The organism is Psychromonas algicola, assembly GCF_004378355.1.
Taxonomy (GTDB): domain Bacteria; phylum Pseudomonadota; class Gammaproteobacteria; order Enterobacterales; family Psychromonadaceae; genus Psychromonas.
In genome coordinates this window covers 57,672-173,014 of the sequence record NZ_SNUB01000001.1, presented here as the reverse complement: position 1 = coordinate 173,014, position 115,343 = coordinate 57,672, and the positions used below count along the sequence as shown (strand labels likewise).

Below are 115,343 nucleotides of genomic sequence, written 5' to 3'. Positions count from 1 at the left end.
ACAACAGGTTTATAAGGGATTTCTATTTTCCCATATTCAACATTAAGCTCCATAGGTGAAACATAGACTTTACCTGGTGCTAGTTTTATTCCTTCTTTAAAATAGGTAGAGTGACTTTTATTCTGAAGTTCTGCTTCGCTGACAATGTAAGTTGCATTATTTTTATAGTTAACGCGAATTCTTTCTCGCCCTGTTAAATCAATAAACCGTATCTGATCATAGCGATAAAATGTAAGGGCTAAATTAGAGAAATGCGTTTGCAGTGCTTGTCTTGTCGTTTGGTTATCATCCTCCATAAAATCAGCTAAAAATTTAAACTTTGTATTCATCTGCATTACCATGAGTTGGATTTGCATTTCTTTTTGAATTGCTTGAGTCGTTGATGACACAAAGGTTTCTTCTTGATTTAAAAGTGAAGTTTCGAGGTTTTGATTGTATTCCTGATAAATGTAAAAAAGAAAGGCAATGAATAAAGTCGCGACAACCGAATAAATTAAAATAAAGCGTTTAAGTACATTATTAAAAAAATTGCTCATTTCAGATGGGGAGTTTGTGTCATTTGGATTAGTTTGTATTGTCATTTAAAACTCTTATATATAATGGCAATGAGACTCGGTGTTAGATAAGAGTGACACCGATCAAATTTGACTATGATTCATGAATTATTAGTTATTTAATTGATTTTTATCATTTTTTATACAATGCAAGTTATCGTTTTTTTAAACAATAGTAAAGAAAGCGATGTGAATAGTTTGAATGGAAAGAGGGAGTGTTCGTCGATAAAACAGAGTAAATGAAGTCGCTTTGTATCTTATTTCAATACAAAGCAATTTTCTCGCTCGGTGCTAATGATTAAAGCGTAACTAACTCAGGTAAAAATTCACCATCATTATTTGCGTAAATGATGTATTCACCGTGGTATTTAACTTTTGATTTATAGTCAGTCACTTTATAAAGTAATAATGACTGTGCATAAGCGGCTTGTAATGCTTCAGCTACATCTCCGCGTATATATAAACTGATAGGTTTCGCTAATAAGCCATGTTCGAAGTTGCTTGCAAATGCTTGGCTACAAATAATTAATGATGCTTGCCCACCGCTGTGACGGTTCAATTTTTCGCCCACTTCAAGATCTGTATTTACCATCCATTGTTGACTCGTTAATGCTTCACATAATGCAACGATTTGATCTTTATTGACGGGTTTTGTTTTTAAGTTTTCATCAAATACATGCTCATAATTTTCTTTTATGGCTGTAAAGGTTTCAACTAACGCTGCATTTTTACCCAAACTACGTGCTTTACGTTGCCAAATAGTGAGAGTTGGAACAACATCGCTATCAAAGCGTTTTTTCTTGATCGCATTTGTTGTCCAAGCAGCTAAAAAGTGTGTTTCACTCAGTGGATTTTTAGGGATTTTACCCTTCGCCTGTGCTTCTTTTAAGTCTAATAAAGCCTGTGTTACCACTTGATGAATTGATGTTGAAAAGCTGCTCATGTTGATCCTGAATTTTGAAATTGTAAAAGTATGACAGGCTAGAGGATTAGGAACAAGCAAAGAAGAGATAATTAGCTATATTATGCCTAGTAAACCAAATGATTTATGGAAAAAATGAATACTTTTCATTTAACTAAGATAAAAACTTCATAATCTTATCAAACTTCATTAGTATTGATTTATTTACGATTATCGAGACGTTTTATGTCTGTTAATAACAGCACAGCAACTTCAGTTGCAACGAAGAATATTTCATTGGTATTAGGCAGTGGCGGTGCACGAGGGCTTGCACATATTGGCATTATAAAATGGCTAACTGAAAATGGATATGAAATAAAATCTATTTCTGGTTGTTCAATTGGTGCGTTAGTCGGTGGTATTTATGCTGCTGGTAAACTAGACGTATTTGAACAATGGGTTTGTGGTTTAAGTAAAGTTGATATCATTTCACTACTAGATATTTCATGGACCTCAAGTGGATTGTTGCGCGGTGATAAAATTATCAATACGCTGATTGGTTTATTGGGTGATCAAATTATTGAAGACTTACCTTTAAAATATACTGCGGTTGCATCTGATATTAAAAATGAAAAAGAAGTCTGGATAAACACTGGTTCATTATTTGAAGCTATCAGAGCTTCTATTTCATTACCGCTATTTTTTACCCCAGTTGAAAGAAAGGGCGTGCAGTTAATTGATGGCGGTGTTTTAAATCCAGTTCCAATTGCACCTACTTTTAGTGATGAAAATGATTTCATTGTTGCCGTTAATTTAGGCGGAGAAGTTGACGCAGAAAAACCTCGTTCAACTAATGAAGTCGAATTAGAAAAAGAACAAATCGCAGCAACGCTTGAAGATTTATCATTTCATCAAAAATTAGGACATTACATTAAACGCGTTGGTGACAATTTAAGTATCAAAAATTATCGCCCTGAAACATGGGATGCATATAATATAGCGGATCAAGCTTTTGATGCGATGCAAAGCTCTATCGCTCGCTTGAAACTGGCCGCTTATCCAGCTGATTATAATATTGTGATCGCACGTAATGCTTGCGGTACATTAGAGTTCGATCGTGCTCGTGAAATGATTGAGCTAGGCTATCAAAGTGCGCAACAAGCCTTACAACCATTAAAAGAAAAATAACATGATCAAAAGTAAAGAAGAAAATTGCGTGGATGCTGTTACGAGTACTCAATTGTGGGTGAAAAACGTTATTGTTAAATACAACATCTGTCCTTTTGCTAAAAAAGAATTAGACAGAGGCAGTATTCGTTATAGTGAAGAAAAAAGTACAGATATTGAAGGGGTGTTAGAGAGTTTAACTGAAGAATGTAAATTCTTAGATAAACATGAAACCACTGAAACAACCTTGTTAATATTAAGCGAAGCGTGTACCGACTTTGAGGCGTTTTTAGATTTGGTTTATCTTTCTAACCATCTACTTAAAATAAGCGGTTACGAAGGTGTTTATCAATTAGCTCATTTTCATCCTGATTATTGTTTCGAAGGTGATGCCGAAGAGGCTGCATCGAACTACAGTAACCGTTCTCCTTTCCCAACCTTGCATATAATTCGTGAAACTAGCATGGAAAAAGCCATTGCTGCTCATCCAGATGTCGATGCTATCCCAGATCGAAATATCGCTTTTTTAAATAAAAAAGGGAGTCCCTTTTTCGCTGATTTATTAGCAAGTTGCCTTTTTTCTAAAAGCTAATATTGCTAGATAGGACATTTAACTTTTTATTTGCTTGTTTAAACATCACTTCTTCGTTTAAAACTTGCTTAAAAGCTAAAAGAGATCGACAAAGTCTACTAAGATCGATAGATTTAAGTGTTCTGAATTATTTTAAAATCGATCTCTCATTTATATTTCACATAATTAAAATGATATTGCTTTTAAAACTTATTTTATATTTAACAAGGAATTTCCATGGCGCAGCAAGCTTATCAACTCTTACGTATCATTATTATCGATAGCTTTTGGAAAGGGCAAGTTAATGAGTTAAACCTTTCAGGGCATACTCAATTAGAAGGAACTAATGGCGCAGGAAAAACCTCATTAATGCGCCTATTGCCTTTATTTTATGGCATGCGCCCTAGCGATATAGTAAGTAAAGTGGATCAAGCTAAAAACTTTGCTGATTTTTATCTTCCTAGAAATTCAAGCATGCTTGTTTATGAATATCAAAGACCTAATGAGCAAATCTGTATGGCGGTTGCGAGCTCCGATGGAAGGAGTGTGCACTTTAAATTCATCGATAGTGCTTTTGACAGTAAACTATTTATTGGTGAAAACAATGTGCCTTTAGTAGTTTCGGAAGTAGAGCGCAGCTATCGTAGTTTAGGTATTGAATGTTCAAATTATTTAGGTGTAGATAAATACCGCCAAGTGATTCAAAATTTGCATGCGGGCCGTAAAATTAAAGAAGTTCGTCAATTACAACAGCGCTTTTCCTTTAGTGATGCAGCGACACCGCATCTTGATAAAGTCGTTAACGGAACCATTGAGAAAAATTTAGATTTTGACGCCGTTAAGCAAATGTTAGTGGCGATTGCTGGCGATCATTTAGCAAGAAGCGTAAATCAAGAAAAAGAACAAATAACACTGAACAAAGAAGATATCAGCTTATGGTTAGCGGATATTCAAGCAAGTCGTTCAATCCAACGTGTTAGTGATAAAATCGCTTTATGGCAAACAGATTTCACTCAGTTAGATAATTTATTAATTAAGCTACAACATTTACATGCTGAAATGCTAAATCATCAAGCAAGTATTGATTTATTACAGCAGCAACGCAGTCAAAAAAAATCACAATTTAAAGATGAAATCACCTCACTTGAAAAACAATTAAAAGAACAAAGCGCGTCGTTACAAAATGACATAAATCAGTTGTTAGTTGCTATTGAAGCCGACCAAAGCCGTATTGATTTATTAGATGATGATAAATTGAAATACGATGATGATGATGCGGCGAGTTTTCAGTTACAAGCGGATAATGCAAGTCGTTACCAGCAAGCGTTAAATGATGTAAATGAAATCATTGAAGCATTTGAAGGTAATTTAAATAAGGTGCAAGCTAAATTTGAATCTTTATTACAATCATTAACCTTACAAAAAGTAAAAGATGAAGCGCGCAATAATGAACAAGTTGCAACGGTAAAAGAGCAAGCGAACGTTCAACTTTCTGTGATTGCAGAAACGTATCAAAGCCAATTAAGTAAATTAAATGAGCAATTAAATAATAATTTTTTAAAGTTGAGTATGGATTCTCAAACCTTACAGAATCAATTGAAAATGGTTGAGATTGAACAAGGTAATATTCAACTTGAAACTGAATTACAAACTGAAATTAATTTAAATCAAGCCAACATGTCTGAAGCAAAAGACAATTTAAGCCAATTATTACAAGCGTTAAGTACTGATAATGAGTTAGTTAATGATTTAGAAAAAAAACGCAACACTTTATTAGATAGACACAAGCAAGAAAATCGTCAGCTAGAAAACAACAAACACCTACAACAACAACTGCAATTACAATTATTACCTGAAACGGGTTCACTACAATACTTTTTGGATAATGAAGAGAAGGCAAAGGGCTGGAAAAATAATATTGGTAAAGTACTTTCTTGTGAAGATTTAGCTCGTAAGGATCTTAATCCTCGTTGGGTTAATCAGCAGGAGGAAAGCAGTAATTTATTTGGTTTGCAATTCGATTTAGAGCAACTTAAAAATCATGATTTACAGCTTAACGAAAATGATTTGAGAGAAAAGTTAGCGGATGTTGAACATAAAATAACAGCATTATCTAAGCACATTGAAACCTTTGAAGCAGAACTCAATGAACTCAATAAACAAATAAAAAATCAACAAGAATTGATTAGTGATCGCAAGCAAAAGTTACAAAAAGCGCAATTACAACGCGAACAGTTAACAACGCAAAGTGAAAATTTAGAGGCTAAAAAACAGCGCTTTTTAAAACAAGCTAGTATGACCTTTGAAGAAAAAATCAGATCTCTCAATAACCAGATCAAACAGCATGAAGCAAAGTTAGCTGAATTTAACGAATCACAGCAACAACAACGTTTAGAACTGAATAACCAAATGTTAGAGCAGCGAATGGTTGTTGAGTCCGACCGTGATTCTCAATTAGAGCAATTATCAGAACAACTTGAGTCAATTAAAGAAAGCGCGAAAACGCGTCAAAAAGAGTATAAACAACAACGAGATCGTGCATTAGATGAACTTGATCCTGATGGCGAAGTAGATAAGCATGTTAAGCAACGTGCTGAATTAAGTGAAAAGCTTGAAGCTTGTGCGGTTTGGGCGCAAAAAGCACGTGAATACAAACAGTTCATGAATGAACGTTATGTTCATCGTGATCAATTAGTTGAAATTAATCAAAACCGTGACGTTCAAAAACGTAGTATAGAAGCCAGCCTGGCGGATTTGAAAGTACAAAAAACTGAATTAATTAGTGACAAACAAAAACAATTAAAAGTGTTAACACAAGAGTTAAGTGATGATGGCGATTTATTACTACAACTTGGTTTAGCCCAAAGAGAATGTGAGCAACTTGGTATTGAAGCCATTTTGTCTGAATCTGAACCAAGTAATAGTGCCGATCTTACGGTGACTTTCTGTGGTGATTGGCTAAAACAATTCAAAACGATAGATAAACGATTACAGGAACAACTTAGCCGTTTTAATGCCTCTTTCAGCAAATATAATGCAAACAGTGAGTTATATGAAAACTGGATAAAACTGGTGGCTGATAATGATATTTATGAAGGCGCACGTCGAATTTTTAAATATCAAAATCCAATTGAAGATCTACTGAGTAGTGCAGCGCAAAAACAAAAAAATACTTATCAATTGGTAACAGTAAACGCCACTATGATCAATGAGTTCTATCAGCATATTGAACACTTTGCGCGTCGTATTAGAAGTATTGGCCAAGAGTTATCTTTTAATGTGACAAAACTTGCTCACTTTGAAGCCTTAGCTGATATCAGTGTTAATACCGTTATGAAGCAGGAAGAACTTGATTATTGGGGACCTTTACAACAATTTGCTAAGTTGTTTGAAAAATACCGAGATGACTTACGTGAAGGTGTAGGTGAGATCCCTGATGACTTGATTGTCGCAATGCAGAAACTATCGGCTTACTTACCGAGTGAAGGTTTTGCTTTAGCGCATCATCAGCTGTTTGATATCGAGTTTACCATTTCTGAAAAAGGGCAATTAAAACATGCTCGTAATGCAAGGCAGTTGAAGAAAATAAGCTCGACGGGGCTTTCTTATCTGGCTATGCTTTCTCTTTATGCAGGTATTTTAGGCATGCTTAGAGGTGAAAGTAAAAATGCGACTCAAATCATTTTACCTGTCGATGAATTAGGAGAGTTAGCCGCAGAAAATATCGACCTGTTATTAACCATGTTTAATGAAAACGCAATTACTATGTTATCTGCTTCACCCTCGACGGATCGCCATATTTTATCTTTATATGAACGTCATTATAAAATTAAAGATAAAAAGATCTTCCATGCGGATATCCCAACTTCTCGTTTGGATGAATTGTTATTAAAGCGTCAGCAAGTTGAACAAGCTAATATTAACCATCAAACTCCTTCAAAAGCAGTAGAGCAGGAGAATCAATATGTTTAAACAAACCGTACAAAACCTACTGACTGGCGCGGTAATTTGTGAAACAGCTTTTGCAGATGAGTATTTATTTCTACAGGCGCAATCTAATCAAGATCGTGTGACAGAATTTTTAAGTAATCTAGACCGTAAACTGACTTATTTAGAGAGTGCAGATGCTTATTATTGCACTTTTAACGAAGTGGATAGCAATAACAGTGCAGAGTTAACTGCTTTATTTTCTGACATTCGTGGCATGTTTCGTCCGCTTGTTGAGTTTTTAGAATTAATATTAACTGCAAGCCAAACAGATTTACCTGTGCATTCAAAATCTATTGTGAATATTAATGAGCTATTTGATCACTTTGAACATGATCAAACGCTGCGAGATCAGCTTCGTCATCTAACAGGTATTAAACCATTTAAAACCAATAAACTGGAAAGTCGTGATCAGCTCGTTTTTGTTTTTCAAAAGCTAGAAGATTTAGGATATTTTGTGCGTAAAAACGCTGGTAGCAGCCGTTATTTTGCAACGGCTAGGTTTGACTTAGTCTATTTGTTAATAGAGTTCTTAAACGACTCAGAGCGCATTGAACTACCTGAAGCGATTGAACAACAGCAAGATGAGTTATTGTTCTAATGGCGGGCTATGATACTCACGATGTTGCCGAATTATTACGTCAACTGGGCGCGCATGACCAATTATTAGCGGAAGCTTATGTATTTGGTTCCGTGCAAGGTGATGGCGCTGATGCACGTAAAATAGCGTCGTTACATAAAAAAGCATTATTAAGACCCGACGATGAACCAGGTGATTATCGAGTTAGTGCGGATCTAAAACGAATGTTAAATCGTTTAATGCGCAAACAGAGTAGTTATCGCCAATTAACGGATATGAGAAAAGTCATTGAAGTATTGGCTGAAACGGTGAATGACTATCGCTTATCTGTTATTGGTGATCAAGAAGAAGATGCTGAATATTATTTAGATCAATTAGATGATTTATTGTATGAAGCAAAAGATAATCTCAATGTCAGCCTAGATAATATGCATTATGCGATTTCTAGTCAGTTCGGCTTTGTTTCAACACTTAGCGCTAAAGTGCGAGAAAATGAACGTGCTTTAAGCTATGCACAAAAATTATTAACTGAATTACAACAGATAGATCCAGAAACCTGTTACGAGTGGATGAATTGGGCTTGCCCCGTTGAATTAGCACGTAAAATTAGTGGTTTCATTTATTGGTTTAACCAAACTTTACCAAGATTACGTTACATTATTGATAATATGCGCCTTAGTTTATTCAAGTTAAGACGTGATGAAAAGCAAGCTGGCTTATTACGTAATATGGCGCGTTATCTTAATAAACACCCTGAGTTTGTGATTAACGAACAACTTTTTGAAGACAAAGCTTTACCTGAAACATTGCGTTTTGCTGCACCTTTATATATTAAATCTTATATTAATGTGAAAGAAACGGCACATGAAACGGCATTGGTTGAGATTGTACAATCACTTCGTAAAATGAATACTTATAGTACACCTGTCAAGCGTGATGTTTCTGCTGTTGAAGTGCTAGATAACGCTGCAATGGGGTTTAGTTATGATTTTTTTGAAGAGCAAACTGAACACCTTTTTGAGTTAGCGATTACAAGTGGTGACGTTATTTCAGCTGTGGATTTTTGGCAAACATCTTTACCCACTTGGCATGCTGAAGAACAACATATTGAACCAACTTCTTGGGTTGAATTAGTGTTTAGTAGTTATTGCAAATTAACCAGCGCACAACAAGCACTAATCGATATAGAGCCCAAAGGAGAGCCATTAACAGGTATTTCTCATAACTGGTCTTATAGTGACATTATTATTAAAATTAACTAATGATGTTCGGGCATCAAAATGAGCAAATGTTTGAATTTAAAGCGCTTTAAATTCAATAATCAAATATAATTATTTTTAAACGTAGTATTCATGCTAATAACAGGATAAACAATGCAAATAGCTAAAGACAGTGTCGTAGAGTTTCATTATAAAGTGAGTGAAGGAAGTGAGTTATTAGAAGATAGCACGGGCAACACTCCGTTACTTTATTTACATGGGCACGGTGGTTTATTTGAAACCATGGAGTTAGCTTTTGTAGGTAAACAAGTTGGCGATAAATTTGAAGTAACGCTAACACCTGATCAATCTTATGGAGAACGCCGAGAAGGGGCTCTGCAACGTATTCCAATAAAGCATTTGCAAGGTTTAGCAAAAGGTAAAAAGTGGGCAGCTGGGATGACGGCAGTGGTAGAGTCAAACCAAGGACGTAATGAAGTGACCTTGATTAAAGTGGGACGTTTTAATGCCGATTGTGATTTAAACCATCCTTTTGCGGGTAAAACATTAACTTTTGCTGTTGAAGTGATTAGCGTTCGAGCAGCAACTGAAGATGAGTTATCACACGGCCATGCACATGCTAAAGGCGGTTGTGGTCATTAATCTGATTTCACATCTTATACAAAAACAGGACTTTTTATGAAACGTATTTCATTATTCACAATGTCGAATTGTCCGCATTGTAAAACAGCGAAACAATACTTAGAGCAGCAAAAAATATCATTTCGCTTGGTTGATGTAAAAAGTCCAGCAGGACAAAAAGAGTTTGCCAAAACAGGCTACCGTGGTGTGCCAGTGCTTAAAGTTGGCGATCAATTTTTAAATGGATTTAGTGTTAAAGGCTTTCTGAGCTTGTATAAAGACTGAGTCCGTACAAATTCTTACATTTTGATTTTCCGATTTAATTGCTGAGTAACACGCTTACTCAGCACCTCGCTTTTATCTCCCACTTATTTTTGATTTACTGTTCAGAATTAAATCGTATTTAATGTTCAAGCTTCATTAGCTAAAGTATTAATTATATGCAATATTGTAGATATTATACTAATCGCTATTCTGCTTTAAGGAGTGTTAAATATGTCATCTTTTATTGCCGCCGATACATTGCAACCTAGTTTTATCGACTCTGATTTAACAACACTTTGGTCAAATATTTCCCCACTTTATATGATTGATGAAGCGTATTGGCTAAAACAGCTAATGCCGATGGCCGCACCAAGCATCAAAGAATCTTTTTCAATTGATAGCGATGCCACTGAGCTAATAACTCGTGTTCGTAAAGATAAAGATGCAATTCATATGATTGATGCATTGTTATTGGAATATAGCTTAGATACCAAAGAGGGGATTTTATTAATGTGTTTAGCGGAAGCATTAATGAGAATTCCCGATGCAGAAACGGCAGATGCGTTAATTAAAGACAAACTCAGCGTTGCAGATTGGTCTTCACACCTTAAGAAGTCTGATTCATTATTTGTTAATGCATCGACTTGGGGTTTATTGCTTACGGGAAAAGTGGTTAACCTTGGGCAAACTGTAAAAGGTAATTCTAAAAGTATTGTTAATCGTCTTGTCACTAAAATGACTGAGCCTGTGATCCGTGAGGCGATGCACCAAGCGATGAAAATTATGGGGCATCAGTTTGTATTAGGCCGCAATATTGAAGAAGCGCAAAAGAACGCGAAACGGTTTAACGATAAAGGTTTCAGTTATTCTTTTGACATGCTTGGTGAATCGGCTTTAACAGCGACAGATGCTAAGAAATATTTTAATGCTTACCTCTCTGCGATTGAATCTATTGGCAAAAAGTTACTGAATAAAAAAGATGTCGATGATGATAAAAAGGATCTAGCTGCAACCGTTTCAATTAAATTATCGGCTCTCCATCCTCGTTATGAAGTGATTAATAAACAACGTGTATTAACGGAAATGTTTGATTCTGTGGTGTTGTTGATAGAAAGGGCGAGAGAGCTTAACGTTGGTTTAACCATTGATGCAGAAGAAGCTGATCGTTTAGAACTATCCTTGATCCTATTTGAAAAATTGTATCGCCATCGTTCTGCACAAGGTTGGGGAAAGCTCGGGCTGGTTGTTCAAGCCTACAGTAAACGAGCATTACCCGTGTTAGTTTGGGTTGCTGCGTTGGCGAAACAGCAGGGGGATTGCATCCCTTTACGTTTAGTAAAAGGCGCTTACTGGGATAGCGAATTAAAATTATCACAACAAAACGGTTATGACAGATACCCGGTTTATACAAGAAAAGAAGCGACAGACGTTTCTTATTTAGCTTGTGCACGGTTTTTATTAAGTGAACATGTAAAAGGACTGATTTATCCTCAGTTTGCTAGCCATAATGCGCATACAGTGGTCGCAATTAATGCCATGGCGACACATCAAGATTTTGAATTTCAACGCTTACATGGAATGGGGGACGCGTTATACAACCATGTCATGCAAATGTTTAAAAGTAATGTGCGTATTTATGCACCTGTCGGTAGCCATAAAGACTTATTACCTTACTTAGTGAGACGGTTATTAGAAAATGGTGCTAACAGTTCTTTTGTACATAGATTAGTTGATGCTAATTGTCCTATTCAAGAGCTAACAGAACATCCAGTTGAGACATTACAAAAACGTAGCACCTTACATAATGGTTTGATTGTCTTACCGCCTGCTATTTTTACAGATAGAAAAAACTCGCATAGCGTGAATATTGAGATAGAGAGTGAAGCGAGAGAATTTGAGTTAAAACTGAGAGAATTTAAAGAAAAAGAATGGCACGTAGGTCCAATTGTTGATGGCATACATTATTATGATGCAAGCCAACTAGAGCATGCTCAAATTCATCGTTGTACTACACCTTATGATCGCACCATCGATATTGGCACGGTTTTATTTGCTAACGAAACTATGATTGATAATGCATTAACCAGCGCGGGCGAGTTTTACCCAGAATGGAATAACACACCTGTACAACAACGAGCACAATATTTATACAACCTTGCAGATTTATTAGAAACGAATACTCCTGAATTGATCGCGCTTTGCCACCATGAAGCAGGTAAAACCATTCATGACTGTATTGATGAGGTACGTGAAGCCGTTGATTTTTGTCGTTATTACGCACAACAAGCAACAGATAACTTTGCGAGTATTAATGAACAAGTGAGCTTTGATAATATTACGCAACAAATCATTCGCGAAGGTAAAGGCGTATTTGTTTGTATTAGTCCTTGGAACTTTCCTTTAGCTATTTTTCTCGGTCAAATTAGTGCCGCATTAGTCACAGGTAATACCGTAGTGGCTAAACCTGCAGAGCAAACTTCATTAATTGCAGCTAGAACCGTTTTATTAATGCTAGAGGCTGGATTCCCTAAGCAAAGCATTCAGTTATTAATTGGTAATGGCAGAGACATTGGACCTGCATTGACCGAAGATCTCCGAGTTGCAGGTGTTGTCTTTACCGGTTCAACAATCACAGCACAATCGATTAATCGCAGCCTTGCCAAAAGACCAACGCTACCTGCGACTTTTATTGCAGAAACTGGCGGACAAAATGCAATGATTGTTGATAGCACGGCTTTACCCGAACAAGTCGTAAGAGATGTTGTGCGTTCAGCTTTTGCTTCTGCAGGACAACGCTGCTCTGCGTTACGAGTTTTATTTATTCAACAAGATATCTCAGAACGAGTTATTGAATTAATTCAAGGTGCGATGCAAGAGTTATCGCTTGGTTTACCTTATTTGCATCAAACGGATGTCGGGCCTGTTATTGATAAACAAGCGAAAGATAAACTTAATGCTTATATTGATATGATGCTAGAAAAACATAAATTGCTGGCTCGCGTTGAATTAAATGAAAATTGTAAAAAAGGCGATTTTATTACACCTATTGCTATTGAGATAGATAACCTAGGACAGTTATCTGAAGAACAATTTGGACCTATCTTACATGTGATTCGTTTTAAAGCGTCGCAACTCGATGACGTTATACAGCAAATTAATGATACTGACTTTGGCTTAACGATGGGTATTCATAGTCGCAATGAAGCGGCTTATAAACGCATCGCTGCAGCGAGTCGTGTAGGGAATTGCTATATAAATCGAGATCAAGTTGGCGCTGTTGTTGGGGTTCAGCCATTTGGTGGCCAAGGTTTGTCTGGTACGGGTCCTAAAGCAGGCGGTCCTCGTTATTTATATCGTTTTACGAAACAGTCTTTTGATCCAATTGTTTTAGACAATAACACTTTATAGAGGAATTATTTTTATGTCCCTAAATTCAAATATTTTAAAAGTTGTTGAACAAGCGACACAATCTTGGTTATCTTGGAGTGCTATTGATATACAGGAACGTTCAGAGTTAATTGGTAAATGGAGTGAGCTTTTATCACAGCAACGAAATTTAGATTTAATGCCCTCACAAATGGTAGATTTTCATAATCAACAAGCTTTGACGTTAATGGGGGAAGCACAGTTAATGCCCGGACCAACAGGGGAAAGTAATGTTTTAACAAGTTTAGGTCGAGGTGTTTTTGTTATCATGGCTGATGATAACGTTCCTGAAACGGTATTTGTTGCCTTAGTTTGTTGTGCATTAGTGACGGGTAATAGCATTATCATTGCCTCACACGATAAATTTCAAGAAATTATTGAAAGTCTAACATGTGTTTTCTCATTATCAGCAATCGATGATCCTGTGATACAGATAGTTGATAAAGAAAGTATTGAGTGTCTCATTTCCACTCCATGTGTTGCTGGTATGGCTTACGCAGGTAATCAAGCTGAAGCGATACGTCTCAATAGTTTATTAGCTAAACGAGAAGGGCAAATTGCACAATTTATTATTGAGACAGATTTACAAGGACTAGAAACAGTCCGAGACCAATGTTTGGTATTACGTTTTATTACTGAAAAAACACAAACGATTAATGTTACTGCTGTAGGGGGGAATGCTTCTTTGCTCGCACTAGGGTCTGGCGATTTATAGTTGCTTTTTAGTTAGTATGATTCAAAACAAATACAAAAAAGCCATATTCGAGAATATGGCTTTTTTATGGTATTTCAAAATAATGAGTAACTTATTCTGGTAAAATCGCATTGTGATAAACGTTTTGTACATCATCACAGTCTTCTAGCATTTCGATGAATTTTTCAAACTTCTCAACATGCTCTTCAGTTACTTCTGTATCCGTTTGTGGAACGTAAGTGATTTCTTCAACCTCAAGTTCAACATCAGGGTAGCTTGCGTGTAATGCGACCTTAGCGTTGTTAAACTCAGTATGAGGGCAGAACACTGAAATCTTGCCATCTTCGCTTACAACGTCTACAACGTCTACATCAGCCATCATTAAATCTTCAAGTACAGCTTCATCATCTTCACCGGCAAATACAAAAACAGCTTGATGTTCGAACATATGAGCAACCGTTCCAGGAGAACCAATTTTTGCGCCTGTTTTATTAAAACAATTACGCACTTCAGTCCAAGTACGGTTCCCGTTATCAGTTAAACAATCTACGATAACTGAACAACCACCAGGGCCAAAACCTTCGTAACTTGCGCGTTCATAATCTTCACCGCCACCGCCTTTTGCTTTATCGATAGCACGTTCAATAACATGTGCAGGTACTTGGTCTTTTTTTGCTTTATCGATTAAACGACGTAATGTTAAGTTACCTTCAGGATCATAGCCGCCATTTTTAGCTGCTACATAAAGCTCTTTACCGTATTTTGAGTAAACTTTAGTTTTAGCGCCGGCAGTTTTCGCCATAGACTCTTTTTTATTTTGATATGCTCTTCCCATCTGAATGCTCTCTTATTATCTGAAAATGATTGTCTGGAAAAATAATGGCGGGGATTTTATCGTGTAATAGAGTTTGGTGCTAGCGGTAAAGAGTTATTTTGTTATTAAGACTTTATATTTTTTGATCTTATTAGGCATTAAATAATTATTTAATGCCTAATTACTGCTATTTTATTTTTTTGTGTAAGGAGTTAACTCAATATTATTGTCTTTCATTGTTACAACCGTTGGGCCTAATTGTTTTGTATTTGCCCAGTTTTGATTGGCAATACAAACATTTGCATCACTAAATAATGTTTTAGTTGCGGTCAAATGTGTTGTTGCAAAATAGTGAGAAATCTTAAGTTTTAGGTCAAAAAGACGATTTTGAATATCATCACTCTGATCTCGATAATGTTGCTTTTCTGCTGCTAATTTTGCTTTAAGCTGCTTCTTTTTTTCTTTATCTAACAAAGAATCTGCTCTTGATTCTGCTTGTTTAGTTTTATTCAATGCATCATGAGTTTGTTGCAATTCATGTGTATATTTCTTTTTTGCAGCGGCGAGGTTTTTGTAATCACCTAACAAGTTAATCATGGTTTTATTACCAGCACTAGTTCCAACCATAGTGGTTAATACGCTGCCATTTGCACTGGTAGTTCCTCCTACAATTGCGCCTTTAGAGAAGGTTTCATTGTGAACCATAACTGACCCTTTGCAATCTGTGACACAATGAATCAATTGGTTGGTCATTATTAAGTTTTTACCCACAGTTAAGCGAGAGTATTGTGCAATTGTGCCTTCTAAATTACCTTTGCAGTCAATAATACAACTAAATTCAGATTCATTTTCTTTTTGATGCCCGATAATGGGCATCTTAACAGTAAGGTCTCCGCCACAGGTTATATTGGCAGACTCAATTAAGCCCATAACAGTGACATCGCCAGTTACTTTTACAACCATACCTTCTTGAATATCGCCGGTAATAACAATACTGCCGTTATAATCAACATTACCAGTTTTTACATCAACTTGATTTAATACTAAGACATCATCAACTCTTATAAATTCTTCTTCATCAATAGGGATACCATGTGTGCTGGCAATTAAATGTAATGGATTATTGGGATCAACTTGGACATTTTTACCAATGGCAAATTCATGGTCGATACCAGCTTTTTGTTCCACAATTTCAGCAGTAATTGTTTTACCCGGTGTGCCTTGTGTTGCAGGTGTTTTAGTCATTAAGAGGGTGCCTGCATCGACAGTAATATTTTTACCTAGATCATGCATATCCACTTTGCCGTTTTCTAATAGTTTAGGCTTAGGTTTACGGTGATTATCGGTTGTTACACATTTTTTGAAGGTTGCGTCAATACCATCAACAGTAGGGATGCCCTTAGCTATATTTACACGAAATGATTTACCCGATGCAGATTTATGACAAGTGCTTAACAAAGCAAGCATTGCTTTAGGTAACAGGCCGAATTTTAGGTATAGCTCATCACATCTCGCTTTTATATCTGCAAGTGTTATATGTTTACCGCCATAAGGATTGGTGATTTCAGCATAGGCTGTCATTTTATCATCGGACACAACTACGTTTAGTGTTGCATCTTGTTTATCTGCGATCGCAATACTTTCAAATTCTTGTATATCTTCAAGGGGCGTATCTTGGATAATAGCGAATTTATTGACGGCTTCTTGCACACCTTCTAGGTTTAATTTGAAGCGAGGTAAACTACGATGCTGTAATAAATAAACGATAGATTCTTTTGTTACAGTCGAACTGAGAGGGAGCACCTTCAATAGAAGCTGTGTTCCATCTGTAGATAAATTTATCAGGTCAACTGAAAGAAACTCTAACTCGTCCATAAATACCTATTTAATTGTTTGATTTTATTATTAATATGTTTTAATTATAATACAAGTCCCAAAAAATAATGTCTCATTTTTTAACTCTTAATTTTCTCAATTTAACATCATACATTGCATTGCTATGTTAAGAGCTACATGAAAGTGCTGAACACCCAAATTTATTGGTCGCCCAATCTGGTCGTTTAGACTCAAACTCTTTATATTTAGCTTGTTGTTTATAAGGCGTTTTTAATAACTCAGACAGTATTAATACGCGCGAATAATCACCTTGTTCAGCCAATTCAATCGCTTCTTGTACCTGAAAGTTACGTAAAATGTAACAAGGATTTATGTTATCCATTTTAGCCTTTCGTTGTGAGTCTGCAAGGTTGTCAATAAGTAACCTTTGCTTATATCGTTCTAGCCATAAACTTAATTGCGTAAGATAGCTTTCAGTTATTGTTTCAGGCTGATAAAAACAGTCAGAAAAATGCTTTTTTATTAATATTAAGTCATCAGCATTCACATTTTTACTTATATTCGCAAGTTGGCGATAAAATAAAGTCATATCTGTGTTAACTAACGATAATATTTTTTCTAGATCTTTACTGAGTTGTAAGTCTGATTCTATTAAATTACTCGCATCTACCGCATCTTCATAGTTGGTATCAATGCCCATTTTATTTCTCATCATAGCCAACCATAATGTTTGATAAGTCTGGTTATAATTTGTCAAAATATTTTGCAGTGGCTCAGCTTCTTCAATCAATGGGTAAATAGCATTGGCTAGTTGGAATAAGTTCCATTGACCTATATATGCTTGTTGACCAAATCGGTAGCGTTTTTCTGCTGCATCAGATGTGTTGGGAGTCCAGTTGAGATCGAAATTATCAATCCAACCGTATGGACCAAAATCAATGGTCTCACCAATTAAAGACATATTGTCGGTATTAAGCACACCATGTACAAAACCAACTCGCATCCACTCAACAATAAGGTGAGCTGTACGTTCACAGATTTTTGTAAACCAATTTAAGTAAACTTCTTTTGTTATGTTTTTAGATTCAGTTAATAAATGCGGGTAATCACTGTTAATACTAAAATCAACAGTTTGCTTTAAAAGCGCAAGATCACCACGTGAAGAGGGTAATTGCACTGAGCCAAAACGTAAAAATGAAGGAGAGACTCGCGCAACAACTGCGCAAGGTTCAAAAGCGGCTCGTCCATCATATAGCTTGTCGCGAATGACTTCTTCACCGGTTAAGGTCAAGCTCAAGGCGCGCGTGGTTGGAATGCCTAAATGAAACATGGCTTCGGAGCATAAATACTCACGTATCGATGAACGTAATACAGCCATACCATCTGCACGACGAGAGTAAGGAGTTTGCCCAGCACCTTTTAACTGTAAAGTAACAAAGGATTGTTCAACTGTTTCATTTTGCTGATTTGAATGTAGTTGATATTGACCTAGGTTAATTGCGCGGCCGTCACCTAGTTGTCCAGCCCATTGTCCAAATTGGTGTCCACCATAATTCATTGCATAAGATTGGATTGATGATGCAGGGGCATTACCACTAACTAGGTCAGCAAATTCATTGGATGTTAAACTTAATTCTGTAAAGCCTAATGCTTTAGCTAATGCATTATTTACACAAATTACTTGTGCGGATTTAGTGGATGTTGGAGAAACCCATGAATAAGCTGCGCCTTCAACACTTCTACTCGTGTTTGATGTATCAGGATCAGCAGGCAAGCTTGACGTAAATATTGAATGGATGGGGGGTAATAAAGGCTTCATATTTGTCCTTACCTGCTTTCTTAATTAAAGCGTGAATATAGTTGATGTTATTTTCAATAAAATAATCACTAGTTGGTGATGGCTAGTGAATTATTTAACTGCTGCAATCACAGATATTTCAACTAATAACGCTTCTCTTGCCATACTCGCTTCAACACAAGCGCGTGCTGGTGCATAACCTTCTGGTATCCAAGCATCCCAAACTTCGTTCATTGCTGCAAAATGCAAAGCCATATCTTTAACGTAAATCGTTGCAGATAATATGTGCTCGCGGGAACTACCTGCTGCTAATAACAACTCATCAACTTTATCGAGCATGGTTTGAGTTTGTTCGCTAATGCCTTGTGTTGCATCTGCGCATACTTGCCCACATAAATAAATGGTATCATTATGTTTTACTACTCGGCTCATTCGTTGTTTAGTTTGTTGACGTTCAATCATAGCAATCTCTAAAGTTAAATTATTAAATCAATAATTGTAACCTGTCGACATTAAAAGGCGAGTGATTTAGTCAAGTATTTCATTTGTCGTTACTTAAGAACGTTTAGGCTAAAGAATGATGCTTGATTTTTACATTAATAAATTTAGGTAAATACTCAAAAGATGGAACAGTTACGCTATATAAATCACTATTCTGACGCTGTAATCGAGCAAGTTAAAAAGCTTATTAGTGAGAAAAAACTAGGTGAATATTTGCTTAAAAAATATCCTAAAACACATGGTCTTAATACTGAGAAACAGCTTTATAAATACACATTACAATTAAAAAATAACTTTATTAAGCAATCTAACTCTTTGAGTAAGGTTATTTATGACCCTAAAATACATGTTTATAATAACGCATTAGGAACACATAGTTTTGTTAGTCGAGTTCAGGGGAGCAAATTAAAATCTAAGCAAGAAATTCGAATTGCTAGTTTGTTTAAGAATGCCCCGTTACCTATGTTAAATATGATCGTGGTGCATGAGTTAGCTCACTTAAAAGAAAAGCAACATAATAAAGCGTTTTATAACCTATGCGAATATATGCAACCCGATTATCATCAGATTGAATTAGATACGCGGCTGTTTCTCATTTACAGCGAACTAGAAGGGGATTTATATTAATTTACTTTACGTTTTGCAAAGCACGTTGCAGCTTTTCCATCCCTTGATCAATCGAGACTAAAGCTCGATAATTAAAGTCTTTTTTTGAAGCTTCAATATTAAAGTAATGGCTTGTTGATAATTGCCTTGCAACAAAACGTGTCATGATAGGCTCTTCTTGTTTACCTGTTCTTAAGTACCACCATTCTAATAAGGTACCGACAAAATAAGCCAAACCAGCAGGCACTCTTGCGTTAACCATAGGCAAACTAGCCGCGGTTAAAATTTTGTTGAGCATAGTTGCCATGAATATTGGCTGATCGTTACTTAGAAAGTAAGCTTTACCTGCACAACTCGAGTTCATTTCATTTAATTCAACCGCCGCTAATAAATGTGCATAAACTGCGTTATCAATATAAATGGTATCAACCAATTTATCTTCTTTACCAACGAGTTTTAATTTTTTAGCTTTAGCACGCTCTATCACTCTAGGAACAAGGTGAGGATCACCTGGGCCCCATATTAAGTGAGGGCGCAAAGCCACTGTCTTTAAAGACTCGGAGTTTGCTTTTAATACGTTTTCTTCTGCAATAGCTTTAGATAAACCGTAAAAATTAAGAAATTGTGCGGCATAAGGTTGAGACTCATCAATACCTGACTCATCTTCTCCACTGAAGGTGACACTAGGAGTACTCGTATAAATTAAACGATCAATATTATTGAAGCGACAAGCTTCAAGTATATTTTCAGTACCTTCTACATTTGGTCTGAAATAACTTCCTTTATCCCCCCATACGCCAGTTTTTGAAGCTACATGAAAAACAAGGTCGCAACCTTGCATCGCTTCGCATACTTGTTTTTTGTTTTGCAAATCACCTTTAATTAGAGTCACGCCTAAGGCTGTTAAATGTGGATAATCCTTACGTGCAAAACCAATCACTTGAATATCCGCTGCTCGAAGGAATTTACATATCGCCGTACCCAAAAAACCACCGGCTCCAGTAACAAAAACACAATTAACTTGGTCACTTAATTTTTTTAATACAGATTGTTGTTCGGTTAATAATGATGATAGAGCTGGAATTAGTGATGACATAAGGTTTCTCTATAACAAATAAAAATTGGTTTAGTGTTTTTCAATTGAAACAAAAAGATTAGGTATGGTTAACTTGTTCCTGTGCCCAAATAGCTAATTTTTCTCGGAAAATTTTTGCATTATGACGGATATCCATAGGGAATTTTTTATGCACGTAGAAGAGTGTGATCCCTTTTGTCTGTGGATAAAGTTTACCTATGTCTAACAATTCATCGACTAAGGTGTCGTAATCATAACGAGTGTTTTTTTCTAATTCGAGGCAAATCGCTGGAATTCTTAATCCCTTTATAACAATAGGAACAAGGGCACTTCGTTTTACCATAGGGTGAACATTAAAAATCCTTTCACAGGGGATCGAGTAATAAGATTTATTGACTTCTAGGTGGTTTGAAAAAACACGATGTGCTTTTCGTCCACACATCCATAACTTGCCTCTATCATCTAAATAACCTAAGTCACCCATGCGATGGCGAACGTTATTGCCATCTTTTATTTTTGCTAAATCTGTTGCTTGTCTACGATTATAATAAAAGCGGCTTACTTGAGGACCTTTAACGACTATTTCACCAATCACAAAAGGCTCAACAGCGAGTTCATCTTTCCATTCATTGATTTTTTGTTCGGTGATCTTAATGATTTTTATATCAATGTTACGAACCGGGTAACCAACACAAATACCACCACCTTGTTCTGTAATGTCGCTACAGATAATTAATTGTTGGCTGCCAATACGACTTATTGGTAATGACTCAGTAGCTCCATAAGAGTTAATGATTTCAATACCGGGATTTAACATTTCACTAAACAACTCGATTGAAGATAGTGTTGCAGGTGCACCGGCGGAGATCACTCTCTTAAGTGAAGGTAATTTGACGTTCTTTCGTTGCCCTGCGTTGCCTAATACATCTAATAACGCAGGATTAGCGAAAAGATTGGTGCATTTATATTTTTTAATCGCAGCAAAAATATGATTAGGATTTGCTTTGATAGGCTGGCTCGCATCCATATCAGGAACAATTGATGCCATGCCTAAAGCAGGTCCAAATAATGAAAATAAAGGAAATGTGGCAAGATCTGCTTCACCCGGTTTGATCAAGTAATCATTTTTTAACACATTAATTTGTGCTTCAAACATACGATGACTATAAACTACACCTTTGGGTGTGCCTGTGCTGCCACTAGTAAATAAAATAGCCGCTAGTTGATTAATTTTTAGCTGTTGAATTGGATAATTTTTGGTTCTTGGATAGCGTTTTAATAAACTTGATAATTGTACACCCCCAAAAATAGCAGCTCCATCTACATTAATAACATGCTTAATTGTTTTTTTGCCCCATGCAAAAATGAGGCGAGCTAAATGGGCTTTAGGAATACCAATAAATGCATCAGGCTGAGCTTCTTCAAAACACTGTTTAAGATTTTTAACCCCCATCCCTGGGTCAACCAGTACGGGTACAATACCAGCTTTAAATAGAGCAAATGTTAGATTAAAAAAAGCAATACTTGGTGCAACCATTAATACAGCTTTATCGCCTGCTTTTAGCCCTAGCTGATTTAAAGCATAAGCAATATCATCACTCTGTTGATGTAATTGTTCAAATGTTAGTTCTTGATAGGTAAAAGTATTAAGTGATTTTTTTTGGACGCTAACGGCAAGCCTATTAGGGAGTTTCTTTGCCGCATTGACTAAATGACGACAAAGATTACTAGTTGGTGGTTTTTTTTGAGCACTATTTTTCGACCCTGCAGGTAGTTTTTTAGCTGCATCAGCTAAATGACGAGAAAGGTTATTATTAGCGCTCTTATTTAACATTTAAGGATTTTTAACCATAAAATCTTGAATAATATTAATCACTTCATTACTTGCATCTTCAAGAATGTAATGACCACAATCATGAAACTCATTCACCACAGCATGAGGCATTTTCTTTTTCCAAACATTCAGAAAATACTTATCAAAAACAAAATCTTGTAATCCCCAGCAAATTACTGTCGGGATGTTTTGAAATTTTTCTAAGCTGTTATCGATACTTTCAACCAGTTGATAGTTTCTATCACTTGGTTTTAATGGAATATCTTGTACAAAACGTAATGTAGAAATTCTATTCTTCCATGAATTGAAGGGCGCTACATAGGCTTTACGTACTGCTTTAGACATTGGTTTTCGCTTGACCCCGACATAAGAAGCAATCGATGAAAATGCGTTAAAACCTCTAACTAACACTGTACCGAGGTAAGTATTACGACATATCCATAATGGAATTGGAAAAGGTTTAGTTTTAGGTAAATTAAAAGCTGCTGTGTTTAAAATAACGAGGCGTTTAATTTTCTCTGGGTGGCGAGCTGCGTAACCCATTCCAATCATGCCGCCCCAATCATGAACCACTAAGGTGATATTTTGATTGATTTCTAAATGATTTAATAGGGTCTCAAGATCGTCAATGCGTTGTTCTAAAGTGTAGTCATAATCTTTATCTGAAGGTTTATCCGATAAACCACAACCAATATGGTCAGGGACGATACATTGAAATTGACCACTTAAAGCGGTGACTAAATTACGGTAATAAAAAGACCAGCTAGGATTGCCATGAACCATAACGACAGGCTCACCTTGGCCTTCATTTAAGTAATGATATTTTTGACCGTTAAGATCTAAAAAATTTCGTTTGAATGGAAATAAATTATCTAAGCCCATATTACCACTCCAGTCCAAGCATCATACAATTCAGCCCACTACCTATTCCCAAAAAGCTCACATTATCACCTTTTTCTAAGAAACCTTGTTCGTTAGCAATTGCTGCTGTGATCGGTAATGATACCGTCCCCATATTGCCAAGATATTGATAAGTTGGGTATTCTTTTTCTGAAGGAATACCTAATGCAGTTAACACTTGTTTTTGATTAGAAGAACCAACTTGATGACATATTACTTTATTAACCGTTTCAACAGACCAATTATGTTGTGTTAAAAAATGCTTCCAAGTATCCGCAGCTAAGGCAACGCCTTCTTTTAACAAAGGTACAGCATTGGTGCGCATAAATTCTCTATGTAATTTAAGGCCAACTTCTTGTAGGCCCCATTTGCACAAATCATGATGCTCTGGTGCTGAAAGGTGACTTGCACCTAGTAATTTGTGTTGTTGCTGATTACTTAATGAAAATGAACCATCGGTTAATAGTACGGCGACTGCACCAGAGCCTCCTGTTAATGTAGCAAGAGACTGTGAAAAATTTTGAATAGTTGGATTAGAGAGCATATTGTCAATTGTGATATCTACAATATGGCGAGCAGATTCACAGGAAACCACCAGACCAGCTTTTATTTGCCCTAATTCAATTCGGTTGGCAATATCTAATATGCCAGACAAAACACCTAAACAAGCATTACTAATATCATAAATAGCAGTGCTTTTATTGACGCCTATTTCTGCAGCAATGCGGCAAGCCGTCGCTGGCTCATGTTGATCTCGACATACGCCTGTATAAACAACTGCGCCGATATCATCTATATTAATACCTGTTTCATCGATTGACTTTTTAGCGGCTTCAATCGCTCCATCAGATAATCTATGGTCACTTGGCCACCATCTTCTGTCTTCAATGCCTGTTAATGCAGCAAGTTGACCAGCTGGAATACGCAACTTTTGGTATAAAGGCGCAAGACGAGATTCGAGATCTTTACTTGAAACCACTTCAGGGGCTAATACATAAGCCATACTATTAATATAAACGCGGGAATATTTCATTAAGTTGTAGCTTTTCTCGTTAATGTTTCTAAAAGGATCAATATTTTAACCCTTGCACCGGATGCGTAGATTACCGTAAATTGCTATTTTAACAAAGTCCAATCCCGATCCCATTCAGAATTACTCAGTAATTCCACATCAATTGTTTGTTTTTTAATCTTTTAATGGCTTGTTTTTGTTTATATAGCTAAGCCATTGCCTTGGAATTTTCATTTTATTATAAATATTCTTATCAATTGGTAAACTTTCTTGATTTATCTCACTCGCGACTATTTCACCTAAAAGAGGAGCGGAGCATAAACCTCTGGAGCCTAGACCTGTTATTAAATAAATATTGGGTAATAGGTTATTTGTAATGTTTTCATGTCCAGCTTCATATTCATTTTTAAGGAGATCATAGTCAGTCAGTTTGCCTAGATAAGGAAAGTGATCGCGAGTGGTGCAGCGAATTGCGATATGCGCTTGATTATCCGTTTTAATTGAATTGACCCATTGTTTATTTGGAATACATTTCTGCAGTTTTTGGTGATTATCTAACTGTTCTGATTCTCTATAATTGATAGTTTTATCATGACGTTTAAAGGTTGCGCCCATACAATGTTCAGCATGTAATTCGGGTGTGATATAACCTTCATGGCAAAGTGTTCTTTTTAATTGCGCTAATTGCGGTGTACTTTTAATATGACTAACTTGTCCTCGTGCGGCAGATAGCGGCAGTGCACGACATTGCTGTAATTTCAAAGTATCGAAACCTGCTGCAATAATCACGGTTTGGTGTGTGAAACTTTCTGTTTCAGTTTTTAAGTGCCAAGCATTTTGTTGATAGGCAATACTATCGATTTGTTGATGGCAATAAATTTGTACATTATTGTATTCGGTTAAACAGTTTTGTAATGATTGAATTAATTCTCGAGGGCTTAGCCAACCGCCTGAAGGGTAATATAGAGCAGACTGATTTATGTCTACACCTGCTAATTCATTGGTTTTTTCTGAGTCTATCCAATCTACTAATTTCATAGGTAAATTGGCTTTGAATATTTTTTTAAGCTTCTTTTCTGAACTTTGATCGTAAGCTAATTGAATTAAACCATTAAATTGATGCGCAAAAGGATGTTGTTGATGGATGTTTTGATAATAGTGAAGAGCAAACAAATAAGCATTCGTAAATAATTGACCTAATGCATCGTGTTGTTGGTTTAATAGAGGGTATAAAGCGCCTTGTAAATTACCTGATGCACCTGCACCTAACTTTTCATCTTTACAATAAATGCTTATTTTTTTTCCTCGTTTTGCTAAAGACAGGGCTGTACATAAAGAGGCAATACCGCCACCAATGATGGCAATATCTTTAACTTCTTCTGAGCTTTTCTTTGCTGTATTTATTTGTTTCTTTTCGATTACTTGTTTGGATAATGAGCCAGTTAACATTTCTCTTTTTTTGCCATAGCCCTTGCGTTTACGAATCTCAAAACCTGCTTCAATTAAATTTCGTCTTACAAAACCTGCTGCGGTAAAGGTCGCTAATGTTGCTTCTGGTTTTGAATATTCAACTAGTTTATTGAATAGGCTTGATTGCCACATATCTGGATTCGAACTTGGGTTGAAACCATCCAGATACCAAGCATCAGCAATTTGATCAATGTTCATATCAGTTAGATTGTTAATTTGTTCATTAATATCACCAAACCACAAGTCTAATATAATATTACCATCATCAAACATTAGTCGATGGCATCCCACAACGGGGAGAGGGTATTGTATTAATAACTGTTTGGTTAAAGATGAAAACTGAGGAAATGACGCTAAGGTTTTTTGAAGATCAAAATGAGTTAAAGGGTATTTTTCAAAGCTAATAAAGTGTAGTTTTTGTAATCGTGCTTCTGGGGACGTTTGTTTGAATTGTAGGAAATTTTTACAAGTATTGAAAAAATTAAGGCCGGATCCAAATCCAGTTTCAATGATACAAAATCTTTGTTGAGAAAAATCGGCCCATCTTTTTTGTAAATCATTGCCATCAAAAAATACATACTGAGATTCTTTAACTCCTTGATTACTATTGAAATAAATGTCATTAAATTGCGTGGAAAAAGGTTCTGACTGATCTGACCAGTGCAGTTGCGCATGCATAATTATATTATTTTTGGCATCAGACAAGTTATATTCTCCATTATATGCGATCATGTTTGTAACAATCAGGTTGATTTAGCATGCTAAGCACTTGATGATCATACAATTAGTCCCTCAAGCAATAAAGGCTTAATAATGAAAAGAGCAGTAATTACAGGTATCGGTATTGTTTCTAGTATTGGTAACAATAAAGAAGAAGTTTTAGCATCACTTAAAAGTGGCAAGTCAGGCATCACATTCTCTGAGCAATTCAAAGAAGTGGGCATGCGTAGTCAAGTTTGGGGTGATTTGAAAATTAATCCTTCTGAGCATATTGACCGTAAAGTAATGCGTTTCATGGGTGATGCAGCAGCGTACACTTATTTATCAATGCAACAAGCGATTGAAGATGCAAACTTACCAGAAGAAATGGTTTCTAACGTTCGTACTGGCTTAGTAGCAGGGTCTGGCGGCGGTTCTTCAAAAAACCAAGTTGATGCATGCCAAATTATGAAAGACAAAGGTGTTCGTCGTGTTGGTCCATACATGGTTCCACGTACAATGGCGAGTACGACGTCTGCATGTGTAGCAACACCATTTAAGATTAAAGGTATTAACTACTCAATGAGCAGTGCTTGTGCAACAAGTTCTCATTGTATTGGACATGCTCTTGAGCAGATCCAACTAGGCAAGCAAGATATTGTTTTTGCTGGCGGTGGTGAAGAGTTAGATTGGACAATGGCTTGTGAGTTTGACGCAATGGGCGCACTTTCAAGCAAATATAATGAAACACCTGATCAAGCTTCTCGTACTTACGATGCAAACCGTGACGGTTTTGTTATCTCTGGTGGCGGCGGTATGGTTGTTGTTGAAGAACTAGAGCATGCACTTGCTCGTGGCGCAAAAATCTATGCTGAAATAGTAGGTTACGGTGCAACTTCAGACGGCTACGATATGGTTGCACCATCAGGTGAAGGTGCTGTTCGTTGTATGCAACAAGCATTATCAACAGTTGAAGGTGAAGTTGATTATTTAAACACACACGGTACATCAACACCTGTCGGTGATACTAAAGAGCTAGGTGCAATTAACGAAGTTTTTGCTGGTAAAAAAGCACCTAAAATAAGTGCAACTAAATCACAAACAGGTCACGCTCTAGGTGCTGCAGGTGTACATGAAGCTATTTATAGCCTTCTTATGATGGAAAATAATTTTGTGTCTCCTTCTGTTAATATTAATGATATTGATGAACTTGCAAAAGAACTTCCAATTGTTGCAAATACTGCTCAAGATGCAAAACTAGACATTGTGATGTCTAATAGTTTTGGTTTTGGTGGTACTAACGCGACTTTAGTATTTAAACGTTACTAATTCACGTTGATATTATTATTTTAAAAAAAGGAGCCTTGGCTCCTTTTTTTTGCTTGCTGAAAGATAGAGTAAACAATGAATATTTTCATCGACGAAAACATCCCTTATGGCCATGCATTCTTTAAACGCTTTGGTGATGTAACGACTTTTTCCGGAAGGGGTGTTACTCCAGAACAAGTAAAAAATGCTGATGTGTTATTAGTTCGTTCAATAACACAAGTAAATCAATCCTTACTAGCCCTTAATAAAAAAATTCGCTTTATTGGAACTGCAACAATAGGCACTGACCATATTGATTTAGAGCATCTTCAACAACGTAATATTACCTTCAGCAGTGCACCTGGATGTAATAAAGTTTCCGTTGCAGAATATGTATTAAGCAGTTTATTGGTCTTAGCCGAAAAACAACAATTTCATTTACAAGATAAAACTGTGGCTATTGTTGGAGCGGGTAATACGGGCAGTGCAGTTTATCAATGCCTATCTGGATTAGGTGTAAATTGTATTTTATATGATCCACCGTTAAAAGCTGCTGGTGATAAACGTGAATTTTGCGAATTTGAAGACGTATTAAAAGCAGATATCATTTCATTACATGTACCTAAGATTAAAGACGGACCCTTTAAAACAATTCACTTATTTGATAAAAGAGTATTAGAACAATTAAACAGCCAACAAATATTAGTCAATGCCTGCAGAGGCGAGGTTATTGATAATAAAGCATTGTTAAACTTGGCTTTAATCGAAAAAACGCCTACTTTAGTATTGGATGTATGGGAAAACGAGCCTAATATTGAAAAAAAATTGCTACCTTTTGCTGACATCGCAACACCTCATATTGCTGGTTATAGTTTAGATGGTAAAGTACGTGGTACTGAAATGCTATATCATGCATTTTGTAAACATTTGCAAGTAGAACCAATATCAAAAAGCACTGACTTTATGGTAAAGGCAAATATAAGTGAAATTAAAATAGAGCAAACTATCACTGCAGAATTATTAAAATCTTTAGTACATTTAATATATGATGTACGCAGAGATGATGCATTGTTTAGAAAAAAAGCAAATCAGTCACAAGGGTTTGACAATATGCGTAAAAACTATCCTGAGCGACGAGAGTTATCAACGCTGAATTTAACTTTTTCTGACACTGTTAAACAAAATTTAGTATTAAATAAAATCGGCTTTACCGTAAATAATAAATAAAAGGTCAACATGAACAAAGAATATAATATCGCATTGATTGGTGAAATTGATGGATGCATTGAAACAACACTTGAAGTTTTATTGAAACGTGATTTTCCAATTAATAATTTATTTCCGATAACCGTTGAAGAGTGTGAAACCACTTCAGTTATGTATTCTGGTAAACCTGTTGATGTGCATGAAATTGCCACTTTTGATTGGCAACAAGTCGATATTGCCATATTTTTAGCAGAAAGAGAGGTTGCACAAGAATGGATCCCAATCGCTAAAGAACATTGTGTAGTAATTGATAACAGTGGTTATTATTTAGAAGATGCCAATGTCCCTCTTATTCAAATGGGAATTAATGAAGATGATATTGCACGTTATAGTGACGCTAATATTATCGCTATCCCAAGTGCTGATACTGCTCAGCTTACCCTTGCTATTAAACAAATTCATCAAGAAGTAGGTATTAAACGCATTACAGTTGCAAGTTATCAGTCGGTTTCTTTTAACGGTAAAGCTGGCGTGACGGCATTAGCGGGCGAAACGGCACGATTATTGAATGCAAAAGCAATAGAGCATAAACAATTTAAACAGCAGATTGCATTTAACATAGTGCCTCAATTAGATGACTTTAATGAAGATGGTATTACTTTTTCTGAATTACGTTTGTCAGCTGAAACAAGACGCTTATTAAATGATCCTGAGATGGTAGTTTCAACAACACAAGTAGTTGTTCCTATGTTTTATGGTTGCTCACAAGCTGTTCATATTGTTACTCATTACCCTGTTGAACTTGAAGAAGTAGCTAATGCGCTTCATCATAGTGACAACATTGTATTATCAGCCTCAGTTGATGCTTATGCAAATATGATTGATGATGTGGTAGGTAATGTTGAAGTTCATGTTGGTCGTTTACGTAAAGATGCCTGTGATGCTGCGGGGATTAATATGTGGGTTTGTGCCGACAACGTGCATTATGGTATTGCAACTAATGCAGTGCTAGTAATGGAAAAATTAGCTTATACCTACCTGTAAGGTTGACGTATAATCGTTTAAGTGGGCTAGATCTCATTTCTAGCCTTATAATATGCTTTAAAAGTTTTGTAGTGACTGTCCTAGTTTATTATTAAAGGATATTATTTCTCGTTATTTCCGTACAAGGAACATTTATGAAGCGCATTTTGCTTAGTCTTGTTTGCTGTTTGCCACTATTATTTAATACCTCTATTATTCAGGGACTTGAAATAATTGGCCCTGATGAACCTGAAAGTCAAATATTGACAGAAGCTCAATATGGACCGATTAAAAATACTGAAACTTTATGGGGTGTTTCTACAGAGCTTCGCCCAGATAATAGTGTCTCTATTTATCAGACTTTAGTTGCTATTTTTAAATCTAATCCAGAGGCATTTTTTGAAGGTGATATTAATAAAATCATCTCGGGCTCTATCATTACTATCCCTAGTAAAGAGTTTATTGAACAACAGACTGACCAAGAAGCTTTAGCGCTATTAAATCCAGCTCAAAATTCAACAACGAGAACAACTTCAAATACAAACAAACCTGTTGTTGTTAAAAAACCAGTTGTTAAGCCTGTCACTAAAAAAGACGTAACGACTGCCGCTGTTAAAAAGCCGCCAGTCACTAAGCCTATTGTTAAACCAGTAGAACCTAAAGCGGTTGTCAAAACGGCAGAGCCTAAAGTTACGGAAATAACAAAAGCACCAGTCACTAAAACTGCAGAAAAAGTTGAAAAAACTCCTGTCGCAGAGCCTGCTGTTCCTCTGGAAGAAAAGATAGTAAAAGCGCCTGAAAACAAAGTCACTGATCAAGATAAATTACGTGGGACTGAGATTGCTTTAGAAAAAGCTAACAAACTTATTGCGGAACAAGAAGCAGAATTAACTTTGCTTAATGAGCAGTTATTAAACGTAACTGAAATGAATCAGCGCTTGAAACTCAAAATTCAACCTCTAGCTGACCAAATTACCTTACTTAGTGAACAAATTGAAGAAGAAGAAAACCTTCAATTAGAACTTCAAGCTTTAATTGATCAATATCGTGAACAAATTGATTCTTTTGCTAAGCCTCCATTTAGTGGTGATGGCTTTATAAATGAATTATTACAAATGATAACTTCATCTGTTACTGCGTTATTGCTTACCATTATTTCTCCGATGTTATTGTTAATCGCTCTGTTTGTGATGATGATGCGAATCAAATCAAAACGAGAGCTTGAATTACAAGAACAAGAAATGGCTGAATCTACAGCTACCTTGATGGAACAGTCGGGTAAATTCGACGATTTATTAACTGATAATTTAGATGATTCTGAAGATGATGATGACGATTATGACGATTATGACGATGATCTTGATTTCTCGTCTGATTCTGATGAAGAACAAGAGGAAGTTAATGAACCGACAGTGGTTCCTGAGGTTAACGAACCGACTGTTACACTTGAAACAGAAGAGTTAAGTGAAGAAATCGAACTAGATATTGTTGATGACTCTGAACAACCCGATCCTGTTGATATTCCTGAAGACGCACCATTTGAAGAAGTTGTTGGCACAGAAGATGACCCATTTGGTATTGGTGCATTATCTGAAGAAGAGGATTTCTTTACAGAAGATGACGGTTCAGATGATAACGATGTTGAAACGGACGAAGAAATTGACATTGAAGCATTGATTTCTGGTGATGAAGAGACAATTGAATTATCTGACATTGACCTTCCTACTGAAGAAGGATCAACACAAGAAGATCTAGATCTAGCCGCAGAGTGGGAATCTCAATTAGCTTCTGAATCTGATGAATCTGATGATGCTGCTGATTTAATCGGTAGTGATTTAGAACAAGTCCCTGAAGCAGAAAATGCTGATGATCTTATAGAAGAAAATGAAACAACTCAGGAAATTTCACCTGAAAATATAGCTGAAGATGAAATAGCGACAGAGGCGACTAATGATGTAAAGCCTGATTCATCAACTGATCAAGAAATTAATGTTGAAACGCCATTAGAAGCGGTTGATGAAACTGAAGCTCCTGCTGTTGAAGTCGTTGAACAAGAAGTTGAAGAGTCTGTTACTGAGCCAGCTATCGAAGCTGGGCAAGTGGTTGAAGACACTGCGGTTGAAGCTGAACCAGAGGTTGAGCCTGAGCTTGAAGAAGTTGCTATAGAAGAGCCTGTTTTAGAAGAAGCCATTGAGATTCCAACTGAAGTTGAACAAGTGGTAGAGCCAGAAGAAACGGCTATTGAACCAGAGCTTGAAGAAGCTACGACAGAAGAGCCTGTTTTAGAAGAAGCCATTGAGACTCCAACTGAAGTTGAGCAAGCGGCAGAAGAAACGGCTATTGAACCAGAGCTTGAAGAAGCTACGACAGAAGAGCCTGTTTTAGAAGAAGCCATTGAGACTCCAACTGAAGTTGAGCAAGCGGCAGAAGAAACGGCTATTGAACCAGAGCTTGAAGAAGCTATGACAGAAGAGCCTGTTTTAGAAGAAGCCATTGAGACTCCAACTGAAGTTGAGCAGGTTGTAGAAGAGAATACTGAAGCTTTAAATGAAGTTATTGAAGAGTCATTTGATATCGATAGTCATGATTCTGCTAATACGGATGACCTTTCCGATATTGAGTTAACAAATGATTTTGAAGAAGATATTGATGCTTTATCTGAAACTGAACTGACAAATGATCTTGAAGATGATATCGATGCTTTATCTGAAACTGAGTTAATCAACAATGCAGAAGAAGATATTGATACACTCTCTGAAATTGAATTAACAAATGATGTTGAAGAAATCGATGCTGAATTACCTGAGACAGAATCAACAAGTGATGTTGAAGAAGAAGTCGATGCTGAATTACCTGAGACAGAATCAACAAGTGATGTTGAAGAAGAAGTCGATGCTGAATTACCTGAGACAGAATCAACAAGTGATGTTGAAGAAGAAGTCGATGCTGAATTATCTGAAACAGAATTAACAAATGATGTTGAAGAAATCGATGCTGAATTACCTGAAACAGAATTAACAAGTGATGTTGAAGAAGAAGTCGATGCTGAATTATCTGAAACAGAATTAACAAATGATGTTGAAGAAGAAGTCGAAGCTGAATTATCTGAAACAGAATTAACAAATGATGTTGAAGAAGAAGCTGATACTGAATTATCTGAAACAGAATTAACAAATGATGTTGAAGAAGAAATCGATGCTGATTTATTTGACACTGAGTTAACTAATGATATTGGAGAGGAAAGTGATGCTGACTTATCTGAAACAGAGTTAGCAAACGATATTGAAGAAGATATCGATACTTTATCTGACATTGAATTAACAAATGAAACAGACGAAGATCTTGATACCTTATCAGACCTTGAGCTAAGCAATGATATTGAGGATGATTTTGAAGCTCTGTTAGAAGCTGAATTACCTAATGAAATCAAAGATGAATTACAAGAATTAGCTAACACAGATATTAGTAATGAACTTGATACTTTACCTGAAGAAAAAATTACTAGCGTAGATGAAGCTAATTTTGAAGCTGTATTTCAAAATCAATTAGCTAATGCCGCAGAAAATAGTTTTTCTGAAACAGAAATGCCTAGTGAAAGCTTAGATAAGTTCTCAACTGAAACACCTGTTGTAGATGAAGTAGAAGATTTAAGCGAGTTTGAAAATGTTGACTTCTCGAATTTAAAAAACGTTGATGAAAGCATTTCTGAATTAGACGCAGGTGAAGAATTATCTGACCATGATACATTGGCTAAACAATTAGGTGATGTTGCTTTCAATGAAGATGTTCCATTACCTAGTATCGATAAAGAAAATGATGGTTTTATTGATATCAATACCTTGCTAGAAAGCAATGAAAGTAATGATGTTAACGAAGATTTCAATTTGGACATTGGTCTAGACGAATTTCCTGATGTTGTAGAATCATTCTCTGAATTTGATATCGACGAAGGTGGTATTGCTGCTAAATTAGATTTAGCGAGAGCTTATTTAGAAATAGATGAAATCAATGGCGCAACAGAAATTCTAACGTCATTACTCGAAACAGCAAAAGACGATCAATTAAAAGAAGTACAAAAACTGTTTTCTAAAATTAAATAAACAATTTAATTAATCATTCAAACAGTTATTTTAAAGCCAGCAATGCTGGCTTTTTTGAATAAAATGGAAAAGTTATGCGCTCAATTATTTTGGATGTACAAGGGGACACCTTAAGTACTGAAGAGAAAGAATATCTAGCTCATCCACTCGTAGCAGGTGTTATTCTATTTACTCGTAATTTTAGTAATCTTGTTCAATTAAAAGAACTCGTACAACAAATTCGCTTACATGCTAAACAGCAACTTATTATTGGCGTTGATCATGAAGGTGGGAGAGTTCAGCGATTTCGAGATGGCTTTACTGAGTTACCGGCTTGTGGTGACTTATTGGTAAAGTCAGAATCTATCGAACAAGCTATGTTATTAGCCAAAGCGAGTGCTTTTGTTATGGCAAGTGAATTAATCGCCTGCGATATTGATTTAAGTTTTGCTCCTGTATTAGATTTAAATGGCATTTCAGATGTTATTAAAGAGCGTTCATTTAGCAGTGATAAGCTTGAAGTTGCACAGCTTGCCAGTTGCTATATAGATGGTATGAGACTCGCTGGAATGCCAAGCACAGGTAAACACTTTCCTGGACATGGTAGTGTAAAAGCAGACTCTCATATCGCGCTTCCTGTTGATAATCGTTCTAGTGAAGATATCTTCAACAATGATATGCAACCATTTAAAACCTTGATTAATAACAACCAATTGGATGCTGTAATGCCATCCCATGTTGTTTATTCACAATGTGATGAATTACCTTGTGGTTTCTCTGAATTTTGGTTACAAAAAATATTAAAACAAACGCTTGGTTTTACAGGTGCAATTATTAGCGATGATATTTCAATGCATGGCGCGAGTTTTGTAGGAAACCATTTATCTAGAACAAAAGCGGCTCTTGATGCAGGTTGTGATCTTATATTGGCCTGTAATGATCCCGCTGCGGCGTTAACTATATTAGATGGTTTGCAAGTATCTAATAAATCGAATGAATCAATAATCACCTCATTACTTGCAGATAAGAGTAAGCTCTCTTTACCTTTATCTAAAAATAGTAATTGGACAGATAGTAAGCGTTTGTTATTAGAGTTTGCAGAGCGAGTCTAAATAGCAAGTGCGAGTACTTGCACTCTCTAATAATTTTAATAGACTACAAAAAATAAATACGATATTAAATAATTGTACAAAATCACTAAGGTGGATTAAAACATGATCATTTATTTACACGGTTTCGATGCAACCAGCCCAGGTAATCACGAAAAAGTGATGCAACTTAAATTTATTGATCCAGATGTTCGCTTTGTTCATTACAGCACCATTCATCCTAAATTAGATATGAGTCATATCCTAAAAGAAGTACATAATCATGTTCAAAACAGCGATGATGAGTCACCTCTTATTTGTGGTGTTGGTTTAGGTGGTTATTGGAGTGAACGTATAGGCTTTTTATGCGGCATTAAACAAGTTATTTTCAATCCTAATATTCATCCTGAAGATAATATGGTTGGGCGTATTGAATGGCCTGAAGAGTATCTAGATATACAGACTAAATGTGTGAATGATTTTAGAGAAGAAAATAAAAGCAATTGCTTATGTATTCTATCTACAATTGATGACGAATTAGGAAGCGAAGTCAGTAAGCACGAATTAGCACCATATTACCCAATTATCTTCGATGAAAAGCAAGGCCATAAATTTACCGATATTTCACATCATCTACAAACAGTGAAGAAGTTTAAAGAAAGTTAATTAAAAGTAAAATTGCAAATAAGAAGGTGACTTAGGTCGCCTTTTTTTATATCTTGAATTTGAATTTATCTAAGTCTCAAATTTAAAATCGAGGTTGTCATGAAGAAAATTGTTATTGTTGGCGGTGGTGCTGGCGGTTTAGAGCTTGCTACAAAGCTGGGTCATAAACTCGGCAAGAAGAAAAAAGCGCACATTACATTAGTCGATAAAAACAGAACTCATTTATGGAAACCTCTATTACATGAAGTTGCGGCAGGTTCTTTAGATGATGGTATCGACGCAGTAAGTTATCGTGCACATGCTAAAAATCATTATTTTGATTTTAAATTAGGTGCAATGCGACATTTAGATAGAACAAAAAATTCAATTTCATTGGATCCTTTATATGATGAAGAGGGCAACATGATTTTGCCTGAAAGTCAGTTAGACTATGATATTCTGGTGATGGCATTAGGTAGTGTAAGTAATGATTTTAATACCAAAGGTGTGAAGGAAAATTGCATCTTTTTAGATAGCCCAGATCAAGCTAAAAAATTCCATCATCGTATGTTGAATAAATATTTGCAATTAGCTGTTAAAGAAACCAAATCCGTCAATATTGCGATTATTGGTGCAGGTGCTACAGGTGTTGAACTTTCCGCTGAGTTATATAATTCACTGAAACAGGTTTCTCGTTATGGCTTTGAGCATATTAATAGCGCCGATTTACATGTCAGTTTAGTGGAGGCTGGCGATTCAATTTTACCCGCCTTACCGAAACGAATTTCGGCATCAGCTCATCAAGAGTTAATTAAGCTAGGTGTTGATATTCGTACACAAACTATGGTCGTTGAAGCCAATAAAGAAGGGCTGTTGACTAAATCTGGTGAATTAATTAAAGCGGATTTGATAGTCTGGGCCGCAGGCATTAAAGCGCCGGATTACCTCAAGGAGCTAGCAGGGTTAGAAACAAATCGAGTTAATCAACTTATTGTTAAACCTACCTTACAAACAACGTTAGATAAAAATATTTATGCTATTGGAGATTGTGCAAGCTGCGCATTACCTGAAGGTGGGTTTGTGCCGCCTAGAGCTCAATCCGCGCATCAAATGGCATCTGCTGTTGGTAAAAACATCATTGCATCTTTAAATAATAAGCCACTTGCTGATTACAAATACACTGATTACGGTTCGCTGGTTTCTTTAAGTAATTACAGCACAGTGGGCAGTTTAATGGGCAATCTAATGAAAGGCTCTATGATGATAGAAGGGCGTATTGCAAGGGTAGTTTATATATCCCTTTATCGAATGCATCAAGTCGCCTTACATGGTTATCTTCGCACTGCATTGATGACCTTGGTTGAACGTATTAATCGTGTATTACGACCAAGACTTAAATTACACTAGTTTTTGTTTCTTATCTTTTGAAATGAATCGATAAGATGTTTGCTTTTAGTTATATATAGACAACTCCATAAAATGATCACAAGTTGTAACGATGCCGAGATTGAATACTGGAAGTTGTCTAAATATAAGTAATAGAGTTGTAAACTGAGATCACCAATAATACTGAACAATAGTAAATAAAAACAATATGGCCAGTACTTTAACGCCCAACCATCCTGTGCATGACGCCGACCTGAAACGATAAAAACGATCAGCGGTATTAATCCAACCAATAGGCCTGAATAAAAATGCGCTTTATCAGGATAAAATAACGTTAAAATATCATTACCTGTTTGACTTGATGCTAACGAAAAAATCAGGAATATCCACGTTCTAGATAAAAATACTAATAAATAGAATAAAACGGGTGGAGATTTTAAATCACCAGATTCAGTGTAATACTTTAAAGCATATAGTCGGTGTTTCATTTTCATTTTGACTCGTGTGATATCAATAGCTTATTTAATCATTATGCTTTTCAGCAGACCAATTTTCACTTTTAATGGAGCTTTTTGTCAGCGCAAAAATTAATTTTATTTATTGCTGACAATGACGCTATTTTATTTGGCAAAAAGTACAGTAAACAAACCTATTTTGAGGATCATTAAGTCGCAGAGCTAAATTAGCTTGTTTATCTACCTCTGTTAATAAGGATGTTAAAGGCGATGCTGAAATAATCCCTTTTGGCAATAAACTAATTGATTGGGCAAAAAACTCGTTTATAAACGCTTGTTTTGAAGAAGTCTTCGGCTTAATACTGATTGTGTCGTATTTATCCAACTTCGCCAAATCAGCAGCTAATTCAATAGCAGATTGTAGGTTGCCTAATTCATCGACTAAGCCATTGTTTAAACCATCTACGCCAGTCCAAACTCTGCCCTGTGCAATTTTATCTACTGCTTTTAAACTAAGGTTACGACCCTCTGAAACGACTTTTAAAAAGTTTGCGTAGCCACTGTCAATACCAATTTGGAATATCTCAGCTAGCTCTGGATTTAAAGGTTGTGTTATACCAATGTTCGATAGTGCATTGGTGGCTATACCATCGTTGTATATACCTATTTTATTAAGTGACTTATCAATGGTGGCGAACATTCCAAAGATACCAATTGAGCCCGTTAAGGTTGTGCGAGAAGCGACGACTTTATCAGCAGAAGCGGCGATCCAATATCCACCCGATGCCGTTACTGATCCCATAGAAACGACTACTTTTTTACCGGCCGCTTTTAGCGCTAGCACTTGTTGACGAATATTTTCAGATGCAAAAGCACTTCCTCCTGGTGTATCGAGACGAAGTACAACAGCTTTTACGCGAGCATTATTTAATGCTTGTTTCAATAGTTCGTTAAAACTTTGATCGGCAATTTCACTTCCCTCTGAATAGCCTGAGATAATTTCACCCGTACCATGCACGACTGCTATTTGAGCGTCTTCACCAGTAAATTGATATTTAGGTGGCACAGTAGACGTATAATATTGGTAATCAATGATATTTAGTTTGTTATCATTTGCTTGTGTATCAGTTAATTGTTCCATAAATTGATCGTAGAAACTTAATTCATCTACTAAACCAACAGTTAAAGCATATTTTGCAGTATCTCCAGAGACGGACCTAAAAGCCGATTTGAGTTCTGTTAAAGATGGATTGACAGAGGAGGCTGTTAGATTGTCGCGGTCACTACGCTGCGTTAATACATGCGTAATGTAATGCTGCCATAATTGATTTAACCAATGAGCATTTGCTTCTTTACTGTAATTAGACATCTCAGTTTCAGTATAAGGTTCAACAAATGACTTATAGATGCCCACTTTGAAAATGTGCGGAGTGATTAATAAGTGGTTAAGTAGCTCTTTAAAGTAAAGTCGATTTACAGCATATCCTTGTAAAAAGACTGCACCGTTTGGTGCCAATGTAATATGGTCTGCGTAAGCTGCTAAATAGTACTGAGTTTGTGAAAAGTTATCAGAATAAGCAAATACCGGTTTATTGGACGTTTTAAATGCTTCGATAGCTTCACCAATATCACTTAATTGATTTAAACTACCAGACCTTAATCCATCTAACTGCAGTACTAGGCCTGTTATTTTAGGATCTTTTTGTGCATGTTGAATCGTGTTAATAATCTCTTGTACTTCAAACTCTTGAACAGGTTCTGTGTCACTGCCAGATAATTGATTCGATAACTGTTGAGATAAATTAACAGGCTGTTTTTGTTCAACTATAAAACCATTTAAATTAAGATTAAGGTAAGAATTTTTAGCAATATTTACTGTTTTTTCGTTGTCACCCATTGAAAATAGAATAAAAACGACAACTACAATAAACAATAAATTGAGCGAAAATAAACGAATGTAATTAATTAACTTGAAGGATTTAATGAAAAATCCTTTGAAAAGGTTATATAAATAGGACATTGCTGTTCTCCGTAGTAATTCAATTACATGTTTTATTTATTGTTTTAAAGGGGGCCAATTACAATAAGTTATAGATCTATTTTGCAGATTAAAAATTCATAAATTGGTTGGTAAAGATCGATAGACAAAAAAAAGCACCGATTAACAGTATAATCAGTGCTTTAGATTTATTAATCAAGATATTAGATTAAAAGCTTGAAGTATCTACGAATAAACCTACTTTTAAGTCTTCGGCTGTGTAAATCACTTTACCGTCTACTTCAACAACACCATCAGCAATACCCATTACTAATTTACGCATAATTAAGCGCTTCATTGTAATGCGGTAAGTGACTTTTTTAGATGTTGGTAACACTTGACCAGTAAATTTAACATTACCTACACCAAGTGCTCGACCTTTACCTGGGCCTCCGCTCCAACCTAGGAAGAAACCTACTAGTTGCCACATTGCATCTAGACCTAAACAACCTGGCATAACAGGGTCATTTGGAAAATGACAATCAAAGAACCATAATCCTTTATCAATATCTAATTCAGCAACTAATTCACCTTTTCCGTGTTCACCACCGTCAGCATTGATAGTAATGATGCGATCTAGCATTAACATGTTATCAACTGGTAGTTGACAGTTGCCTTCACCAAAAAGGTCACCATTACCACATTGTACTAATTCTTCTTTATTGTAAGAGTTTTTACCCAACTCTTTTTGGGATACGGTTTTAGTCATAATCACTTTTCTATAATAATTGATAAAATGTGACATTAGAAAATACAAATTCAATGTCACGAAATAATATGCGATACACTCTATATGAGGCTCTAAAAACAATCAAGACTAATCAAAGTCCTAGGTGTATTTTTGTTCGCTAAAGTTAATTAATGAAAAATAGAATTGATAACTCTCGAAAAGAAACCACCAGATAGCTCGTTCATTTCTTCTTTTACCGTTTTTTCAATTCTATCATTAATAATTTTTATAGTGTCCTCAAATGATTTCTCTAATAAAATAGGAAATGCTTGATGACAATGAGCAATAGGGTGGATTAGTATTTTTCCTGACTCTATTAGGGCAATTGTAGAAGCATTAAGGGTTAGGTTAATTTTATTAGCAGCAGGCATAACAATTAAAACTGGCTCTGATACCAACCCAAGTTCAAATAACCGTGTGATCGATTCAATTTTTTGATTCACTCCTCCAATCGCCAATACATTGCCGTGCTGGTCCAATGAGCCAGTGATGAATACATTTTGGTTAACAGGGAGTTTCGCATAACACGAGCAGACTGCTAATAAAATCGCTAATGAAGCACTATCTCCATCACTTTCTTGATATGACTGTTCAAAAACTAAATTGCATGAGTAGGGAAATGCGTTAATGTGGCTAAAGAAGTGATTAATATAACCCTGTACTATAAGTGTACTTTTAGCATGAATATTACCTGCAAGTTCGACTTTTCGTTCAACATCGATAATTTCACCATCTCCGATCATATCGCTTGCTGATATTCTAAATACTTCTCCAAATTCACATGGGTAACCCAGTAATTCCACAACAGAAAGGCCATTAATTTGACCTACCTTTTGTCCTGATAATTGTAAGTTTATTTGTCCTTCAATTAGAGACTGTTCGCTATAACGTCGAGGAAGTGATTGTGCTAATTCTTTCTCTTTAAAACAGGCAACAAGATCTGCTGAATTGATTTGCTTATTTTCACTAAATAATAGGGCGTACTGTAAAACATCTTTAATAAGCTCTGGCGAAAATAAAATTTGTTGTTGATGCTGACATTGTGTGACTAAAAAAGTCAATAAAGTAGATAAAGCTTTGTAATCAAGTAACCCTATATTTTTCTCGTTAGTGATTTTATTGCAATAACCTACTACTGCATCAATCGATGTTTGATTGACCGGTACTTGGCTAGCTAATTCACAAAATAGAGATGAAACTTGTGCGTATTCGGGATCAATTTGAATAAGTTCTTCTAATTGTAATCGGCTGGCTACCAAGATTATTTTGGGGTGGACTATTTGTGTACTTAAATCGGGCAGTACTTGCTTTATTTTTTCAGCATTAACTGCATCACTTGCTTGTAAATAGCCACGCTGTAAAACTGATTTAAGCATAAACCATAAACCCGGTTCAACTAATAACGGACTGATGTTTAGTACTAAGATATTCTTATTTGATTGTGCTAACTGACCCTCTGAAAAATTTAATTGTTTATCGTTTCCAATAGATACTCGTCCAAATAAATTCTCTCTATTATAGCTAAGTAAATATTTTGCAGACACTGTCGAAGGAATGACTTCTTCTAACATTTCGACAGCGCTTTGCCAATAACGACTATTAATTAAAAGCAAAGGAGTAGGGAGCTTTAAATAGTTTGACACAATAGAAGCCGCGTCAGGAAATAATTGAGATAACCCAGTTGTTGATGCCTGAGATTTTTTTATATAAGCATCTAAGTTCACTGAACATTGAGTGGCATCTAAAGGCTTGTTTATTTCTGATGTAGTGTCGATCTGACTAGAGACTTGAGGTGCAAGCTTGGTTGGAGTGTGATCTGACAAATTTAATTCTCTAGTTAAAGTTAAAAAAGGGAATTTATCACACTCTGACCAATTTAGTTAATAGTTAAGTTGCATTTATAGCTTATAGCCTTTGACTTTTTGCTGTTGATATTTTTTTTCACAAGCATCACAGCGTTGTTTAGTAGGGCAGTTAAAAAGTTCCTCTGCATCCAACTCAATCTCACAATCAGAACATAAGCCATATAAACCTAAATCCATACCTTGCAATGCCGCATCAATACTTTTTATCTGTGTTTTATATTGACTTAAAGAGTGGCTTTCACATCGCGATAAACTAGATATCAGCATATCTGCATTCATCGTGTCGACTTTATCTACCAGGTCATTAAGATGCTGTTTAGAAGAAATACTTAATCGTTGTTTTACTTTCTCTTTGAGTGATGCAAATTCAGACAATAAGTTTTGTTGTAGTTGTTTTTGTTGCTCTGTTGTAATGCTTTGCATAAAGATGCTCTCACTTATTATTCATGCTTATAATAATAAGTGAGATGATTTTAAAGGTAATGATTTATATCAATTTAGTTTCTTTTGACGTTTAAATACTTACCATTTTTTCTTATCTGCAAATAATTCATCTAGATCGTGTTTTTTCTCTTCTTCTTTCTCTTTCATTGCTTGTAATTCGGCATCATTAGTTTTCACTAAATGCGTTTTTATTTCAGCTTTATATTCTTTTAATTGTTGTTGTTTTCGCTCTAAGTAACCATCTTTATCTGTAATGCTAGAAAGCACTTTTAATAATTTATTGATCATTTGGTTCGCGCTACCCCATTGCTCATTCATCTTGGCTTCTGCGACGCGTTTCATACTATTTTCTAAATTGATTTTTAATTGCATTATTTCTAAGCGGTGGTCTTCTGCAACGAATACTTCAGTATTAATTTTTCCTTTGGCATGTTCTGAACGTAATACGGCACGTATTTTTTTTGTTACTTGAAGTAATGCTAATGCTTCTTTATCACTTTCAGGAGCTCGGAATACACTTTCATCGGGTGGAGTGTAGTGATTCTGAATTTGTTGAATTTGTGCATCAGTATTTGAAAGATGTTCTTTTATTGCAGGTGTGGCTGGAGAGATGCTTGTCATTATTTTTAAAGCATTTCGAATACGATTTTGTAATATCAACAGTAAAGATTTACTGAAAGGCATTCGAGTTGCATTAAGTAATAACTCATCAACTTCTACTATTACAGCACGTTGCTTCGCAATAGAGATGCGTTTTTCAGCTTCAATCTTTTGTTTGTACTGTTGAATAATATTGTAACCAATCAGTATAAAAAGTAATAAACCAACTAGAGAAAAAATTAACGGAAATAACATAAAAGCTCTTAATTATATTGGTATAAAAGTAGAGTATAGAATAACTCAGTAAAAAAGTAATACCTTTCTAAGGTAAACGCAATGTAAACATACAACCTGTGTTATTAGGTTTGTTTTCTAATAAAATTTCGCCTTTAAGGTCTTTTGATTTATGCGCTGCAGCAATCTTTTTCGCAAATAAAAGACCTAAGCCACTTCGCCCTTTGCTGGCATTAAAATTATAGAATTCATTTAGTTTTTTATTAATATCCATCATATGCTTAGGAAAACCATCGCCATTGTCTTCAATTTTCAATACTAAGAACTGGCCTTCACTAAAAGCTGAAATATCAATTGTATCCTTGGTATGGCGTAGTGCATTGACGAAAATGTCACTTAATACATATCCAATTAAATCGGCATCAAAATACCCAATTAAATCATCATCAACATCGATAGTAACATTAATATCATTACTATTTAAATAAAGTCTATGTCTATCAATAAGATCTTCTAATAATTCGCTGACAGAGTTTTCTTCGATATAAATAGGTAGCTGATGTTTTTCATCTCTATAGAGAGATAATAATTGCATAACCGTACTATTAATGCCTGATGCTTGATAATGTAGATCTGCAAAAGATTTATGCTGTTCCGTTGTTAAGTTTTCTGCAAGATCTAAATTTTCAATCGATTGTAATAACATAAATAATGAATTTTTAATGTCATGAACACTGGTTGCAAGAATTGTACTAAAATCAAGTGGATCGTGTTTACTCATAATATCTCCCTAAATACGCCTTAATAATAAGTGTTTATCAGTAAAATAGGAAAGTATGACTTTGTAAATATTAGAAGTCTGATAGAATTAAATCGAATAACAACCAATTAAAATGGAATATGAGTGGTGATTTTATGAAATTGCAACAACTGCGCTACATTGTGGAAGTATTAAATCATAATTTAAATGTATCTGCTACAGCTGAAAATTTATTTACGTCTCAGCCTGGTATTAGTAAACAAGTTCGTATGTTAGAAGATGAGTTAGGGATTCAAATCTTTGAGCGAAGTGGCAAACATTTAACTAAAGTGACACCGGCAGGTAAAGAGATCATTCGCTATTCAACTGAAATATTAGGTAAAGTTGAAAGTATTAAGGCCGTTGCTAATCAATACACAATGCCTGACCAAGGTACTTTAAATATTGCGACAACTCATACTCAAGCTCGATATGCATTACCTGAAGTGATTAATGGTTTTATAAAAAAATACCCTAAAGTGTCTTTGCATATGCACCAGGGAACGCCAACTCAAATTAGTGAGTCTGTGGTAAAAGGCAAAACCGATTTTGCGATTGCCACTGAAGCAATGCATCTCTATCAAGATTTAATAATGTTACCTTGTTACCATTGGAATCGTTCAGTGATTGTGCCTAAAGATCATCCTTTAGCGAAAGTGAAGCATCTTACCATTGAAGATATCGCAAAACATCCAATTGTAACTTATGTATTTGGTTTTACAGGCCGTTCTGAATTAGATGAAGCATTTAATGCTGCCGGTTATCAACCAAATGTCGTCTTTACTGCAACAGATGCAGACGTTATTAAAACTTATGTGCGTTTAGGTGTTGGTGTTGGTGTGATTGCAACCATGGCCATTAATGAAGATGATGATTTCTGTGTGTTAGACGCAAGCCATATTTTCAAGTCGAGTATTACTAGTATTGGCTTTAGGAAAGGGTCATTCTTGCGCGATTATATGTATGACTTTATGGTCAGATTCGCTCCTCATTTAACGCGTCCATTAGTCGAAAAGGCGATTCAATTGAAATACACCGCTGAAGTGAATAAGTTGTTTGAAGGAATTGAATTACCTACTCGGTAATTTATTTTAAATAACTCACCTACATTTTAAAATAGCCCAATTAATTTGGGCTTTTTTATTTGCTTTATTGTCTTGTCCTGAAATGAGTTTACGCATTTAGGACTTATTTATGAAAAAGAACCAAAGCACTGGGATTAAACGTACCCAAAGAGATTACACACTAGGCTTTAAATTAGCTGTAGTTGAGCAAGTAGAAAAAGGCGACTTCACATATAAGCAAGCGCAAAAGCACTTTGGTATCCAAGGTCGCAGCACCGTTCTCGTTTGGCTAAGAAAACATGGTAAACTTGATTGGTCTAAACCTATAAACTTTACAAATATGCCTAAATCAACAGAAACACCCGCCCAAAAAATTAAACGCTTAGAGCGAGAAAACGAAGACTTACGTCTAAAGAATCTCGTCAAAGATGAAATGATTAACATCATGGATGAAGAGTACGGAGCTGGCCTAAGAAAAAAGTACATATCCGAGCTATCACGCGCGCAAAAGAAAACAGCCAATTAAAACTCACTAGGCTTTGCAAGGCTTATGGTATTTCACGTCAAGCATACCATCAAGCTATTCGCAGGATAGAGGCTCGGAATAATAACTTAGCATCAGTGAGAGATCTTGTTATGTACTGGCGCAAATTTATGCCCGTATTGGTGGTAAAAAGCTTTACCAATTAATAAAACCACAACTAGAAGAGCTAGGTGTAAAACTAGGTAGAGATTGTTTTTTTGACTACTTGAGAGAGAATAACTAGCTGGTAAAACCTAAGAAAAACTATACAAAAACGACACATAGCAACCATTGGATGCGTAAGCCCGGCTAATTTATTGAAAGACTATACTCCTAAGTCCGCTGAAGAAGTTTTTGTCAGCGATATAACCTATGTGAAGTCAGCGCAAGGGGTACATTATTTACCCTTGGTCACAGATGCGTACAATATTGCTCTGAGCTCTATCAAGTAAAGCTGAATGAAAGTGGTATTAAACCTTCTATGACGGATGGTTATGACTGTTATCAAAATGCTTTGGCTGAACGAGTAAACGGAATATTAAAACAAGACTTTTACTATATGAATGTCGAAATATTGATGAGTTAAAACAATTCGTTGAAGAATCAATATTTATATACAATGAAATGTGACCGCATATGAGTTTGGGAATGAAAACACCAAATCAGTGCATAAAAAAGACCAGGAGCAAGTGCTACTTGTCTTTCATTAAAACCGTCAACCTATTTCAGTACGTGACATTTTTAAAATTATCGCAAAGTTTATTTCTGCGCCTTTTTTATTAATTCTTTTATACGTCTTTTAATGCCTTGTAAGATATAAGGTGATTGCATTTTAAAGTCTTTATATTTTACTTCTGCTTTTCTGAAGAAGACAGCCATGACTATCATCCCAGTAATAAAAGAAAGTATGATTAGTAATTCCAATATAGCTAAGCCACGTTTTTCATAATCGTGGATCAAACTTAGAATATCTTCTTGCTCAAGCGTAATACGAATGTAACCAATTTTGGTTTTGTCTGAGTAGAGCTCTGCGATATATGGAATCACTCCTTCAGCTTCTTTCACATCTCCGCTAATTTTTAAAAGAGTTGTAAGTGGTAAAGCTTGTTCCGACTGGTAAATGACCTTTCCATATTTATCATAAATCGTAGCATCTTTAACCACAGGATCTTGGCTTAAACTATCGATTAAAAATTGTAATTCTTTATTTTTATCTTCAGACAAATAACGCGATGCTTCTGTTGCTGCTAAGTTGGTTAATGAATAAGAAAATTTATCTGTTTGTTGAAAGCGAACTGCGTTTGATTCACGCTTTAAGCTGACGAACTGGTATATGATAATACTTGAAAGAATGACGATGATGAGGATCTGTATCGTGTGCGCTTTGCAAAAATATTTTTTTAACATTATTTAGATCCTTAGTTACTTCATCTGCACTTGCATTATAAATTAGCAATGGTTATCTTGTGCGCAATTATTTTTAAACTGATACATAGTCAGCATTTAATAGCATAGGTATATTACAGTGGAAACTACTAAAACACTTCAAGTCCCTGCAAATTCTGTTTCAATTCAGCAATGGAAATCTGATTGCCAGTTCGATATTGAACAAAACGATTTATTATTTTTGATTAATGAAAAAGAAACTGTCCCTTTTTCTTCGCAGTCAGAACTTGTGTTAATGGGGAAAACGCTCACTACTAGCGTATTCGCTCCTTTAAAAGAATTACTAAGTCAACACAGTACTCAAGTCGTTTTAGCTAATTTAGGTACTATGGAAGATGTTCATTTTATTCGAGTTTCATTGAATATACCACCACAAGCTTTAGCAGAAGATATTAAATCATTTGCAGCAACACAAGGGTGTGACTTTGCGTTAGTTGAAAAGCTACCTGACTTTTCTCAGCCAGGTTTAGTGTTGATGGATATGGACTCTACTACTATTCAAATTGAGTGCATTGACGAAATTGCACGTTTATACGGTGTGGGAGACCAAGTTTCTGCTGTTACAGCGGCCGCTATGCGTGGTGAGTTAGATTTTAATGGTAGTTTACGTACTCGTGTAGGTAAATTAGCCAATGCACCGGAGAGTTTGATTAAAGAAGTTGCAGATAATATGCCTTTGATGCCAGGATTGAGCGCTTTGATTGCAGGCTTAAAAGCGGCTAACTGGAAAGTGGCAATTGCATCGGGTGGGTTTACTTATTTTGCTAATCGTTTAAAAGACGATCATGGTTTTGATGCCGCCTATGCGAATACCCTAGAAATTGTTGATAATACCTTAACGGGTGAAGTGATTGGTGAAATTGTTAATGCAGATGTGAAAGCAAGAAAGTTAAAGGAATTAGCTACGACTTTCCAAATTCCTGAATCACAAACGGTTGCTATTGGTGATGGTGCGAATGATTTAGTGATGATGGCCGCTTCAGCTTTAGGGATTGCTATTCACGCTAAACCGATCGTACAAGAAAAAGCTTCAGTTGCATTAAACCATCTAGACTTAGAAGGAGCGTTATGTTTATTAACTGCTTCTTTGCCTTTATCTTAAGGGGATAATGCCAATCATAGTAAGTAACTGATCTATTGTACTGGTTAAAATAACTTACTTTTTTGTTGTAAGTTTCGCAAAAACATCAACTTACGCCTTAACTGAGCTATTTTTCTAGCGCAAAATTTAGATCAGTAATTTGATACAATTGGTATAAGGCTTTTAAACGAAAAAGGGACTAACAATTTGTTAGTCCCTTTTTTATATATACTTTGCCTTTATCATTAAATTGGATGCTCGCCATCGTAGCCATTAGCAAGAATATGATCAGTACGATCAATGACTTCTATGATAGCGCCAACGCCTAATAATACCTCTTGAATACGTTTTCCTAGATGTACTGCGTGGCGAGTGATCATGCCTATTTCAGATTCTATAATAGATAGGTCAGGCGCACTGATACTGCATAATCGATAATGCAATATTTGTAATTGACCGATATCTTTTTGCATTAAAATGAACTGTCTTTTACTTTCTTCAGATGAAAAATCTTCATCTAAATAGCTACTAATTGTCCAAGTTCCTTCACCAGATTTAACTTTTTTGACGTAAATGGTTTGTTCGAAGTTAACGCCATCTGTGGTTGCATTACGCAAAGGCACGTACAAAATACGCTCTAACAAATCATTATTTGAGAGTGCTATATGGTTGTGCGTTATATTTGGATCTGAGTCTATTTCAAATAATTGTTTTAATGATTTAGCTGAAGCAGGTACTGATGAATAAGTTAATTTTGGTTTACCATTGCCTGTGGTGACAAAAAATAAAGCATGATCTAATGATGATTCAGCAACTTCATGTAAACGGTCTGTCACAGGTTGTTTTGGAGCTTTGAGCGGAATAATAGGAAAATGCTCAGGGTTATTTTGCACTAATAATGAAAAGAATTTATGGATTGACTGAAAGCAATCTTTAGAGGCAATTTGTAAGTGATAAACTCTTCCTGGGCTTGATGCTATCGCTTTGTACTGAATCCCCACTAAGCGGAATTTTTTCGATACTTTTTGTAGATCAACAAAGTCTATTCTTACAATACTCCGTTTTGTTAATGTCGGTACTTGGTCTAATTGAACTTTTAAACCTGAAAAAGAAAAATCGATAATATGGCCTGTGCAAAAATAGCCATCGACTCGGAATTTGATTGCACTGCTATGCTTATAACGTTCTTCTTTACGTAATTCATCAGGAAATAGGTTAAATACAGGCGTGGTTATACCTGTTGCTTTTCCTCTATGTACATATTTATTTAATAAATTTAAACTTTGCTTTTCTTCACGTTCATCTTTCTCAATGATCTCATTGGTGGTGAGTTCAGTCACTGTTGCAACGTGCGTTATTTCAGAAAAAGAAGCTGGTTTTAATGAGGTGATCTCATAGCGTTGATTTTCATGGTAGCGATAAGGCTCCATAGAAAAGTGGTAACTTCTGAAGTTAAGTTTACTTTTACCATATTGAATAAAAAGTTGCTTTGTCTCATCTTGTTGTAACTCATATTCGGTTGCGGAGAGTAAATATTCGACGTCATTTTTGATAAAGGTAAAACAGTATAAAGTCGTTGATGAATGTTCTTTTGTATAGGCTAATAGTCCTTTAAGTCGCTCTTCTGAGAATAATAAAGCGAGTTGATTCGCATCGTTATAGCGCCAGTCATTTACCGTTTGTGCATTGGTCGTATTTTGAAGCATAAACAGGGCTGGTTTAGGGCTGTTAATATTGACATAAATAGGCAATGTTGACATCGCTCTAAGTGCACTATTTTTAAGGGCATTTTCTAAGGCAAGGTTATAGTAATATTGTACGTCTATCTTATATTTATATTGGTTACCGCGAATAAATGATTTTAAGAATTCAACAAAGTCTTGTTGCTCTGGTTGAATATGTAAATAAAAATAGAAGGTGCCATCATCTTCTTCTTGTGACACAAGACGGTAAGCTATCTTCTTTCCGTCATCAATAGACTTATGTTTGTATTCCGCACAAATACCTGTAAAAACAATTTCAATGGTATCGTTATCAAAACAAGGAATATTTTCTGATAATTTAATTTTTAATCCTGATGTGGATATATTTGATGTTGAAGCTTTAAATTCTTCTCCATTCGGTAATGTAATAACAATTGGAGAGATAAAAAACATACGCGCATTAGCTCGAACTTTATGGCTATTTAATTGAATAATTTCACTAAAACTCGTTTCATTTTCATTGCCTGTCTTATTCATGTTCTGCTGTTTTATTTTTTGAACATGATCTAGCACGATTTCATAAACACCAATAGTGTAATCACCAAAAAGCTTAGTGGTCTCTTTTAAGGTTTTTATTGCTGATGTGGTGAGATGATGATCTAACCCTTTATGTGTGTACGGATACGTTTTCTCTGTGACTTTATCTCGTAAGTCAATGATTCTGACACAGGGTTGAGCAAGACGATTTATTTCCATTTTAATAAGAAATTTATCACTATTACTCTCTCCAACAAACACTTTGTTAAAGACGTCATTAAAATCTGAATCGTTACGTAACGGGATCAGTGTTCTAATTTGTGATTGATATTTATTAAAATCCATAAACTCTTTCTGTGTCAGTTTGCTAAGTTAAATATAAATACCCAGATAGTGATGTAAAAATGCTTATCACTCAATTTTAATCGTTAAGTATAACAACAAATATACATTTAAATTAAAGGTTTGCGGTATTTACCACATTAAATCATCTGGAACTGCGAACTCAGCATAAGGATCATCTTGATCATCTTCAGGTTTATTTTCTGTTTGATCGTGTAATGCCACTAAGACTGATTCATCTATCGCGCGGAGTTTTTCTGCCGCTTCTTTATTAATTAAGTAAAATTCGTCATTTAATACACAAATGGCAAAATGTCCTTTAATCAAACCTTGTTGAATGGTTGATGTAACTGCAATTCGTTTTACCTTGTTATCGTAGGTGAAGTGGTAATCTAACTCACCTTGATAGTCTTTCTCACAGTGTTGGGCAATCATTTGTATCAATTTACCGTGTGCTGCTCGTATGGCTAGTTGTTCTTGTGTTTGTTGATTTTTGGCTAAATCTTTCTGTTTTTGTAATTCAGCTTTTTCTTGTACTGCCACTTGTATATCAGAAGCAATAACCGTGCCTTTTTTCTTTTTTTGTTTCGCTTGGCGACGTTTTTCTGTTTGTGCTTGCTTGGCTTTTTGTTTATTAATTAAGCCTGAATTCATTAATTGCTCTTGTAGCGAAGCCATTCTAAAACCCTTTGTTGATGAAAATGTAAAAAACAATTTTAGCACACATTTCCGAGCACAATAAGCGTTCAAACGTCGACTTTTAATTTAAAACGGCTATGATTTATACAACTAATAAGGAACTATGAAATATGGATATTTTACAAGTAAAACAATTTATGACCGGCAAGATATTGTCATTCAGTAAAGAGATGAGTTTAGAAACTGCTGTCGATAAATTACTAAAATCAGATTTAATAGGCGGCCCGGTGGTTGATGAAGAAGGGCGAGTAATAGGGTGGTTATCAGAGCAAGATTGCTTAGCTAAAATGATTGAAGGTAATTACTACTCTGAACATGCTGCACTGGTTGAAGATGTTATGTCATCCACTCCTTTATCTGTGTCTAGCACTTTGAGTATTGTGGATATTGCGCAGAAGTTGATCCATGAAAAACCAAAAATGTACCCAGTACTTGACGAAGAGAGTCGTTATGTTGGTTTGATCACTCGAAAAGCTATTTTAGGTGCAATGAATCAATACGTTTCAAGACAAAAATAATATTAAACTTTATTTATCATCGCTTAAAACGTGCCGTTCAGCGCGTTTTTTATATTTCTAAAAATAGGTTTCATTAGCTTTTTAATTGAATACTTTGTTGTTGCCAGCACTGAGTGCTTATTTTGTTGTTTTTGTACTGATTAAGCTGTTTCAAAAAATCACGTCGGTGATTCGGTTTAACCCCTAAACTCGCTAAATGTGCTGTCATCATCTGGCAATCAATGAGTAAACCGCCGTGTGTGCCAAAATGTTGGCATAAAGCAATAAAAGCGAGCTTTGATGCGTTAGTTTGTTGATGAAACATAGACTCTCCACAAAAAACGCCTCCAATATTCACGCCATATAAGCCTCCAACCAGCTGTTTCTTTTCCCATATTTCAATCGAATGAGCGTGTCCAAGTTCATGTAATTGTTGGTAAGCCGTTTTGATTGCAGGGCTGATCCATGTTTCAGCTTGGCTTTTTCTTGGTAAGGCACAGGCATTAACTACATCTTTAAAATTTTGATTGATTGTGATGGTTAATGAAGTTTGGCGAATAAATTTTGCCATGCTTTTACTAATATGTACCTGTTCAGGTTGAATAATCGCGCGCTCAATTGGACTCCACCAAAGAATAGGCTCTCCTTCTGAAAACCAAGGGAAGATGGCCTGTTGGTAGGCATTGATTAATCGTTTAGGTGATAAATCTCCGCCTATCGCTAACAATCCTTCTGGATCATCCATCGCTAACTCTGGATTAGGAAATGTAATATTATCGAGATCTAGGGCGAACAGCTGTTTGGGCATATTGACTCAAAAAAAAGTGACAAAAAAACCAGTAAGATACTGGCTTTTTATAAATAATGAAAGCACCAAAATGATGCTTTAAATAAACACTATTTATTTATCTGGGTAATCTAAATCAACTTCACCAGTGTATAACTGACGAGGACGACCGATTTTTTGGCCTGGTTGATCTAACATTTCTTTCCAGTGAGAAATCCAACCTATAGTACGAGATACAGCAAAGATTACTGTAAACATAGTACGTGGAATACCCATTGCACGTAAAACAATACCTGAGTAGAAATCTACGTTAGGGTAAAGTTTTTTCTCAATGAAGTATGGGTCTTCAAGCGCAATACGCTCTAATTCCATTGCAACATCTAATAATGGATCGTCAATTTTTAGTTCGTCTAATACTTCATGACATGTCTTACGCATTACTGTTGCGCGTGGATCATGGTTTTTGTATACACGATGACCAAAGCCCATTAGACGGAACGGGTCGCTCTTGTCTTTTGCTTTAGCAATGAATTCTGGAATACGATCAACACTACCAATTTCTTCTAACATTTCTAAACAAGCTTCGTTAGCACCGCCATGAGCAGGGCCCCATAAAGAAGCAATACCTGCTGCGATACACGCAAATGGATTTGCACCAGAAGAACCGGCTAAACGCACAGTAGATGTTGAAGCATTTTGTTCATGATCTGCATGAAGAATTAAGATTTTATCCATTGCACTTTCTAGTACAGGATTCACAACATATTCTTCACAAGGAATCGAGAACATCATTTTCAAAAAGTTACCAGCATAAGATAATGTATTATCTGGATAAACAAATGGTTGGCCCATTGAATATTTGTAGCTCATTGCTGCTAGCGTAGGCATTTTTGAAATAAGACGGAACGCTGCAATTTCACGACATGATTCGTTAGAGATATCTAAAGAGTCATGGTAGAACGCTGATAAAGCACCAACTACACCACACATGATTGCCATTGGATGTGAATCACGACGGAAGCCGCGGTAGAAAGCAACTAGTTGTTCGTGAAGCATAGTGTGATGAAGAACGATGTGTTTGAACTTAGTAAATTCTTCAGATGATGGTAGTTGACCGTTTAATAATAGGTAACATACTTCTAAGTAATCTGATTTTTCTGCTAAAACATCAATTGGGTAACCACGATGCTCTAGTATACCTTTGTCACCGTCAATGAAAGTGATTGCTGATTCACAAGATGCAGTTGCAAGAAAACCTGGGTCGTAAGTAAAGTAGCCTGTTTTACCTAGGCTACGGATATCAATTACGTCATTACCTGCTGCGCCTGAAAGTATAGGTAGTTCTACAGGCTCTTGCCCCGGTAAATGAAGTATTGCTTTTTTATCCGACATTATGTTCTCCCTTGTCTTAAAATATTTTACGCATTTTTTGCTGCGCGTATTTTTACAGGCTAATATGGTCTTGTCAAATTTAACATTTAAAGTTTGAGAAGTAACCGATATATTGTGATAGATCAAAACAATATTTAAAAGTTAGCAGGCAATAAGTCTTTTGCAAGTGTATGATTATGCAGGTGCGACAGGCATTTATTTTTTGTGCATTATATGTCACATAATTTGCTTTTATTTGTGTGAATATCACAAAAAAAAACGAATTCGCTGTCACATTGCGTTAACATTATGCTAACAATACGACTTGTAAAATAACCCCTAATTTATAGCCATTAAAAAGAGATAAATTGTGCGAAAAGAGAGACCTAAAAATTTAGACCTAACCACGGTCAAAATGCCAGTTACCGCTACAGCGTCAATTCTGCATCGTGTTTCTGGAATCATCGTTTTTATTGCGTTAGCAATATTTCTAACCCTTCTTAATTGTTCATTATCATCAGCAGAAGACTTCCAACGTGTGCAAGGCTACTTTGACTTGTTTATTGTTGAATTCGTTTTTTGGGGATCGTTAACAGGACTTGCTTACCATGCTGTATTTGGTATTCGCCATATGATTCAAGATCTAGGGCATTGGGAAGAAATGGATAGTTCATCATTAAGTGCAAAAGTGGGCTTTGTTATCACCGCTGCATTGTCAGTATTAGCGGGGATTTTAGTATGGTAAAGGTTGCAGGTACGTTCGGGCGCAGTGGTGTTCATGATTACATTCTATTACGCGCTAGTGCAGTTATATTATTGGCCTACACTATTTATTTAGTAGGTTTCATCGCTTTTACTGATATGACTTATCAAGTTTGGTCTGATTTCTTTTCGTTAACATTAACAAAAGTATTTACGTTAATGGCTTTAGTTGCAATGTTGGTCCATTCTTGGATCGGTATCTGGCAAGTATTAACGGATTACGTTAAATGTACTTTATTACGTGGCACATTACAGTTTGTGTTAACGACAGTTGCATTTGTTTACGTTATTTTTGGTTTTGTAATTTTGTGGGGTGTGTAAAGTGAGTTTACCTATTCGTGAATTTGATGCGATTGTAATTGGTGCCGGTGGTGCAGGTATGCGCGCGGCATTATCTATTTCGCAAGAAGGCAAAAGTTGTGCGTTGATTACTAAAGTATTCCCAACGCGCTCTCACACAGTATCTGCTCAAGGTGGTATTACCGTTGCACTTGGTAACTCGCATCCAGATAACTGGGAATGGCACATGTACGATACCGTTAAAGGGTCTGATTTTATCGGCGACCAAGACGCTATTGAATTTATGTGTAAAGAAGGTCCTGATGCAGTTCGTGAGCTTGAAAATATGGGCTTACCATTTTCTCGTTTCGAAGATGGCTCTGTATACCAACGTCCATTTGGTGGTCAATCTAAAGAATTTGGTGGTGAACAAGCTGCTCGTACTGCAGCAGCAGCTGACCGTACAGGTCATGCTTTATTACATACGCTTTACCAACAGAATATTAAAAATAAAACGACTATTTTCTCTGAGTGGTATGCACTTGACCTAATCAAGAATGATGATGGAGATGTGGTTGGTTGTACTGCCATTGATATTGAAAGCGGTGAAGTTTGTGTATTTAAAGCACAAGCGACAGTGTTGGCAACAGGTGGTGCAGGTCGTATTTATCAATCGACTACTAATGCACATATTAACACTGGTGATGGTGTGGGTATGGCATTGCGTGCTGGTGTGCCAGTACAAGATATGGAAATGTGGCAATTCCACCCCACAGGTATTGCCGGTGCGGGTGTATTAGTTACAGAAGGTTGTCGTGGTGAAGGTGGTTACCTTCTCAATAAAGACGGCGAACGTTTCATGGAACGTTATGCTCCTAACGCTAAAGATTTAGCTGGGCGTGATGTAGTTGCGCGTTCTATCATGATTGAAATTCGTGAAGGGCGTGGTTGTGAAGGCCCTTGGGGTACACACATTAAACTGAAACTAGATCATTTAGGTGAAGACGTTCTAGAGTCTAAATTACCTGGTATATGTGAATTGTCTCGTACATTTGCACACGTTGATCCTGTGCATGAGCCAATTCCAATTATTCCAACTTGTCACTACATGATGGGCGGTGTACCGACTACAGTTAACGGTCAAGTTTTGAAGCTTGATGAAAACGGCAAAGATGTTGAAGTAAAAGGTTTATTTGCTGTAGGTGAAATTGCAAGTGTATCTGTTCATGGGGCAAACCGTTTAGGTGGTAACTCTTTATTAGATTTAGTTGTTTTCGGACGTGCGGCTGGTAAACATCTTGGTCAAGTATTAACAAAAGAAAATACCGCTAAAGAAGCAACTCAAGAGAATATTGATGCAGCATTAGAACGCTTTAACCGTTGGGAACACGGTAACGGCACTGAATGTCCAAATCAAATTCGTAAAGATTTGCAACAATGCATGCAAAACAATTTCTCTGTATTCCGTGATGGTGAAGCAATGGCTGAAGGCCTTGCTGAATTACGTGTATTACGTGAACGTTTAAAAAATGCAAAATTAGATGATAAGAGTAGTGAATTTAATACTAATCGTATTGAATGTTTAGAATTAGACAATCTAATGGAAACTGCATTTTCTACGGCGCTTGCAGCAAACTTCCGTACTGAAAGTCGTGGTGCACATAGTCGCTTTGATTTCCCTGATCGTGATGATGCAAATTGGTTACACCATAGTATCTTCAATCCTGAAACAGAAAGTATGTGTAAACGTGACGTTAATATGGCGCCAGTACTACGTGAAGCTTTCCCCCCTAAAGCACGTGTTTACTAAGAAGGTTTAAAAAATGAATGTTACATTTTCTGTTTATCGTTATAACCCTGACATAGATGACAAGCCATCTATGCATGATATGAACCTTGAAATCGCTGAAGGTTCTGACATGATGGTGTTGGATGCTTTAATTCAATTAAAAGAACAAGATAAAACACTTTCTTTCCGTCGTTCATGTCGTGAAGGTGTGTGTGGTAGTGATGGTTTAAATATTAATGGTAAAAATGCATTAGCGTGCATTACTCCCATTTCTGATCTACTTTCTAAAGGTAAGAAGATAATTCTTCGCCCATTACCTGGTTTACCAGTAGTGCGTGATTTAGTTATCGATATGACTCAGTTTTATACTCAGTATGAAAAAGTGAAACCATTTTTAATTACTGATGACAAAACTCCGCCTGCAGGAGAATTTAAACAATCTCCTGAAGAGCGTGAACATTTAGATGGTTTGTACGAATGTATTTTATGTGCATGTTGTTCAACGTCTTGTCCATCATTTTGGTGGAACCCTGATAAGTTTATCGGCCCAGCTGGTTTATTAGCAGCATACCGTTTCCTTATCGATAGTCGAGATAGCGCAACAGAAGAACGCTTGGATGATTTAGATGATGCTTTCAGTGTTTTCCGTTGTCACGGTATCATGAACTGTGTGAGTGTTTGTCCGAAAGGATTAAACCCGACCAAAGCGATTGGTAAAATTAAATCAATGTTATTACAACGCGCAGTTTAATTGTAATTTAGCATTAATATAGAATAAGGAATTTTAATGCCAACTAATGTAATGGAAACTTGGTTAGCCTCATCGCATCTTTCCGGGGCAAATTCTACTTACATTGAAGATCTTTACGAATCTTATTTAGATGATCCACTTTCAGTGGATGCCAATTGGCGTGAAGTCTTTGATGCATTACCAAGTGTGAGTGAAGCTCCTGAAGAGCGACATTCTGTGATTCGTGAACAAATGAAGCATGCTGCAAAAGGGCCAAAATGTTTTGCCCCACCTGAAGGTGCTGTTCACAACGATGCTAAGCAAGTTAAAGTATTACAGTTAATAGGAGCTTATCGTAATCGTGGACATGAAGTGGCAAACCTAGACCCATTAGGTTTAGTGAAACATGAAACGATTAAAGATTTAGACCCATTCTATCATGAGCTTGGTGGCGCTGATCTAGATGCTAATTTTAACGTGGGTTCATTTGCCGCTGGCAATGAAACTATGATTTTAAAGGATTTGATAGCATCGCTCAAACGTACTTACTGCGGTTCGTTGGGTGTGGAATATATGCACATCACCAACATCGAAGAAAAACGTTGGATTCAAAATCGTATCGAATCAAGCCAGAGTAGCCCTTCATTTAGTGATGAAGCTAAACATAGATTCTTAGAAGAGTTAACTGCAGCTGAAGGTTTAGAGCGTTATATCGGTTCTAAATTTCCTGGCGCGAAACGTTTCTCTCTTGAAGGTGGCGATTCATTTGTTCCTATGCTTAAAGAAGTTATCCGCCGTTCGGGTGAGCAAGGTGCAAAAGAGGTTGTTATCGGAATGGCTCATCGAGGCCGTTTAAATGTATTAGTTAACGTGCTAGGTAAAAAACCAACGGATTTATTTAACGAGTTTGCTGGTAAGCATTCTATTGTTGATGGTTCAAGTGATGTTAAATATCACCAAGGTTTTAGTAGTGATTTTAAAACACCTAAGGGTAATGTTCATTTATCATTAGCCTTTAACCCTTCACATTTAGAAATAGTTAATCCTGTTGTTTTAGGCTCGGTTCGTGCTCGTCAAGAACGTCTAAATAGCGTTGGTGAAACTGTATTACCTATTACTATTCACGGTGATTCTGCGATTTCTGGTCAAGGTGTTGTACAAGAGACATTTAATATGTCGCAGGCACGTGCCTTCAAAGTAAGCGGTACTATTCGTATCGTTATCAATAACCAAGTCGGTTTTACAACATCTAATCCTGAAGACACGCGTTCAACTCGTTACTGTACTGATATTGCAAAAATGGTCCAAGCACCTATTTTTCATGTTAATGGTGATGATCCTGAAGCGGTAATGCACGCTGCACAAATTGCGGTTGATTTCCGTAATAAATTTAAACGTGATGTTGTTATCGATTTAGTTTGTTACCGTCGTCATGGTCACAATGAAGCCGATGAGCCAAGTGCAACACAGCCTGTGATGTACAAAAAAATCAAAAAACATCCAACACCTCGTGATATTTATTCTAAGCAATTAGAAAGTGAAGGTGTGATTGGTGAAGGTTTTGCTAAACAATTAGTGTCAGATTACCGTGATGCATTAGATGCTGGTGAATGCGTGGTTAAAGAATGGCAACCAATGCAAGGTAATACCGTTGATTGGACGCCTTATTTAAAACACAACTGGGATTCTCCTTATGAAGCTTCTTATCCAAAAGAGCGCTTAATTGAATTAGGTGAATCAATCAGTCAATACCCAGAAGATCAAAAACAACATCCTCGTGTTGGCAAGATTTACAACGATCGCCTTGCTATGGCGCGTGGTGAAAAGTTATGTGATTGGGGTTTTGCTGAAAACTTAGCTTATGCAACCTTATTAGACTCTAAATACAATATTCGTTTAGTGGGTCAAGATTCTGGACGCGGTACTTTCTTCCATCGTCATGCTGTTTTGCATGAACAAACAGAAGCTGGTCGCTATATTCCACTTAAAAACATTTCAGATGATCAAGGTCATTTTGATGTTTACGATTCAGTATTGTCAGAAGAAGCGGTTTTAGCTTTTGAATATGGTTACTCAACGGCAGCACCTAAAGGTTTATGTATTTGGGAAGCGCAGTTTGGTGATTTTGCAAATGGTGCACAAGTTGTCTTTGACCAATTTTTATCATCAGGTGAACAGAAGTGGGGCCGCATGTGTGGTCTAACCGTTCTCTTACCTCATGGTTATGAAGGTCAAGGTCCTGAGCATTCATCTGCACGTTTAGAGCGTTACTTACAATTATGTGCAGAGCACAACATGCAAGTTTGCGTTCCGTCTACACCTGCGCAGGTTTATCACATGTTACGTCGCCAAGTTGTTCGTTCTATGCGTCGTCCATTGATTGTTATGTCTCCTAAATCTTTACTACGTCATCCTTTAGCTGTTTCAAGCTTAGATGAATTGGCATCAGGGACTTTCTTGAATGCAATCGGTGAAGTTGATGAGTTAGATCCTAAAGCAGTTAATCGTATTGTTTTATGTAGTGGTAAAGTTTATTACGAGCTATTAGAAAAACGTCGTGCTGAAGAACTGAATAATGTCGCTATTATACGTATTGAGCAGTTATACCCATTCCCTACGGAAGAAGTAAATGCCTTGCTTGAACAGTATGCCCATGTAACTGATTTTGTATGGTGTCAAGAAGAGCCACAAAACCAAGGTGCTTGGTACTGTAGTCAACATAATTTCCGTAGCGTTATGCCTAATGGTGCAAGTTTGCATTATGCTGGTCGTGAAGCTTCAGCATCAACCGCAGTCGGTTATATGTCGCTGCATGTGAAACAACAAAAAGCATTAGTAAATGAAGCGCTTGGTTTTGTAGAAGAATAAGCAAAGCTAAATCGAATTTATTGAATCAAATTATTTATAGTAGGAAGCGTTATTATGATTGAAGTATTAGTTCCAGAACTTCCAGAGTCAGTTGCTGATGCAACTGTTGCTACATGGCACAAACAACCTGGCGACTTTGTTGAACGTGATGAAGTTTTAGTAGAAATTGAAACAGATAAAGTGGTTTTAGAAGTACCTGCTACGGCATCTGGTATTTTAAAAGAAATAATTGAAGATGAAGGTGCAACAGTACTATCAAAACAATTATTAGCTAAATTAGAAGCAGGTGAAGCACCCGCTGCGAGTAAAGAAGAAGCTGCACCAGCGCCAGCTGAAACTGCTGATGCTAGCCCATCAGTTCGTCGTTTAATGCTTGAAGAAGGTATTGATGCACGCGACATTAAAGGTTCTGGTAAAGGTGGTGTGATCACTCGTGAAGATGTTGATAATTTCCGCACTGCTAAAAATAAAGATGAAACGGCTCCAAAAGTTGACATCGTAGCAGCTGTGGCTGCTCGTAGTGATAAACGTGTTCCAATGACTCGTTTACGTAAACGTGTTGCTGAGCGTCTATTAGAAGCGAAAAACTCAACGGCAATGTTAACTACTTTTAACGAAGTGAATATGAAACCTATTATGGATCTTCGTAAACAATACCAAGAAGTTTTTGAGAAAAAACATGGTATCCGTTTAGGGTTCATGTCTTTCTACATTAAAGCAGTTACAGAAGCGCTTAAGCGTTACCCAGAAGTTAATGCTGCAATTGATGGTACTGATATTGTTTATCATAATTTCTTCGACATCAGTATTGCCGTATCAACACCACGCGGATTAGTTACACCTGTTTTACGTGATACAGATACATTAAGTGTTGCTGATATTGAAAAAGGTATTCGTGAACTAGCAATCAAAGGTCGTGATGGTAAGTTAACCGTTGATGAAATGATGGGCGGTAACTTTACCGTAACTAACGGTGGCGTATTCGGCTCTCTATTATCAACACCAATCATCAATCCGCCACAAGCTGCGATTTTAGGTATGCACAAAATCCAAGATCGTCCAATGGCTGTTGATGGTAAAGTTGAAATCTTACCTATGATGTATCTTGCACTTTCTTATGACCATCGTTTGATCGACGGCAAAGAATCTGTAGGTTTCTTAGTAACAATCAAAGAATTACTTGAAGATCCAACACGTCTGTTATTAGATGTATAAAAATAGTTGTCTTAGTTTAGACAGTTAAAAAATCTTTAAGAAACAATTGTTTAACTGCTTATTTTGTGAGCAGTTAAACATTCTTGTTTACACTCAGGGCTCTCGAGCTATTTATTTTAACTAAAAGATGGAAACCAAATATGAATTTGCATGAATATCAGGCAAAACAACTATTTACGGAATACGGTTTACCGGTACCACAGGGTGTAGCTTGCGATAGTGCTGCTGATGCAGTTAAAGCAGCAACTACGTTGGGCGGAGACAAGTGGGTTATTAAGTGTCAAGTACATGCAGGCGGCCGTGGTAAAGCGGGCGGTGTACAGTTAGTTGACTCAACAGAAGCAATTACTGAATTTGCTAATAAATGGCTAGGTAAAAACCTTGTTACTTACCAAACAGATGCAAATGGTCAGCCTGTTAATAAATTATTATTAGAAAGCTGTAGTGATATTGCAAACGAACTATATTTAGGAGCGGTTATTGACCGTGCTTCACAGCGTGTCACTTTCATGGCTTCAACTGAAGGCGGCGTTGAAATTGAAAAAGTGGCTGAAGAAACGCCTGAACTTATTCATACAGCAATGATCGATCCTTTAGTTGGCGCACAAGCGTACCAAGGACGTGAGCTAGCATTCAAATTAGGCCTTTCTGGTAAGCAAGTCGGTCAATTTACTAAAATATTCTTAGGTTTAGCGACTATTTTTGAAGAAAAAGATTTATCGTTATTAGAAATCAATCCGCTTGTTGTTACCGGTGCTGATGACCTAATTTGCCTTGATGGTAAAATCTCTATCGATTCAAATGCAATGTATCGTCAAAAAGAACTACATGCGATTAATGATACAACGCAAGATGATGAACGCGAAATGCACGCGGCACAGTGGGAATTAAACTACGTAGCACTAGACGGAAACATTGGCTGTATGGTTAATGGTGCAGGTCTTGCTATGGGAACTATGGATATGGTTAATCTCCATGGTGGTAACCCAGCAAACTTCTTAGATGTGGGCGGCGGTGCAACAAAAGAACGTGTGACTGAAGCATTTAAAATCATCCTTTCTGATGACAAAGTTGAAGCTGTTTTAGTGAATATCTTTGGCGGTATCGTACGTTGTGACTTGATTGCTGACGGCGTTATTGGTGCAGTTTCAGAAGTCGGTGTATCAGTTCCTGTTATCGTTCGTTTAGAAGGTAACAATGCAGATTTAGGTCGTAAGATCTTAGCTGAATCTGGTCTTAATATTATTGCAGCAACATCTTTATCAGATGCAGCTGAGCAATCTGTTAAAGCGGTAGGTGGCAAATAATGAGCATTTTAATTAATAAAGACACTAAAGTAATTTGTCAGGGGTTCACTGGTGGTCAAGGTACTTTTCACTCTGAGCAAGCATTAGAGTATGGTACACAAATGGTTGGTGGTGTATCACCAGGCAAAGGTGGTCAAACTCATTTAGGTTTACCTGTATTTAATACTGTGAGTGAAGCTGTAAAAGCAACAGGTGCAACTGCCTCTGTTATTTATGTACCAGCACCATTTTGTAAAGATGCTATTTTAGAAGCTATCGATGCAGGGATTAAATTAATTGTTACCATCACTGAAGGAATTCCAACACTTGATTTAGTGGCTGTGAAAATGAAACTGGATCAAGAAGGCGTTGTAATGATTGGTCCTAACTGTCCAGGTATTATCACTCCTGATGAATGTAAAATTGGTATTATGCCTGGTCACATTCATAAGAAAGGTAAAGTAGGTATTGTATCGCGTTCAGGTACTTTAACTTATGAAGCGGTTAAACAAACAACAGATGAAGGTTTTGGGCAATCAACTTGTGTTGGTATCGGTGGTGATCCAATTCCTGGTTCAAGCTTTATTGATATCTTAAAGTTATTCCAAGAAGATCCAGAAACAGAAGCTATTGTAATGATAGGTGAAATCGGTGGGACAGCGGAAGAGGAAGCGGCTGCATTTATTAAAGCCAATGTGACAAAACCTGTCGTTTCTTACATCGCGGGTGTAACTGCTCCTGCTGGTAAGCGTATGGGACATGCTGGTGCGATTATCGCTGGCGGTAAAGGTACTGCTGAAGATAAATTCAAAGCGCTTGAAGATGCTGGTGTAAAAACAACTAAATCTTTAGCTGAAATCGGTAAAGCTTTACGTGAAGTAACTGGTTGGTAAAATCGAGTTAATAACTTCAATTGATGAAAGCCTCGAACTATCGAGGCTTTTTTTTGTCTGTAAAGCTAAGTAAATTAACTTCAATAAATAACGGATCTATTTTTAGTTTTTAATCGGTATAGTGAACGAATTTTCAACAGTCTATTTCTTTCAAGGTTTAAAATGAATTTAACTAAATTATTATGTCTTTCTGCACTTTCATTCTCTATGGCAAGTTTTGCAGATCAAACCAGTATTAATAAAGCTAATTTATATGGAAGTTGGCAATGTGACCATGATTTTAGCGATCCTAATAAAAACCTTAAAATAAATTTCAATTACACTATTAATTTAATAAACAATGGTACTTCTGTTGGTAATGCGACTTTATTATTCGCAATGGGAGGAATGCCTCAACTTCAATATAAAGAAGCTGACACCGCTTTATGGAACCTTAAGGGCGATCAATTGCAGTTTGTATCGAATAATATCCAATTTATTAATGTGAGCCACCCAGAGCTTGAACAATTGTTGAACCTGAAACAGTTATTTCCAAAAAGCGTTAATGAGACTGTGAAGGTATTAGAGTTAAGTAAAAAGCATATTAAAATTCAATCGAAACAACATAACGATGCTTATACTTGTTTGAAAATTTAGAACAGGTTTTTTATTGTTGGTATAGAAAATAGACTGGTAATTAAAGCAACAAAGTAAAAAAGGTACTTTGTTGCTTATTGAAATTAACTTTATTGCATTTTCACTGCTCGTAATATAACGAATTTTTTATTTTCAGCGACTAATTCGCAGTTACCAAAAATTCGCTCTAGCTTATCTTGATAATCTAAATGACGATTACCTACAATAACTAATTCGCCATTAACCGCTAGGCAAAAATGCGCATCGTTAAACATTGCCCATGCAATATGATCAGTAATGGTATGTTGCTGATGGAAAGGTGGGTTACATAAGATGAGGTCATAGCTACGCTCTTTAAATCCAACTAAACCGTTATTTACAACAAATCGAGTATTGTCAGAGCGCTCTTCTTCGAAATTCTTTAACATATTGATGCGAGCAGAATCCACTGCCATGTATGATTCATCAATAAACGTAATTTGCGCATCAGGATATGCTTCAGCGGCAGCCATACCAACAACACCATTACCACAGCCTAAATCAATGACTTTAATGAAATTTCCTTCTGGTAGGTTATCCATTAAATAACGGCCACCAATATCAAGGTGATTACGTGAAAATACATTTGCATGGTTATGAATCTTCCAACCTTGACGTTCAATTTCCCACGTTGTTGCAATTTCTTTTTCTATAATTTCAGTTTGGTCTACTAAGCTAAAAATTAAACGAGATTTTTTCTTAGCTAATGATGTTTTAGTTGTACCAATGTATTTTTCAAATAAAGCGAGTGTTGATTTATGGATTGCATCTACTTTCCCAGCTGCAACGACAATAGTGTCTTTATTGATTACTTTGCTCAATTCTTGCAATTGGTATTCTAAAAACGCTAATGTTTTTGGAACTTTGATTAAAACAACTTTCACATTGTTTGTCATTTCTTGTAGGCTATCTTGTATTATAATTCGCTCAGTTTCACATCTATTACGTTGCAGATTTAGTTTAATTGAACTTATAGATAAAAATGAGTCTGATACTACTGTGCGTTCTATTTCGTTAAAGAAACAGCTTAATGCGCCAAAACCGTCATTAAGAATTAATAATTGCTCGTCTTCGGTAATGTATTTATCTAATTCATTTTCGTTAAAGTAATTAATTAGGTATTCATCAGCAGAGTCCCACGCCTGTAAAGTTTCATTTCTTCTACGTGGATGACGATGTAAAACTAAAGTTTGACCTGCGATATTTAATGCTTCATTCATAGCGTTTGCCTAATTTGATGATATACGAAAGATTATTGGATCTATTTTAGCGTGCTTACACTTTTAAGGTAAGTGATATTATGACTAACAGTAAAATGATTAACGGATAATTCATTTATGAAACGAATGTTACGTATAAAAAAAACACTTAATATACTGGTTATATTATGCTTGTCTCTATCAGGTTTAGTTGCTTGTGATAATCAAATTGATGATTGGGTAGATAGTCTTGGTGATGACGATAGCATTGTATGTGATGATGATACTACAACAGTGGTCTTTAAACGCGTTGCTTATTGGTCTGTAAGTGATGATGAAACGCTGGATGATATTGATTTCTCTATGCTTACCCACATCATCTATAACAAAATCGGAATCGATTCTGGTGGTGAGTTAAGTTTACCAACAGGGGATGATTTAGACGAATTTGAAGAGATGATTGAATTAGCAGACACGGCTGGTATCTATGCCATGGTCTCTATTGGTAACTCATCAGATACCGCTTTTAATGCCATAGCAGTAGATGATGATGCATTAGATAACTTTAGAGATAACCTTGAAGACCTAATTGATGAATATGATTTAGATGGTATTGATATTAATTGGCAGTTCCCCGAAGGTGATGACGAAGGAGATTTATTTGAAGACCTAATGAAAGAAATGGATGATTTAGCTACCGATGAAGGTATTTTATTGAGCTACGTCGTTGATACTGGGCAAGATGATGATGCAACGGATGATGGTGTTCAAGATGATGTTCTAGGCTATGGTGATTTTTTAAATGTTATGGCATTAGACACCAGTGACTATGATGATCCTTTAGAAGATGCTGAAGAAGCTATTGAATATTGGACTGATCGTTGTGTAGTGAAAAATCGTCTTGTGTTAGCGATTCCTGTTTATTCAGAAGGTGATGCTGAATTAGACTTTTCCGAAATTATTGACGATGATACTAGCAATGCTTGTTATGATTATGCAAGTAATGTTGAAGACTCAGATGGGAATGAGTACGATGATATTACCTATAACGGTATCCCAACAGTGACGGATAAAACTGAGTATGCAGAATCATATGCTGGAGGTGTGATTTTAACATCCTTAGACCAGGACTATTTAGATGAAGATAGTTATTCGCTATTAACAACTATTTATTGGCAGTCATATTTAGCTGCTCCAAACGATATATGCGATTAACAACTTAAAAATAATTCATGGTTTTTTTTGTGGTTAAAAAGGCGCATAATAGCGCGCCATATTATTTCAATAACTTAAGGTCTTATTTATTATGCCAATTAACGCCGCTTTAACAGAACGCAGTAACGGATGCTGTGAATTATGTTCATCAACTACAGAGCTTTCTATTTTTGAAGTGCCGCCCGTTAAAGAGCCGAATTCAGATAAATCAGTACTTGTTTGTAGCACTTGTGCATCTCAAATTGATAAAAGTGTTGATATGGATAACAACCACTGGCGCTGTTTAAATGATAGCATGTGGAGTCAAGTGCCTGCTGTACAAGTAACAGCTTTCCGTTTGCTCACTCGCTTAACGAAAGCAGGGGAAGCTTGGGCGCAAGATCTATTAGATATGATGTACATGGAAGACGAACAAAAAGCCTGGGCTGATTATGGCGTAGCTGCAGATGAAATTGAAGATGTAGCACCCACACGTGATTCTAACGGAGCTGTTTTAGTCGCAGGTGACAATGTAACTTTAATTAAAGATCTCGAAGTTAAAGGCGGTAACTTTACTGCTAAACGTGGTACACCAGTACGTAATATTTCATTAACGGATAACCCAGAGCATATTGAAGGGCGCGTAAATGGCGTACGAATTGTACTTCTGACTCAATATCTTAAGAAGATGCCATTATTTGAAGATAAATAATGCTTATAACTTCCATTGTTTAGTATTGAAATTACTTTGTAGCCTGTCCCGTTCTGTAATAGGTTGACGGTTTTAATGGAAGGCCAGTAGCACTTGCTCCTAGTCTTTTTTATGCACTTGATTTGGTGTTTTCAATCCCAAACTCATATGCGGTCGCATTTCATTGTATATGAATATTGATTCTTCAACGAACTGTTTTTTCTTCGTGAAATTTAGATAACATATTTAACGCAATTGGTATAAATGCGTAAACTCATTTCAGGACAAGACAAGTAAAAGAAAGAAAAAAGCCAGCGATTAAGCTGGCTTTATATATTAACTTGTTGTGTTCAATCTTAGAAATCAGCTGAACCCGGTGCACGAGGGAATGCAATCACGTCACGAATGTTTTGTACGCCTGTTACGTAAGAAACTAAACGCTCAAAACCAAGACCAAAACCAGCGTGAGGAACCGTTCCATATTTACGTAAATCACGGTACCAACTGTAATCTTCTTTATCTAAGCCCATCTCTTGAAGACGCTTATCTAAAGCCACTAGGTCTTCTTCACGTTGACTACCACCAATGATCTCACCAATTCCTGGCGCTAATACATCCATTGCTGCAACAGTTTTACCATCTGCATTTAACTTCATGTAGAAAGCTTTAATATCTTTCGGGTAGTTTTGAAGAATAATTGGCGCACCAATATGCTCTTCTGCTAAGTAACGTTCGTGCTCAGATTGTAAATCGACACCCCATTCAACAGGGTACTCGAATTTTTTACCACATTTTTGTAAAATGTCGATTGCATCGGTGTAATCCATACGCACAAATTCAGAACTTACCATTTTCTCTAAACGTGTGATTGCTTCTTTATCAACACGGTCGGCAAAGAAAGCCATATCATCAGCACGTTCTGTTAATACTGCATTAAATACATATTTCAACATATCTTCAGCAAGTTGTGCGGCATCTGATAAATCAGCAAAAGCGATTTCAGGCTCAACCATCCAAAACTCAGCTAAGTGACGTGTTGTGTTTGAATTTTCAGCGCGGAAAGTTGGGCCGAAAGTATAAACATTGGTTAATGCACAAGCATAAGTTTCAGCATTTAATTGACCAGAAACAGTCAAAAATGTTTCTTTACCAAAGAAATCTTTTTTGTAATCGATTTTACCTTGATCGTTACGTGGTAAGTTTTCTAAGTCTAATGTACTTACTTGGAACATCTCACCAGCACCTTCACAATCACTACCAGTAATGATTGGAGTACTGATCCAGTTGAATCCACGCTCATAGAAAAAGTTATGAATGGCATGTGATAAACAGTTACGAACGCGCGTCACGGCACCAAACATATTAGTACGTGGACGAAGATGCGCATGTTCACGCATGTATTCAATACTATGGCGTTTGGCAGACATAGGGTAAGTATCAGGGTCTTGCACAAAACCATGTACTTTTACTGTTGTTGCCTGAAGCTCAAATTTCTGACCTTTACCTGGGCTTTCAACGATTTCACCCGTTACTTCAACACTACAGCCTGCAGACAAATTTAAAACATCATTATTGTAATTTTCTAATTCAGCAGGTACAACGGCTTGGATAGGATCAAAGCATGAACCGTCATATATATTTAAAAAAGAGATACCCGCTTTAGAATCACGACGAGTACGGATCCAACCGCTAACCGTTACTTGGGTACCTAATGAAAATTTGCTGTTGAAAATATCAACAATGGGTGTTTTTGACATCTTAAATAATGCTCCATAGTCACATTTGAATGGTTTTATATTAAAAATTATTACAGCGCTATATATTACCTTGGCTAGCTTAAGATACAAGCTTCAGACGTGATAATAATATGAATCAATTAGTTATTTCTTTATAAAAAAGTTAATAAGGTAAAAAAATCCTTTAAACTATCGCAAAATAGAAAGAGTGTAGCTAGAAAGAGTGTAGCTTATTGTGTCCTTTGAAAAATACATGAAAAGCTAAATATTTAAGTAAGGATAAAAATGAAAATACTAATGGTAATGTGTTTACTCTTCAGCAACCTTAGCTGGGCAAGTGATAATGATGTAAATCACGATATTAAGAGTGATGTTGGAATTAGTAACCAGATTAATAATGATTTAATCGACCGAGCCGTTCGACTTGTTAATCAAAGGAAATCCTATAAAGCGGTGGAGATACTGCAATCTGATGTATTCAAAGAAGATGCCAATGCACAGTTTTGGTTAGGCGTGGCGCGCTACCATAGTGGAGAGCACTTTATTGCAGGGGATGCTTTTTTAAAGTCAGCAGAGTTGGGTGACCCTTGGGCAATGGCGGTACTGGGAGGAGGGGGGGACAATATTATATATCTCGCATCACCTTGTGAGTATTTAGGATGGGGGTGTGATAAAAAATGGAATGCAAAGGCGATTAAGATTTGGAAGAGGCTGGCCAAACAAGGCGATCCGGATGCACTTTACGCATACACCTTGATGAAAGATGAATGGTTTGAATTTGTTCCTTTTTATGGGTACCGCCGTTTTTTAGAGCGCGTAGAGCAAGCCATTCCTAATGGTGGAGGGTATGAGTTTTTAACCCACTTTAGTTGGGATTACGATGATAAAGTTAAATATGCAAGAATGGCTATCGAACAAGGTTATGCGCCAGCGATGAACCTAATGCCTTGGCCCGAAGGTGAGGGAGGTGCAGACCAATGGGCTAATAAAGCTGCCAGACTTGGTTATTATCGCGTTGCCGATAATTTGTATTATATCTATCACGATAAAAGTGATCACAGCGATACGAAATCCGAAGCAATCGAGTTGATAAAAAAAGCTTACTTTTATAGCGTGGTATCTGTCTCTTTGGGTGGGCGAGGAGGAATTAAACAATTCATGTTTTCTAGAATACTTAAAGATGAAGCAGGTAACGATGTTAGAGACGAAAATGGGTATTTTGTTGATGAGATATTGATAACCAAAGCCGAGCAAGCTGAGATAGAGCAACAGGCGAAAGACTTTTTAAAGGGGGTTGAAATTAATCTGTTTTTAACCAAAAACTCTTCTGAACTATTTACTTTTTAATAAAATGATGAAGGTGGGCTTTTTAAGGTGAAAGTAAACCGGGCTAAATCACGACTGCGTTTATCTTCACCTTTACACTGTTATTACTCCTTGAATTCAAGTAATAAAATTAAAATTCATGGATAAATTAAATTGATAAGCAAACTTGATAAATGGCATCACAAAGTTTTTTTATTTGTTTCTCTGATGCGATATAAGGTGGCATCACGTAAATTAACTTTCCAAAAGGGCGGATCCATACGCCTAATTCAACAAATTGTTTTTGTATTGTTGCCAACTCCACTGGGTTGTTCAATTCAACCACGCCAATGGCACCTAGCACTCTGACTGCCTTAACTGAATCTAAATCTTGGCAAACTTTGAGTTGTGATAACAAAGTAGAAAGATGATTTACTAAGCTTTGCCAATCATCACTTAATAGCTTTTTAAGATTGGCATTTGCTACTGCACAGGCGAGTGGATTTCCCATAAAGGTTGGGCCGTGCATAAATACACCGGCTTTGCCTTCACTAATAGTATTAGCGACTTGTGTGGTTGCTAACGTCGCTGCAAAACTCATATAACCGCCTGTGATGGCTTTACCTAAACATAAAATATCAGGGCTTATTTGGGCATGTTCACAGGCAAATAACTTTCCTGTTCTACCAAAGCCCGTTGCTATCTCATCGGCAATGAGCAACACGTTATATTGATCGCATAATGCTCTTGCTGATTTCAAATAGTGAGGGTGATAAAAATGCATGCCACCAGCACCTTGAACAATAGGTTCGAGAATTAGGGCTGCAATCTGTTGATGGTTTTCTGATAACAGTTTAGTTAAATCATCCATTGCACTGTCTTGCCATTCTTGGTCAAAGTGAATGCACGGCTGTTCAGTAAAATAGTTTTTTGCCACAAAGTCTTGGTAAAGCTCATGCATAGATCCTTCAGGATCCGTAACACTCATGGCTGCAAAAGTATCGCCGTGGTAACCTTTTTTAAGTGCGATAAACTTGGTTTTATTTTTATCTAATGATTGCCAATATTGTAATGCCATCTTCATCGCGACTTCGACGGCGACACTACCTGAATCACTAAAGAATACTTTATCTAAACCAACTGGGGTTATTTCTACTAATGTTTTGGCAAGGTCGACGGCTGGCTGGTGAGTTAAACCACCGAACATAATATGTGACATTTTAGACAGTTGGTTTACGGCTGCCGCATTTAACTCGGCGACGTTATAGCCAAATAAACAAGCCCACCATGACGACATGCCATCAATCAGTATTTCACCAGTTTCTAAAGTAATTTCGCAACCGCTAGCACTTTCTACTGGATAACAGGGAATCGGAGTGGTCATGGATGTGTAAGGGTGCCAAATATGTTGTTTATCATACTCTAAATCGATTTTGGCAGTATTAATAATTAAATTGCTCATTATATCATCACATGTAAAGTTAATTGTTGTATATAAGTTGACAGTGTAACTTTGAACATTAAACTAACCAAATATTTTTCAAGTTAGGTTTATTTACATGCCCAATACAAGTTCAATTCGTCATGACTGGTCTGTTTCTGAAGTCGATGCATTATTCGCATTGCCATTTATGGATTTGATGTTTCAAGCGCAAACAGTACATAGAGCGAATTTTCCAACTAATCAGGTCCAAGTAAGCACGCTACTTTCTATTAAAACGGGCGCTTGTCCTGAAGACTGTAAATATTGCCCGCAAAGTGCACGTTACGATACAGGACTTGAAAAAGAGACATTGATGGAAGTTGAAAAAGTCATCAAAGCAGCGAAAGAGGCTAAAGCGACGGGCTCAACGCGGTTTTGTATGGGCGCCGCTTGGAAAAATCCAAAACAACGTGATATGCCTTACTTAGTTGAAATGATCAAAGAGGTTAAATCCCTGGGTTTAGAGTCTTGTATGACACTGGGAATGCTGGATGGCGAACAAGCTGAACAACTTTCTAGTGCAGGTTTAGATTATTACAATCATAACTTGGATACTTCTCCTGAATATTACGATCAAATTATTACTACACGTACTTATCAAGATCGTCTAGATACATTAGATAATGTTCGTAGCGCAGGCATGAAAGTTTGTAGTGGCGGCATTGTCGGTTTAGGTGAAGAAGGCAAAGACCGCTCTGGTTTATTGGTTCAACTGGCTAATATGCCAGTACAACCCGAAAGTGTTCCGATTAATAAATTAGTAAAAGTCAAAGGTACACCGCTGGATAGCGTAGAAGATTTAGATGAGTTCGAGTTTATTAAAACCATCGCTATAGCACGTATTTTAATGCCAAAGTCTCATGTTCGTTTATCGGCTGGACGTGATGATATGTCTGAACAAACTCAAGCATTATGTTTTATGGCGGGGGCTAATTCTATCTTTTATGGTTGTAAGTTATTAACCACGGATAACCCTGATGAAAATTCTGATATGCGTTTATTTAAAAAATTAGGGATTAATAAAGAAGCAATTCACTTTTCTCCTTATGAAACCGAAAAGAAAGTCGATGCAGCGATTATCCGCCATGCTGAAAAAGACCAGTTATTTTATGATGCAACAAGTAAACAATAAATATGCCTTTTTCTTTTATCGCTGAGCAACTGGCTCAGCGACAACAGCAACATTTACATAGAAAAACAATACCAATCACTGGTAAACAATCTCGTTACCTTGACGTTGATGGAAAGAAATTCCTTAACTTCTCCAGCAATGATTATTTAGGGTTAGCTTCTGATCCTGCTCTAGTTAAAGCATGGCAAAAAGGTGCTGAGTTATTTGGTGTTGGCAGTGGCGGATCATACTTAGTTACAGGATATAACCAAGTACATCATGATGTGACTCAACAATTGAAACAGTGGCTGGGTGTTGATGCTATCGCGTTATTCAATTCTGGTTACTCTGCCAACCAAGCGATTATCAAATTACTGCTTTCTAAAAACGATCTGTTAATACAAGACAAGTTGAATCATGCTTCATTAATGGAAGCAGGCAGTCATTCGCCAGCTAAAATGCAACGTTTTAAACATAACGACATGCAACAACTTGCCTCCATCTTACAAAAGCACAGTGAAATAAAGAATAAGTTAGTGATATCGGAAGGTGTGTTTAGTATGGATGGAGATACCTCGCCCATTCATGCATTAAAAGAACAATGTACGAAACATAACGCTTGGTTAATGATCGATGATGCGCATGGATTGGGTGTATTAGGAAAAAATGGTGCCGGGAGTGTTGTAGAGCAACAACTAAACAATAATCAACTTGATATCTACATGGCGACCTTTGGTAAAGCATTAGGAGTGGGTGGCGCTTTTGTTTCAGGCTCAACGGAATTAATTGATTACATTACTAATTTTTCAAAACCTTACATTTATACAACAGGCCTGCCACCAGCCATGGTTTATTGTATTGGTGAAGCTGCGCGTTTAGCGGAAACTGAGCAATGGCGTCGTGATCATCTCGCCCAACTCATTGCTTATTTTAAACTGTTAGCCAAACAACAAGACATTCCCTTAGTGCAATCAGAATCAGCGATTCAGCCTGTGTTAATTGGTTCAAGTGAGCTTGCTATTACTGTGAGTGATTGTTTAAAAGAACAAGGTATCTGGACAACAGCAATTCGTCCTCCTACTGTGCCAAATAATACTGCGCGTTTAAGAATTACCATAACCGTTAATCATCAAAAGCAAGATATTCAATTCTTGGTTAATCAAATAAGACAGGCGCTCAATGCAAATCACAATGGATAAGCAAGCCGTTAAAGCTTCATTTTCAAAGGCTGCAGTACATTATGATCAATTTGCTGATTTACAAAGAGAAATTGGTCATCACCTAATTCAATTAACTGATCATAGTGAAACCCAACCAGTGAACCAATGGGGTTCCGTTTTAGATTTAGGATGCGGCACTGGCTATTTTTCTGCTTTATTAAATGACTTTTTTGGAAAAAACACCCAACTGACTTGCTTTGATTTATCACCTAAGATGCTACAGCAAGCGTCATTACGACAACTACAAAATACGCAATTTGTAGAAGGGGACATAGATATTCTCCCTTTTACGGTAAATCAATTTGATCTTGTTTTTTCTAATTTAGTGCTGCAATGGAGCGAACACCTTCAGCAATCTTTAAAGCAAATAAAACAAACTATGAATCCAGATGCTGAGCTATATTTTTCAACTTTATTGGATGGCTCTCTTTTTGAATTACAACAAGCTTGGAAAGCTGTTGATGCATTGCCTCATATCAATGACTTTTTAACTAAAAAGCAAGTCACACAAGCATTAAAAGGAGCTGGATTCACCCGTTTTACTGTCACAACGGAAACTCGAGTTAAAAAATTCAATGATATTGTATCTGTGATGAAAGCGTTAAAAGGTATCGGTGCAAATCACGTTCACCATGGCAATAAAGCACGTATGTCTGGACGACAATTGTTACAGCAATTAGAGCAAGGATATGCGCCTTATAAAGATGCTCGAGGGCATTATAATTTGAGTTATCAAGTGTGTTATGTCGTTGCCTTTCAGGATAATAAAAATGTCTAAGTTAATAACAAAAACTAATCTTCCTTTTGCTACCTATTTTATTACTGGGACAGATACTGATGTAGGTAAAACCATTTGCACAAAAGCTTTATTACAAGCTGCGAACAAACAATCAATACGTACTTTAGCCTATAAACCGATTACGGCAGGATGCGAAGAAACAAACGAAGGACTACGTAATCAAGATGCGTTAATACTTCAACAACATAGTTCAATAACTGTTGATTATGATAACGTTAACCCGATTGCCTTCAAAGAACCGATTGCGCCTCATATTGCAGCATTAAAAACACAACAAGTTATCAGTATTGATACTATTAACAAAGGGCTCGCTACTTTACAAATAGAACAACCCCAATTATTGCTTGTAGAAGGCGCGGGCGGTTGGCATTTGCCGATTAACGATCAACAATTGTTATCGGAATGGGTTGTTGAAAAACAGCTACCTGTAATATTAGTGGTTGGCTTAAAGTTAGGTTGTTTAAATCATGCATTATTAACAGCACAAACAATTCAACAAAGTGGTTTGTATATAGCAGGGTGGATAGCTAATCATTTACAGCCAAATATGCCTTATGTTCAAGACAATATAAGCACTTTAAAAAGCCTTATTAAAGCGCCTTTATTAGCTGAAATTCCTTTTTTAAAAGATATTGATGAACAAGAGCTATCATCGTATATTGCAGTAAAATTTAGTAGTTAATGTCTTAGTCTATTATTGATGCTCGTATTACTCTTATAAATTGAATAATACGAGTTGTATCATTAAGATTCTTTATTAAAAAACATCAACGGCTTTAAACGTTGTTAATTTAATAAAGCAAACTATAAAGTTTTCTGCGATATTCTGATACTAAAGCAGCATCATCAATGGTGGCTAAAAGGTCTAACATTGTTTTTTTAGCATCGCCATTCTCATAACCTAAATCCTTGCATAACAATGAATACAACAAGTGTAATGCGTCTTTATATCGCTTTGCTTGATGGTATTGAATGGCTAATTGATATTGAATCGATTGTTTATCTTCAGCTGTTTCTAATGCGGTTTCGAGTGCGGTAATTTCAGGAGTTTGAGCGGATTGCTCAGCCAGCTCTAATTCCGATATTAAGGTATGGTAAATCATATTTTGATCGGCCATGGGAATCGCATTCAAAATAGGTTTTGCATTTTCAAATTCACCTAAAGCAAGATAAATTTGTGCTAGTGTTAACTTAATTTGATTATCATCAGGACTTATTTTTTGAGCTTGTAAAATGGTTGTTTTGGCTTCCTCAATCTTTCCCTGCGCAAACAAGGTTTGCGTGTCTGCTAATAATGCGAGAGCTGGATCTGGTAGATGCTTAGTAATAAAGTCATTCATTACCGATGCAGTTTGTTCCCCTGCAAAACCATCAACCGCTTGTCCATTTACAAACATATAAACGGTTGGAACACTTTTAATATCGAAATGTTGTACTAAAGGATGCTCGGTATCGCAGTTTACTTTCGCGATGCTAAACCCATTCGCGTGTTCGCGTTGTAGCTGTTCAATAACAGGTAACAAAGTTGGGCAAATATTACATTGGCTAGACCAGAATATAACCATCACAGGTTTGCTGATTGAACCTTGCGCAACAACTGCTTGAAAGTCCTGTGCGGTGACATTGAAAATATCAGTTTGCATGTTAGCCTCTAAATAATTTTAAAAATAAATTAACAAAATAACCGCTAATGATACTTGAAGTAGCAAACTCGGCAAGTTTTAAGGTTTATCTTGTTTAACTAACAAGCGATTGTTAAATAAAAAGGTGAGCATCAGCAACAAAGTCATAAATATTACCGAACAAGACGTTTAGCTCTTGTTTTTAAAGGCTTGCAAAAGTAACATTGAGTTCTAATCAAAAGGAGCATTTACATGTTAACAGGTAGTATTGTCGCACTCGTGACCCCAATGGACGAAACTGGTGAAATAGATTTCATCGCATTAAAAGAACTAGTTGAATTCCATATTAAATCAAAGACCGCGGCAATCGTGGCGATGGGAACTACTGGTGAATCGGCAACGGTTAGTGTTGACGACCATGTAAAAGTTGTTGAAAGAATTATAAGTTTTGCGGCTGGACGTATTCCTGTGATTGCAGGTAATGGTGCAAACTCCACTTCTGAAGCGATTGCGCTAAGTAAATTATTTACCAACAGTGGTATTGTTGCTGGTTTGAATGTAACCCCTTATTACAATAAACCAACTCAAGAAGGTTTATACCAACACTTTAAAGCAATTGCTGAGTCTTCTGAATTACCACAGATTTTATATAATGTACCAGGTAGAACAGCTGTTGATATGTTACCTGAAACGGTCGCTCGTTTAGCTGAGATCCCAAACATTATCGGTATTAAAGAAGCCACCGGTGATTTAGAGCGTCTTGCTCATTTAAAAGCTATATTACCAGCTGATTTTGCTTTATACAGTGGCGATGACGAAACAGGTTGTGACTTTATGTTGCAAGGTGGCCATGGTGTTATTTCTGTGACAACAAACGTTGCACCTGCGGAAATGGCAACTATGTGCGAGTTTGCATTAAATGGTGAGAAAGAAAAGGCAAAAGCAATTGATTCGCAATTATTGCCTGTACATACAAATTTATTTTTAGAAGCTAACCCTATTCCGGTTAAATGGGCTTGTGCTGAGTTAGGTTTAATCCCTACGCCTAAGCTACGTTTACCTTTAACAACGCTATCTGAACAATATCATCAGAGTGTTCGTGATGCATTAATAGAAGCTAAGTTACTTCCATGAAAAAAACAATGCCATTAACTAAAATTGCTAGCGTAATACTTATTACTCTTTCTGCTACCTCTTGTGCTCGCTTTGAAGAAAGGGCACAAGCAGAAGGGACGTTTGATTACGAAAATGCAACCTTAACAAACGAATATAAATCTGGGAATTTCACTCGTGATGAGCAACGTAATGCTTATCAAATACCAGTTTTAACAGAGCAGCAAAAACAATTTGGTATGCTCGGTATCGATGTTGATATTCGTCCTCCAGTTCAGTTAATGGCCGTTATTGAAGGTGTATCAATTGATCCAGATGCAATCCAAACAAAAGTTTGGTTCAATGCATTCAAACAAGATGAAAAGATGGATCAAAAAGTATGGGATTTAATCCTTAAATATTTATCTGCTCATAAAGCGAATTCGGTACAAGCTGATCGATCTTCGTTAACTATTGAAACTGGCCCTATTGTACGCTTTACGGATCATGGACGTAACGAAGTGCGTGAACAAGCAGATTATTCGTTAAGCATTGAAGAAGCTGCAGATGGGCGTAGTGCTTCGTTAAGTGTTGACGTCAAAGATTATCAACAAGTAAATGATGGCATTGCTGTTAAGCAAATTTTAGAAGCTCGTACTAAACACAGTATTGAAATTCGCTTTATTAACGATTTATTAGCTTTTGCCTATACAGAAAATGAAAGTGAAACATTACAAGATTCAAATAAGAAACCACTACCTATTAAACTAGGTTTTGATGATAACCACCAAACCGCGTGGATTATTGATACTCCGTTTATTAATGTATGGGAAAAACTACCAGCTCTATTGACCACAATGAGTTTTGAAGCAGTACAAGAAAATAAAAACCTAGGTTATTTCTTGGTAGAGTTTGTACCTCAAGATGCCGCATACTGGGCTGAAAATGGTCTTAATCCAATTACATTAGAATCTGGTGAATATTTTGCACAGCTTGGTGAGTTATCAAATGGGCAAACTTCTATCATTTGGTTGGACTCTGATAAGAAAGTGTTATCAGACCAAGAAGTGACCGATTTATACTTAAGTATCACGGAAAAATTACGCAGTGTGACCTTGAGTAAGGATGTCCAAAAGAAGTCTTTATAACTCTTTAAATTTTCATAACTGCTGAAGCCCGATTTATTTTTTAATCGGGCTTTTTATTTTCTTCTTCCAATTCCTTTTGCTGTCTTTCTTTAACTGCTTTAAGAATATGCTCAGGCACTTTCATATTTGCGCTTTGTTTAAGTAATAGAATATTGCTAACAATAATCCCTAACACTAATACAATAATAAATATAACCCAGCCAATACTCATATTGCCTCCATAAGTTGTGATATAAAAAAAGCAGGATACATAACTGCAGCCTGCTTCATCATAACCCTAATTTAATAATCAGTATTAATCGATTAATTGATATTGTTCACGAAGAATATCAATAATTTCCTGTTTAGGGTTTTCAGACAATACAATTTTCTTACCGATAACTTTTTCTGCAATACCGGTGTAAGTTTTAGATATTTGCATTAATACCGATTCCGGTAAGGCATTATCTTTTGCTAATGCAAAGCGTTCTTGCATGCGATCTTTATTTAAAAGAATATCTGGATCTGGGAAATGTTTTAGCAAAAGCTGACGGAAATCTTCTTTAGAGTTTTCAACTATTTTACCTTCACTGTAAGCTTGGCCATCCCATATGCGTGAGGAATCTGGAGTACCTACTTCATCCATATAAATAAGCTTTTCATTGCCCGCTTTGTCTGTCACATAACCAAATTCAAATTTTGTATCAACGAAGATTTGATCTAATTTAGCCAACTCAGCACTGATCACATCAAAACCTTCTTTTAATAATTTTTCGTAATCATCAATATGAGAAGGGGAGGTAAAGTTAAAGGCTGCAAAATTATCTTCAATATTTTGACGAGTGATATTCACATCATCGACTTCTTGGACGCCAGGAACACCTTTTAAAATGCCTTTAGTAGAAGGGGTAATCAATAATTCAGGTAATTTAGTATTATTTTGTAAACCTTCAGGTATAGAAATACCACAGAACTCACGCTCACCTTTTTCATAAGCGCGCCACATTGAACCAGTAATGTATTGACGCGCAATGGCTTCAATCATTATTGGTCGTGCTTTTTGAACAATCCAAACGAAAGGATGCGGAATATCTAAAATATGGCTGTCTGCTAAACCTTGCTCTTTAAATAATTTAAACCAGTGATTGGAAATCGCATTTAATGCTGCACCTTTACCAGGAACTCCATTCATACCGCCTTCACCGTGCCAAATACAATCAAACGCAGAGATACGATCACTAATCACCATAATTGCTAATGGTGCGTCAGTCGGTACGTTATAACCTTTTTCTTCAATTAAGCGTTTGCTATCTTCAGCTGTTAACCAATAAACTGAACGCACTTTACCACTGTGGACCGGCTGATCTGTACGAATAGGTAGATCGTTATTTACAGCTAATACTTTGTCGGCGAGACTCATAAAAATACCTTATAAAAAGTCAAAGTGAGCAGAAAAATCTGCACGAAATAATAAAACAAGATAATAGCAGATTGGATTCTACTTATCATGTCAAATCACGCCCAAAAGACTTATGATAGTGCGAATAAAAAATGACATAGAACTTAATCAACAACTAGCAAGTGCGATCAATACCGCTTTAGATAAGGCATACAAAGAATGGCAAAAGACTTCACCTTTAAACAATTTCATATCAATGCCTTTGATTGCGGTATGCCTGTCAGTACTGATGGGATTTTATTAGGTGCTTGGGCTGATATACAAGAAAGTCGTCATATTTTAGATATTGGAAGTGGAAGTGGTTTGTTATCAATTATGTGCGCACAACGAAATGCGATTGCTGAGATCACTGGAGTTGAGATAGAAAGTAATGCTTTTCAAGCGACCTCTAAAAACTACAACAAGAGCCCTTGGAAGCAAAGGTTGCATAGCATTCATATTGATATTAAAGACTTTGTTGAACAATCTATTACTGAAGGAACAAGATTCGAATCAATTATTTGTAACCCACCTTATTTTAATGATGGCGAACAAGCACACGATAAACAAAGAGCCATTGCAAGGCATACAAGTACACTTTCTCATTCAGATTTACTAAAATATTGCGAATTATTATTGGAAGATAATGGTAAAGCTCATTTAGTATTGCCTAAAAAAGAGGGCGAAGCTTTTATCAAGCTACTAAGTGAACCTCGTTATAATAATCAACTTAAGTTAATGCGTTTTACAGATGTAAAGACCACGTTTAACAAACCTGTGAGTCGTATATTAATTGAATTAATAAAACAAAAGGCTCAACCAGAGATGAAGCGAGAGCAAATTATTATTCATAATGAAGACACTTATAGTGCTGAGTTTATCCGTTTAACAAGAGATTTTTATTTGAAAATGTAATTGCGTATTTTTTATTAACCATAGAAATTAAACGCTACCTGTTTGATAATCGAAAAAACGCCTGTGTAACTTTCCTGAACTTAGGCTGTTAATCTTATTAGGATGCTTATAAGCTTTCCAATTTGCAACCTGTGCACCTTGATTGAGATGGGGAAATACTTGACCTTCAGTAAAAGGCAAACGTAAAAAAGTGAACAATGTTGGTAAGCTCAATGGGTCACTTAAGTTAACTTCAATAAAATCATTTCGACCATTGAAATACTTCTTAACGTGTTGATTATGTTTCAGATAACAATCTGTTAAATGTTGTTCTGATAATAAGTTTTCATTATTCAATGAAAAGGTTTCAGAAAAAGAACGTTTTAAAACTGGGTTAAAATGTCCTGATTTAGGGATTAAATGAGGTTCCATTTTCATCAATAAACGCTGTATAGAAGGGATCCATTCAGATAGTTCTCTTTGTAAATAAACAAAGGTCGAACCTGGAAATAAATGATCTAATTGTTCAAAATCTGAAAAACAAGGCGCATCACTGACAACTTCAGCTAATTCAAAAGTAGCTTGAGAAAAAGCGGTATGAGCAACTTTAAAACCAGCTTCAAGCAATGCAACGCTAATACTCGTTGTGCCTGTTCGAGGTAGGCCAATAATAAATATTTTAGACATAAGTCGTTAACTTCATTTAATAATTCAGATTAACTATAGTAACGTTTAATCGTGCTTAAGATTAACTTTATTTAATCATCGACTTTTTATGGATAAATTTGAATAACAAAGAGGGTGTTTAAATTCTATCGTGCACTTTTAAAAAGCAGATAATTTTAAATGAGGGTGATATTTTTTAAATAAAATTATCAATATCGAGACTAAATCCCTAAAAATGCGTTTCAATTTGCCTTTAAAGCATATAAATAAAACAATAAAGATGCCACAATGTAACTACTTGAATTCTAGCTAAGTAGATGTTTTTAATTCACATAATACAAATAATAAAATGCAATTAAATCATCTATAGTTTTATAAATGCTCGGCCAAGTAGAAAATAAAATGGTAAATTCAAAAATAAATTCTATTACATTAATTTTCGCTATCCTTCTTCAAGCGATTGAATTATAAGCCATATAAAAACGAATTAAATAAAGGTAGTAAATATGGAAATCCTAGAAAGTTTGTTACACAGTTTTAATACTAGCTTTGTGAACAGTGTTATTTTGATTTTAATGGTGATCGTTTTTGCCTTTGGACTTTGGTTTACTAAAAAAGATGAGCAGCCCGACTTTGTTCACTATGTACCAACGCTACTGACTACCATGGGGATATTTGGTACATTTCTAGGTATCGTTTTAGGCCTACTAGACTTTGACCAATCAAATATTGAATCCAGTATTCCTCCTCTATTAGCAGGTTTAAAAACTGCTTTTATTACAAGTTTATTAGGTATTTTTTCTTCATTAATCTTTAAAACACTGTCTACATTTTCCTTTTTAAAACCTCTGCAAGATGAAAATACAATTGTTTACGCAACACCTGAAGCTATTTTACAAAGCATGAATGAGCAAGTTGCTGAGATTAAAAGTTTAAAGAGCGCTATGGTTGGAGATGAACAATCTACTTTATTTTCAGAATTGAAATCTTTGCGAGAAGATGTAAATAGTAATGCACAATTATTATTAGAAAATGATAAAAAACAAGCAGAACAACAAGAAGTGTTATTTACGCAATTTTCAGAAAAGCTATGGTTACAACTTGGTAATTTTGCTGATACGTTATCTAAATCTGCCACTAAGCAGGTTATTGAGGCATTAAGAATTGTTATTGCAGACTTCAACCATAACTTAACAGAGCAATTTGGTGATAACTTTAAACAACTCAATAAAGCGATTGCAAATTTGCTTGAATGGCAAAAAAATTATAAATCGCAACTAGAAGAAATGAGAACTCAGTATTCTCATGGTGTTGAATCAATTTCAGAATCACAATCGTCATTAGCTCAAATCAGTGAGCAGGTGAAAAGTATTCCTGAAACCATGAGCGGACTAAAAGGAGTCATGGAAATAAACCAACATCAACTTGGTGAATTAGAACGCCATTTAGCCGTTTTTAAAGACATGAGTGAAAAAGCAACCGAAGCGATGCCGCAAATGCAAAAGCAAGTGCAGGCAACGGTTAATGATATTTCTGCTGCAGTTACAGTAGCAAGTGAACATTATAATTCATTATTAAATGAATCTGATGATTACATCAAAAAGCACATTACAACTTCAAATAATTTATTAGACAAATTTTCAACAGAAGCTGAAAAGGGCCTGAATAACGTCAGCGGTTTAAATAAAACTATTGCTGAAATGATCAACACATTAGTCGATGATGCACAGCAAATGACCTCAACGATGCGTGATGCGAATCAAAATCTAGTGTCTGATACTGAGCTTGTACGCGATACCGTGATCAAATCTGCTGATAAGTTGCAACTTAAACTTGCCGAAGTGATTGATGAAGTTGCACTGCAACAAGTAAACCAAGCGAAACGAACTTTTGATGCAATGGAAGACCAAATCAAACAACAAGGCGGTATTGCAGGTGAAGTTGTGGATAGCCAACTTAAACTCATAGATAGTGCAATGCAGAAAGAAATTAACCGTGTAATGAGTGAAATGGGGCTTGCATTGGCTCAAGTCAGTGGTAAATTCGTTGAAGACTATATCAAGTTAACTAAAGCGATGGACGAAATTATCAATCAGCGAGTAATGTAATGAATAATCTATTCGGCCCTGATAAACGCAGACAAGAAAATGGTGAGCATTGGTTAACCGTGTCAGATTTAATGGCGGGTTTAATGATGGTTTTCTTATTTATCGCCATCGTATTTATGATGATCACTCAAAAAGAAAACACTAAGATTAAAGATGTTGCCGTTGCTTACCAAGAAAATCAATTGGCTATTTATGAAGCTTTAGTGAAAGAGTTTTCTAAAGATCTAGATAAATGGGGAGCAACTATTGATAAAGAAACATTAGCGTTCAACTTTCAATCTCCCGATGTATTATTCGCTAATAATGAAACACGTTTAAGTAGTGCTTACAAAACTATTTTAAAAGATTTCTTTCCTCGTTACATTAATGTATTAGCACCATTCAGAGATTCTTTAGACGAAATTCGTATCGAAGGACATACCTCAAGCGGCGGTTTACGTGGCAGTTCAGAAGCCCAAGCTTATTTTTATAATATGCAGCTTTCACAAGGACGTACACGCTCAGTATTAGAGTATGGTTATAGCTTAATGCCCACTGAATCTGATTGGATCAAGGCAAACATCGCGGCTGTTGGGTTTTCATCTTCTCGATTAATTATGCGAGAGGGCGTTGAAGATCCAAACATGTCAAGACGTGTATCTTTTAGAGCAATCACCAATGCAGATATTCAAATAAAAAGAATTTTAGAGGCTCATCGATGAAATTGAACGTTGATTTTAGTGAATTATTTCGTGCTGTCGCACCACTAGAATATGTTGTTACAGAATTTGTATTAGACGGTGGCGCTGGCGATCTTGAAGGGATCAGTCGAGCATTAAATCGTGGAATGATTTTAGGAGAGGGGATTAACCTCAACCAAATTGATGGCGCAAATGGCGTTTTAAATTACGACGGCCATCAAGTGATGCTTTATATTCCTGATCAAGGTGATAATGCAGAAGCAGTCTTAAAGAATGGTAAGTTAGGAACTCGAGTTCACGTTGCAGAGTGCTCTATCATCGAGTTAATGAGGGAAAAAGGGCGCCTTAAACGTTACGATGTGATTAGTCGTCTTGATGGTTCTTTTCCTGTATTCGGTTATGATGCAGAAGGCGAAGTAGAAGGTGGGACAGATTTAGAAGCCTGTAAAAATTGTCTTAAAATTCTTAATTATAAAGGGTGTAATACGCAACCTGAATCGGTTAATCGACAAGTGTTTGAGAACTTTTCCTTTTCCCAGTTTTTTGAAACATACAGTTCTTATTTCAAAAGCTTACCGGCGAAAATTGCTAAGTCATCAACTAATTATACGGATGATTGGTATTCAATTTCTTCTAAACTAAGAAATGAATTAGATTATAAATGTGAACAATGCCATGTAGATTTACATTCAGATAAAACTCTGCTGCATACTCTGCATATCAATGGAAATAAAGCTAATAATAAACGTGCTAACTTAAAAGTATTATGTGCTGATTGCCTTAAAAAACATCCACGCCGAGAATCAGTGTATGTAAGTAATACTGAAGTATTAAAGATCAACACACTAAGACGAGAACAAAAACACTTTGAAACTGTTGATTACGCCTTATTGCTTAAACGTGTTGATATGGCGCTTTATGGTTTGATACATAAATGCCAGTATAGAAAACTTCCTCTTCCTGAACTTGGTGTTGTGGTCATGGAAAAAGAGTTGCCCTTAATGATTGATATTGCGTGGCCAGCTCAACAAATTGCAGTTTTAGTTGATATGAGTAAAGCTAAAATGTTGCTAAAACAAGGTTGGAGTGTTTATTCTGCCTTTGATACTTTGACCTACTTTGATGTATTTGAAGAGCGTTTAATTACTGCCATTAACCAGCATGGCAGTTAGCTGGTGAGATATTTACAATTATCCTGTGGTGCAACTACAGGGTAATTTCTAACTAGCTAATCGAAAACTTAAATTTGTTAATTCCCAAATTATCGTTTATTTTTAATTGCCTTTTCTGACCTGCTCTTACTTCTCTATTCAATCTTGATGCGCTTTAAGCTTTGGTGTCGAATTTTTATGGTTTTGCAGATAAAAGAGGGCTGTTTAAGTCAACATTGAGCTTATCTTGCATAGACTAATACTTAACTAATTGAATACCCAAGTCATCAGTGATTTTTAATTGCATTTTGCCATGGCTATTGATGTGACTTGTTATTTTATCTTCGATTAAATTATTATTTTCAGTGTCTACAATCGCAGTAACATAAACGCTCTGAGCGAAATCTTTATCAAACCTAAAAGTGACATTACGGCGACTGGTTTCAATTCGCTTAAAATATTGTGTTTCACCTGGCTTACGCGCTCTTTCGATATAAATGGGTTTAATTGAAACTGGAACGGCTTCGATAAGTTGATTCGCTGCAATGTAAGAAGGTAAGTTCATGGCACGTTTACCAAATTGTTGTAATGGGAATCTAAAGGTACAGTAAATCATTAAAACTAGTATAGCGACCCATGACAAAGCCCATTTAGCTAAACTAAACCCTTTTAACGCCAATAGGGCATTGAAAGAATCATTCCATTGATATTTGAATACATTCAACCCTTTTGCTGTATAGGTTTCTGCCAACATGGGACTTAATAAAGCATGAACAGGTCCTAGCATTGGAATAAAAAAGAAAAAGGTGATCACCAAAGAAGCAAATAAGTTCCCCATAGAAATAGCACTTTGAGGTTTACCTAAACCATCTGTTACCGATGAGTTAGAGACAAAGTTTTGGGTGAGGCCAATATTTTTAAAGCTAGAGTTGTAAGTTATGGTTGCTGTTTGCGAAACGATTACTTTAGAGTCCCCATCTTTAATATAATGCGCATCGTAGAGGCTACTGTTGCCTAAATAAATATAGGTTTCAAAGTTACCAAAGGCTTTAAGTTGAATTGAGCTTAATAATAAATTTAAAAAAACAACACTGAGTAAAAATAAGATCATAGAAAAAATCAAAGGTAACTTTTCAATTTCAGCTTGTTTGCTTGGAAGCATAAACCATTGATAATAATCATTTAAGGAGATGCCATAAAAATAACTAATATAATTGTTAAGTAAAAAGTAAAGGCAATACGTTGCAATTGACCATCTTATAAGAGTGATTAGCGTATCCAAACATGCCTCTTTATTGAATTTATGAAGATTAATTTTAAGTTAGATTTGATTATTTTAACGGTTATCTTTTGTTTTAGACACATTTAACTACAACTAAAAAATCAGTTGTGTTTACTGCATAATTTTTCTTTAAAAAATTAACTTGAACGAGTGTTATTAATGTGTTTGAATGATTGTTCAATTAATTTAGGAGATTCTCATGATTAAGTTCTTTTTCCATCACACACCAAACCCAATGAAAGTTGCTCTTTATTTAGAAGAGTCAGGTTTGCCTTATCAAGTTGTTGCCGTTGATACATTAAAAGGTGAGCAACATACTCCTGAGTACCGTGCTATTAACCCTAATGGTAAAGCGCCTGCAATTTTAGATGGTGATACACGTGTATTTGATTCAAATGCGATTTTACTTTATCTTTCTGAAAAGTCAGGAAAATTAGCTGGTAAAGCTGAAGATCGTGCTGAGATGCTATCTTGGTTAATGTTTATTGCTTCTGGTTTAGGTCCATATTCTGGTCAGTCTGTGCACTTTAGACATGCAGCACCTGAAAAACTTGACTATGCTATTAACCGTTACTTGCGTGAAGCTGAACGTCATTATGAAGTGTTAGAAACTCATTTAGAAGGACGTTCGTTTATTGTTGGTGATGAATATACTATTGCTGACGTTGCTGCTTGGGGTTGGATTGATAAAGCGACAGTCGTTTTAGGTGAAGAAGGGTTAGCGCCTTTTCCAAACCTTAAGCGTTGGTTTGCAAGCATTGAAGCTCGCCCAGCCGTTGCACGAGCGCGTAATATTGGTACAGATATCGAATTTAAGAAAGAGTTTGATGAAGATGCAAAACGTGCTTTCTTCCCATCTAACTTTCCTAAACTTTAATTTTCATTTCAAATAGGAATTAAAATGACTAATCAATATGTTCCACCTAAGATTTGGACTCAAAATACCGATGGTGGTAATAAATGGGCAAGTATTAATCGTCCCGTTTCTGGTGCAACACATGACAAAGAATTACCTGTTGGTGACCATGCATTACAACTTTATTCTTTAGGTACGCCTAATGGCCAAAAAGTCACTATTCTTTTAGAAGAACTGTTAGCGGCAGGTGTTAAAGAAGCAGAATACGACGCTTACTTAATCAACATCGGAGAAGGAGATCAATTTTCGTCTGGCTTTGTTGGCGTTAATCCAAACTCAAAAATCCCTGCATTGGTTGATAAATCTAGTGGAGATGATGTTAATGTTTTTGAGTCCGCTTCTATTTTGGTTCACTTAGCTGAAAAATTTGGTCACTTTTTACCAAAAGAAGGTACTGCTCGTACAACAACTTTCAATTGGTTGTTTTGGGCGCAAGGGGCGGCACCGTTTTTAGGTGGTGGATTTGGTCATTTTTATGCCTATGCAGATGAAAAGTTTGAATATCCAATTAATCGCTTTGCGATGGAAGCTAAACGTCAATTAGATGTATTAGATAAACAACTAGCAAATAATACATTTGTCGCGGGTGAAGAATATAGCATTGCAGATATGGCTATTTTCCCTTGGTACGGTAGTTTAGTATTAGGTCGTTTATATGATGCGGCTGAATTCTTACAAGTTGAAACTTATACCAATGTAGTTCGTTGGGCTAAAATGTTAGATAGCAGAGTAGGGGTTCAACGCGGCCGTATATTAAATCGCTCTTTTGGTGAAGAATGGGAACAAGTTCCCGAACGTCATTCAGCAGAAGATATCGATGTGGTACTCGCTAAAAAACCAAAATAGGTTATCGCTAGCAAAATCACAATTAGGTTAAATCAAAAACCAAGTAAGTTTCTTACTTGGTTTTTTTATATTTCTTATTTGTTGTTAATACCAATTGTGTTAAATAAGTTAACTAAATTTTATGAAGAAAAAACAGTTCAATTCAAGTCATAAATTGACACCTTCCGAGAGGTTAACTTCGTTAACCCTGTATCGTTACACTTTAATACTTTAATGGTTGTTCCCTTTACGGCATCTACAAAATAAAAGTATAACGAAGAAGTGGGCTGTTTTAGACAGTCAAATAGATAATCTATTTATCGTGACTGGTATAGATATAAAAAAGGGAGTTGATTTAATAATCAACTCCCCTTGGAATGTACTGTAACTAATGAGTTTAAATCATTTAGTTATTGTTCAACCTTATTTCTTTGTCCACGCCATTGGTTCAAACATTGAATCAACAGGTGTGTGAGCTACGTGGTTAACGTAATTACTGATCACTTTTTGTGAAAGGCCTAGAATCACTTCTAAAACTTGTTGCTGACCATAGCCTGCTGCAAAGAAAGCATCCATATCCGCTGCAGGAACATTGCCACGGTTGCGTACCATGCTTAATGTAAAGTCATGTAAAGCTTGTAATTTAGGTGATGTCATTGCTGTGCCGTTGCGTAATGCTTCAGTTAATGCAGGATCAACTTTCATTGAATGTGCAATACCAGTATGAGCAGGAACACAATAGTGACATTCGTGTTCAACATTGATAGTTTGCCATACCACTGTTAACTCTTCCGCATCAAATGAACTACTTGCAAATAACTCATGTAATTGAGTGTAAGCTTTTAACGTATTTGGTGATTCAGCCATAGTACCGAAAAGATTTGGAACTACACCCATTTGTGAGATAGCGCCTTCTAGAATTGCTTTGCTGCCTTCTGGTGCCGTATCAACTGTGTGTATTTTAAATTCGCTCATTAATTCACTCTCTTATGTTGTTGTAGATTAATAGTGAGGATGTTTCCTCGTTAAGTTGAGTAAACTATAAGCCATAATGAACACTTGTTCAAGTTTTATTTTGAACAAGTGTTCACAGGTGATTGAAAGGTAAAAAGCCAGTTACTTCTCAGAAACTGGCTTACACATTAAAAGAAGAAGTTAAATGCGGCTATTAATGAAATGGGGCACCGACAAAGATATCATCAATAAATTTTTCAATGATAGTTTGGTCATCATTGACTCGGCTATAGGTGCGTAACCCAATAATTTGTACTTGCATATAACGGGCAAGATCCATTGCATTTTTATTTGAGCTAATTTCTCCAGTTTGCATTGCATCTTCAATAATGTCCGCAAATCGAGATTCAACACCATTTAATAAGGCTTTTGCTTCATCTAAAAGTTCTTTATTATCATTGTCAGTTAATTCTGAAATTGATTTTACAATCATGCACATATCACTTGGTGCATTTTCACGATTTTCAATGGTAATTTTTCTAATAAATAATTTAAGTCCTGCAAGTGGTGAGCTAGTTTCATCTAAGCAAAGTTGTAATAATTTACCTGTGCTATTAGCATAATGATTTATAGCTTCTTTGAATAAATTGTCTTTACTACCAAATGCTGCGTAAATACTACCAGGGCGAAGGTCAACCGTTGCTTGTAAGTCACGCATAGAAGTTCCATGATAGCCTTTTTCCCAATACAGGTTAGTTGCTTTTTCTACAACCTCAGCACGATCAAATTTAGCATTTTTACTCATAATATTATCTTAACTTTCAAGTGGAACACTCGTTCATTATACATCAATTATCCATTGATACCATATTTCTAATAAGGACTTTTTTATGTTTATTCATGAATAAGATAATTATCTTGATTCGTTATTTAAATTTACTTTTTTTATTAAACATATCAGGCATTACGTCGACGCCAACCAACTTACCTAGTTTAATAATAAGCGGAATAGTAATTGGTGCGAATGGTAATAAAGCGAATACTCCCAAACCTAAACCTTTTAAAATATCGATAAATTGATCGTTGGCTAATCGCATTTCAGCCTTTGTTGCGTTCCCGCGCGTGTACTTTTGATAAATGGCAATCATCTCTTTTGTTTCTTTCTTTTCTTGAGCTAATGCAATATTCAATTGAATCATCATTCTTTTTATTTTTAATCGATAAGATAATCTTTTTATTTTAAGCACTCGAATGGGGGCTTTATGTATGTATCGAGAGATTTTTCTGTTTTTCATAGGACTCAATATATTAAGAAGTAGGTGAAATCGATCTTGAATTAAATAGGCATGTAAGTGATAAAGTGAATATCACTGGTTATACCAATCACGATAAATAGCTTACCTATTTTACTGGCTAAAACAGCCCACTTCTTCGTTATAAATTTCGTAAAGGGAACAACCATTTACGTCTATTTATGCCTTGAATTGAACTGTTTTTTCTTCGTAAAATTTAGATAACATATTTAACGCAATCGGTATTAGCTTTTAGTCCAGTGATATCTGTGCATATTGAGTGTGATACTTATTTAGCAATTAGTAAACGGAACTTTGAAAATAAAGTGAAGAATAGTAAACAAAGAGCACCAGCGAAAATACCTACAACACCTGTAATAAGCGTTGGGGCAATATATTCAAAAACTGTATTGATTATGAATAGCTGCTGTTCCAAAGAGTGGACCAATTCAGCAATGATAGGGAATCCATGAACGATAATACCACCGCCAACCAAGAACATTGCAATGGTGCCAACAATCACTAGAAATTTCATAAGTAATGGAGCAAACGCCAATAAAGTCTTACCGATAAGACTTGCGAGTGTTGTTTCATTTTCTGGTGATTTAGATAATAGATATAATCCAAGGTCGTCTAATTTTACTATTGCAGCGACCAAACCATAAACAAAAATAGTTAAACCGATAGCCAAACCGATTAATACGATGATTTGTGTTAAAAAGTCAGATTCAGAGATTGTACCTAATGCGATAACAACAATTTCAGCAGATAAAATAAAATCAGTACGAATAGCTCCTTTAATTTTATCTTTTTCAAAGCTCACTAAATCTATTTCATTACTCGCATTAGCTTTAATACGCATTTGTTTTTCTTGATATTTATCTTTGGGATGGAAAAAAGAATGCGCTATTTTCTCAAAACCTTCAAAGCATAAATACAAGCCACCCAGTAATAATAGGGTGGTGATAGCAATAGGCAAAAATGCGCTCAAAATTAAGGCAACAGGAACAATGATCGCTTTATTTAAAAAAGAACCTTTAGCAACAGCCCAAACAACAGGTAGTTCTCGGTCAGCTCTTACGCCTGAAACTTGTTGTGCATTTAGTGCTAAATCATCGCCGAGTACGCCAGCTGTTTTTTTAGCAGCAACTTTACTCATTAATGCCACATCGTCTAATACTGCGACAATATCATCTAATAATGCTAATAAACTTAAACCCGCCATAGCTATCCTTTGATTCTAAAAAAAGAAAAGCTGAATAACGATAATTATTATTCAGCTTTTACAAGTCAATAAGATCTGTTATTAAGATTGTATCTGTTTTCGGAAAAATTGAACCATTTCATCACGAGTTTTCAGATGTTTAAGATGAAATACATCCATTGGAAATAATAATTCAACAACACCTGTATCAAAAATACGTTTCACTTCGTATTCATTGTGTGCGACGTCTTGCTGGAACATATAATTTAACCATGATTGGTTGGTATGAATAATAAATTCTACACGCATGCCGCCTAGGCGAGCAAAAAACTTCATCATCGGAGTTTTATCACTTGATCCTACAGCAGTCCCTTTGTACTGCGTATTGTCACTTAAGGTATCTGAAATATCTTCAAGTACCATTAATGAACTCGCTTTAGAAGCACTACGTGTAAGGTGTTGTTGAAACGCTTTTACATCACTGACTGTATCCAATACCGCCATTAAGCCTAATTCATCGTCTACTGCTACAGCTGGATTTTTCTGGTTTTTACGCAAAAGCTTTAATACTTTTGCCTGTGGCGGTTTCTTTCTAATAGAAACATAAATAGGCGTTTTTTTATCACCTACATTAAAGCTACGACGTTTTAACAGAGTTAATTTTTCACCTTGTGTTGGCTGTATAAGCTTAGCTTGTTCTGGATTCAAAACAGTTACATTGGTACAACTAAAATCTTCATTATTATGTTTGGAATGTAAATACACAGGATCTAGCTCACCGATTTTAAGATTGGGGCTCCAAACATAACCGTTTAAAAATGCTAAAAAGGCTGAGAATTTACTTTCAATATCTGTTTCCCTTTCACGCTGGTCAATACTGCCAGCTAAGGTCATTAATATTAGTTTACGTCTTGCTTCAAATCGCGCTTTTTTATGGTAATTATCATTGAACATGATCAATAACAATTCAACAGGATTATTGGTCACTTCAATTTCATTGGTTAATTCAATATGTGAAGCATAAGGAGAAAGAATTTTACCAATTAATGAATGAATTACAGCATCGGCAGTTCGAGAATATTCGTCAACACGGCTTTTTATTTCATTTAAATTGCCATCAATACCAAACATATTACCGAGTAAACATAATGCTCGTTCGCTACGTTGTTTACGCAGGGTTTTGTCTTTTATTAAAGATTGAATTTGTTCAAAATCACTTACTTCTAAGAATTCAAACATCTGGCTTCGTAACGCACGGTATTTAGTAATATTGTTAGGATCTTTTTTAAGGTTTTTTATCCATAAGCGTGTTGATTGCGAAAACCGACCCGCGTTTAACGAGTTATTGGTGACAGAAAAAGGGCCGAATTGTTGGAGAGAAGTGAAAACACTATTTGGAGAAAGTACTGACATAAAACCACCTAAACACAACAGTCAACAGTTATTTAAAACCCAAAGCATATTGAGATAAAAATAAAATATGAAGAAAAAAGTATTGAATACAAAGAAATATACACTAATAGTAGACTTAGCTGATAATAAAAAAGGATTTTTCCTTTATGTTTTTATTTATTTAATTCTTTAAAAGTGATTATCTACCTATAATATAGGTTCAACTTCACCGTTTTTGATAATGTTTTCAGAAAATCTGTACACAAAACACACTGTTAAATGATGTTTAGTGGATGTTGCAAGAAATGTGATATTAAATAATGTATATTGAATTATCTTGTTGGTTTATTGTTATCAAATTATTAACTATGTGTATTCTTTGTCTAAAACATAGTAAGGAAAAACTGTGTACTCAGATTTTAATGTAAAAATAATTATTTTATTATTTTTCCTTTCTCTCGCAACTTTCATTTCACATCGAATTGGACTCATGGATACTGCCTATCCTGTTTTAATTAAAACACAAGATACAAGACGTGTACTTATTCAAAGTAAAGATGTTGATTCTAAGCTAATAAAAAGTGAAGGCATTTCATTTCAATGTGAACTCGTCAAAATGGGATCTTACGATTACTGTGGAGTTGGGATTTCATTGGGTGAAGAGAGCATTCGAAATGGATTGGATCTTAGTCATTTTAAGCGCTTTTCACTTGAAATTGATTATAAAGCGCCAATAAATGACGCAAAATTAAAAGTTACCTTCCGAAATTTTAATGAATATTATTCTAATGCTGATGATATTGTTTCACTCAAGTTCAATAGCATTGCATATAATCCTAATTTACATAAATCACCCGTCGAAATACCCTTTGAAGCATTAAAAGTTGATAATTGGTGGGTGGAGCAATATAAAATTGGTTTTAATCATAGCCAAGTTGACCTTTCTAATGTCTCGTATATTGAGATATTAACCGATAGTATGGATGTAGTCGGTAATTATAAAATTGTCATTAAAAGTGTCGTTTTATATGGAGAACTCATCTCTGAATCTAACTTATTAAAGCTTATGCTAATAATATGGTTAATTATTGTTATCTGTCTTATTACAATACAGCGCAATAAATTAAAGCTAATGTCGATGACCGATACTTTGACCTGCTTATATAATCGTCAAGGGATCCGAAATTGGACAACGCGTAAAATTCTTACCTTAACCAAGCAACAACATTTGTATATGTTTTACTTGGATCTCGACGATTTTAAAAAAGTAAATGATAGCTATGGTCATCAAGTAGGCGATCAACTATTAACAGAGTTTTCTAATCATATTCAAAACTTCTTAGATTCAACCGTTTCTATTACTTATGCCTTCGCTAGATTGTCTGGTGATGAGTTTGCCTTAGTGATACTCGGTTTGAAACCTCAGCAATTAAATAGCTTTGCCGCTGATTTATTGTCTGTACTTGATATTCCTATTCTATTAGAGGAGCACGAAACTCGGGTTCGCGTTAGTTTAGGTATTTCAGAATTAGAAGAAGAAGTTAAAACATTTGAGAATTTATTAGCTCGTGCTGATTCAGCTATGTATTACGCAAAAAAAGATGGAAAGAATCGTTATAAAATTTTCAATGAAAGTGTTTCTCAAGATCTCTATTTCCGTAAACAAACCGCTGAAAAAATAAAAAATGCAATTATTCAAGATGACTTTCATTTAAATTTTATGCCAATTTTCGATGCAACTAGCTTAGAAATGGTAAGTGTTGAAGTTTTATTGCGTACCAATTTGAATACGTTGAAAGGGATTGGACCTGATATATTCATTCCAATTGCTGAAGAATATAATCTAATTAAAAACATTGATTTGTGGGTAATAGAAGCAACATTTAAACAAATAACAAAAGAAATTGAGTTTTTAATCGAATCTCCTTTAATATTCTGTATAAATATTTCTGCAGCTGAATTACATAATCCATTTTTTGCAGAACAATTAAAAGAGCTATTAACGCTCTACAAGATAGACCCAAGTTGGATTGAATTAGAATTAACTGAAACAAGTTTAGTTGATACCGACGAAATGAGTATTGCGACATTAAAATCTGTGCATGCTTTAGGTATCAACCTTACTCTAGATGATTTTGGGACAGGGTATACGGCATTTTCACAGCTTATTAACTATCCTGTTGATAATCTAAAAATAGATAAGTCATTTATCGATAATTTAGACTCGTTAGATGATACGCAAGCGACTATGGTAAAAGCCATTATTTCTATTGCTAATTCATATCAGTTAAAAACAATAGGTGAAGGTGTAGAAGAGCCTGAGCAGTATAGCTTCCTGGTAGAGCATGGTTGTAATATGATACAGGGGTATTTATTCGCTAAACCAATGCCTTGGGACGATTTAAAAACACTTATACTTGATCCTAACGCTAAAACAACACGTCAATTATCATTAACAAACAGTGTTAAATAACAAAAAGTAGGTCTGAAAGTTTATAGTTTAAAAGTAGGGGGCTTAGGTTAACTTTTTAAAACTACCAACTTAATTAACATAATTGCATTCTGGCTAACTGATTTTGTTTGCTAAGTATTGAGCGTAATGATTATATTGACTACAATAACTCGATTTTTATTCACAATAGGTTACGTAAATGAACGATACACAATCACTACCGGAATTACCTGATCAACTTTCAGTTAATCCGCGTAGCCCGCATTATAATGAAGAAGTGTTAGAACATGAAATCGGTATTAAATTTAATGGTAAAGAGCGTTTTGACGTTGAAGAATACTGTATCAGTGAAGGTTGGGTGAAAATTCCAGCGCACAAAGCTTTAGACCGTCGTGGTCAACCGCTAATGAAAACGGCGAAAGGTGTTGTTGAAGCGTTTTACCGTTAAACTCACTTTTAGAAACAACCTTTTAATCTCTCAGTATTAAAAGGTTGTTTATTTACAAATGCATACAATTAACTTTTCATCCTAAATCTTAGTTTCAAGCCAGCCATTAATTCAACCAATCAATTTAGATACCAAACATGATAATACTTGTTTTTATGCTATCGCATGTCTAACTGTAATGCGCATAAAGATAACAGTATGTTATACATTTTATGTTAAATAGCCTTATGTTCAATAGAACCCCGAGCTCCAGATAAAAGTAGGTCTTTGTACATTCCATTTAGATAAGGTTGTTAGCTCTATGAATACAAACAAACCCTATTTAACATAATATACATTATGCGAAGTTAGCTGTTGGTTTATTCAAATAGATTTATTTAAATATAAACTCTTAGCCATGCTATTACTTTTAAGCAAATAGTCTAAAATTTTTAAAATGGATGTTTAATGTAGTTTCTCATTCTGTTCGCTCAGGCTTCGCTCTCATCACAAGAAACCTACATTAGATAATTACTAGGTTTAATATCTCATTGAAACAATTAAACAATTAAATAATTAAATAACTAAATAACTAAATTATTAATAAAGTAACTCAAGTAAATTCGAATAATTATAACCTGCAAGACGAACTTTAGGATCTAAACTACAGCCTAAATTTGCTTGCAAACCAAAAGCCAAGGCGTTCGAAGTCGGAGAATAAATTCCAGCATCTTCAGAAAATCTTTGACGCTGATTTTTATAAACCCACTTAATTAAATTAATTACATAATCATCGCTGTTCTTTCCATAAAAAGGGCTTTTATGACTACAAAACCAAGTTTTACCAAAAGCTTGTTTTTGCATGTAAAAATTAATACTAAACCCCTCTTTCAAGCCCGATAGAAAAGCCTCTAATTTTATTTTTTCTGGAGTATCAACTTCGTCAATATGATTAACGAAATAATACATTCTGGTTACGTCTCTTTGCTTCTTATCTTTTAATATCGAAACTCGTTCATCTCGCTTTGCTATTATTTTATTCATCTTATCAAAAACATCTGCATAAACTAGATTAGAAAGTGTAATAGATAATATTAAAATTAAAAATTTCATGTTTAACATCTCAGTAAGCTGTTGATATAAAAATACATTTTGTATTACACGTAGATAGTAATACATTTTGTATTACACGCAGATAGTAATACATTTTGTATTACACGTAGATAGTAATACATTTTGTATTACACGTAGATAGTAATACATTTTGTATTACACGTAGATAGTAATACATTTTGTATTACACGTAGATAGTAATACGTTTTGTATTACACGCAGATAGTAATACACTTTGTATTACACAAGGTTGCAGATAAAAAGCTAATCAAAACCGTCAAAAATATCAACCTTAGAATCAGTGACAAGCCCCCTACTTATTGAATCTAAAGACTGATACTTCTTATTGCTAAGTTCGCCTAAAGCCTCATTGTTTTTTATAATAGTTGCCCTTAAAAAAATCATTAAATTAGTCTTACTAACTGTCTCAATTTCAGAGCGGAACAAAGCCCCAATCCAAGGAATATCACTAAGTAAAGGGATCTTATCAATAGACTTAACTACATTATTAGAAATAAGGCCGCCTAAAACAACAGTCTCACCAGAGCGAGATAAAACAGTAGTATCAATAGATCTCTTTGCAAATAAATAGATACTCCCTAGATAATTTTACGCATCGTGTTTTTGTTAACTACTTTTTATTATTTGGCTTTGAAGTTCAAGCGGTTTATTCGGTGTATGGTTTTAATATTCAACGATTGAATATTTAGGTATTGATTAAGCCTCGTTCTATTCAAACTAAATCAATGATATTGCGCTTGCGGGTCACCAGGCGTGAAGTCTTTAAACCACCTAGCGGTGGAGTACATACCATAACGTATGCATAAGCAGCCGAATATGTTGGATGCTTTTTTTAGTTATTTTATCAAAAAATCGGATAACTAAAGCCTACAGAGGTTCGATTTTGTTCTGTTTCATAACTTAAAGTAATTTTAATATCAGAACTTTCAATAGGTTTAAGTCGAAGACCTATATCAACTCCATATTTCGAATAATCTAGACTAGCCGAATCGCCAATGCTTACATCTGATGAATAGAAACCAAAGATTATGCCACCATAAATATCTATTGTTTCAGATAATTTATATGTTGGGCCGAGAATTAATGCAATCCGACTGAATTCAGCTAACTTAGTGCTAGAAACTCCACTATGACCAGAGCAAGTTCCGCTTTCTGTTGAACTAGATATTTCTCCATCTCCACACACACTCACATAATCATCACCTTCATATGAATCGAAATCAATTACAGTCCGCGAATAGAATCCAATCTTTTGGGACTCATTAATACCAGTCCAAAAATCAATGGATATATCATTACCAGAACTCGATGCTCCAAGATCAAAGGCGAAACTAGACATAGGAGTAAGCATGGCAAATAGTAAAATATATTTATTCATAGTAATAAACCTAAGCTATTGAAATAGAACGGCTAATCGATTGTTGGATGAAGTTTGTTCATATACATAAAATCATCTAATTCATTTAAACATGATAATATAACGGCAAGTTAATAGAACTAATCGACAAGGTAAATATTTAAATGAAATGTAGATTTTAAATCTACTTACTTTTAGGTGGTTTAGGGAACTCAGTAGATATTTTATCTAAAATAGATTGCTCTGCTTTAAATGATAGTATCTCATCTTGAAAAATTATTTCAGTTTTTGTAATTTCATCACTAGAAAGGAAAGTTTGTAACTTTTTTTTTGCTCTTGCCATTATAACGCCTGATAAATCGAAGTTTCCTGATTTTTTTATAGGCATATATATTATCCTTATATTATAACAATCTGATAATGGGGAAATTAATTTAGCAACGAAACAGAAATTTTTTGTTTCGTTGCTATGATACTTTCAATTTATAATTCTATAGACCTGTCATCACGAAAGTGCTTTATTACTCTAAATTTTATCGAAGTATTATCATAGCTAATAACTTCAATTCGAGCTCCTTTATAATTTATAAAATTAGATTTTTTCATGTCATATTCAACATTATTAGTGAAAGCGTTTCTCGCTGAGTCATTAGAGAACTCTCGATAAGATATATTAATTTTTTCATCTACAGAACCGTTATATATCAACGTTTGTTGAAATGCCTGACTATCAACAACTGTTTTTTCTTTTATGTTAAAGCTTCCTTCATAACATGCAGCGGCTTGGTAAGAAACGGACGTAACACACAATTCATTATCACTATTTATATGGAGAGCTACAGGTGTATCGACTAGACCAACAGTATAAGATAAAGGTTGTCCTTTGCTTGTTGTTGGAGAAAAATACGATGATCCTTTATATTCACCAATACGTGAATATGATCCTTTATGTATGTCGTATAATGTTCCATCTATTGTTCTATTTAAAATTAGAAAATCCAGAGTTACAGATTTCCCCTGATCTATCATGTAATCACCAACATAAACTTCAACCACTTCGTTCAATACAGGTTTAGAAAAGTAATCTACCTTTGCTTCATAATTGTAATTTACTGTTGAACATCCAAATATTGTTGAAGTAAAAAGTATCGCAGGTAGTATTTTTACTAATTTCATTCAAACACCTTATTTAATTGTTATAAAAAATGGAAACAGTCAGTCATATAGCAATATATGAAATAGAATTGTCCAAATTTAAAATGGATACATAGAACTATCTTATTCACTTAAATTTGATGATGCAATAGCAAGTTAATAAAACTAATCAATAAGCTAAATTAGCTTTTGATAGTCAAGCTGTCAATGAGCCGCATAATGTCTACTTATGTTAAATATTTCGCTCGCGAGTAAAATTTTACTCGCTGCATATCGCGTCTTGGATAACCTCATAGTCTCTATTTTATTCGGCTAATCCAATACTAAACATAAGTGGTAATTATGCGAAGTTGTGTTTGCTTGAATTTTACTTCGCGTAAACTATCTAATTTTAACTTTTTAGTCCCAATCCCATTCATAATAAGCATCAACGGCTTGTGATAATCCTGTGGATGCTTCTATATAAAATTTCTCGAACAGTTTGTAACGAATTGAAAATACATTAAAGGTTTCAAATACGCCTACGCCATAACCTAGCTCTATACCTGGTGCGATTGTTCCTTTAACACCAATTGATTGTTGATCGCCATCGCCGGATGTTGCTAACGCTAAATCATTAATGCCTACCGTAGAACCGATATCATTTATTAAGTCTTCTGTTTGTCCTGTGCCAAAGCCAATTAATGCAGCTGCAATTTGGTTATTAGTGACACTTGAATTCTCTTTAATCGCTTGGCCACGCGTAATGTAAGATAAAACGTTCTGCTGTGACATTCCTGTATCAGAAAAAAGCGTTAACTTTAATTGACTTGGTAAACCTGTGACACGTACACCTGCAGTAACATTATCTTCGATATTATTGGGATCGCGTATCGCTTCAAGACTCAAATATGGTGTGTCTGGTTGTCCTTGAAAAATTACTCGGCTATTTTGCAATACTAGTTGTTGTGCAAAAGCACGATAAGTTCCTTCAGAGAAAGTTAACTCTCCATTTACAGTTAATGCTTTTGATAATGTTTTAGCAACTAACAAATCACCATGTATATAAGAATCTAAGCCTAACGCTTTAACGTGTAATTGTTCACCCAAATTGACTTTTAAATCCATTGAAAAAGGTAAATCAGCGCTTGTTTTTTTGACTTTACGATCTACTACAACCACATCTTTTGAGACTGTAATGGCACCTTCTGGTAACTCCTTAACCGTAATTTCGCCTTTGTCTACCTTTATAACACCTTGTAAATTAAGATGTTCATCGAAAATAACATTAATATCAGGACTTAAATAAAGATCCGTTTTACCATAATCACTGATATGCATTTGTTCTGCTTTAAAATTAATATCCGCTTTAGGATTATTTTCCCAATCTAAATAGCCAGTAAAATCAGCACGGCCATTTGAAGCGGCTTCAGTACTTTTTACTTTATTAATTTCAGCAATACGTTGAGGAATATTAAGGGCGCTTACTGCTGTATCTTTTAATAAAATGAGCCCTTCAATAAATGCATTAGATTTACGTTTTTTATTCGTGGTTTTGCTATTAGTAAAGAAGTATCCATCTACTTTAGCATGACTGTCATCAACCATTATATTCGCGTTTAAATCGCTTATTTGAACCGGTGATTGTAGTGATATAATGGCTGTATCAGCTATTAATATTTGCCCTTTTAAATCTGGTTTATTCAGTTCACCTTGGATCAATAAATTAGCTTGTAACTGCCCTGCTAACTGATCAACTTGTGGGATCAAAACAGAAAAGGTATTAAAGTCAGGGACAAATAAATCTAAGTTAGCGGCAATCTGTGGTTTGTTTTGAGTTACTTGTTGAATTTTACCTTTGAAGTCAGCGTTGATCAGTCCTTCTGAAAGGGCTTTTAATGCAAAATCAGTCGTTTGTTCTTTGTCTGTTTTTATATGTAAACTTAAATGCTCAACGGGATAACGGATAAAGTCTTGATTGTCATCGTTTCCTGAAATATTAAAGGCAATAAATTTACCAATTAAAGAAAGATCCGCAGTCGGTTTTTCATTTGTTTGCCATTGCAGGTTAACATTCGAATCAATCCCCCCTTCTAAAACTAAGGTTTCAGGGACTAATGGCGCTAAAGATGAGAGCAAGAAGTCATTTACTTTAAGGCGAATATCCCCTTGTTCACCTGCAATAAAGCGGTTAACACAAATTTGACTCTTCACTTCTTGTAAATGAGATGATTCCCAGCAATGCTCAGATAAATTGAGATTATTTTCAACCATTGTTATATCAACGGCTTGGTTTAATGTCCAAATACCTTGAATGCTTTTAATCATTCCTTTATTTAGAGAAGCTAACCAGTTATCAGTTTGTTGTGTAAATAGGAAAACTAACTCTGTGGAGGCTATTTTACTGTCGATATCGAGTTTAATATCATGTTTAATCTCTGCTTGTTTAACGGAATTCGGTGTTATTTGTACAGAAACATTTTCCATTCTTTGTTTATTAACAATGAGATTTTTGACCTTTACTTGCAAGTCAGCAATCGGTAATGCTGCAATAGAAACCTTACCTGAAACCTCAACGTCTCTTGCATTTGTTGTAAGGTATTTAAGACCGCTAGCGGTTAATGCAGTATTGGCTTGTATATTATCTATGTCCCCCGTTAAGTTGATTGTTCCGTTTAATTTACCATAAGTATCAGGCTGTATTTTATTAAGATCTTCAATCGTTAAGGTTAAAACTAAATCATTTGTATCAGCGACTTTTCCTTCTACTGTGATTTTATTTTCCGCATTAACGATATTCAATTGTGGAATATCAATACCATTAACAGCATCGCCTTTAAGCGAGCCTTTCATGCTTAAAGAATGCTGTAGTAGTTCACCATCAAGGTCAATCATTGGAAAATCAAAAGCCCAATCTGGTTTGTTGTTTTTACTTAATTGTAGTGTTACAGATTGTTTGATGGTGCCACTCAAGTTACTTGAATAAGTAGGGTTCAATTCTTGTAAATTTATATGATCAATATTCAAATCACCGAACCAAGTTAATTGCTCATGCCAATCAAGCTTCCCCTGTAAGCGTGCAGTGCCTTTTAAGGTGTTAATCATTAATTCAGACAAAGATAAGGAATGTAAATTACCGCGACTTGTTAAATAAAAGTGCCCTTCAGGCACACCTTCAATATCATAATCACTTGTTGCGTTAAGCGTATATTCTTTTAAGTCGCCACTGCTTGATAGATGGAGGTTGCGGACGTTAAAACGAGTTTCTTTTTCAGCTAATGGCCATGTTAATTCGGATGATTCAATACTAAATTGAAATGGTAAGTTCGGTTTAAACAAATCAATGGAGCTATTACCCTGTGCATTGATTAAATTGCTAAGAACAAAAGTAGAATGCAACTCACTTAAATCACCTTGGCTCTTTAATGTAATGTGCTGTCCTGTCAACAAACTGGCTGGTTCTAATGCATCTATAGATTTAATTTGTATTTGTGTAGTTAAATCCATCGGATAGTTAGCCGTTAAATCGATTTCACCTGCAAATTGTGCGTTTGCCTCTGGTAAGTCAAAATTTAACTTTTGTATTTTTATGTTTGACTGCTGAAATAGAAATTGGCTATCCGCTTGGTTGGCAACAAATATTTCTTGTTTGTTTTGAATAAGCTTAAATCCATTAATGGTTAACTTATTTGCGTTTAAATTAAATGGAAGGATCACTTCTGGTAAATCACCTTCACTTATCACGGCGGCAAAGTCTTTGTTAAGATCGTGTTTTTGATTAACTTGCTGTTCAGTTTTTATCGTTTCTGAATCAGCTAAGATAACAGTAAGGCCGTTTATTGTTGAGCTTAATGATAAATTATTATCGATTCCATCGGCATTTAAAAGCAGTTGATCTGCATTCACTTCTACACCAGCTACTTTGACGCTAATGTCTTGAATATTAATATCTTTAATATAAACAGGGAGTGGAAAATTATAATTAAAAGGAGTCGGATCCTTTATTTCAGATGTTTCCTTTACTTCACTGTCCTGAATGTTAATTTTAACTTCTTTTATAGCAAGTGAATCAATGCATAAGGTATTAAACAAACAACGTAAACCAAATTCATAGTTTACTTGGTTAAACTCATAACTAGACTCACCATCAACCCACTTTATTAATGCAATATTAGGTGAACTTAATAAACTCCCTTCAGTTAAATCGATAGTTAATCTTGGTTCATATTTAGAAAGTAAACTTAATACATCTTGGTTACCGGTACTTGTGAATAAAACAAGCGACAGTAGTAAAAATAAGAGTGAAGCCGTTATCGTGATTGTATATAACAATCCTTTTATGAATTTGCTAGCAAATGAATTGAATGTCATAGCTCGGGCCCAATCATTAAATGCAACTTAAAGCTGTCACCAGTTTCTGTAAAGGGTTTAGCAACATAGAGTCGAATAGGGCCAACGGGAGAAGTCCATACGATGCCTGCACCTGATCCAATTGATAGAGGCTCAGAAAAATCATCGGTTGCTGTTCCTAAATCAGTAAATAAAGCCATTTTCCAATTTTGAGTGATTGCATAACGATACTCAAAACTTGTGGTTGCAAGGTAAAAGCCCCCTACTAGAAAATCGTCGGCATCAGTGGGTGCTATTTCTTCGTAATCATAACCTCTTATGCTTTGATCTCCACCTGTAAAAAAGCGCATTGAAGAAGGAACATCATAAATAGTCTCTGCAAAAATGCCACCAAGTTCAGCTGAGTTTATAAACTGATGGTTTCCATAGGTACGAATAATTTTGTTTTGTCCAAAGGCTTTGATAACACTACTAGATGAAAGCAGTGATTCATTGGCAAATTCAAAGAAGACAAGTTGCCTATCACCCCAATGTACATTGACACCGCCACGGCTTCTTGTGCGACTGAAACTTATGCCAGGAAGAATGAGCTCAGTCCCAAAGGTTTCTTGTCCCTGAATACCCGACTCATTATCATAGCGAATATAAAGCGTTCGCAACCAATCATTGTCCAATCGCCAATGTCGATTAACACTGGTAATGTATTGTTCTGTATTGGTATCGTTTTGATCTAAATTTTTGTAACCACTTTGAAAAGAGAAATAGTTATAAAGCGGATCTTCCATCGGGATTTGATAAGTTAAAGTCGCTTCTTGTTTATATGTGGATGCAACAAAATTGGTCTCAATAGAATGCCCATAATGATTGATCCAAGGGCGCGTCCATCTAAATTTACCCCGCACTCCTTCATCAGTACTATAACCTAAACCTGTATTGAAAGAGTCTTGTGGGCGCATGTAAGTAATTAAATGTAATGGAATTTTCCTTTCTTTATTTTCTTTGTAGTGATCACCCGTAGTACTAGCAATTGCAGGTAAAATGGTAATACTATTAAAATAGCCCGTTTCTTTTAAATCTTGGTTGAATTCATTTAATTTGTCAGTGTCATAAGCGTCCCCTGCTTCAAATCGGCGTAGAGAATGTACAAATTGGTCTGCTGGAGTATGAGTATCAAAAATGATCTCACCAAACTGGTAACGAATGCCGCTATCAAACCATAAATTTACCGTGGCTTGATTGTTTTTTTGAGTAACTTCAACCGTTGCTTTGGTGTACTTGGCGTCAAAATACCCATAGTGTTGCGCTAAAGAAATTAGACTATTTTTAGCTGATTCATAAACGCCGTGGTCTAAACTTTGGCCTTCTTGAATTGGAAAATCTACAAGTAGTTTTTGGAAGTTTTTATCCTGTAAAGCTTCACCTGTGAGCCTAAGGTCAAGTTTACTTATTGATGTCCGAGCACCTAAATTAACTTTAATTTGGACAACTTGATTATCTGGCTCGCCTTTTACCGTGGTTGTTATACGAGCTTGGTAATAGCCTAAAGCGATTAAACTTTGTTTACTTGTCTCTTTAACTTCTATCAAATAACTTTCATTATCGGCATCTGTTGGTTGTGAGAGTGCCTTTAAAAAAACGTTTAAATTATCTAGCGCCTTGTCATTGCCAACACCTGAAATATCAAAGCTTACTTCAGCATTGGCCTTTAAAGGGATAAATGTCAGTATTAAACTGCATAACAAAGTCTTAAATAGTTTATTCACTCTCTAATTTATTTCGCTTAAGGTTTTCATTAGCCAATACCGTTTGAAAGTTTTTATTCGCTAAAGGTGTTCCAACAAAATAGCCTTGGAATTGGCTACATCCTTTTTCGATTAAAAAGTCTAACTGTTCTTTATTTTCAACACCTTCGGCAACAACATCTAAACCAAGAGATTTACCCATGGTAATAATTGTACTAACGATAACTTGCTGGTTTTTTTCTTCCAGTAAGTTAGCGATGAAGGTCTGATCAATTTTTAATGTTGAAACAGGTAAAATACTTAAATAGGAGAAAGAAGAATATCCAGTTCCAAAATCATCAATAGCAAAGCGGAAGCCTAATGCTCTTAGTTTATTTAGCTTGTTTATCACTAATTCTCTGTGTGTTACTAATACTGTTTCTGTAATTTCAATCTCAATTAATTCGGCATTTACACCAGTCTCTAGTAAATGTTTCTCTAAAGATTCTGTAAATTCTTTTTGCAACAGTTGTTTTGGACTGACATTTAACGATAAAGTTCTAAAGTGTTCTGGTAAACCTTGGTCTACCCATGATTTTAGTTGTGTTAACGCACTACGAATAACCCAATCACCTAAAGGAATAATCAAGTCAGAATCTTCTGCAACAGGGATGAAATCTGCAGGATTAACCCAGCCATGATCACCACGGAACCAACGAGATAACGCTTCTGCTCCAACTAGGTTTCCATCAACATCTACGCGAGGTTGGAAAACCAAAGAAAACTCGTTATTTTCTAAGCCATGGTGAATTTGAGATTGTAAAGTATGGTTTCTATGAATTTTTTCTTCAATTTTCTTCGCGAAGAAACTGATGTTACCAAACTGGCTATCCTGTGCATTTTTCATTGCCATTGCTGATTGGCGTAATAAATCATTTGCTTCAGTATCTTCCGCTGGAAATAACGTAATACCGTAAGCACAACTTAACACTAAGTCTTCATCGCCAATTTCAAAAGGTTCTTTTAAAGCGATATCAAGTTGCTTGGTGAAGTTTAATGCAATATCTGCTGTTTTTTCATGCGTTGCATGTAAGTCAGGCAAAATAGCAACAAATTCACTACCTTCGAGGTGAGCAATAAAGTTAGAACCTGATTTATGAGCCTCTAATCTTCTTGCGATTAAATAAAGTAATTCATCACCTTTATAATGGCCTTGCAGGTCATTAATTGTTTTATATTGATTACAATCGATAAACACAAGTGCGCCACGCAACCCGTTATGTTGAGTACGTAAATTTTCTTGTTCAAGTTGTGCTATTAACTGTTTTCTATTAGGTAATTCAGTCACTTCATCAAATTGAGTTTGCTCTTTGATTTTTTCATGTGTTTCTTTATAAAAAGTTACGTCAGTATTCGTACCAATAATACGTAGTGGATCGCCGTTCATATCCCAAGAGATAGTTTGTCCACGAGCAAGTATCCAACGATATTCGCCATTGTTACAAATAACACGATGGGTGTTTTCAAAGAAAGAATTGCTACCAATAAAGTGTGATTTCAAATCTTTAAATACATTGATGTAATCTTCGGGATGAATGCGTTCTTCCCATTCGCTAATATCAGTTTTAATCTGATCTTGATGGTAACCTAGCATTTCTTTCCAGCGGGGAGAGTAATACACTTGATCGGATTCTATATCCCAATCCCAAACCCCATCTCTCGCTCCACTTAAAGCATACAACCAACGCTGTTCGTTAGCAGAAAGCGTATTGATGTTGCTAGTCACTTCTGAAGTTAACTTAGAAAAAGCACGTTGTAATAACCCCACTTCACCTAACCCAGTCAGGTCTACATGAATCGGATCATTGATATCAGAAACTAACGTTGATTGAGCCAATTTTTTTAATGGAGAAAAAATAAGTTTATTAATGAAATAAAGTAATAAAAATAAGCTAGCAACAAGGGTTAATGCAATTTTAATAAAATCGAATAAAGCTTCATAAGCTAAAGCGTTATAAGCATCAGTGAGTGAATAACGGATAAATATCACGCCATTAAACTTACGGTTTAAACTATTTCCCTTCGAGATCATTTGTAATGGGGCGTAAACCATTAACTCTTGGCGTTCATCAACATATTTAAAAATCAGTTTGTTTTCATTAATCACTCGTTCTAATAAAGAACCATCATATTCAGCGAGATGTAATTTTGCGAACATGTATTTTTCACGGAAATGGTTGCTTAATACAATTTGCTGATTACTATCAACAACGGCAATAGTTTCGATATTTTCGTCTAATGCCGTAGTTGAAACTAAGTTTTGTGCTTGTGCTTTTTCTAAACGCATTAGCGTATTAGACAAGCCCATCTGTAAGTCCCCTGCTATCCCTTTAACATGTTGTTCTGCAGCAACGTAAAGTTTCTGTTGGTCTTGTCGATACTCAAGAAAAAATAAACTTCCCTGTAAAATAATGAATACAGTAAAAAGAATCGAAGGCAATATAATGCGTAAAGAAGTTTGACGAAGTTTATTCATAAATAGCACGCTCTAAGATTCGAGTCGAAATGAGAGAAGAAAGGTCAGTTTGGATTTGTCCAAGCATACGCTTTTCACTCATAAGTTTACTGAGTTGCTCTGCTTGTAATTGAATATTAGAAGGTGAACCAGACAAACGTAATAATGCCTGTTTCGAAGGAACAAAGCGGGTATTTAAAAAGGCTTTTTCTAATAAGTAAGGATAAAGTTGTAATCGCACTGACATAGTTGTTAGTGCTTCAGCTGTATTTTGTTCGTAAAAAGCATGTGCACGATAAAATTGTTTTAAAAAATAAGCGATTTGTAATTCTTTTTCTTGGTAAATATCGCCACGCGCTACAATCACGTTGGTGTTAGGTAAAGTTAACTGACTAGAATTAATTAATTCTTTTGCACCTAAAGCTAATAGCTCTTGCTTAACTGGCTCGCGTGCAATCAGAGCATCGATGTGCCCTTTTAAGTAAGCATCTTTGACTTCATTTTGTTTGATTTCGTAGAGTTCTACGGTTTGGTTATTAAATCCTGTTAAGGTAAATACTTCATCTAATAATAAAGCGCCAGATGCTTTATTTTCATAGCCAATAGAATGCCCTTTAAGATCTTCAAGAGATTTAATCTCTGGTTTTGCAATTAAAGCGTCGCCACCATATGAATTATCGACAACAGAAATAATGCGTAAATCAATACCTAACGCAACCAGCGTTAATACTTCATCTAATGATAGGAAAGCAACATCAAGACGACCCGTTTGAAAAGCTTGAATAACACTGGTTGATGAAGTTAATTCTAATAAAGAGTATTCATTTTTATCTAAATAACCCAATTCATCAGCTAAAAAGGCAAATTCAAAATTAGGCCAAGGTGCGGCACCAATATTGAGCGGCTTATCAAAGGGTGAACACCCGAATATAGAAAGGACTAAACCGACAGGAATAAGTCGTTTAAAACACTTAGCAAAACATAAATTCATAACAAACTTTAAGTATCAATTGAGGAATAATCATTTTACAGGAAAATGAATAAAAAAATAGCGCGTAAATTACTTACGCGCTTTTAAATTCAATGCCTAGAGTGACATTATCAAAGTAAATTTTATTTATTACATCATCTGGCTATTTTGTAATGCTTTTATGCGATCTTCCAATGGTGGATGTGACATAAATAAGCTACTTGTTTTTTTACCAGAAATACCAAATGCCATTAAGCTACCTTCAAGTTGTGGCTCAGACGTTGTTTGTAAACGTTTTAATGCAGCAATCATTTTCTGTTTGCCGACTAAAGAGGCTGAACCAGAATCGGCGACAAATTCACGCTTGCGAGAGTAATACATAACAATCGTACTCGCTAAGATCCCAAATACCATTTCTAATGCGAAAACAATAATGTAGTAAGAGAAACCACGTCCAGATGAATTATCGTTATTGCTGCGCATTGCATTATCAATAAAACCACCGATCACACGTGCTAAGAAAATAACAAAAGTATTCACCACACCTTGAATCAAAGCTAAAGTGACCATATCACCGTTCGCTACATGACTGACTTCGTGTGCTAAAACAGCTTCTGCTTCATCCTGTGTCATCTGTGATAAAAGCCCTGTACTAACTGCAACTAAAGCATTGTTCTTGTTCATACCTGTCGCAAATGCGTTCATATCTTGTGCATTATAAATTGCTACTTCAGGCATTTTTATTCCTGCTTTGTCAGCCTGCTTTTTAACCGTGTCTAACAACCAGCGTTCTGTTGCATTATTTGGTGTGGTAATGACCTGTGCTCCAGTGCTTCTTTTCGCCATCCATTTAGACATAGCGAGTGAAATTAATGAACCACCAAAACCAAAAACAGTCGCCAAAATCAATAAGCCGCCAATGCTATTTGAGTTCATTCCTGTTACTGAAAAAACAATACTAAGCACAATGCCTAAAATAACCATAACGGCTAAGTTAGTTAATAAAAATAAAGCGATACGTTTCATGTAAACCTCAATTGTAAAATGACTTGTTCGACATAATATGACTTTATCTTTAATATGCAAGAAAATTATTTATAAATATTCAGTCTAATAAAGATCCATTATTTGCACCATGGATAGACAGTCGTTAGAATCGCTGCGATTTTTATTATTAATAAGGAAGTACCATGGCTTTAGCTCAAGCACGTCATATTTTAGTAAGTTCTGAAGAACAATGTATTACATTGAAAAGTGAAATCGAAGCCGGTACTGATTTTGCTTCAATTGCAAGACAGCATTCTACTTGCGATTCTGGTGCACAAGGTGGTGATTTAGGTGAGTTTGGACCTGGTATGATGGTTCCAGAATTCGATAAAGTTGTTTTTAGCGCGCCAGTTGGTGAAGTACAAGGTCCAGTTAAAACCCAATTCGGTTACCACTTATTAGAAGTGACTAAACGTAACGATTAATTATCAAGTCCTATGTCACCAACGACATAGAATTGATATAAAAAAACCGCTCTCGAGCGGTTTTTTATTATCTAGTACAAGGCTAATGGTTTAGCTCAATTGTAATAAACCTACTGCGTTTGCAAATACTAAAAGGATCGCAATTGGGGCAATCCAACGTAAAATCAACATCACGATAGAAAATTGCCAGTCAGGTAAGTTTAATTCTTCTTTAACCACTTCTTGTTTCATTACCCAACCAGTGAATACACTGATTAATAGCCCACCTAATGGCAGCATGATATTAGCTGTAATGTAGTCTAAGAACTCGAATAAATCAGCTCCCATTCCAAATGAAAGTTTAGTCCATTCAGCTCCAGAGAAAGAGAATATAGTTAATAATGATAACAACCAAATACCAGATCCTGAAATAATTGCAGCTTTAGTACGAGACATCCCTTGACGCTCAACAAGATAAGCAGCCGGAGATTCAAGCAAGGCAATCACAGAAGTGAACGCAGCAAATACGATCATTACGAAGAATAATGTGCCGACAAAGTCACCAAAAGGCATATTACCAAAAGCAATTGATAAAGATTGGAATAATAGGCTTGGACCTGCAGTTGCTTCTAAGCCGCTTGCAAATACAATTGGGTAAATCGCAAGACCAGCGATTAATGCAACTATGGTATCAGCGACAGCAATCATGATTGAAGTTTTTGCTATAGAAACACCTTTAGGTAAATAAGCACCGTATATCATCATAATGCCTAACGCTAAACTCAAGGTAAAGAAGGCATGACCTAATGCAACCAACACACCTTTAATTGTTAACTGTGAAAAATCAACATGGAACATAAAGGAGAAAGCAGCAGAGAAATCACCAACAACGGCAGAGTAGAACATGATAACAACAAGTAATACTAATAGTGCAGGCATTAAATAAGTAACAGCAGTCTCTAAGCCGCCTTTTACGCCTTTAGAAATTACAAACACTGCCGAACCAACAATAACTGTTGTCCAAATTAATAGTTGTTTAACATCAGTGATCAAGCCAACAAATAGGTCTCCAATGACTTGTGTATGAGTCGTAGCATCCGCAGCGGCTGCACTAAATTCACCTGTTGCTGCAAAGTAAACATAAGCGGCAGCCCAACCTGCAATAACAGCATAAAAACTTAGAATTAAAAAACCAGCTAACACGTTCATCGAACCAATTAACGACCAACGAGATGATTTACCTGCTTCTTGTGCACAGTGTGCAACTGCATTAGCTGGCGTAGAACGGCCGCGCTTACCAATCACAACTTCAGCCATCATAATTGGAATACCAATGAATAAAATACATAAAAGGTAAACTAAAACGAATGCGCCACCTCCGTTTTCACCCATAATGTACGGAAACTTCCAGATATTACCTAAACCAACAGCAGCACCCGTTGCTGCTAAAACATATGCGTATCTACTCGACCAGCGATTAGAAACATGTGTATCTGTGCTCATATAAAAGCCTATTTATTTTTATTTATTAAAAGATGGCTCTTTATATCTAGAATGAATATTAATTACAAGTAGATATAGAAGAATCAAAAGCTCATTAGATATAAATCAAAAACATTCTTTGTAGAAATATAAGATTCTTTATTTGTTTTGATTAAATATTGAGCATGGAGAGGCTTTCATAAAAAGTAAAATGATGTTCTTTATTTAGGTTATAAACCCGCATTCTGAAAGGATAGCCACTCCTGTGAATGCGCTTCAACACAGCGTGAAAGTTTGTCGGTGGTGACTTTTACTAGTTGAAATTGCTGAAAGGTTTTATTGTTGGCAAAGACATGTTCTTGATCGAACAACATGCACAAACAAAAGTCATTTTCTTGCTCTAATAGCATGTATTTTGCTGGTTCAGCCATACCTAAAGCGGTAAGTGTGACTATCTCACCTTTTTCGTATTCAGTATCTTGATCTTCCGAGACTTCAAATAACCAGCTTTTAGGCATAATAGGTTTATGAAAAATATCAATCACCAAAAGGTGTAATATAATTTTACAGCGTAAAGCTTCGTCAAAGTCTTTTAATGAAGGACTTTCAAATAGATCAATATAACGAGTAACGTCTTCTACTGTAAATGCCATGGTTTGACTTTGTTTCAGCATTAACATGTTTTTTTTATAGACGAGTGGGAAAGAACGATCGCGATCGGCTACAGATAACTTACCCTGTTCATGGTCATAAACCCACTGCCAACTTGCTTTTGGAATATAATCCATCGCTCTCTCCTACTTGCTATTAAAAATTAACTCGTTTAGTTAATAATCAATTAAATATTATTAACAATATCCTTAACTAATGGTGGGCCTTGATAAATGAAGCCAGAGTATATTTGTACTAAACTTGCGCCCGCTTCAATCTTCTCTTTGGCTGCAATCACGCTATCAATCCCGCCGACACCGATAATTGGAATCTCTCCTTTTAAGTGCCCTGCAAATTTTGCAATAACCTTAGTACTTTTACTTTGTACTGGACGACCACTCAACCCACCTGCTTCAGAAGCATGCGACATGCCTTTAATGATCTCGCGATCTAGCGTGGTATTCGTTGCAATTAAACCATCAATTTTAAATTTAAGTAATGATTTTGCAATCGATTCAATTTCTTCATCACTTAAGTCTGGCGCAACTTTAAGCGCAATAGGGACGTATTTTTCATGCTTTTTAGCAAGCGCTTGTTGACGAGTTTTTAATGCATCTAACAAATCATCTAATGCTTCACCGTATTGTAATGCGCGTAATCCAGGCGTGTTTGGTGATGAAATATTCACTGCGATATAACCTGCATGCTGATAAACTTTATCCATACAAATTAAGTAATCTTCTTTACCTTCTTCAACTGGTGTATGAATATTTTTACCAATATTAATACCAATTACACCTTTAAAATTACTGTTTTTTACATTTTCAATTAAATTATCTACGCCATGGTTATTGAATCCCATGCGGTTAATAATACCTTCTGCTTCTAACACACGAAACAATCGTGGCGAAGGATTACCTGGTTGTGCAACTGGTGTTACTGTTCCTACTTCAATATGTCCAAACCCCATTGCACCAAATGCATCAATACATTCTGCATCTTTATCTAGTCCTGCTGCTAACCCTAATGAATTTGGAAAAGTCAGTCCCATTACTTCTACTGGACGTTGATGTACTTTTTGACGATAAAAGAGATCCAATACCGTACCGTGGGTTAATTTAAGTTGTTTGATAGAAAGATCGTGCGCCTTTTCCGGGTTTAGCATAAACAAAAAACTGCGCATAATTCGATATAACATAGTAGGACCTTATAATTGATGGAGAATAGTACAAAAGTAATTGTGTTTTATTGTATAGAAAAAGACTTAAATTCAATACACTAAAGTTCAATAAAAAAAGTAAGCAAAGCAATTAATCGATTTTTAATGTTGGGTATTTATGAACTCTCACTCGCCAGCCTTTT

General features: G+C 35.7%; 97 protein-coding genes and 1 pseudogene (2 of these 98 cut by a window edge). 48 read left to right on the top strand and 50 right to left on the bottom strand.

Annotated features, from left to right (window positions below):
- Together E2R67_RS00780 and E2R67_RS00775 are read right to left on the bottom strand one after the other, a co-directional pair.
- A protein-coding gene (locus tag E2R67_RS00780; protein WP_134288996.1) for a sensor domain-containing diguanylate cyclase crosses the window boundary here: on the bottom strand, positions 1-581 show its beginning. The gene continues 1,423 nt to the left of window position 1, outside the view; 581 of the gene's 2,004 nt are visible here — the first part of the coding sequence; it begins with the start codon at positions 579-581; its stop codon lies beyond the left edge, outside the window.
- Between the two features lie 271 nt (positions 582-852).
- Complete coding sequence (locus E2R67_RS00775) at positions 853-1,497, bottom strand: DUF2913 family protein (protein ID WP_134288995.1); 645 nt, start codon at positions 1,495-1,497, stop codon at positions 853-855.
- A 204-nt stretch (positions 1,498-1,701) separates the two neighbouring features.
- Between E2R67_RS00775 and E2R67_RS00770 the strand changes: the two genes are divergently transcribed.
- From E2R67_RS00770 to E2R67_RS00730, 9 genes are all read left to right on the top strand, one after another.
- The gene (locus tag E2R67_RS00770; protein WP_134288994.1) at positions 1,702-2,643 is read left to right on the top strand and encodes a patatin-like phospholipase family protein; all 942 of its coding nucleotides are present in this window, start codon (positions 1,702-1,704) and stop codon (positions 2,641-2,643) included.
- Position 2,644: 1 nt separating this feature from the next.
- Positions 2,645-3,214, top strand: coding sequence for a DUF1415 domain-containing protein (locus E2R67_RS00765; RefSeq protein ID WP_134288993.1), 570 nt, complete (start codon positions 2,645-2,647; stop codon positions 3,212-3,214).
- Positions 3,215-3,430: 216 nt separating this feature from the next.
- Positions 3,431-7,165 carry an ATP-binding protein gene (locus E2R67_RS00760; RefSeq protein ID WP_134288992.1) on the top strand — a complete coding sequence of 1,245 codons (3,735 nt, stop codon included), beginning with the start codon at positions 3,431-3,433 and terminating at the stop codon, positions 7,163-7,165.
- The gene (locus E2R67_RS00755) at positions 7,158-7,781 is read left to right on the top strand and encodes a hypothetical protein (protein ID WP_134288991.1); all 624 of its coding nucleotides are present in this window, start codon (positions 7,158-7,160) and stop codon (positions 7,779-7,781) included. The genes E2R67_RS00760 and E2R67_RS00755 overlap by 8 nt, the downstream gene beginning before the upstream one ends.
- The gene (locus E2R67_RS00750; RefSeq protein ID WP_134288990.1) at positions 7,781-9,022 is read left to right on the top strand and encodes a hypothetical protein; all 1,242 of its coding nucleotides are present in this window, start codon (positions 7,781-7,783) and stop codon (positions 9,020-9,022) included. Before E2R67_RS00755 ends, E2R67_RS00750 begins: the two co-directional genes overlap by 1 nt.
- A gap of 111 nt (positions 9,023-9,133) precedes the next feature.
- Complete coding sequence (locus E2R67_RS00745; RefSeq protein WP_134288989.1) at positions 9,134-9,622, top strand: FKBP-type peptidyl-prolyl cis-trans isomerase; 489 nt, start codon at positions 9,134-9,136, stop codon at positions 9,620-9,622.
- A 36-nt stretch (positions 9,623-9,658) separates the two neighbouring features.
- Positions 9,659-9,886 (top strand): glutaredoxin family protein, encoded by a 228-nt coding sequence (locus E2R67_RS00740; RefSeq protein WP_134288988.1) that lies wholly within the window; start codon positions 9,659-9,661, stop codon positions 9,884-9,886.
- Between the two features lie 210 nt (positions 9,887-10,096).
- Positions 10,097-13,273, top strand: a complete 3,177-nt coding sequence (putA, locus tag E2R67_RS00735) for a bifunctional proline dehydrogenase/L-glutamate gamma-semialdehyde dehydrogenase PutA (protein ID WP_134288987.1) — start codon at positions 10,097-10,099, stop codon at positions 13,271-13,273.
- Between the two features lie 13 nt (positions 13,274-13,286).
- Positions 13,287-14,006 (top strand): hypothetical protein, encoded by a 720-nt coding sequence (locus E2R67_RS00730; RefSeq protein ID WP_134288986.1) that lies wholly within the window; start codon positions 13,287-13,289, stop codon positions 14,004-14,006.
- A gap of 91 nt (positions 14,007-14,097) precedes the next feature.
- Here E2R67_RS00730 and E2R67_RS00725 read toward each other — a convergent pair whose 3' ends face one another.
- From E2R67_RS00725 to E2R67_RS00710, 4 genes are all read right to left on the bottom strand, one after another.
- The gene (locus tag E2R67_RS00725) at positions 14,098-14,820 is read right to left on the bottom strand and encodes a YebC/PmpR family DNA-binding transcriptional regulator (RefSeq protein ID WP_134288985.1); all 723 of its coding nucleotides are present in this window, start codon (positions 14,818-14,820) and stop codon (positions 14,098-14,100) included.
- Between the two features lie 171 nt (positions 14,821-14,991).
- Complete coding sequence (locus E2R67_RS00720) at positions 14,992-16,674, bottom strand: flagellar assembly protein A (RefSeq protein WP_134288984.1); 1,683 nt, start codon at positions 16,672-16,674, stop codon at positions 14,992-14,994.
- A gap of 127 nt (positions 16,675-16,801) precedes the next feature.
- Complete coding sequence (locus E2R67_RS00715; protein ID WP_134288983.1) at positions 16,802-18,454, bottom strand: protein adenylyltransferase SelO; 1,653 nt, start codon at positions 18,452-18,454, stop codon at positions 16,802-16,804.
- A 90-nt stretch (positions 18,455-18,544) separates the two neighbouring features.
- On the bottom strand, positions 18,545-18,895 hold the full coding sequence (locus E2R67_RS00710; protein WP_134288982.1) for a RidA family protein: 351 nt from the start codon (positions 18,893-18,895) through the stop codon (positions 18,545-18,547).
- A 162-nt stretch (positions 18,896-19,057) separates the two neighbouring features.
- Here E2R67_RS00710 and E2R67_RS00705 point away from each other — a divergent pair, with 162 nt between their 5' ends.
- The gene (locus E2R67_RS00705; RefSeq protein WP_134288981.1) at positions 19,058-19,561 is read left to right on the top strand and encodes a YgjP-like metallopeptidase domain-containing protein; all 504 of its coding nucleotides are present in this window, start codon (positions 19,058-19,060) and stop codon (positions 19,559-19,561) included.
- Position 19,562: 1 nt separating this feature from the next.
- Here the strand turns inward: E2R67_RS00705 and oleD are convergent, their stop codons facing one another.
- The 5 genes from oleD to mnmC all read right to left on the bottom strand — a co-directional run bounded on the left by oleD (position 19,563) and on the right by mnmC (position 26,563).
- Complete coding sequence (oleD, locus tag E2R67_RS00700; protein ID WP_134288980.1) at positions 19,563-20,636, bottom strand: 2-alkyl-3-oxoalkanoate reductase; 1,074 nt, start codon at positions 20,634-20,636, stop codon at positions 19,563-19,565.
- 58 nt (positions 20,637-20,694) lie between these two features.
- A complete protein-coding gene (gene oleC, locus E2R67_RS00695; RefSeq protein ID WP_134288979.1) occupies positions 20,695-22,449 on the bottom strand; it encodes an olefin beta-lactone synthetase in 1,755 nt (584 codons plus the stop codon).
- Complete coding sequence (locus E2R67_RS00690; RefSeq protein WP_134288978.1) at positions 22,450-23,331, bottom strand: alpha/beta fold hydrolase; 882 nt, start codon at positions 23,329-23,331, stop codon at positions 22,450-22,452. It abuts the gene before it with no gap.
- Position 23,332: 1 nt separating this feature from the next.
- The gene (locus E2R67_RS00685; protein ID WP_134288977.1) at positions 23,333-24,382 is read right to left on the bottom strand and encodes a 3-oxoacyl-ACP synthase III; all 1,050 of its coding nucleotides are present in this window, start codon (positions 24,380-24,382) and stop codon (positions 23,333-23,335) included.
- Positions 24,383-24,535: 153 nt separating this feature from the next.
- Positions 24,536-26,563, bottom strand: coding sequence for a bifunctional tRNA (5-methylaminomethyl-2-thiouridine)(34)-methyltransferase MnmC2/FAD-dependent 5-carboxymethylaminomethyl-2-thiouridine(34) oxidoreductase MnmC1 (gene mnmC / locus E2R67_RS00680; protein ID WP_243836915.1), 2,028 nt, complete (start codon positions 26,561-26,563; stop codon positions 24,536-24,538).
- An 81-nt stretch (positions 26,564-26,644) separates the two neighbouring features.
- On the opposite strand from mnmC, the gene fabB reads away from it, so the two are divergent.
- The 7 genes from fabB to E2R67_RS00645 all read left to right on the top strand — a co-directional run bounded on the left by fabB (position 26,645) and on the right by E2R67_RS00645 (position 37,286).
- Positions 26,645-27,859, top strand: a complete 1,215-nt coding sequence (fabB, locus tag E2R67_RS00675) for a beta-ketoacyl-ACP synthase I (protein WP_134288975.1) — start codon at positions 26,645-26,647, stop codon at positions 27,857-27,859.
- Positions 27,860-27,934: 75 nt separating this feature from the next.
- On the top strand, positions 27,935-29,065 hold the full coding sequence (locus E2R67_RS00670; protein ID WP_134288974.1) for a 4-phosphoerythronate dehydrogenase: 1,131 nt from the start codon (positions 27,935-27,937) through the stop codon (positions 29,063-29,065).
- A gap of 9 nt (positions 29,066-29,074) precedes the next feature.
- Entirely contained in the window at positions 29,075-30,088 is a 1,014-nt protein-coding gene (locus E2R67_RS00665; protein ID WP_134288973.1) for an aspartate-semialdehyde dehydrogenase, read from the top strand.
- 134 nt (positions 30,089-30,222) lie between these two features.
- The gene (locus E2R67_RS00660; protein WP_134288972.1) at positions 30,223-34,167 is read left to right on the top strand and encodes a FimV/HubP family polar landmark protein; all 3,945 of its coding nucleotides are present in this window, start codon (positions 30,223-30,225) and stop codon (positions 34,165-34,167) included.
- 74 nt (positions 34,168-34,241) lie between these two features.
- The gene (gene nagZ, locus E2R67_RS00655; protein ID WP_134288971.1) at positions 34,242-35,258 is read left to right on the top strand and encodes a beta-N-acetylhexosaminidase; all 1,017 of its coding nucleotides are present in this window, start codon (positions 34,242-34,244) and stop codon (positions 35,256-35,258) included.
- Between the two features lie 102 nt (positions 35,259-35,360).
- Positions 35,361-35,900 carry an alpha/beta hydrolase YcfP gene (ycfP, locus tag E2R67_RS00650; RefSeq protein ID WP_134288970.1) on the top strand — a complete coding sequence of 180 codons (540 nt, stop codon included), beginning with the start codon at positions 35,361-35,363 and terminating at the stop codon, positions 35,898-35,900.
- A gap of 99 nt (positions 35,901-35,999) precedes the next feature.
- The gene (locus tag E2R67_RS00645; protein ID WP_134288969.1) at positions 36,000-37,286 is read left to right on the top strand and encodes an NAD(P)/FAD-dependent oxidoreductase; all 1,287 of its coding nucleotides are present in this window, start codon (positions 36,000-36,002) and stop codon (positions 37,284-37,286) included.
- Here E2R67_RS00645 and E2R67_RS00640 read toward each other — a convergent pair.
- From E2R67_RS00640 to E2R67_RS00610, 7 genes are all read right to left on the bottom strand, one after another.
- Positions 37,283-37,759: a DUF2919 domain-containing protein gene (locus E2R67_RS00640; protein ID WP_243836914.1), complete on the bottom strand. Its 477-nt coding sequence runs from the start codon at positions 37,757-37,759 to the stop codon at positions 37,283-37,285. The two genes, E2R67_RS00645 and E2R67_RS00640, sit on opposite strands and share 4 nt — an antisense overlap.
- Before the next feature lie 121 nt (positions 37,760-37,880).
- Positions 37,881-39,740: a signal peptide peptidase SppA gene (sppA, locus tag E2R67_RS00635; protein WP_134288968.1), complete on the bottom strand. Its 1,860-nt coding sequence runs from the start codon at positions 39,738-39,740 to the stop codon at positions 37,881-37,883.
- 187 nt (positions 39,741-39,927) lie between these two features.
- Complete coding sequence (gene fabA / locus E2R67_RS00630) at positions 39,928-40,467, bottom strand: bifunctional 3-hydroxydecanoyl-ACP dehydratase/trans-2-decenoyl-ACP isomerase (protein WP_134288967.1); 540 nt, start codon at positions 40,465-40,467, stop codon at positions 39,928-39,930.
- 149 nt (positions 40,468-40,616) lie between these two features.
- Positions 40,617-42,311 carry an AAA family ATPase gene (locus E2R67_RS00625; RefSeq protein WP_134288966.1) on the bottom strand — a complete coding sequence of 565 codons (1,695 nt, stop codon included), beginning with the start codon at positions 42,309-42,311 and terminating at the stop codon, positions 40,617-40,619.
- Positions 42,312-42,386: 75 nt separating this feature from the next.
- Positions 42,387-42,776, bottom strand: a complete 390-nt coding sequence (locus E2R67_RS00620; RefSeq protein ID WP_134288965.1) for a molecular chaperone DnaK — start codon at positions 42,774-42,776, stop codon at positions 42,387-42,389.
- Positions 42,777-42,875: 99 nt separating this feature from the next.
- On the bottom strand, positions 42,876-43,652 hold the full coding sequence (locus E2R67_RS00615; RefSeq protein WP_134288964.1) for a DNA repair ATPase: 777 nt from the start codon (positions 43,650-43,652) through the stop codon (positions 42,876-42,878).
- A 67-nt stretch (positions 43,653-43,719) separates the two neighbouring features.
- Positions 43,720-44,412, bottom strand: a complete 693-nt coding sequence (locus E2R67_RS00610; RefSeq protein WP_134288963.1) for a sensor histidine kinase — start codon at positions 44,410-44,412, stop codon at positions 43,720-43,722.
- 134 nt (positions 44,413-44,546) lie between these two features.
- Between E2R67_RS00610 and cysB the strand changes: the two genes are divergently transcribed.
- Both cysB and E2R67_RS00600 read left to right on the top strand, forming a co-directional pair.
- Positions 44,547-45,515: an HTH-type transcriptional regulator CysB gene (cysB, locus tag E2R67_RS00605; protein ID WP_134288962.1), complete on the top strand. Its 969-nt coding sequence runs from the start codon at positions 44,547-44,549 to the stop codon at positions 45,513-45,515.
- Positions 45,516-45,624: 109 nt separating this feature from the next.
- Positions 45,625-46,644: pseudogene (locus tag E2R67_RS00600) on the top strand (integrase core domain-containing protein); the annotation flags it as partial.
- Between the two features lie 132 nt (positions 46,645-46,776).
- On the opposite strand, the gene E2R67_RS00595 reads toward E2R67_RS00600, so the two are convergent.
- Complete coding sequence (locus E2R67_RS00595; protein WP_134288961.1) at positions 46,777-47,424, bottom strand: AhpA/YtjB family protein; 648 nt, start codon at positions 47,422-47,424, stop codon at positions 46,777-46,779.
- A 118-nt stretch (positions 47,425-47,542) separates the two neighbouring features.
- Here E2R67_RS00595 and serB point away from each other — a divergent pair, with 118 nt between their 5' ends.
- Positions 47,543-48,565, top strand: a complete 1,023-nt coding sequence (gene serB, locus E2R67_RS00590; protein WP_243836913.1) for a phosphoserine phosphatase SerB — start codon at positions 47,543-47,545, stop codon at positions 48,563-48,565.
- Between the two features lie 224 nt (positions 48,566-48,789).
- Here the strand turns inward: serB and E2R67_RS00585 are convergent, their stop codons facing one another.
- A complete protein-coding gene (locus E2R67_RS00585) occupies positions 48,790-51,129 on the bottom strand; it encodes a PilZ domain-containing protein (protein ID WP_134288960.1) in 2,340 nt (779 codons plus the stop codon).
- A gap of 129 nt (positions 51,130-51,258) precedes the next feature.
- Positions 51,259-51,804: a DUF2058 domain-containing protein gene (locus E2R67_RS00580; protein WP_134288959.1), complete on the bottom strand. Its 546-nt coding sequence runs from the start codon at positions 51,802-51,804 to the stop codon at positions 51,259-51,261.
- 131 nt (positions 51,805-51,935) lie between these two features.
- On the opposite strand from E2R67_RS00580, the gene E2R67_RS00575 reads away from it, so the two are divergent.
- Positions 51,936-52,343, top strand: coding sequence for a CBS domain-containing protein (locus tag E2R67_RS00575; protein ID WP_166739285.1), 408 nt, complete (start codon positions 51,936-51,938; stop codon positions 52,341-52,343).
- Between the two features lie 73 nt (positions 52,344-52,416).
- Here the strand turns inward: E2R67_RS00575 and aat are convergent, their stop codons facing one another.
- Positions 52,417-53,130, bottom strand: coding sequence for a leucyl/phenylalanyl-tRNA--protein transferase (gene aat, locus E2R67_RS00570; protein WP_134288958.1), 714 nt, complete (start codon positions 53,128-53,130; stop codon positions 52,417-52,419).
- Between the two features lie 93 nt (positions 53,131-53,223).
- Complete coding sequence (locus E2R67_RS00565) at positions 53,224-54,501, bottom strand: citrate synthase (RefSeq protein WP_134288957.1); 1,278 nt, start codon at positions 54,499-54,501, stop codon at positions 53,224-53,226.
- A 349-nt stretch (positions 54,502-54,850) separates the two neighbouring features.
- Here E2R67_RS00565 and sdhC point away from each other — a divergent pair, with 349 nt between their 5' ends.
- The 9 genes from sdhC (at position 54,851) to E2R67_RS00520 (ending at position 64,938) form a co-directional block, all read left to right on the top strand.
- Positions 54,851-55,225: a succinate dehydrogenase, cytochrome b556 subunit gene (gene sdhC / locus E2R67_RS00560; RefSeq protein WP_134288956.1), complete on the top strand. Its 375-nt coding sequence runs from the start codon at positions 54,851-54,853 to the stop codon at positions 55,223-55,225.
- Positions 55,219-55,563 carry a succinate dehydrogenase, hydrophobic membrane anchor protein gene (sdhD, locus tag E2R67_RS00555; protein ID WP_134288955.1) on the top strand — a complete coding sequence of 115 codons (345 nt, stop codon included), beginning with the start codon at positions 55,219-55,221 and terminating at the stop codon, positions 55,561-55,563. Before sdhC ends, sdhD begins: the two co-directional genes overlap by 7 nt.
- 1 nt (position 55,564) lies before the next feature.
- A complete protein-coding gene (sdhA, locus tag E2R67_RS00550) occupies positions 55,565-57,331 on the top strand; it encodes a succinate dehydrogenase flavoprotein subunit (RefSeq protein WP_134288954.1) in 1,767 nt (588 codons plus the stop codon).
- A 13-nt stretch (positions 57,332-57,344) separates the two neighbouring features.
- Complete coding sequence (locus E2R67_RS00545; protein WP_134288953.1) at positions 57,345-58,061, top strand: succinate dehydrogenase iron-sulfur subunit; 717 nt, start codon at positions 57,345-57,347, stop codon at positions 58,059-58,061.
- 36 nt (positions 58,062-58,097) lie between these two features.
- Positions 58,098-60,908, top strand: a complete 2,811-nt coding sequence (gene sucA / locus E2R67_RS00540; protein WP_134288952.1) for a 2-oxoglutarate dehydrogenase E1 component — start codon at positions 58,098-58,100, stop codon at positions 60,906-60,908.
- 54 nt (positions 60,909-60,962) lie between these two features.
- A complete protein-coding gene (odhB, locus tag E2R67_RS00535) occupies positions 60,963-62,123 on the top strand; it encodes a 2-oxoglutarate dehydrogenase complex dihydrolipoyllysine-residue succinyltransferase (RefSeq protein WP_208379427.1) in 1,161 nt (386 codons plus the stop codon).
- A 140-nt stretch (positions 62,124-62,263) separates the two neighbouring features.
- Positions 62,264-63,430, top strand: a complete 1,167-nt coding sequence (sucC, locus tag E2R67_RS00530; protein ID WP_134288950.1) for an ADP-forming succinate--CoA ligase subunit beta — start codon at positions 62,264-62,266, stop codon at positions 63,428-63,430.
- Complete coding sequence (gene sucD, locus E2R67_RS00525) at positions 63,430-64,302, top strand: succinate--CoA ligase subunit alpha (protein ID WP_134288949.1); 873 nt, start codon at positions 63,430-63,432, stop codon at positions 64,300-64,302. The genes sucC and sucD overlap by 1 nt, the downstream gene beginning before the upstream one ends.
- Before the next feature lie 162 nt (positions 64,303-64,464).
- On the top strand, positions 64,465-64,938 hold the full coding sequence (locus E2R67_RS00520) for a hypothetical protein (RefSeq protein WP_134288948.1): 474 nt from the start codon (positions 64,465-64,467) through the stop codon (positions 64,936-64,938).
- A gap of 89 nt (positions 64,939-65,027) precedes the next feature.
- Here E2R67_RS00520 and E2R67_RS00515 read toward each other — a convergent pair whose 3' ends face one another.
- The gene (locus tag E2R67_RS00515) at positions 65,028-66,176 is read right to left on the bottom strand and encodes a methyltransferase (protein WP_134288947.1); all 1,149 of its coding nucleotides are present in this window, start codon (positions 66,174-66,176) and stop codon (positions 65,028-65,030) included.
- Positions 66,177-66,293: 117 nt separating this feature from the next.
- Here E2R67_RS00515 and E2R67_RS00510 point away from each other — a divergent pair, with 117 nt between their 5' ends.
- Together E2R67_RS00510 and E2R67_RS00505 are read left to right on the top strand one after the other, a co-directional pair.
- Positions 66,294-67,370 (top strand): glycoside hydrolase family 18 protein, encoded by a 1,077-nt coding sequence (locus E2R67_RS00510; RefSeq protein ID WP_134288946.1) that lies wholly within the window; start codon positions 66,294-66,296, stop codon positions 67,368-67,370.
- A 91-nt stretch (positions 67,371-67,461) separates the two neighbouring features.
- Positions 67,462-68,061: a PhnA domain-containing protein gene (locus E2R67_RS00505; protein WP_134288945.1), complete on the top strand. Its 600-nt coding sequence runs from the start codon at positions 67,462-67,464 to the stop codon at positions 68,059-68,061.
- 335 nt (positions 68,062-68,396) lie between these two features.
- On the opposite strand, the gene asnS is transcribed toward E2R67_RS00505, so the two are convergent.
- Positions 68,397-69,797: an asparagine--tRNA ligase gene (gene asnS, locus E2R67_RS00500; RefSeq protein WP_134288944.1), complete on the bottom strand. Its 1,401-nt coding sequence runs from the start codon at positions 69,795-69,797 to the stop codon at positions 68,397-68,399.
- Positions 69,798-70,061: 264 nt separating this feature from the next.
- Between asnS and E2R67_RS00495 the strand changes: the two genes are divergently transcribed.
- Positions 70,062-71,123, top strand: coding sequence for a tetratricopeptide repeat protein (locus E2R67_RS00495; RefSeq protein WP_134288943.1), 1,062 nt, complete (start codon positions 70,062-70,064; stop codon positions 71,121-71,123).
- Between the two features lie 127 nt (positions 71,124-71,250).
- Here E2R67_RS00495 and bioA read toward each other — a convergent pair whose 3' ends face one another.
- Complete coding sequence (gene bioA, locus E2R67_RS00490) at positions 71,251-72,543, bottom strand: adenosylmethionine--8-amino-7-oxononanoate transaminase (protein WP_134288942.1); 1,293 nt, start codon at positions 72,541-72,543, stop codon at positions 71,251-71,253.
- Between the two features lie 97 nt (positions 72,544-72,640).
- On the opposite strand from bioA, the gene bioB reads away from it, so the two are divergent.
- From bioB to bioD, 4 genes are read left to right on the top strand one after another with little or no spacing between them, the layout of a single operon-like run.
- Positions 72,641-73,696, top strand: a complete 1,056-nt coding sequence (gene bioB / locus E2R67_RS00485) for a biotin synthase BioB (protein ID WP_134288941.1) — start codon at positions 72,641-72,643, stop codon at positions 73,694-73,696.
- Positions 73,697-73,698: 2 nt separating this feature from the next.
- A complete protein-coding gene (gene bioF / locus E2R67_RS00480; protein WP_134288940.1) occupies positions 73,699-74,874 on the top strand; it encodes an 8-amino-7-oxononanoate synthase in 1,176 nt (391 codons plus the stop codon).
- Positions 74,855-75,673 (top strand): malonyl-ACP O-methyltransferase BioC, encoded by an 819-nt coding sequence (bioC, locus tag E2R67_RS00475; RefSeq protein ID WP_134288939.1) that lies wholly within the window; start codon positions 74,855-74,857, stop codon positions 75,671-75,673. The genes bioF and bioC overlap by 20 nt, the downstream gene beginning before the upstream one ends.
- Positions 75,666-76,376: a dethiobiotin synthase gene (gene bioD, locus E2R67_RS00470; protein ID WP_134288938.1), complete on the top strand. Its 711-nt coding sequence runs from the start codon at positions 75,666-75,668 to the stop codon at positions 76,374-76,376. The genes bioC and bioD overlap by 8 nt, the downstream gene beginning before the upstream one ends.
- 109 nt (positions 76,377-76,485) lie before the next feature.
- On the opposite strand, the gene E2R67_RS00465 is transcribed toward bioD, so the two are convergent.
- Entirely contained in the window at positions 76,486-77,337 is an 852-nt protein-coding gene (locus E2R67_RS00465) for a tetratricopeptide repeat protein (RefSeq protein ID WP_134288937.1), read from the bottom strand.
- Between the two features lie 231 nt (positions 77,338-77,568).
- Here E2R67_RS00465 and dapA point away from each other — a divergent pair, with 231 nt between their 5' ends.
- Together dapA and bamC are read left to right on the top strand one after the other, a co-directional pair.
- The gene (gene dapA / locus E2R67_RS00460; RefSeq protein WP_134288936.1) at positions 77,569-78,450 is read left to right on the top strand and encodes a 4-hydroxy-tetrahydrodipicolinate synthase; all 882 of its coding nucleotides are present in this window, start codon (positions 77,569-77,571) and stop codon (positions 78,448-78,450) included.
- A complete protein-coding gene (gene bamC / locus E2R67_RS00455) occupies positions 78,447-79,556 on the top strand; it encodes an NlpB/DapX family lipoprotein (RefSeq protein WP_134288935.1) in 1,110 nt (369 codons plus the stop codon). Before dapA ends, bamC begins: the two co-directional genes overlap by 4 nt.
- Positions 79,557-79,596: 40 nt before the next feature.
- Here bamC and E2R67_RS00450 read toward each other — a convergent pair whose 3' ends face one another.
- Both E2R67_RS00450 and E2R67_RS00445 read right to left on the bottom strand, forming a co-directional pair.
- Positions 79,597-79,767 carry a DUF2897 family protein gene (locus E2R67_RS00450; RefSeq protein ID WP_134288934.1) on the bottom strand — a complete coding sequence of 57 codons (171 nt, stop codon included), beginning with the start codon at positions 79,765-79,767 and terminating at the stop codon, positions 79,597-79,599.
- An 84-nt stretch (positions 79,768-79,851) separates the two neighbouring features.
- On the bottom strand, positions 79,852-80,955 hold the full coding sequence (locus E2R67_RS00445; protein ID WP_134288933.1) for a phosphoribosylaminoimidazolesuccinocarboxamide synthase: 1,104 nt from the start codon (positions 80,953-80,955) through the stop codon (positions 79,852-79,854).
- 198 nt (positions 80,956-81,153) lie between these two features.
- On the opposite strand from E2R67_RS00445, the gene E2R67_RS00440 reads away from it, so the two are divergent.
- The gene (locus E2R67_RS00440; RefSeq protein ID WP_134288932.1) at positions 81,154-81,888 is read left to right on the top strand and encodes a tRNA1(Val) (adenine(37)-N6)-methyltransferase; all 735 of its coding nucleotides are present in this window, start codon (positions 81,154-81,156) and stop codon (positions 81,886-81,888) included.
- Between the two features lie 27 nt (positions 81,889-81,915).
- Here the strand turns inward: E2R67_RS00440 and E2R67_RS00435 are convergent, their stop codons facing one another.
- Positions 81,916-82,554 (bottom strand): sulfotransferase, encoded by a 639-nt coding sequence (locus tag E2R67_RS00435; protein ID WP_134288931.1) that lies wholly within the window; start codon positions 82,552-82,554, stop codon positions 81,916-81,918.
- Between the two features lie 485 nt (positions 82,555-83,039).
- On the opposite strand from E2R67_RS00435, the gene E2R67_RS00430 reads away from it, so the two are divergent.
- Genes E2R67_RS00430 through E2R67_RS00420 form a run of 3 tightly spaced genes read left to right on the top strand, consistent with a single transcriptional unit; the run spans position 83,040 to position 86,493 of the window.
- Positions 83,040-84,641 (top strand): methyl-accepting chemotaxis protein, encoded by a 1,602-nt coding sequence (locus E2R67_RS00430; protein WP_134288930.1) that lies wholly within the window; start codon positions 83,040-83,042, stop codon positions 84,639-84,641.
- The gene (locus E2R67_RS00425; RefSeq protein ID WP_134288929.1) at positions 84,641-85,342 is read left to right on the top strand and encodes an OmpA family protein; all 702 of its coding nucleotides are present in this window, start codon (positions 84,641-84,643) and stop codon (positions 85,340-85,342) included. Before E2R67_RS00430 ends, E2R67_RS00425 begins: the two co-directional genes overlap by 1 nt.
- A complete protein-coding gene (locus E2R67_RS00420; protein ID WP_134288928.1) occupies positions 85,339-86,493 on the top strand; it encodes an HNH endonuclease in 1,155 nt (384 codons plus the stop codon). The genes E2R67_RS00425 and E2R67_RS00420 overlap by 4 nt, the downstream gene beginning before the upstream one ends.
- A gap of 235 nt (positions 86,494-86,728) precedes the next feature.
- Here E2R67_RS00420 and E2R67_RS00415 read toward each other — a convergent pair whose 3' ends face one another.
- Positions 86,729-87,754 carry a hypothetical protein gene (locus tag E2R67_RS00415; protein ID WP_134288927.1) on the bottom strand — a complete coding sequence of 342 codons (1,026 nt, stop codon included), beginning with the start codon at positions 87,752-87,754 and terminating at the stop codon, positions 86,729-86,731.
- Between the two features lie 199 nt (positions 87,755-87,953).
- Between E2R67_RS00415 and E2R67_RS00410 the strand changes: the two genes are divergently transcribed.
- Entirely contained in the window at positions 87,954-88,631 is a 678-nt protein-coding gene (locus E2R67_RS00410) for a glutathione S-transferase family protein (protein WP_134288926.1), read from the top strand.
- A gap of 24 nt (positions 88,632-88,655) precedes the next feature.
- Complete coding sequence (gene yghU / locus E2R67_RS00405) at positions 88,656-89,516, top strand: glutathione-dependent disulfide-bond oxidoreductase (protein ID WP_134288925.1); 861 nt, start codon at positions 88,656-88,658, stop codon at positions 89,514-89,516.
- Positions 89,517-89,918: 402 nt separating this feature from the next.
- Here the strand turns inward: yghU and E2R67_RS00400 are convergent, their stop codons facing one another.
- From E2R67_RS00400 to E2R67_RS00380, 5 genes are all read right to left on the bottom strand, one after another.
- Positions 89,919-90,470, bottom strand: a complete 552-nt coding sequence (locus tag E2R67_RS00400) for a carboxymuconolactone decarboxylase family protein (RefSeq protein ID WP_134288924.1) — start codon at positions 90,468-90,470, stop codon at positions 89,919-89,921.
- 193 nt (positions 90,471-90,663) lie between these two features.
- Entirely contained in the window at positions 90,664-91,254 is a 591-nt protein-coding gene (locus E2R67_RS00395) for a TetR/AcrR family transcriptional regulator (protein WP_134288923.1), read from the bottom strand.
- A gap of 121 nt (positions 91,255-91,375) precedes the next feature.
- Positions 91,376-91,744 carry a hypothetical protein gene (locus tag E2R67_RS00390; protein ID WP_134288922.1) on the bottom strand — a complete coding sequence of 123 codons (369 nt, stop codon included), beginning with the start codon at positions 91,742-91,744 and terminating at the stop codon, positions 91,376-91,378.
- Positions 91,745-92,030: 286 nt separating this feature from the next.
- Positions 92,031-92,966, bottom strand: a complete 936-nt coding sequence (locus E2R67_RS00385) for a DUF808 domain-containing protein (RefSeq protein WP_134288921.1) — start codon at positions 92,964-92,966, stop codon at positions 92,031-92,033.
- Positions 92,967-93,047: 81 nt separating this feature from the next.
- Positions 93,048-94,358, bottom strand: coding sequence for a hypothetical protein (locus tag E2R67_RS00380; protein WP_134288920.1), 1,311 nt, complete (start codon positions 94,356-94,358; stop codon positions 93,048-93,050).
- A 385-nt stretch (positions 94,359-94,743) separates the two neighbouring features.
- Between E2R67_RS00380 and E2R67_RS00375 the strand changes: the two genes are divergently transcribed.
- A complete protein-coding gene (locus E2R67_RS00375) occupies positions 94,744-96,810 on the top strand; it encodes a putative bifunctional diguanylate cyclase/phosphodiesterase (RefSeq protein ID WP_134288919.1) in 2,067 nt (688 codons plus the stop codon).
- 178 nt (positions 96,811-96,988) lie between these two features.
- Positions 96,989-97,237 (top strand): DUF3297 family protein, encoded by a 249-nt coding sequence (locus E2R67_RS00370; protein WP_134288918.1) that lies wholly within the window; start codon positions 96,989-96,991, stop codon positions 97,235-97,237.
- 579 nt (positions 97,238-97,816) lie between these two features.
- Here E2R67_RS00370 and E2R67_RS00365 read toward each other — a convergent pair.
- The 10 genes from E2R67_RS00365 to htpX form a co-directional block, all read right to left on the bottom strand.
- Positions 97,817-98,329, bottom strand: coding sequence for a hypothetical protein (locus E2R67_RS00365; RefSeq protein ID WP_134288917.1), 513 nt, complete (start codon positions 98,327-98,329; stop codon positions 97,817-97,819).
- A 264-nt stretch (positions 98,330-98,593) separates the two neighbouring features.
- On the bottom strand, positions 98,594-98,923 hold the full coding sequence (locus tag E2R67_RS16970; protein WP_134289033.1) for a type II secretion system protein GspD: 330 nt from the start codon (positions 98,921-98,923) through the stop codon (positions 98,594-98,596).
- A 271-nt stretch (positions 98,924-99,194) separates the two neighbouring features.
- Positions 99,195-99,728 carry a hypothetical protein gene (locus E2R67_RS00355; protein ID WP_134288916.1) on the bottom strand — a complete coding sequence of 178 codons (534 nt, stop codon included), beginning with the start codon at positions 99,726-99,728 and terminating at the stop codon, positions 99,195-99,197.
- A gap of 163 nt (positions 99,729-99,891) precedes the next feature.
- Positions 99,892-100,095, bottom strand: coding sequence for a hypothetical protein (locus E2R67_RS00350; RefSeq protein WP_134288915.1), 204 nt, complete (start codon positions 100,093-100,095; stop codon positions 99,892-99,894).
- 95 nt (positions 100,096-100,190) lie between these two features.
- Entirely contained in the window at positions 100,191-100,883 is a 693-nt protein-coding gene (locus E2R67_RS00345; RefSeq protein ID WP_134288914.1) for a hypothetical protein, read from the bottom strand.
- A gap of 378 nt (positions 100,884-101,261) precedes the next feature.
- Positions 101,262-105,212: a translocation/assembly module TamB domain-containing protein gene (locus E2R67_RS00340; protein ID WP_134288913.1), complete on the bottom strand. Its 3,951-nt coding sequence runs from the start codon at positions 105,210-105,212 to the stop codon at positions 101,262-101,264.
- A complete protein-coding gene (locus tag E2R67_RS00335; RefSeq protein ID WP_243836912.1) occupies positions 105,209-106,954 on the bottom strand; it encodes an autotransporter assembly complex protein TamA in 1,746 nt (581 codons plus the stop codon). The genes E2R67_RS00340 and E2R67_RS00335 overlap by 4 nt, the downstream gene beginning before the upstream one ends.
- Positions 106,947-109,448 carry a bifunctional diguanylate cyclase/phosphodiesterase gene (locus E2R67_RS00330; protein WP_134288912.1) on the bottom strand — a complete coding sequence of 834 codons (2,502 nt, stop codon included), beginning with the start codon at positions 109,446-109,448 and terminating at the stop codon, positions 106,947-106,949. The genes E2R67_RS00335 and E2R67_RS00330 overlap by 8 nt, the downstream gene beginning before the upstream one ends.
- Positions 109,441-110,418: an ABC transporter substrate-binding protein gene (locus E2R67_RS00325; protein ID WP_134288911.1), complete on the bottom strand. Its 978-nt coding sequence runs from the start codon at positions 110,416-110,418 to the stop codon at positions 109,441-109,443. The genes E2R67_RS00330 and E2R67_RS00325 overlap by 8 nt, the downstream gene beginning before the upstream one ends.
- Positions 110,419-110,547: 129 nt before the next feature.
- The gene (htpX, locus tag E2R67_RS00320) at positions 110,548-111,423 is read right to left on the bottom strand and encodes a protease HtpX (protein ID WP_134288910.1); all 876 of its coding nucleotides are present in this window, start codon (positions 111,421-111,423) and stop codon (positions 110,548-110,550) included.
- A 164-nt stretch (positions 111,424-111,587) separates the two neighbouring features.
- On the opposite strand from htpX, the gene E2R67_RS00315 reads away from it, so the two are divergent.
- Positions 111,588-111,869, top strand: coding sequence for a peptidylprolyl isomerase (locus E2R67_RS00315; protein ID WP_134288909.1), 282 nt, complete (start codon positions 111,588-111,590; stop codon positions 111,867-111,869).
- Between the two features lie 90 nt (positions 111,870-111,959).
- Here E2R67_RS00315 and E2R67_RS00310 read toward each other — a convergent pair whose 3' ends face one another.
- The 4 genes from E2R67_RS00310 to E2R67_RS00295 all read right to left on the bottom strand — a co-directional run.
- The gene (locus tag E2R67_RS00310) at positions 111,960-113,351 is read right to left on the bottom strand and encodes a sodium-dependent transporter (protein ID WP_134288908.1); all 1,392 of its coding nucleotides are present in this window, start codon (positions 113,349-113,351) and stop codon (positions 111,960-111,962) included.
- A 209-nt stretch (positions 113,352-113,560) separates the two neighbouring features.
- Positions 113,561-114,118, bottom strand: coding sequence for a cell division protein ZapC domain-containing protein (locus E2R67_RS00305; protein WP_134288907.1), 558 nt, complete (start codon positions 114,116-114,118; stop codon positions 113,561-113,563).
- Between the two features lie 50 nt (positions 114,119-114,168).
- Complete coding sequence (pyrD, locus tag E2R67_RS00300) at positions 114,169-115,179, bottom strand: quinone-dependent dihydroorotate dehydrogenase (RefSeq protein ID WP_134288906.1); 1,011 nt, start codon at positions 115,177-115,179, stop codon at positions 114,169-114,171.
- Positions 115,180-115,291: 112 nt separating this feature from the next.
- Positions 115,292-115,343 carry the 3' portion of a hypothetical protein gene (locus E2R67_RS00295; RefSeq protein ID WP_134288905.1) on the bottom strand. It continues 737 nt past the right edge of the window, so only the last 52 of its 789 coding nucleotides appear in the window; its start codon lies beyond the right edge, outside the window; it ends in the stop codon at positions 115,292-115,294.

Coding starts and splice junctions, on each gene's coding strand:
- E2R67_RS00765 (WP_134288993.1), top strand. CDS start 2,645: ATGATCAAAAGTAAAGAAGAAAATTGCGTGGATGCTGTTACGAGTACT.
- E2R67_RS00325 (WP_134288911.1), bottom strand. CDS start 110,418: ATGAATTTATGTTTTGCTAAGTGTTTTAAACGACTTATTCCTGTCGGT.
- E2R67_RS00565 (WP_134288957.1), bottom strand. CDS start 54,501: ATGTCGGATAAAAAAGCAATACTTCATTTACCGGGGCAAGAGCCTGTA.
- bamC (WP_134288935.1), top strand. CDS start 78,447: ATGAAAAAAACAATGCCATTAACTAAAATTGCTAGCGTAATACTTATT.
- cysB (WP_134288962.1), top strand. CDS start 44,547: ATGAAATTGCAACAACTGCGCTACATTGTGGAAGTATTAAATCATAAT.
- pyrD (WP_134288906.1), bottom strand. CDS start 115,179: ATGTTATATCGAATTATGCGCAGTTTTTTGTTTATGCTAAACCCGGAA.
- odhB (WP_208379427.1), top strand. CDS start 60,963: ATGATTGAAGTATTAGTTCCAGAACTTCCAGAGTCAGTTGCTGATGCA.
- E2R67_RS00610 (WP_134288963.1), bottom strand. CDS start 44,412: ATGAGTAAACACGATCCACTTGATTTTAGTACAATTCTTGCAACCAGT.
- E2R67_RS00750 (WP_134288990.1), top strand. CDS start 7,781: ATGGCGGGCTATGATACTCACGATGTTGCCGAATTATTACGTCAACTG.
- E2R67_RS00385 (WP_134288921.1), bottom strand. CDS start 92,966: ATGGCGGGTTTAAGTTTATTAGCATTATTAGATGATATTGTCGCAGTA.
- E2R67_RS00760 (WP_134288992.1), top strand. CDS start 3,431: ATGGCGCAGCAAGCTTATCAACTCTTACGTATCATTATTATCGATAGC.
- nagZ (WP_134288971.1), top strand. CDS start 34,242: ATGCGCTCAATTATTTTGGATGTACAAGGGGACACCTTAAGTACTGAA.
- E2R67_RS00775 (WP_134288995.1), bottom strand. CDS start 1,497: ATGAGCAGCTTTTCAACATCAATTCATCAAGTGGTAACACAGGCTTTA.
- E2R67_RS00495 (WP_134288943.1), top strand. CDS start 70,062: ATGAAAATACTAATGGTAATGTGTTTACTCTTCAGCAACCTTAGCTGG.
- E2R67_RS00620 (WP_134288965.1), bottom strand. CDS start 42,776: ATGCAAAGCATTACAACAGAGCAACAAAAACAACTACAACAAAACTTA.
- bioD (WP_134288938.1), top strand. CDS start 75,666: ATGTCTAAGTTAATAACAAAAACTAATCTTCCTTTTGCTACCTATTTT.
- E2R67_RS00370 (WP_134288918.1), top strand. CDS start 96,989: ATGAACGATACACAATCACTACCGGAATTACCTGATCAACTTTCAGTT.
- E2R67_RS00545 (WP_134288953.1), top strand. CDS start 57,345: ATGAATGTTACATTTTCTGTTTATCGTTATAACCCTGACATAGATGAC.
- E2R67_RS00770 (WP_134288994.1), top strand. CDS start 1,702: ATGTCTGTTAATAACAGCACAGCAACTTCAGTTGCAACGAAGAATATT.
- E2R67_RS00670 (WP_134288974.1), top strand. CDS start 27,935: ATGAATATTTTCATCGACGAAAACATCCCTTATGGCCATGCATTCTTT.
- E2R67_RS00745 (WP_134288989.1), top strand. CDS start 9,134: ATGCAAATAGCTAAAGACAGTGTCGTAGAGTTTCATTATAAAGTGAGT.
- E2R67_RS00365 (WP_134288917.1), bottom strand. CDS start 98,329: ATGAAATTTTTAATTTTAATATTATCTATTACACTTTCTAATCTAGTT.
- E2R67_RS00330 (WP_134288912.1), bottom strand. CDS start 109,448: ATGAATAAACTTCGTCAAACTTCTTTACGCATTATATTGCCTTCGATT.
- aat (WP_134288958.1), bottom strand. CDS start 53,130: ATGCCCAAACAGCTGTTCGCCCTAGATCTCGATAATATTACATTTCCT.
- E2R67_RS00440 (WP_134288932.1), top strand. CDS start 81,154: ATGGCAAAAGACTTCACCTTTAAACAATTTCATATCAATGCCTTTGAT.
- E2R67_RS00465 (WP_134288937.1), bottom strand. CDS start 77,337: ATGCAAACTGATATTTTCAATGTCACCGCACAGGACTTTCAAGCAGTT.
- sppA (WP_134288968.1), bottom strand. CDS start 39,740: ATGTCCTATTTATATAACCTTTTCAAAGGATTTTTCATTAAATCCTTC.
- E2R67_RS00390 (WP_134288922.1), bottom strand. CDS start 91,744: ATGAAAAACAGAAAAATCTCTCGATACATACATAAAGCCCCCATTCGA.
- dapA (WP_134288936.1), top strand. CDS start 77,569: ATGTTAACAGGTAGTATTGTCGCACTCGTGACCCCAATGGACGAAACT.
- E2R67_RS00595 (WP_134288961.1), bottom strand. CDS start 47,424: ATGTTAAAAAAATATTTTTGCAAAGCGCACACGATACAGATCCTCATC.
- E2R67_RS00690 (WP_134288978.1), bottom strand. CDS start 23,331: ATGGGCTTAGATAATTTATTTCCATTCAAACGAAATTTTTTAGATCTT.
- E2R67_RS00725 (WP_134288985.1), bottom strand. CDS start 14,820: ATGGGAAGAGCATATCAAAATAAAAAAGAGTCTATGGCGAAAACTGCC.
- asnS (WP_134288944.1), bottom strand. CDS start 69,797: ATGTCAAAAACACCCATTGTTGATATTTTCAACAGCAAATTTTCATTA.
- E2R67_RS00425 (WP_134288929.1), top strand. CDS start 84,641: ATGAATAATCTATTCGGCCCTGATAAACGCAGACAAGAAAATGGTGAG.
- E2R67_RS00435 (WP_134288931.1), bottom strand. CDS start 82,554: ATGTCTAAAATATTTATTATTGGCCTACCTCGAACAGGCACAACGAGT.
- E2R67_RS00665 (WP_134288973.1), top strand. CDS start 29,075: ATGAACAAAGAATATAATATCGCATTGATTGGTGAAATTGATGGATGC.
- bioF (WP_134288940.1), top strand. CDS start 73,699: ATGCCTTTTTCTTTTATCGCTGAGCAACTGGCTCAGCGACAACAGCAA.
- oleD (WP_134288980.1), bottom strand. CDS start 20,636: ATGTCATCACTAATTCCAGCTCTATCATCATTATTAACCGAACAACAA.
- E2R67_RS00645 (WP_134288969.1), top strand. CDS start 36,000: ATGAAGAAAATTGTTATTGTTGGCGGTGGTGCTGGCGGTTTAGAGCTT.
- E2R67_RS00730 (WP_134288986.1), top strand. CDS start 13,287: ATGTCCCTAAATTCAAATATTTTAAAAGTTGTTGAACAAGCGACACAA.
- E2R67_RS00310 (WP_134288908.1), bottom strand. CDS start 113,351: ATGAGCACAGATACACATGTTTCTAATCGCTGGTCGAGTAGATACGCA.
- sucA (WP_134288952.1), top strand. CDS start 58,098: ATGCCAACTAATGTAATGGAAACTTGGTTAGCCTCATCGCATCTTTCC.
- E2R67_RS00420 (WP_134288928.1), top strand. CDS start 85,339: ATGAAATTGAACGTTGATTTTAGTGAATTATTTCGTGCTGTCGCACCA.
- E2R67_RS00510 (WP_134288946.1), top strand. CDS start 66,294: ATGAAACGAATGTTACGTATAAAAAAAACACTTAATATACTGGTTATA.
- bioA (WP_134288942.1), bottom strand. CDS start 72,543: ATGAGCAATTTAATTATTAATACTGCCAAAATCGATTTAGAGTATGAT.
- E2R67_RS00450 (WP_134288934.1), bottom strand. CDS start 79,767: ATGAGTATTGGCTGGGTTATATTTATTATTGTATTAGTGTTAGGGATT.
- E2R67_RS00505 (WP_134288945.1), top strand. CDS start 67,462: ATGCCAATTAACGCCGCTTTAACAGAACGCAGTAACGGATGCTGTGAA.
- bioB (WP_134288941.1), top strand. CDS start 72,641: ATGCCCAATACAAGTTCAATTCGTCATGACTGGTCTGTTTCTGAAGTC.
- E2R67_RS00315 (WP_134288909.1), top strand. CDS start 111,588: ATGGCTTTAGCTCAAGCACGTCATATTTTAGTAAGTTCTGAAGAACAA.
- bioC (WP_134288939.1), top strand. CDS start 74,855: ATGCAAATCACAATGGATAAGCAAGCCGTTAAAGCTTCATTTTCAAAG.
- fabA (WP_134288967.1), bottom strand. CDS start 40,467: ATGACTAAAACCGTATCCCAAAAAGAGTTGGGTAAAAACTCTTACAAT.
- E2R67_RS00575 (WP_166739285.1), top strand. CDS start 51,936: ATGGATATTTTACAAGTAAAACAATTTATGACCGGCAAGATATTGTCA.
- E2R67_RS00715 (WP_134288983.1), bottom strand. CDS start 18,454: ATGAAGCCTTTATTACCCCCCATCCATTCAATATTTACGTCAAGCTTG.
- E2R67_RS00640 (WP_243836914.1), bottom strand. CDS start 37,759: ATGAAAATGAAACACCGACTATATGCTTTAAAGTATTACACTGAATCT.
- sucC (WP_134288950.1), top strand. CDS start 62,264: ATGAATTTGCATGAATATCAGGCAAAACAACTATTTACGGAATACGGT.
- E2R67_RS00410 (WP_134288926.1), top strand. CDS start 87,954: ATGATTAAGTTCTTTTTCCATCACACACCAAACCCAATGAAAGTTGCT.
- fabB (WP_134288975.1), top strand. CDS start 26,645: ATGAAAAGAGCAGTAATTACAGGTATCGGTATTGTTTCTAGTATTGGT.
- E2R67_RS00705 (WP_134288981.1), top strand. CDS start 19,058: ATGGAACAGTTACGCTATATAAATCACTATTCTGACGCTGTAATCGAG.
- E2R67_RS00445 (WP_134288933.1), bottom strand. CDS start 80,955: ATGAGTCTCGCCGACAAAGTATTAGCTGTAAATAACGATCTACCTATT.
- E2R67_RS00585 (WP_134288960.1), bottom strand. CDS start 51,129: ATGGATTTTAATAAATATCAATCACAAATTAGAACACTGATCCCGTTA.
- E2R67_RS00740 (WP_134288988.1), top strand. CDS start 9,659: ATGAAACGTATTTCATTATTCACAATGTCGAATTGTCCGCATTGTAAA.
- ycfP (WP_134288970.1), top strand. CDS start 35,361: ATGATCATTTATTTACACGGTTTCGATGCAACCAGCCCAGGTAATCAC.
- htpX (WP_134288910.1), bottom strand. CDS start 111,423: ATGAAACGTATCGCTTTATTTTTATTAACTAACTTAGCCGTTATGGTT.
- E2R67_RS00430 (WP_134288930.1), top strand. CDS start 83,040: ATGGAAATCCTAGAAAGTTTGTTACACAGTTTTAATACTAGCTTTGTG.
- E2R67_RS00755 (WP_134288991.1), top strand. CDS start 7,158: ATGTTTAAACAAACCGTACAAAACCTACTGACTGGCGCGGTAATTTGT.
- mnmC (WP_243836915.1), bottom strand. CDS start 26,563: ATGATCGCATATAATGGAGAATATAACTTGTCTGATGCCAAAAATAAT.
- E2R67_RS00355 (WP_134288916.1), bottom strand. CDS start 99,728: ATGAATAAATATATTTTACTATTTGCCATGCTTACTCCTATGTCTAGT.
- E2R67_RS00380 (WP_134288920.1), bottom strand. CDS start 94,358: ATGTCAGTACTTTCTCCAAATAGTGTTTTCACTTCTCTCCAACAATTC.
- sdhD (WP_134288955.1), top strand. CDS start 55,219: ATGGTAAAGGTTGCAGGTACGTTCGGGCGCAGTGGTGTTCATGATTAC.
- oleC (WP_134288979.1), bottom strand. CDS start 22,449: ATGTTAAATAAGAGCGCTAATAATAACCTTTCTCGTCATTTAGCTGAT.
- E2R67_RS00685 (WP_134288977.1), bottom strand. CDS start 24,382: ATGAAATATTCCCGCGTTTATATTAATAGTATGGCTTATGTATTAGCC.
- E2R67_RS00710 (WP_134288982.1), bottom strand. CDS start 18,895: ATGATTGAACGTCAACAAACTAAACAACGAATGAGCCGAGTAGTAAAA.
- E2R67_RS00345 (WP_134288914.1), bottom strand. CDS start 100,883: ATGAAATTAGTAAAAATACTACCTGCGATACTTTTTACTTCAACAATA.
- E2R67_RS00395 (WP_134288923.1), bottom strand. CDS start 91,254: ATGAGTAAAAATGCTAAATTTGATCGTGCTGAGGTTGTAGAAAAAGCA.
- E2R67_RS00580 (WP_134288959.1), bottom strand. CDS start 51,804: ATGGCTTCGCTACAAGAGCAATTAATGAATTCAGGCTTAATTAATAAA.
- E2R67_RS00615 (WP_134288964.1), bottom strand. CDS start 43,652: ATGTTATTTCCGTTAATTTTTTCTCTAGTTGGTTTATTACTTTTTATA.
- E2R67_RS00400 (WP_134288924.1), bottom strand. CDS start 90,470: ATGAGCGAATTTAAAATACACACAGTTGATACGGCACCAGAAGGCAGC.
- E2R67_RS00350 (WP_134288915.1), bottom strand. CDS start 100,095: ATGCCTATAAAAAAATCAGGAAACTTCGATTTATCAGGCGTTATAATG.
- putA (WP_134288987.1), top strand. CDS start 10,097: ATGTCATCTTTTATTGCCGCCGATACATTGCAACCTAGTTTTATCGAC.
- E2R67_RS00520 (WP_134288948.1), top strand. CDS start 64,465: ATGAATTTAACTAAATTATTATGTCTTTCTGCACTTTCATTCTCTATG.
- E2R67_RS00515 (WP_134288947.1), bottom strand. CDS start 66,176: ATGAATGAAGCATTAAATATCGCAGGTCAAACTTTAGTTTTACATCGT.
- E2R67_RS00305 (WP_134288907.1), bottom strand. CDS start 114,118: ATGGATTATATTCCAAAAGCAAGTTGGCAGTGGGTTTATGACCATGAA.
- E2R67_RS00660 (WP_134288972.1), top strand. CDS start 30,223: ATGAAGCGCATTTTGCTTAGTCTTGTTTGCTGTTTGCCACTATTATTT.
- sucD (WP_134288949.1), top strand. CDS start 63,430: ATGAGCATTTTAATTAATAAAGACACTAAAGTAATTTGTCAGGGGTTC.
- E2R67_RS00340 (WP_134288913.1), bottom strand. CDS start 105,212: ATGACATTCAATTCATTTGCTAGCAAATTCATAAAAGGATTGTTATAT.
- E2R67_RS00720 (WP_134288984.1), bottom strand. CDS start 16,674: ATGGACGAGTTAGAGTTTCTTTCAGTTGACCTGATAAATTTATCTACA.
- yghU (WP_134288925.1), top strand. CDS start 88,656: ATGACTAATCAATATGTTCCACCTAAGATTTGGACTCAAAATACCGAT.